Origin of the sequence: Hoylesella oralis ATCC 33269 (genome assembly GCF_000185145.2) — a bacterium.
GTDB classification, from domain to species: domain Bacteria; phylum Bacteroidota; class Bacteroidia; order Bacteroidales; family Bacteroidaceae; genus Prevotella; species Prevotella phocaeensis.
Window position 1 is genome coordinate 1,841,820 of sequence record NZ_GL833119.1, and the last position, 115,343, is coordinate 1,957,162.

The following is a 115,343-nucleotide window of genomic DNA, read 5'->3' on the forward strand; positions in this document are numbered from 1 at the left end:
ATAAGATGATGCAACGATACTTCTTGAAGCTGTGCTCCGTTGAATATACCGATGTGATGCATGATCTGTGCCGTTTTTGGACCGACTCCCCAAAACTTTTCTATGGGAAGTTTTGAGATAAAGTCCAGTGCGCGGTGCGGATGGATAACCATCAAACCGTCGGGCTTTCTATAGTCTGATGCGATTTTTGCCAAGAACTTATTGTACGAAATGCCGGCAGAGGCGGTCAGATTTAGCCGTTTTCTGATTTTGTCTTTTATTTCTTTCGCTATATCTTGGGCGAGCGAAATGTTGAAACTGTTGTGAGTAACATCTAAAAACGCCTCATCGATAGAAAGCGGTTCGACCAAATCGGTGTATTCTTGAAAGATTTCATGCACCTCGTTGGATATTTCCCGATACACATTTCGTCGGTTTGGCACGATTATCAAGTGGGGGCATAGCTGCTTGGCCTTGGCTATCGACATTGCGGAATGCACGCCGAACTTCCGTGCTTCGTAACTTGCCGTGGTTACGACGCCTCGCGGACCGTCGTATCCTACAGCTATAGGTTTACCGCGCAGGTCGGGATTATCTCGTTGCTCCACCGCCGCAAAGAATGCATCCATATCAATATGGATGATTTTCCTTACAGGTTCATTCGATAGAGTGGGAGAGTTGGGCTCTATGGTTTCACGGAAACGCATTTTGCAAAAGTAACAAAAACATCCTGTCAGGCAAAATATATCCGATGATATATTATAAATATGTCATATAAAAAAACTCTGTTTCTTTTACATTTCAGTCAGATGTTTTCTGTAGCTGGTATCGCATAATTGCATGAAACAGCATATCGAGACTTTTGTCTTAATGAGTTTTTTGATTGTCTAATATCAAAAAAAACGAAATAAATTTCCTTATCAGCCAAAAAACTCGTATATTTGCACACCGAGAACGAAGGATAGTAATTTATTATAACAAAAAATATTTAGCGATGACTAAAGCTGATATCATTAACGAGATTGCCAATTCTACAGGAATGCAGAAAAAGGAAGTGGCCGTTGTTATCGAAAGTTTCATGAGTACAGTTAAAGAGAGTTTGCTTAAGCGTAAGGAGAACGTTTATTTGCGTGGCTTCGGAAGTTTTATCATTAAGCATAGAGCTGCCAAAACCGCACGCAACATTCTCAAAAATACGACCATGACAATCGAAGCACACGACTTGCCGAGTTTCAAACCCGCAAAGAGTTTTATCGATGAAATGAAAGCCTAAGTTACCGACATTCGTTTCTTGTTTCGGTTGAGTAGAAAATAAGGTAAACATACAAATAACATTTAAATTATTAGGCTATGCCAAACGGTAAGAAAAAGAAAGGCCACAAGATGGCAACGCATAAGCGTAAAAAGAGATTAAGAAAGAATAGACATAAGAGCAAATAATTGTTAGTATAATAGTTCTATTCAGAATAGAGGCGTGTCAATGTATCTGCCATAAGAGCTATGACATGCCTTTTTTAATATGAGTAATCCGAGACCGTTTGTGCCGAAGATTACAGAAAAACAAATGAAGTAATATGACCAGCGAAGTTGTAATCGACGTCCAAGAGAAAGAAATTTCGACCGCTCTGCTGGAGGATAAACGCCTTGTAGAGTATCAGAACGAGCCGAAGTCGGCCTCTTTTTCTGTTGGAAACATTTACATTGCAAAAATTAAGAAACTCATGCCGGGACTTAATGCCTGCTTTGTGGATGTAGGTTATGAGCGCGACGCCTTTCTTCATTATCTTGACTTGGGAAGTCAGTTTAACTCTTATGCAAAGTATCTGAAACAGGTACAAAGCGATAGGAAAAGACTTTATCCGTTTGCCAAGGCATCACATCTGCCCGATTTAGACAAAAGCGGAAGCGTTCAGCAAACGCTCACCGTCGGACAGGAAGTTTTGGTGCAGATTGTAAAGGAACCGATATCCACAAAAGGGCCCCGACTGACAGGGGAACTGTCTTTTGCAGGACGTTTTTTGGTTCTTATACCTTTCGGTGATAAGGTCTCCGTATCTTCTAAAATCAAAAGCGGCGAGGAGCGTGCGCGTCTGAAACAACTCATTCATAGTGTAAGACCGAAGAACTGTGGCGTCATTGTTCGTACGGTTGCAGAAGGGAAACGAGTTGCAGAGTTGGATGCAGAACTTAAAGTGTTGGCAAAGCGTTGGGAGGATGCTTTGGTGAAAGTTCAGAAAACACAAAAAAGACCACAGCTTGTATTCGAGGAAAAGGGCAGAGCCATTGCGTTGATACGCGATATTTTCAATCCAAATTTCGAGAACATCTACGTAAACGACAAAGACGCGTTCAACGAGATAAAAGACTATGTAACATTGATTGCCCCTGCCAAAGCGGGCATCGTCAAGATGTACACAGGTAAGGTGCCTATCTTCGATAACTTCAACGTAACGAAGCAGATAAAAGCGAGCTTCGGCAAAACCGTAAACTACAAGCACGGTTCTTATCTGATTATCGAGCATACCGAAGCTCTGCATGTGGTAGACGTAAATAGCGGAAATCGTGCGCGAAACGAAAAAGGTCAGGAAGCCAATGCACTCGAAGTGAACTTAGGTGCTGCCGATGAGTTGGCAAGGCAACTGAGATTACGCGATATGGGAGGTATCATCGTTGTAGATTTCATCGACATGAATTTGGCCGAAGACCGGCAAATGCTTTACGAGCGAATGTGCAAAAACATGCAGCAGGATAGAGCAAGGCATAACATCTTACCGTTGAGCAAATTCGGTTTGATGCAGATCACGCGTCAGCGTGTGCGTCCGGCTATGGACGTCAATGTAGAAGAGAACTGTCCTACATGTTTCGGCAGCGGGAAGATAAGATCGAGCATACTGTTTACAGAGCGGCTCGAAAGCAAAATTGACCAACTGGTTAACAAGATCGGCGTCAAGAAGTTCTATCTGCACGTGCATCCGTACGTGGCAGCTTACATCAATCAGGGAGTATTCTCTCTCAAGCGTAAATGGCAGCTGAAGTACGGATGGGGCGTGCACATTATTTCTTCACAGAAGCTCGCATTCTTGCAATATGAGTTCTATGATGCACAAAATCAGTTCATAGACATGAAAGAAGAAATAGAAACCAAATAAAGCCTGCCGCAAGTTTGCGGCAGGCTTTTTAGTTTATATCACGGGGTTGGATAGCAACCGGCCCGCGCTCTTGTTTTTTGCTTTCCACACTTCTGTACTTGCATAATACAGAAATAAATACTATCTTTGCACCGAAACTCTAAAGAAGACTATGACTAATTTTAAATGCCCTTTTTACTTAGCACTCTGGGCGTGTGCTGTTTTGTGCTTTGCATCCTGCAATAATGATAAAAAGTTGATGCTGAAGATCGAAGATTATGCCAATCACATGGTGCATCCCGACTCGGCCATCATCCTTGTCGACAGCATCTTCGCCAACGACCACCCTTCAGAGAAGACGGTTGGATTGTTGCAACTGTTCAAGGCCAAGGCCATGTTCCGTAAGTATTATTATACCATAGACTTCCCCACGGGAGTCGACTCTATCATCGCCAGTTCCGTGGCGATACTTGAAAAGCATGGCGACAAGATGCGTATCGCCGAGGCTTATGCTTATCAAGGATTTATTCTGGGTACTTACTATGATAGGCCGGCAGAAGCGTTGTTCAGTTTAGAGAGAGCCAGAAATGTGGTGGCAGATGTTGAGCAACCGTGGACCAATAATATAGTTTATGATGAGTTGGCTACCATCTATGAGTCGCTCGATAATCTCGATATGTCCATCGAGTGCGTCAAGAAAGGCCTGCAACTACAGAAGAAATACAAGGTAACTTCGGCCATTATTATGGGAAACCACAATCTGAACGTTCTTTACGACGAGAAAAATCAGCAAGACAGTGCAGAATATTATTTCCATAAAGTGATGCGCGATTCCGCTAACTTCGATTCAACCGAAGTTCCGCAGTTCTACGAAACGTTCGGGCAATATTATTTCAGGCACAACCAATTGCAACGCGCAAAATACTATTTCGAGCAAGTTCCTTTATCGAGAAATCTGGCTTTGGTTCAGCTTTATCTGGCTCGTATCGCACGGCGTGAACATCGGCCGAAAGATGAGCAGTTCCACATGGCTAAAAGCATCCACATAGCCGACTCGCTGGAAAAGACCAGCGACTGGAACCGGTTTGCTTTGCGGCGTTATTTCAGAAAACTGGCATATTATTATAAAGAAACGGGCAACTATCGGCAGGAAAGCAAGACGCTGGAAAAGCTCGACTCGCTCAACGAGGCTGCTAAAGTCTATAGCATCACTGTGGGCAACAAAGCAAACCAAATGGAAAGAGATTACGAGAGCAACCTCTTGAAGGCGCAGCATCGCAAGCAGGTAAAAACCATGCTCGCCCTCATCGTCGTGGTGGCCCTTGTGTTGGACTTCCTTATCTACGTCGGTGTAAGAAAAAGCCTCAAAGCGGTGAGAGAAAGATTAAACAGGGCCAAGCAAAAGAGTTATCAGCAAGCCTACCAAATCGGCAAGCTGAAAGTACAGATGGAGGAAATGCCGGCAACGCTTACCGGTAAAATAGCAGAAGGCAAGCTGCTGTTCGAAAATATCGCCACGGGTAAAACAACGATGAAAGACTGGAATCGCGCAGACTTCGATAGCTATATCAGCTACGCCCGATTTGTCGACAGAGATATTTTTAGCGAACTGGATAAAACCCACCAAAAGCTATCCACAAAACCTTTAATCTTCTTTTATCTTTGGAAAAAAGGCATGACAGACAGCGAGATTGCCCGTGCTATGGAGGTAACCAACGGAAGCATCCGCACGATGCGTTACAATATCCGGAAACTCCACAAGTAGGAAAAAGGCAATAAAAAATAAATATCCGAAGAGTGGGGGGATTATACCATTATGCAGCAGATGGATAATCCCCCCTTTTTTAACCATTCTCCTCTGCCTAATCATTATCGTTAGCACCTTTTTCTTTGTTTTTCAGTTATAATACCCGCCCTAAATGTCAAAATTTGCATTTGTGGCGTAAGTAACTGTGTGCCAGTACTTTTTCAGCCTCGTAGAATGTAATAATTTTAAATGTTTTTTTGACAAATCTTTCTCTTGGCATGACACTTTTGATAAATTTACCGTGCAAAAACGATTTAATTGGAATATCTTTGTGCCGTTTCTGCGTGAGTAGTCGCGAGAGCAAATAAAAGTCGGCGCCCATCCTATGGGCTGCAATTTCAAATAAAAAATGAAAAATAATAACTTAAAAGAGTGATGTGCTCAACCTCCGTGGTTCATCGTGTCAACCTCCGTGCTTCACAGTGTCAACCTCCGTGGTTCATCGTGTCAACCTCCGTGGTTCATCGTGTCAACCTCCGTGGTTCATCGTGTCAACCTCCGTGGTTCATCGTGTCAACCTCCGTGGTTCACAGCCTCAACCTCCGTGGTTCACAGCAGGCGGCACAACGGAATATCCTCGAAAGGGCCATGAAACAACAGGCAGGGGGAATAACAGCATTCCTCGCACGGCGAACTTCCGAACAATCATCTGCATAAGCGCTGCATGGAGAGAATAATCATTCCCTTATTTTACGAGAACGACATTAACTAAATATGAAAAATTAATTTAAAAAAGAAGACTATGGCTTTTTACAAGAGTAAAGAAAAAAATCAACGGAAAATGGTATCCGCAGGCCGTGCTTGTGGGTAGGCAAATTTCCACAGAGCAGATTTCAAAGCGGCTGGCCGCCGAGTCTACGGTGAGCCCCGCCGATGTGATTGCCGTACTCACGGCATTAGGTAGCGTAATGGCCGACTATATGTCGCAGGGCCATTCGGTAAAACTCGACGGCGTAGGTACGTTCTACCTTACTGCCACTGCTGCCAAAAACGGCGTGAGCAATGCCAAAGACGTAAATGCAGATCAAATTGTGGGCGTGCGTGTGCGCTTCCTGCCCGAAACCCATTACGAGGGCGGCAGGGCAAAGGGCAAGCGTGTAATGTCGCGTACGCTTACCAGTATGCCTATCCATTGGGAAGAGTGGAAAGCTGCCGAGGAAGAAAACAAACCGAAAGAAAACGAAACGCCTCCAAAGCCATAAAGCAGTAAGAAAACTATCAAACCTACTCGCGGTACAAATGTGTACGGCGAAAGGTTTTTCTTTATACAAACAGATTATAATTAACGAATACAATTATGATGAATTTTTTTACTTGTGTCGGGCATCATGCCCGATCTGAGAATGCGGCATTGCATTCCATACACCCATGCAGAGTTATAATGCTGCTCTTTGTTTTACTTTTAACAAATATCGGAGCCAAGGCCTATGTCGTAGGCGAATACTTCGTTAAAGACCACATCACCTATCGTGTAATCGATGCCAGCACGTCCAGTCCGAAGCTGGCAGTATATAATGTAAAAGGAGTATCGGGTACGGTAACTATCCCCGCAACGGTGTTCGACGGCATCGACACCCACTTCAAGGTAACGCAGATTGGAGGAGGGCACGATTCAGATAATTATGAATGGTCGTCGACTGTGACGGGAGTGACATTGCCCAATACCATAACAACGATTGATTCGAGAGCTTTCGCAGGTTCCGGTATTACTTCACTCACTTTGCCGGCTTCTGTGACCGCGGTCAAGGGAACGAAAAGCATGTTCTGGAACACTTTGATAAGTCAGTTAAAAGAGATACGAGTTGCAGCCGGAAACACCAGTTTCATTTCGGACAATGGAGTCTTGTACACAACAGGGCATAAGGCTTTGATAGCAATTCCTAATAAATATGACTTGTCTTCCACTACCTATATTTATTCCATCAATCCGAATTGTGTTAAGGTTTATCCTGATGCGATACCCTCTTATCTGAATATAAAGAAGCTAAATATCCCTGCGGCAACGACCGATTTATCTTTTGGCACGTGGCCTCAGTTTTCATATTCTACTTTCACTCTGGAAGAGTTTGATGTAGATACAGACAACAGTGCTTTCTGTAGTATAGATGGGGTTATTTATGATAAAGAGAAAGCACAGGTACTTCTGTATCCGCCGGGTAAACAAGATACACATTTTACGATACCAGATAATGTCACTACGGTTGCAAAATATGTATTCTATAATAATTCCTATTTGACTTCTATAAATTTTAATAATGTTCAGACTGTAGATGCGTGCGCTGTGTTTTCATGTTCGCTTTTGCAGACCATAACAATTCCATCCTCGTTAACGTCAATTTCTACTGGGGCATTTCAAACTTGCCCGAAAATGTCTAAATATATTGTTGAGGCGGGTAATCCCAATTATTCTACAGATGATAATGGCGTGTTGTTTGACAAAGATAAAAAGATACTGATTGCTTATCCGCTTGGTAGAGAAGGAAACTATGCTATTCCTAATACGGTTACGACCATCGGTTACGCAGCTTTCTATCGCTCTCTTAATATATCTTCTGTAACCATTCCTTCATCTGTCGTGAACTTGGAACAGTATGCGTTCCGACTTATGCCCAATTTGACCTCTGTAACTTTTGAAGAAGAATCACAGGTTAAGGTTTTCGGTTATCTTGCGTTTTATGAAAATCCAAAGCTCACTGTGGTTACTTTGCCGAAATCCTTGGCTACTTTGGGTAATAGTTTTTCAAAATGTTTAGCATTAGAGACCATCAATGTTCCTGATGGCTCACAATTGGAAACGATAGCGGCAAACGCTTTTTCAAGTAGTGACAACTTGACCAACTTCAACTTTTTAGGTAGCTGTAAATTAAAAAATATAGGAGTAAATGCCTTTGCCGATAAAACAAAACTCAAGGCTTTTCATTTTCCTGCCTCGGTAACTTCTATCGGTACCAACGCCTTCGGCAACACGCCTGCGATGGAGACGGTTACTTTCGCCGACAACAGTACAATTATCGCCTTTGGCGAAGGAGCATTTGCCAACAGTGGCATTAAGAGCATCAAGATACCTGCCGGCGTAAAATCTATTGCCAAAGAAGCTTTCAAGAATTGTAATGTACTTGAAAAGGTAACGGTGCCGGCCGGCTGTACCAATATCGATCCGCAGGCTTTCAAGTTCGACTCTAAACTGGCCGATATAGAGGTAGATGCCAATAACACGGTCTACTCCAGTGTGCAAGGTATATTGTTGAGCAAGGATAAATCGAAGCTTATCCTCTTCCCGCCGGGCAAAGCACGTACAGACTTCACGCTTCTGCCACCGTCCATCACCAAGATAGGCGACTACGCTTTCTACGAGAGCGGTACCAACTTCACTAACCTTGTAATACCGGCAAAGGTGAACACCATCGGTCAGCGCGCCTTCGGCCTATGCCGCAGTCTGAAAACACTTACGCTGCTGTGCGACCAAGTTATACCGAGCACCAAGATAGACCAAGGTACTAACACCATGGCTTTCGACGACGGTACTGTGGCTTCCGACAAGGCCACCGATCACGTAACGGTGTACGTACGCAAGAACCTGTTCGATGCCTATAAGGCAGATGCCTTCTGGAGCAAATTCAACCTGAAGCCATCCTTCACCGTCAAAGCGGAAGGCACGACAACCACCGACGCAACAGACGAATACATACCGACCTCAGCCAACACAGCCGACCTACTTTCTACTACAGCCAATGTAAAGACGTTCATCGTGCCCAAACAAATTAGTTATAGAGAAACGGGCGCTGCAGCTGCCACAACTTACAAGGTGGGCCTGATAGGCGACTACGCTTTCGAGAACGCCAACAGCAATATGAAAGAGGTTGTGGTAAAGGCCGATATAGACTATATCGGTGCTATGGCATTCGTTACCAAAACACAGCGTAATGCCGCCACGAATACCATCAGCCCTGTAAGCACCACTATCAGCCAAGTAGTGTTCACGGGTAACGCTCCCGCCACACAGCTGTCGCGTAACTATTTCGGTTTGGGTGCGCAGTTCAGCGAGTTCTTCAAGGGCGCTGCGGGCACGGGCGCCTGCACACAGAAGATATACGTCAAGAAGTCGAAGCTGGCGGCTTATAAAACAGCATGGCCCGCCTATACCGATGCCCTCGACTACAAAATAAAGGGCGACGGCGCCGCTGACTTCCAGATTGCCACCAAGTACGCCTCCTTTGCACGCGAGTTCGATACCGACTTTGCCGACTATCTGGCTGCCAAGGGCAATACGAAGATTGCCGCTTTCGTGGCGGGTTCGCAGCTCATTCAGGGGCCGGGCGACTATGGCACGAGTGCCTATCATGTGCGCATGACGAGTATCGACGAACACGGAGGCAACGCTTCGTATGCTTATATACCCGCTGCCACGGGCGTACTACTGAAAGTGCTCGACCGTGAGAAGACCGATGCGGATTTCTACTACACCATCGGCGAAGAAGACGATCGCACCTATAACATAACCGATAATGTTATGACGGGTATTACCGTAACCGACGCCCGTGTAGAGGCATCGTCTACGAGTCCCGTATATGTGATGCGCGATGGACTCTTCCGTAAGGTTGATACACCCATCGCAAGTTTCCCTGTGCACGGGGCATACATGAAGATTAAAGAGTTGCAGGGCGGTGCCAAAGTGATATTCGACTTCAAAGATCCCACGACGACGGAAATTGAGAGCATTTCGGCCGACGGCACGGCTGTTAACAGCGATGATGCCTACTATAACCTGAACGGACAGCGTTTCGTGGGTAAGCCCCAACAGGCAGGTATCTACATACATCAAGGAAAGAAAATTGTAATTAAGTAAATATTTTAAACAATGAAAAAGAATGTATATGTAAAGCCCAAGGCCGTTAAAGTTACCTTGGATGTGGATGAACTGATGATCCCCGCCAGTCCGGGGGTAGGTCCTGCTAAACCCTCTGGCGATCCGGACTTCCTTGACGAAGAGTGGGAAGAAGAAGATACTGATAACGAGGAACAGTTACTTTTATGAAGATAGAATTTGATTTCTTTTATAACTCTCTATTATAAATACGTGTGGAACTGGTAGGTGATCTATAGGTTCCACTTTTTTATTTTATATCGAAACTTTCTGCATAGTAGATACCCAATCTGGCTGCAATAGAAAAAAGGTATCGCTGTTTCTTGAATTAGAGGATAACACATACGGAAAAAGATTTCTTGTTACCTCTTCGGAATAATTCTCACCATGATAACTATTCTTAGAACTTCAGTATTAAAAAAGCCGCTTAGCATTGGGCTAAGCGGCTTATATAGTATCGAATGACTAAATGGGATTAGCCGTTATGCTTCTTCATGATTTTGATCAAATCGACAACTTTGTGAGAGTAACCGATCTCATTATCGTACCAAGAAACAACCTTGACGAACTTGTCTGTCAGATAAACACCTGCATCTGCATCGAAGATAGAAGTTAACGGACAGCCAAGGAAGTCGGAAGAAACAACTTTGTCTTCTGTGTATCCGAGAATTCCTTTCAACTCGTTCTCAGAAGCTTTCTTCATTGCGTTGCAGATATCTTCCTTAGAAGCGCCTTTCTTAAGGTTTACAGTTAAATCTACAACAGAAACATCCAAAGTCGGAACACGCATGGAGATACCTGTGAGCTTACCGTTCAGTTCGGGAATAACCTTACCTACAGCCTTAGCAGCACCGGTAGAAGACGGAATGATGTTACCGGAAGCAGCACGACCACCGCGCCAATCTTTCAATGAAGGGCCGTCGACAGTACGCTGGGTAGCAGTTGTAGAGTGAACGGTTGTCATCAAACCTGTCTCGATACCGAAGTTATCGTTCAGCACCTTGGCAATAGGAGCCAAGCAGTTTGTTGTACAAGAAGCGTTGGAGACGATTTGCTGGCCTGCATATTTATCTGTATTTACACCGCAAACGAACATATCAGCCTGACGACCATCATCGCCTTTTTTGGAAGGAGCGGAAAGAACAACGTACTTAGCACCGGCTTGGATGTGCTTTTCTGCGCGATCCATCGTGAGGTAGAAACCGGTCGATTCTACAACATATTCAGCTCCGATCTCGTTCCACTTCAAGTCTGCAGCATCTTTCTCTGCAGTAACACGAATATGGTTGCCGTTAACGATCAGCTCATTCTTTTCAACATCAGCTTCGATAGTTCCGTTGAACTGTCCGTGCATTGTATCGTATTTCAGCATGTAAGCCATGTAATCTACAGGCAGAAGGTCATTGATACCTACAACAACAACATCGTTCTTGTTTGCTTCTTCAAGCGTTGAACGGAAAACGAAACGACCGATACGACCGAAACCGTTAATACCAATTTTAATCATTTTACTTTTACTTTATTAAAGGGTTAAAAATATGTTATACCTATTAAATATTTTTACTGCCGCATTAGCCGAAAGTCTTTCCAAGAAATCGATTGTTGAAAATATGGGGTATGTACGGCACATTTCTTTTCTATCGTGCGCAAAGTTACGATTTTTTTTCTATATTTGCACAGTATTTCAGTTTAAATAATATAAAATATTTCTTTTATGAATAAGTTTTTAAGTGAGTTTAAGGCGTTTGCCATGCGTGGCAATGTGATTGATATGGCCGTAGGTGTAATCATCGGTGGTGCCTTTGGGAAAATCGTTTCGTCGCTTGTCGATGATGTATTGATGCCATTAATTGGTACAATTGTCGGTGGAATAGACTTTACATCGCTTGCCCTAACCATCGGAGAGGCTAAGATTACTTACGGAAATTTCCTTCAGAATATTCTCGATTTTATCATCGTAGCATTCTCTATATTCTTGTTTATTAAAGGTATCAGTTCACTATCGAAGAAGAAAGAGGAAGAGCCGGCTCCGGCACCGGAACCAAGCAACGAGGAAAAATTGCTTGCCGAAATCAGAGATTTGTTGAAGAACAAATAACCGAATGTTATGGATGGCTACGGTTATTTGTTACTATGATTTAGGTATCTGGAAATTCGATATACGATAAAAATACAGAGTGTGGAAAATCCTAATTGCCGGAATATGAATGGTAGTTAGGATTTTTTGGAGATAACTTTCGATGATGTCATACTGGCGTGTCTTCCGTGTTTTCTGTAAAAATATCGTCGGCCCGTCCGACTTCGTCTTCATCGAACCAAGTTTTAAGTTTGTTTTTAGCTTTATCTTTTACTTCTTCGGAAACTTCATTCCACACTTTGTGCAGTACGAATATGAGTACAGTGAGATCATCTCCTAAGCCTGCTATCGGTATAGCGTCGGGTACAATGTCCAAAGGACTGATCAGATATCCCAAAGCTCCTATGATTATTGCTTTATCTTTCATGGATATCTTGTCGCTTTCTAATATATAATAAAGTATAAGCGCGGCATAAACCAGTTTTACACCGGCTCTTTTGGCAATCCTTGAAATCTTTTCGACAAATCCCGTTTGCGAGAACCTGTCTTTATATTGCATAAAATCAGGTAAGTTCATATTTTATAATAGCTTTTGTGGTTATCGGCGATAATTCAGTATGGCTTCGATATAGGCTTCTACGTTGTCATTATGTAGTTTCTTCAATTTGTATTTGATAAAAAGCTTCAACAACACTTTATAAACTGCAAATAGCAGCAGACCTATTAGTACCGCAATGATAACAGACCATTCGCCCCAAGGAAGTTGCTTTTCGGAAAATACGGACATGACAAGAACCGGTAACACAATAAGTATGCCGGCTATGGTATATTGTGTTCTTGAGCTGCCTGCCGAGTCGAGTATGGCCTGCTTGTCGAAGAGATAGTCTTTCAGCATAGTCTGCGTAATGTGGTATCGTTCCATTGCGGGGAAATCGGTATTGTCCTGATGTTGTTTGATTGTGTTTTCTACCAAGTGTTGATAATCATTCAATATCTCGCTCATGTCAACTATTTATTAAAACCGTTTGATAGAATAACGTAATATCGGCAAAATTATTGTTATAAATCTACGATAGCGATATTGCGCATAGATGCAAGGTAGTTCTTACGGATGTTCAATACTTTTTGCCATGTTGTCTCGTTCTCGAACTTATTATGTAATTCCATTCGAAGGTTCCATACACCTTTCGATTCCAATCGGTCGATCATGCTACCCACTGTAATATTGATCAATGCTTCAGCCGGCTGATATACGGTATCATTGCTGCTGTCAAGTCCGGAATTGGCTACTACTAAATTTACTTCAGACAATGTATAGAGAAGATCGTGGATAATATGAGTGGGAATACCCGTTTCGAGTTTCAATTCTACTGCTGTGTAAGGATGTTTCCCTTCTTTGAAACGCTTGCAAATACGACTAAGCAGCAACGCACTCAACAGTATTTTATAACGATGACTGATATCGCTGGTCTTTGCAAGAAATGAAAATTCTTCAAGATTTTGGCTTGCATAGCTCATTTCCGCGCCGAACAGACAGATAGACCATGATATCTGTACCCATAACATAAAAAGCGGTAATGCTGCAAACGAACCGTATATGGCGTTGTAGCTCGATAGAAATATCTGAGAATGGATGTAAACATACTGTACCAGCTGCATTGCTACGCCGGAGATAATTCCGGGAATAATTACGTACTTCAGCTTCACATGAGTATTCGGCATGAATAAATAAAGCGAAGTAAACACACACACTGTCAGCAGGTAAGGCATGATATTGATCCCGAAGCGCACCACGGGACCGACGAGAAGTATGGAGTCTGTTTTTACAGCAACCATTGCCATGAACAAAGATATGCCCGAAGTAAGAACGATAAATACGGGTATCAAGAACAACATAGCAAGATAATCTGTAATCGTGCGCATGATGCTCCGCTTCTTTTTCACCTGCCAAATATCGTTAAAAGTCTGCTCTATGTTACGTATAAGCATTAAAACAGTCCAAAGCATGAATATCAAGCCAATTCCGAGTATAACTCCGCTCTTAGCGTGAACAAGATACGAGTTTACAAAACCGATAATAGCTTCGGCTGCTTGAGGTTGACTACTGAGCGCATCTCTAAACCACACTTCGATATGAGAGGAAAAGCCGAACCCCCGTGCGATGGCAAAAACAACGGCACATATCGGTACAATAGCAAGTAGGGTGCTATAAGTGAGTGCCGAAGCCATATCCACAGTGCGCTTGGTCGTAAAAAATTGAATTGTTAGATATAGCCTCTTTATGACAGAATACAGCAGTCTACGAAAGGGAGATAGATTTTCGGGCGAAGTCTTCCAGATGTCTATTGTAAGAAAGTCTATAAAATGTCGAAGTTTTCCGGGCATTGCACAGATTTTTATAATGAAACATATTTTTGCCATATAGACTGCAGAAACTGCGTAGATATTTCAAGAAAAGAAACAGCGCTCCTATAAGCCGGGTTCTGTATCTTTCCTCATATTGCTATAAAGAAAGAGCCTGCCATTTATCTACCCTGTAAGTCGCCCTACAGTTGAAGCATTCTACCCTCCGTCGTACTTGTGTTCGAACGGGCTATTCTCAAACGACGGTTTACATGAACTTGCAGCCTCCAGCAGACACGGCACGGCGATCGCCCGTCGTCCGGTGGTCTCTTACACCACCTTCTCACCCTTACCCAAGCCGCATAGCGACAAAATATCGTTAATATAGCCTTGGCGGTTATTTTCTTCTGTCTACACCTATTGTTGCCAATAGCTTCTATTTTCGGAAGTGGAGCGCCCTTTGCTGCCCGGACTTTCCTCTCGTTCCATCGGAACCAGCGGCAGAGCCAGAACACTGTTTCGTTTGCAAAGATACGTTTATTTATGAAAAATGCAAAGCAAATGCAGCTTTATTTCAGAATAGAGAGAGTGTTTATCGGCGCTATATGTATGGTTTAAGCGTGATAGATGTACAACTTTGTATCATATTAAATGAATGTAAAATTCGAATAAATTCCGCTTAACAGCCGTTAATGTGTTAAATCGAATTGTTAAATTGGAATAAAGGACAGCGACAATTTGACAGTTTGTCACTTTTTGCGTCTATATTTGCAAACGTATTTCAAACGGTCTATCAAAATCGTTGCTTCAAATTATATAAAATTAAGAACAGAAACATATAAAGAATAAAGACATGAAAAAGTTTTCTAAATTTTTGCTTCCGTCGCTGTGTGTGGTGGCGATAGCATTCTCAACAGGTGCTTTTATCAAAGTAAACGCTGCAGATGCACCGGTTGCAGCAGCCGGTCAGCCGGTCGACCTTACCTATGCTGCGGAGAAGTCTCTGCCCGCTGTTGTACATATTAAATATGTGCAGAACTCTAAAGTGCAGACTGTAGATGTGCAAAGAAGTGATCCTTTCAGTGATTTCTTCTCCGATCCATTCGGCTTTTTCGGTAATCCCGGACAAGGAGAATCGCAAAAGAGACAGTACAAGACTCCTAAACGCGAAGCTACCGGATCGGGTGTAATTATTTCGCCAGACGGCTATATCGTAACCAATAACCACGTTGTGGAGGGAGCCGATGAGCTTACAGTTACATTGAACGACAACCGTGAGTTTTCTGCACGTATTATCGGCACAGATAAAACAACCGATCTTGCGTTGATAAAGGTCGATGCAAAAGGGCTGCCGACGTTGCCTATCGGCGATTCTGATAAGTTGAAAGTGGGCGAGTGGGTAATCGCAGTGGGTAATCCGTTCAATCTGAATTCAACGGTTACCGCAGGTATCATCAGTGCCAAGGCGCGTTCGCTCTATGCTAACGATATTGAATCGTTCATACAGACCGATGCGGCTATTAATGCGGGCAACTCTGGCGGTGCTCTTGTCAATGTTCAAGGCGAACTCGTGGGTATTAATGCCATGCTATATTCGCAAACCGGCTCTTATTCGGGATATGGTTTCGCTATTCCGACATCTATTATGAATAAAGTAGTTGCCGATCTTAAGCAATACGGAACTGTGCAACGTGCACTTCTCGGTATCGAGGGAGGCGATGTACACAACTATATAGACGCGCAGAAAGAAGAGGGCAAGGAGGTTGACTTCGGCACGAATGACGGTATTTATGTAAATAAAGTTGTAGAAGACGGTGCAGCAGAAGCTGCCGGATTGAAGAAAGGCGATGTTATTGTGGCTGTTGATGGAAAGAATATAAGTAAAATGGCCGAAATGCAAGAGATTATAACAAAGAAACGCCCGGGGGATAAGATCACTATTACTTATTTACGTAATAAGGAGAAGATAACCAAAACGGTGACGTTGAAAAATGCTCAGGGCAATACAAAGGTTGTAAAGAAGGTAGAAGACCTTGATGTGCTGGGAGCAAGTTTCCGCCCTGTAACGGCAAAACAAAAAGAAGCATTTGATATCAAATACGGATTGGAAGTAACTAATGTAGGCAAAGGTGCCATTAAGAATGCCGGAATAAATAAAGGATTTATCATGATTTCTGCAAACGACGCGCCTTTAAAGAGTATCGGCGATTTGCAGGAAGTGGTAAGACAAGCCTCTACAAGCAAAGATCCCATATTTGTTGTGAAGGGTATTTGGCCTACAGGCAAACGAGATTATGTTGTAATTAAATTGTCAGAGTAAAGTTTATTTACAGGATAAAGCTAAGGGGAACGCATGGAAAAGTGCGTTTCCCTTAATTTTTTAAGATGTCCTGCAAATAGAAAAGTGGTAAAATATTTGCACAATCCGTTCAAAACGTTTAAATTTGCATGCATGCATTAAAAAGAAACCGGCTAATGAGACAACTGAAAATCACAAAATCTATTACCAATCGAGAAAGTGCATCGCTCGATAAATACTTGCAAGAGATAGGGCACGAAGAACTTATATCTGTTGAAGAAGAGGTGGAGTTGGCGCAACGGATAAGGAAAGGAGACAGGAAAGCCCTTGAAAAACTTACTAAAGCTAACCTAAGATTTGTGGTTTCAGTAGCCAAGCAATATCAAAATCAGGGACTGAGTTTACCTGATCTTATTAATGAAGGAAATGTCGGTTTGATAAAAGCTGCAGAGAAATTCGATGAGACAAGAGGATTTAAGTTTATTTCTTATGCCGTATGGTGGATCAGGCAAAGTATTTTGCAGGCTATCGCCGAACAAAGCAGAATAGTGAGATTGCCATTAAACCAAGTAGGTTCTGTGAATAAAATCAATAGAGCCCTCAATAAATTCGAGCAGGAAAATGAGCGTCATCCGAGCATTGAAGAAATTGCAGATCGTATCGATCTTCCTGAAGAAAAGATCATCGATGCAATGAAAATCAATGGTAAACATATTTCGGTAGATGCACCTTTTGCAGAAGGAGAGGACAATAGTCTGTTGGATATCATGCCTAATACGGAAAGTCCTACGGCAGACGAAAGACTTGTGTCGGAGTCTCTTCGTGATGAGATATCAAGAGTACTTTTGCTTCTTAATGAGAGAGAACGCATGATTATAGAAGCTTTCTTTGGCATAAATCAGCAAGATATGACGCTTGAAGAGATCGGAGATAAATTCGGTTTGACACGTGAACGGGTAAGACAAATTAAAGAAAAAGCAATAAGACGCCTCCGAAATAATACGAAGAGTAGCTTGCTCAAATCGTTTTTAGGATGATTGAATTAGTAATTTAAAGGTATGAGATTGAAAAAAATATTATTGATAGTATTCGCGTTGGTTGCGATAACTTCAACTGTTCAGGCAAAAAACCGTAATAAGCAGGTGTATGTATATGGTTTTGCTGCTTCGTTTAATGATTCTACAGTATATTTTACCGACATTCAGTTGTTGGATTCGGCCTATATTTCCAGAAATGGATTTTTGTATGGTAGGGATAGTTATTCTTATCAGTTGAAGCAATATATGGAGTCGAAAGGTGTTTTTCAGCCCACTTGTGTTACCTTTTTTGCAACGTCTCGTAAAATGATAGAAAAGAAATTCGTGTCGTTGAAGAAAAGATATGTCAAAGGCAGAAATTATAATATCAAGTATATCACAACTGCAGATTTCTCATATACTCCCGTTGTACCGGACCCATCCGAATTGAATAAGATTTCAGCAAAGAAAGAAAAGAAGGAAAAAACAAAGACTGCAATATCCACTTCTAAAAACTAAAGGAAAAGTGAAAGTCTTTTTTATAAAGTATTTTTCAATCTTTTCTTAAATCCCGATTGTCGATAATGGAGAATGTCAGTATAAACGACTTTATCGTTGCAGAACATCATATAAGAATTAATTTTAAAGGGCAGCAACCGAACGATATGCGTTTGCTACCATCTTTCGAACCCTTTAAAACAGAAAATAAATCGGAAGAGATATTTTTTGAATTGACAGTCGATGATAATTTGAAAGTTATTCCCAAAGAACATCGAGAAAGAATAAGAACGTTTGATACAGGGAATGGGGACATCATTGTGGATTTATTGGATAATAGAGGATACCAATACATTATAAAAGACATCGACGGGACTGGGTGTTGTCTGTTGCAGACAAATAAGAATTTCTCTAAATGTGTCTGTGCGCTCAATGGAAATTACAATATGAGATGCTTCGGACTGAATAATGCACTTATGCTGATTTTTGCATTTGCCGGAAGTCTTCATGATACGCTCCTCATCCATGCTTCGCTTGTAAGGAATAATGGGTATGGATATGCATTCATTGCAAAGAGTGGTACGGGGAAAAGTACGCAGGTAAGTATGTGGCTGAGATATATAAAAGGGTGCGATCTTATGAATGATGATAATCCGATTATTCGTATGATAAATGGAATATCTTATATTTACGGGAGTCCATGGAGTGGCAAAACGCCTTGTTATCGTAATGTGAAGGCTCGCCTTGGAGCTATAACACGTATAGACAGGGCTACGGAAAACAGTATAGATAAGTTATCTCCAACGGAATCATTCGCATCAATTCTTCCCTCATGCTCTTCGATGATGTGGGATGAAGATATCTATAGTCGTATCTGTGATACCATCACAAAGATTATCGAGACCACGGATATCTATACATTGCATTGTCTTCCCAATGAGGATGCGGCTGTATTATGTCATAAAACCATAGCAAAAGCATAATCGATAGTTTTATTTCATGAAAGAGCATACATCACCACAGACAGAGTTGGGAGTAAAGGAAATACAGTTCGCAAATGCAGAGTTTTTACCGGAAATAGTAAGGTTTTTGGAAGAAGGGCATACTGTTACGTTACGCCTTCGAGGATTTTCTATGCGACCTTTTTTAGAAGATAACCGCGATAAAGCATTGATAACTAAAGTGCAAGACATTCATATCGGAGATGCGGTTTTGGCAGAAATTGCTCCGAAACATTTTGTTTTGCATCGTATTATAGCTTTCGATGGTGACAATATCGTATTAAGGGGGGACGGTAATCTATCTGAAGAGTATTGTAAAAGAGTAGATGTAAAAGGCTCTGTTGTCGGATTTTATCGTAAAGGACGAATACGGTTAGACCGCACGGATGGGAGGAAATGGATGTTATATTCTGTAATTTGGATGAAACTATATCCCATACGTCGCTACCTTTTAGCCGCTTATCGTAGAATTTGGCTCAAATTATTTAAACCCATTTAAAGTAAAGATTAGAGATGAAAACGAAAAAAGGATTTAATCTTCGTACGGTATGCGGAGAACATATTATTGTAGCAGAAGGAAAGGAAAACATAGATTTCAGCAATATTATTAGCATGAATGAAAGTTCTGCATACCTTTGGAAAAATATTCATGATAAAGAATTTACGGTAGAAGACCTTGCAAACCTACTCATACGAGAATATGACGTAGAGAAAGAGACCGCGCTGAATGATGCACGCACTCTTTCTCAACAATGGGCTGTTGCTGGTATTATAACTGAATAGTGGCTTCTTAGTAGAAGCGTTCCTTTCCCGTTTAGACGTTTAGAGAAATAAACATTTCTTGTTATTTACATATAGTTGTACTGCTTAGGCTGCTATGCATGTTCAAAGCAGCACGGCGACCATCGCCCATGGCAAGGATCACAGTAGCTCCACCTCTTACGATGTCTCCTCCGGCATAAATATTCTTGATGGAAGATTGCATTTGCTCATTAACGACAATCGTATTTCTTCTACCAAGCTCAAGTCCTTTTATGCTCTTTGGTACAAGCGGATTTGGAGATACGCCGACGGCAATAATCACTTGATCGAAGTCAATAGTCTTTGTTGAACCCAATATGGGTTCTGGACTGCGCCTACCGCTTGCATCTGGTTCACCTAAACGCATCTCTTGGAGTACCGCAGCTTTCACGGCTCCGTCTTCATCCGCTAAGTATTCTATCGGATTGTGTAAGGTAAGGAACTTGATACCTTCTTCCTTAGCGTGCTTCACCTCTTCAATACGTGCTGGCATCTCAACCTCGGATCGGCGATACACCAATGTGACATCAGCACCGAGGCGTTTGGCTGTACGACACGAGTCCATTGCCGTGTTTCCACCGCCTACTACGAGAACTTTCTTGCCAATATTGATGGGGGTATCTGTGGAAGGATTGGCGGCGTCCATTAGATTAACGCGAGTAAGATATTCATTGCTCGACAGAATGTTGATGCTATTTTCTCCCGGTATTCCCATGAAGTTCGGAAGACCGGCACCCGAGCCGACAAATACTCCCTTGAACTCTTTTTCTTTTAGTTCTTCTACGGAAATAGTCTTACCTATGATGCAGTCGGTCTGGAAATGTACGCCCATCTTCTGCAAATTCTCTATCTCGACATCCACAATCCGATTAGGCAATCGAAATTCGGGAATACCATACTTCAATACGCCTCCGATTTCGTGTAACGCTTCGAATACATAAACGTCATATCCTCTTTTGGCCATATCACCAGCAAAGCTCAATCCTGATGGCCCAGAACCAATAACTGCAATCTTAATACCATTCGCAGGAGCGATTTCTGGTAATGATATGTTACCACTCTCTCGTTCATAATCGGCGGCAAAGCGTTCCAAATAGCCAATGGCAACAGCCGGATCGTTCATTTTCAGATGAATGCATCTGCTCTCGCATTGTTTCTCTTGCGGACATACACGTCCACAAACAGCGGGCAGTGCCGATGTATCTTTCAGCACTTTGGCGGCTGCAAGGAATTGTCCACGTTCGATGTTCTTGATAAACGACGGAATGTTAATATTAACCGGGCAGCCTTCCACACAAGTCGGCTTGGCGCAATCAAGACATCGTTTGGCCTCCATTAATGCCATCTCCTTGGTTAATCCCTTGTTTACTTCTTCCAATCGTGTCGTGGCACGGTAAGTAGGTTCCAATTCTGGCATGATAACTCGTTTAATTATCACTCTTTCCTTGGGTTTCATGGAAGAGCGCAGGTCCTTACGCCATTGCGAGTTTCGATCGGTAAGCATCTCTATCGTATCATCGACAGGCTTTTCATCCATGCTGATTTGATATTCCTCTATGCCGGAAGCAATGCTACTCGTGATATTGAGATGTTCTTCATACCGTTCTAACTCTTCTCGTTCTACCTTCTTGAATGTACCCATTCGTTTGAACATCTCGTCCCAATCAACAAGCGTACCATCAAATTCGGGGCCATCGATACAAACGAATTTCGTCTTTCCTCCGATTGTCAGACGACAGGCTCCACACATTCCTGTACCATCTACCATAATAGTGTTAAGCGAAACATCGGTAGGAATGTTGTATTTCTGTGTCAATAGACAACAGAATTTCATCATGACCGGAGGCCCAATTGCAAAAACCTTGTCAATATGTTCTTGATTGATAAGTTTTTCTATGCCGATGGTTACGACGCCCTTCTCTCCATAGGAACCATCATCGGTCATAATGATAGTTTCATCAGAATTATTTCGCACTTCGTCTTCGAGGATAATTAAATCCTTTGAACGTCCCGCAAGTACGGAGAGCACTCTGTTACCGGCAGCTTTCAACGCTTTGATAATCGGCAACATAGGTGCAACTCCCACGCCACCTCCGGCACAAACCACAGTACCGAAGTCCTCGATGTGGGTTGGATTGCCCAAAGGACCTACTACATCTGTAACGTAATCTCCTTTGTTTAAATTACAAAGCTTGATAGAAGATAATCCAACTTTTTGTACAACAAGGGTTATTGTGCCTTTTTCAATATTGGCATTGGCAATGGTGAGAGGTATGCGTTCACCTTTCTCACCGACTCTTACGATGACAAAATTTCCGGCTTTACGACTCTTGGCAATCGGTGGAGCTTCAATCTCGAAGAGGAATACTTTTTCAGAGAATTGTTCCTTGCGTGCGATTTTATTCATAAATGTCTTTGTATCAGGAGAATAGTTGTAAGTATCTAACCTAAACCTCTATTACCCGAAGTTTTTATCATCTATCAAGTCGAAACCACAATAGGGGATGAGTACTTTGGGGACACGGATACCTTCCGGTGTTTGGTTATTTTCAAGAATTGTAGCAACGATACGTGGCAAGGCCAATGCTGAACCGTTTAAGGTATGGCATAATTCGATCTTTTTATTATCGAAACGACGATAGCGGCAATGCAGACGATTGGCCTGATAGCTTTCGAAATTCGATACAGAACTTACTTCCAGCCAGCGTTTTTGTGCTGCGCTCCACACCTCGAAGTCGTAACAGATGGAAGAGGTGAAACTCTGATCGCCGCCACATAGTAGGAGAATATGGTAAGGAAGTTCTAATTTTTTGCATAAACCTTCTACATGATCAAGCATTTCTTGTAACGATTGGTAAGAATGTTCAGGGGTATCGATACGCACCAATTCTACTTTATCAAATTGATGTAGGCGATTCAATCCACGTACATCTTTGCCATAACTTCCTGCTTCACGACGAAAACATGCTGAATAGGCACAACGTTTAATAGGAAGTTCTTTTTCCTCAAGAATGGTATCACGGAAAATATTTGTTACAGGAACCTCTGCTGTAGGTATCAGATAGAGATTATCTAAATTAGCATGATACATCTGTCCCTCTTTATCAGGCAACTGACCGGTACCATAGCCACTGACCTCGTTTACTACGAAAGGAGGCTGCACTTCGAGATATCCGCTTTTACGAGCTTCGTCAAGAAAAAAGGCTTCGAGTGCACGTTGCAGACGTGCCATTTTGCCGATATATATGGGAAAGCCTGCTCCGGTAATCTTCACGCCAAGGTCGAAGTCCACAAGATTATATTTTTTACATAAATCCCAATGACATAATGCATTTTCCGGTAAAACCGGTTTCTCTCCGCCTTCTTTTACAACAACGTTATCGTTGGCGTCTTTACCCTCAGGAACTTTATCATTGGGAATGTTCGGAATAGTTAGCAGGATATCGGTCATCTTTTTTTGAGCATTATCCATCTCTTCTTGCAGTTTCTTATCAAATGTCTTTAATTCTGCAACTTGAGCCTTTACCACTTCGGCCTGTTCTTTCCGTCCTGTCTTCATCAGCATGCCTATATCTTTTGCCAAAAGATTAGCCTGTTGTTTATTCTTATCAAGTTTTTGTTGAGCATCACGACGGTGCCTATCTATGATAAGAACATTTTCAATTGTTTTGCGTGCATCTTCGAAATGTTTTTTCTCTAAACCTTTTATCACCCGTTCAGTTTCTTCACTGATAAGTTTAAGTGTGAGCATGTACTATTTCTTTTTATATGTTGTAATTATTTAAACGCAAAAATACAAAAAAAATATATTAAATCGTAATATTTCGTGTCAAAATCCTTTTTGCAAAATATTTTGTCTGTTTATATGCAATATGCATAATGTCTATAACGCATAAATGCCAATCTTTCATAAGAAAGACTGGCATTCTGTTGTTTGTTCGGAATAAGTTATTGTTTTATATACTATGCTTCAGCTTTTTGAGTTTTAGCACGATACGCCTCTTCAGACAGTACGGAAACCGTACTCTTGTCTCTACGACCTTTATGGAAATATACAATTCCGTCTGTTAGAGCATACAATGTGTCATCTTTGCCGATAGCAACGTTTTCTCCGGGATTGTGCTTTGTGCCCCGCTGACGAACGATAATGTTGCCTGCGATAATCTTCTGACCGCCCCAAATCTTTACGCCTAATCTTTGTGAAGCTGATTCACGACCGTTCTTGGAACTACCTACACCTTTTTTATGTGCCATTTCTGAATTCCTCCCTTTACTTTAAGCGATTACTTGTTTAACTTCTACTTCGGTGAACTGTGCACGATGACCATTCTTTTTACGATAGTCTTTTCTGCGCTTCATCTTGAAAACGATGACTTTGTCACCTTTTACAAGTGGGTTCACAACTTCTACTACTACCTTTGCACCCTCTACTGTCGGTGCACCGACTGTTACTGTTCCTTCTTTGTCTACGAGCAGTACTTTGTCGAACTCAACAGTTTTGCCGGTTTCAACATCTTTGATGTGATGAACAAAGAGCTTTTTACCTTGTTCAACCTTGAACTGTTGACCGTTAATTTCTACAATTGCGTACATTTATTTTTCGTAAAAACGGTTTTTCCGCAAGGCGCCTGACATTTATCAAGACTTATTCAAGCCTCCACGGACTAAATCGGATGCAAAATTAATAAGAAAAGTTGATAGATGCAGTATCTATCTCTGCGCCTTTCATTTATTTTATGAGATATTAACAAATCGGGGCGTCATTTCTTAAAGAAGAAGATAATAATTAAATAGGTCGAATTGTTTAAATGGCAAATTCGACCTATTTCTCTTACGCGTGGCAGCAGAATAATACGATGAGCTGAGCTATAAATATTCTTAGGAACATACTCAATGGATAAACAGTAGAATATCCTACAGCAGGAGCCTCTTTGGAACATATCTGACTTGCATAGGCTAATGCCGGTGGATCGGTACATGTTCCGGCGATCATACCCATTATGGTATAATAATTGAGTTTATACGTTAGGCGGGCAATGGTTCCTACGATGAGAATCGGGATTATAGTAATGAGAAAACCGGTATATACATATTTCAGTCCGTCACCTTGTACTACGGTCTCCCAGAAGCCGGCACCAGCTTTTATGCCTACACTGGCTAAAAATAGCACGAGTCCTATCTCACGGAGCATCATATTGGCTGAAGTTGTAGTGTAAGTAACCAATCGAAGTCTGTCACCGTATCTTCCAATGAGGATTGCTATGATCAGAGGGCCGCCGGCAATACCGAGTTTCAACGGTACAGGCATGCCCGGAATAGCCAAAGGAATACTCCCGAAAATGATACCTACAATAATTCCGATGAAAATGGTTGCGATATTCGGAGTGTTAAGATGTTTATTAGAATTGCCCATCAGTTCGGCAACACGATTTACATTATCTTCCGGTCCGACTACCATCAGACGGTCGCCGACGTGGAAATGATGGTCTCGGCTTGCAAACAAGTCTATACCCTGACGGGTTATTCTCGTTACATTCACGCCATAGACACTAGAAAAATGCATCTTTCCGAGTACTTTACCACTCATAGACGATCGTGTAACAATAATACGCTTGGATACCAACGGCTGTGTCTTGTCTTCATAGTCCCAAGAATTGCTTATCAAGGGGCCGATGAATGCTTGTATGGCATCAGCATCAGCTTCTGCACAAACGATAAGAACCTCATCTTCAAGATTAAAAACCGTATCTCTCTTGGGGATTGTCACTTTGCCATCGTGTAGGATACGGGTGCATACAATGTCGCGATTGAGGAACTCCGAAATCTGCGCCAATGTACGTCCGGCAATGAATGAGTTCTGTACTTTAAGATGAATTTGGTGGGGTTTGGCGTGCGGATTATCATCTTCAGCCACATTTAAATCTTCTTCTTCTTTTTCCAGACTGATGTGACAGATGTATCTAATTGCTATTGTGGCGCCGATGATACCCAGAACTCCGAGAGGATAAGCGCAGGCATATCCGCTGGCGATCTGTGGAATGGAGCCTTTCTGAAATACGGAAGTCAACGCCTCATTGGCAGCACCGAGTCCCGGTGTATTGGTTACGGCACCGTAAAGCGTACCAACCATCATCGGGAGATTATTTACATCTGTTGTGTCGAAAAAGATAAAATAGCAGGCAAACATTACTCCGACATTGAGAATAATCAGTACCGTGGAAAGCAAATTCAGCGTGATACCCCCTTTGCGGAAGCTCTCGAAAAAGCCCGGACCAACCTGCAGACCAATGCAGAAAACAAAAAGAATCAAACCGAAATCTTGTATAAAAGTGAGAATATTAGTCGGTGCGGTAAAACCGATATGCCCTGCAAGAATACCGGTAAACAGCACAAACGTGACTCCTAACGAGATACCTCCGACTTTTATCTTGCCCAATAATACACCGACAGAGATAACTACGGCATACAGCAATGCGATATGTGCAACTGAATCTGTCGATGTAAAAAGATTTATTAACCAATTCATATTTCAAAAACGTTTAATAGCTGCGTGCAATAATAACTCTGTGTTTCGACGGTTTACCCGAAACCATGTCTATGCCTTCGGTCTGTTCATAGGCAAAAGGCACGCAGCGAATGGTTGCCTGCGTATCTTCTTTTATCTTAGCCTCCGTCTCTTCCGTTCCATCCCAGTGGCACAAGAAGAAGCCTCCATTCTTTATTCTTTCTTTGAAATCATCGTAATCATGGCATTCGTAAACCCTTTCATCGCGATATTTACGCGCTTTGTCGAAAATATTCTTTTGCATATCGTCGAGCAGGTGTTTTACATAGTCTACGATACCATCCAAGGAAACAGTTTCTTTTTCTAAAGTATCACGACGCATTACTTCAATCGTATTGTCTTCAAGATCACGTCCACCCATTACAAGACGTACGGGGACTCCCTTTAGCTCGTAATCTGCAAACTTAAATCCGGGGCGTTTGTTATCGGTATCGTCGTATTTAACATTGATACCCAGCTCTCGAAGAGAGGCTATAATGGGGGAAAGCTTGGCAGAAATAGCCTGTAATTGCTCTATACCTTTCGTGATCGGAATGATTACGACCTGAATAGGAGCGAGCCGTGGAGGCAGTACAAGGCCATTGTCATCGCTGTGAGTCATAATTAGAGCACCGATCAAACGGGTTGAAACTCCCCATGATGTAGCCCATACATATTCCGGTTTGTTCTCTTTATTTAAATAGGTAACATCGAAACTCTTAGCAAAATTTTGTCCTAAGAAGTGGCTGGTACCGCTTTGCAAGGCCTTACCGTCTTGCATCATCGCCTCTATTGTATATGTATCGAGTGCTCCTGCAAAGCGTTCCGTTTCGCTCTTCACGCCTTGCAATACGGGAACAGCCATCCATTGTTCTGCAAATTCCGCATATACACGAAGCATTTGTTGAGCTTCTTCTTCGGCTTCTTCACGGGTAGCATGTGCAGTATGTCCCTCTTGCCACAGAAATTCTGACGTACGGAGAAATGGACGAGTACGCATTTCCCATCTCATAACGTTGCACCATTGGTTACACATCAACGGCAAATCGCGCCAAGAATGTATCCAGTTTTTATAAGTATTCCATATAATTGTTTCAGAAGTCGGACGAATGATCAACTCTTCATCGAGTCGTGCCGATGGATCTACTTCGACAGAACGCCCATCTTCCGACGATTTAAGTCTATAATGCGTAACGACTGCACATTCTTTGGCAAATCCTTTTACATGTTCAGCCTCTCTGCTCAAGAACGATTTCGGAATAAGCAGTGGAAAATACGCATTCTGTGCACCCGTTTCTTTGAACATTTTATCCAGTTGTTGTTGCATTTTTTCCCAAATCGCATATCCGTAGGGCTTAATGACCATACAGCCACGTACGGCTGATTGCTCTGCCAAATCGGCTTTTACCACCAAATCATTGTACCACTGACTGTAATTGTCGGCCCGCTTGGTTAATTCTTTTAATTCTTTTGCCATGTATATAAATGCTTACGTTTTTAAATTTGTCCGCAAAATTACAAAAAAATGTTGTAATGATGACATTATCATGAAAAAACAATTACCTTTGCAAGCAGTTTATTTAAACAATAAAGATTAGAGATTATGAAGAAAATGAAGATTACAACACTTTTCATGTGTTTTGTGTTGATGTTTGATAGCTGTGCTACCAAGCAAGGTTCCGGCGCTCTTCTGGGTGCAGGAGGTGGTGCCGTTATCGGCGGTATCATCGGTGCGATAGCCGGTCATGGCAAGGGTGCAGCTGTAGGTGCAGCAATAGGTGGTGCTGTTGGAGCCGGTGCAGGTGCTATTATTGGAAAGCATATGGATAAAGTTGCTGCCGAGACCGCTGCACAAGTAAAGAATGCCAAAGTAGAACAGGTGACCGATGCAAACGGTTTAAAAGCTGTAAAGGTTACTTTCGATAGCGGTATCTTGTTCGCTACGAATAAGGCGGAACTGAATCAGTCTTCCAAGAATGAGTTGGCAAAATTTTCCACTGTCTTAAAAAAGAATGCCGACTGCTATGTTGACATTTACGGACATACCGACTCTACTGGTAACGATGGTATCAACATACCTTTGAGCAATCAGCGTGCACAGAGCGTTGTGGCATATTTAGAAAACTGCGGAGTGAGTGCATCCCAATTCAAGAATGTTGTTGGAAAGGGAAGTTCTGATCCGGTGGCGAGCAATGATACCAAGAGCGGACGTCAGCTAAATCGTCGTGTAGAAGTATATATGTATGCTTCTCAAGCAATGGTCGATGCTGCAAATGCTGGAACTCTTAAATAATTCGTATCTATCATTCGATGGGCGCATGGTATACATGCGCCCATTTTTATTCATATGCAGTTAGTAAGAAAGATATTTCGATGGGCACTGGCTTTTTTCTTTAGTACTACTGTTTTGGCGGTAGTCGTTTATCGATTTGTACCCGTATATTTCACACCTTTGATGTTTATTCGTACTTTTGAGCAACTTGCTGATGGTAGAAGCGTGGAGTGGCATCACCATTGGGTGTCGTTGAGCCACATATCTCCCCATATGCCTGTTGCTGTAATGGCGAGTGAAGATCAGCGTTTTTTACTTCATCATGGTTTCGACTATGCTGCGATAGAGAAAGCTGCCAAGCGTAATATGACTGGAAATAAGCGCAAATTGGGTGCAAGCACCATTTCACAGCAGACGGCAAAGAATGTATTTCTATGGCCCGGCCGCTCTTGGATCAGAAAAGGATTGGAAGTGTACTTTACTACGCTCATAGAACTGATGTGGAGTAAACAACGTATCATGGAAGTATATCTGAACTCTATAGAAATGGGCGACGGTATATATGGCGTAGATGCCGTTGCTAAGTATAATTTTGCTAAAGATGCCGAGAGTCTCAGTCGTTCAGATTGTGCACTAATAGCGGCAACACTGCCCAATCCACGTAAGTTTAGCAGTAAAACTCCAAGCGGTTATATACGTTTACGTCAAATAAAGATAGGAAGAGAAATGAGATTTATCCCCACCTTTCCTAAAGAGGGAGAGGATATTAACCCTAATACAACTTCGGGAGGAATATATCATCGTAAAAGAAAATGAACAGCATATTAGATCAATTGAACGATAGTCAACGCAAAGCTGTGGAATATACCGATGGTCCACAACTCGTTATTGCCGGTGCCGGATCGGGTAAAACGAGGGTGTTGACTTATAAGATTGCTTATTTGCTACACAGTGGAATGAAGCCTTGGAATATTTTGGCACTGACATTTACTAATAAGGCTGCAAACGAAATGAAGAGCCGAATAGGCAATCTGATAGGGCATGATGCAGTACATCTGTTGCAGATAGGTACTTTCCATTCCGTTTTTTCGCGCATCTTACGCGTAGAAGCAGAATTACTTGGTTATAATTCTAATTTCACCATTTACGATGAAGCCGATTCCCGTTCCCTAATAAAGAGTATTATTAAAGAAATGGGCTTGGACGATAAACTGTATAAGCCTGCCGGTGTGCACAACAAAATAAGTATGGCTAAGAATCGGTTGATAACAGATGTACTGTATAACTCCGATAAAGAGGCTATCCGCCGCGATCAGGAAGCACATGTACCGATGGTAGGTGCCATATATGCTGCTTATGCTCGGCAATGTAAGCAATCTAACGCTATGGACTTCGATGATTTGCTATTGCTTACATATAGACTGTTCAATGAGCACGACGACATTAGAACAAAATATGCCGACCGTTTTCGGTATGTACTCGTGGACGAGTATCAAGATACAAATTACGCACAGCAGTGTGTCGTCTTGCAATTAACCAAGGAACACCGGCAGATTTGTGTAGTCGGAGACGATGCACAAAGTATTTACGGTTTTCGTGGAGCCAATATCGATAACATGTTGGGATTTCGACAAATATATAAGGAAGTCCGTTTGTTTAAATTAGAACAGAATTATCGTTCAACTCAACGTATCGTTCAGGCGGCCAACAGCTTGATCAAGCACAACGAAAGGCAGATACCAAAGGAAATTTTCAGTAAGAATGATGAGGGTGAGAAGATAGTCTATAAACCTGCCTATTCGGATAAAGAGGAAGCAATAATCGTTTGTAAAGATATCAAGCGCATCAAACGACAAGACGATTGTGAATACAATGATTTCGCAATATTATATCGTACCAATTCTCAAAGCCGCAGTTTTGAGGAAGAAATGCGCCGGCAACACATCCCATATCGCATTTATGGCGGATTGAGTTTTTATCAGCGCAAGGAAATCAAGGATATTATTGCATATTTTCGTATGGCAGTAAATCCATTCGATAGCGAGGCTTTGAAAAGGATTATCAACTATCCGACACGCGGAATCGGCAATACAACGATGTCGAAGATTACCTCTACGGCAAATAAACATAGCGTGAGTCTTTGGAATGTAATTTTAGATCCGCAGCAATACGGTTTGGATATTAATAATACTACGTTGCAGAAACTGCACGGTTTTAAAACTTTGATTACGGAATTTGTCGAACGGGTGGCCACAGCCGATGCATACACGTTAGGAAAAGAGATGATTAAAGCAAGTGGCATTTCAGCCGAAATATACTCAGGAACCGATCCTGATGATCTTTCACGACAGGAAAATCTCGACGAATTCCTTGCAGGAATGCAAGATTTTGTGGAAGGCAGGAAGGAGGAAGGGCTGGAGAATGAAGTCTACTTAACCGATTTCTTACAAGAGGTGTCGTTGTTAACGGACATAGATAGTGAGGATGATTCTGATAGCAAGGTTTCACTTATGACTATTCATGCCGCCAAAGGCCTTGAGTTTTCCACGGTATTTGTCGTAGGTCTTGAGGAGAACATCTTTCCCAGTCCACTTTCGTGCAATTCTATGCGAGAACTTGAGGAAGAACGCCGTCTGTTGTATGTTGCCATTACGCGAGCCAAGAAGCATTGTATATTGACGAATGCCAAAAATCGTTACCGTTTTGGGAGGATGGAATTCGATACTCCGAGTCGTTTCTTGCGGGATTTAGATGCTAAATATTTAAAGATTGAGAGCGAAACAGAAGAAGAAGATGCGACAACATCCTATTTTGCAAGAAGCCGTAACCAATGGAGTGAAAGAAGAGAACAGAAATATCCTGCCAATCGATCGTATATGGAAAGGCACTCATGGGGTGATGCCAATTATGGATATAACGACCATATACAGAATAATCGTCCTGTAGCCAGTCAGTTTAGAGCCGATATAAAACCGAAGATAACGGGTAGGCATCCATCCGATATATCCACTGCAAATTCTGTATTGTTGAGTGAGGGGGATATTATAGAGCATCAAAGATTTGGTGTTGGCACTGTGATCAAGGTTGAAGGAACTGGCGAGAATACTAAGGCTACCGTTGAATTTAAGAATGCCGGAACCAAGCAATTGCTTCTTAAATTTGCCAAATATAAGGTGCTTAAATAGTTGTTTGTTACAGTTTCATACAAGAAAAAAAACAGGCATTGAAATCTTGTGCTAACGACGGAGCGGGATCATTTTGGAAAATGCCATAGATGGCGCTTCCACTTCCTGACATAGATGCATACACAGCTCCGTTATGATATAATTCTTCTTTAATATCTTTAAGAACGGGATATCGGGCAAATACGGGGAGTTCAAAATCATTTTTTAGTTCGTTTTTCCATGTTTCGATTGGCTGTTTTACTATATCTCGACAGCATTTTTCTGCTTTGTGTGGAACGATATCAGCGTAAGCATCTTTAGTCGAAACGGCAACATCGGGCTTTACGATGCAAAGATAGTAACCTTTAAGATTACCTTTGGGAGTATCGACGGGCGATAGACAGTCGCCAATACCGGTGGCAAAAGAAGGTTCGGATGTGATGAAAAATGCACAATCCGCACCTAATTTGGCCGCATATCTTTCCATTTCTGCATTTCCGAGGTTGAGTCTGAAGCGTTCGTCAAGCAATCTAATCATATAGGCTGCATCACTTGAGCCGCCTCCCAGCCCTGCCTGTGGTGGAATTTGCTTATATAGATGAGCATGCACACGTGGGATTTTGAAATCTTTAGATAATAACTGATAAGCTTTGATTACAAGGTTATCGCTCTCGTTGCAATCGATAACGTTCCCTGTTGTCTTTAAATCACACGGTTGTTCCGATGGAAAATGCTCATCCATAGACTTTATTTCGAGAACGTCATATAGTGGAATAGGGTAGAAAACCGTTTCTAAATTATGGTAACCATCGGTTCTTTTCTCAATAATATTAAGACCTAAATTGATTTTTGCACAAGGAAATGTAATCATGTTGCGGGGTATTATAATAATAGGGATGTTACCTACGCGAGATAGCATCCCCATTGTATCTTTATAAATTATTTCTTTTCTTTTATTTTCTCTACATAAGCATCGATTACGGCGACAGCTGTAATGTTGACGATATCACGAACTGAACATTCGAAGTCTGTAAAGTGTATCGGCTTATTGAGTCCCATTTGTATCGGGCCAATGATTTCTGCCTCTGGTGCCAAGGCCTGCAAAAGTTTATAGCAGCCGTTTGCACTGCTCATATTCGGAAATACGAGTGTATTAACATCCTTGCCTTTCAGCCTTGTAAACGGATATTTGTCATCACGGAGCTCCTTATCTAAAGCGAAGTTTACTTGCATTTCTCCGTCAACAGCTAAGTCCGGATATTCTTGTTGCAGTCTTTCTACAGCAGCATGTACTTTCATTGGGCTTCCAACTTCATCCGTACCGAAGTTAGAGTAACTGATCATGGCCATGACAGGTTCATCATTGAAAAACTTTACAGAATGCTTGCACAGTTTTGCAACATCGTATAGTACGTTCTCATCCGGATGCCGGTTAATCAATGTGTCTGCAATATAGTATGTTCCTTTCTTAGTGTTAAGAATGTGCATAGTAGCAAACGTCTTATATTCTGGTCTTATACCGACAACCTCTTTAGCCACCTTGATCGTATTAGAATATTTTGTGTACAGGCCTGTTATGAAGGCATCGGCATCTCCGTGGTCTACCATAGACATGCCGAAATAGTTACGTTCGTACATTTTATCGTATGCCTCTTCGAAAGTGTAGCCTTTTCTTGCGAGTTTCTCCGCCAAGTGTTTTGCAAATGTAGCACGCCGTCCTTGTTCTTGATCTGCACGCATATCGATGAGTTCTATACCGGTAAGATCGAGTTTCAAGCGCTGTGCCAGCCGTTTCAGCCTGTCTACATTGCCAAGAAGGATAGGGTTGCAGATGCCTTCGAGTTTGGCCTGAACAGCAGCTTTCATCATTGTAGGATGTCCGCCTTCGGCAAATACAACACGTTGCGGATGAAGGCGTGCCGTATCATGAAGCTTACGAGTGAGCTTGGTTTCTTGCCCTAATAGTTGCATCAAGCCTTTTTTATAAGCATCCCAATCCGTTATGGTCTTACGGGCTACACCGCTTTCTATTGCAGCCTTGGCAACTGCAGCACTTACTTCGGTAATCAATCTCGGGTCTACGGGCTTTGGAATGAAATATTTTGGTCCAAAAGTTAAATCGTTTACTCGATACACATCATTTACTACATCGGGGACCGGTTGCTTGGCAAGATCGGCAATGGCTATAACTGCGGCCAATTTCATTTCTTCATTGATGGCCTTTGCATGTACATCGAGGGCTCCACGGAAGATATATGGAAATCCTATGACATTATTGATTTGATTGGGATAGTCTGACCGCCCTGTAGACATCAATACATCGGGGCGACTTGCCATAGCATCTTCATACGAAATCTCGGGAACAGGATTTGCCAAGGCGAACACGATAGGACTGTCGGCCATCGAACGAATCATGTCTTGGGTAAGAATATTGCCTTTTGATAAGCCTACAAATACGTCGGCACCTTTGATTGCTTCTTCCAATGTGTGTACATCTTTGCGTTTCGTAGCAAATTGTTTTTTCTGAGAAGTCAGGTCTTTCCTATCTATAGTGATTACACCCTTGGAATCGAGCATAACAATATTTTCTACTTTCGCTCCAAGAGCCACATATAATTTGGTGCAACTAATGGCAGCTGCGCCCGCTCCATTGATAACCAATTTTACTTTGGAGATATCTTTACCTGCAACCTCCAGTGCATTTTTCAGTCCTGCAGCAGAAATAATCGCCGTACCGTGTTGGTCGTCATGCATAACAGGAATATCTAGTGTCTTCTTCAGACGTTCTTCTATGTAGAAACATTCGGGTGCTTTAATGTCTTCTAAATTTATTCCTCCGAAAGTAGGGGCTATTTTTTCTACGACTTCGCAGAACTTTTCAGGATCTTTCTCGTCTATTTCGATATCGAAAACATCAATACCTCCATAAATTTTAAATAGCAATCCTTTGCCTTCCATCACCGGTTTACCGCTCGTGGCACCTATATCGCCGAGCCCTAACACGGCAGTACCGTTCGAAATTACGGCAACAAGATTACCTTTATCCGTATATTTGTAAGCGTCGTCTATATTCTTTTGAATTTCGAGGCATGGATATGCCACACCGGGAGAATAGGCTAAACTAAGGTCGGTTTGTGTTCTGTAAGGCTTGGTAGGCTTTACTTCTATCTTGCCCGGCCGCCCGTTATGATGATAAGCTAGGGCATCTTCTTTTGTAATCTTTACCATGATAATAATGTTTATTTCGTTTCTGAAATAATGCAAAGTTAGTAAAAAACCATTAAAACTAAGTGAGTTTTTTGTTTTTTTGTACCTTTGTAATGTTATTATATACATTATGAAGAAAACTTGCACTCAAACGCTTTACCGCCAAGAATTAAAAGGTAAAATATTACAGACGGCAATGGAGGAGTTTACGCAGAAAGGTGTTCGTGCCGTAAAGATGGATGATATAGCTACAAGATTGTCTATATCTAAGCGCACTTTATACGAAATATATTCGAATAAAGAGGATTTACTATTGGAAGGTGTGCGCCTTTACCATAATGAGAGTGCTGCCTATATGAAATTTTTTAGTATTCAACCCGAACACAATGTAATGGATATCATCATAGAATTCTATCAGAAGAAGATGGGAGACCTTGCTAGGACCAATCCGGTGTTCTATTCCGATATTCATAAGTACGAAACAGTTACTGCGTTTTTAGAAGAAGAGCATGAAAGGAATGAGGAAGAGGCGTGCCGTTTCTTCGAACGAGGGATACATGAGGGCTTCTTTCGTCCTGATTTCGATTATGGTATCATATCCAGAATAGGCAATGTCGCCATGAAGTATGTAATGGAAACAAAGATGTATCAGGAATATGACATGCAATATATATTCCGAAATATCGTATTTACGTTAATTAGAGGCTTCTGCACCCAAAAGGGAATCGAGATTATCGATAAGAGGTTGAGTGCATAAGGAGTACAGGCACATGTCTTTTATTGTATTCGGGTATAACATAAATGCCGGAAATATTCCATATAGCATATATTTTTTTCTATTATCGATTTACCGGTTTGATTTATTCTACTTTGTATAAAAAATGCAATGCAACTTATTTTTATTTCTGATAAATGCTATGTTTGGTGCTAATATAAAGTGAATATATCGGAAGTAGAGATTGTGTTTATCGGAAACAAAATACATGCCTCGCCGTAGAATGTTCTTAATTTGGTTCTACGGCGAGGTGTTGTTGTTATTGTATCTTTTAATGAAAATACAATAAGGGTTATAAGAATATAGCCGATTACAGTTTATGGATCACCTTTTCAATCTGCTCTCCCAATCCGATAGTGTAACCTTGCGAGGAGAATACAACACGGTTAAATGTGTCTGCAATGATAAAGATAGGTAACAGATTTTCATTCTGAAGTTTCATTTGAGCCACAATCTGCTTTTTGATCCGTCCGTCTTTATCGATACCGAGAATTGTTTTTTGAGGTAGTATGCCGTAATTCTCCGACTTGAATTTATTCAGTTCTTTTTCATTTTCGAATAATAAAACGAATGGTCGTTGCCATTTATCCAATTCTATTTTTGCTCTTGAAATGTCTCGTAACGCGTGGTTAGTAGGTTCTTGTCCTACATCTAAGATGCCTATAACGAAATATCCTCGGCCTGTTTGTGATAAGATGCTCGTATCTTTGCCGTTTTGCAGGAACTTGGCTTCGCTGTCGAAGTTGCCGATAACGCTGACTTCTGTTGTTGATGTGCGAAGATAAAGATTGAGTTTAGTCTCTTGATTCTTATAAATGCTGAATATTCGACAGGTAGAAAGCACACTTCCGTTGGCAAGCCGCGTACCCGTAACAAGCAGATAGGTGCCCACATCGAGCTTGATTCCATTTTTAAAGGTATTATCCCAACTGGTTCCGCCCCCCATGTCAACTTGTCCTTCGTCGAAGTTGAGCAATGTGGCGTGTCCATTCTCAATTTTACTGATCGTGAAATGACTGTAATATTTCGGATTATCAAGATATTTTGTTGGTGAATACTGCAAAATCAGTGTTCCCGTATCGGCAATTTTCTGCTCATCCTGTTCGAAATTGACGTCTATCCACTGTCTGTCTTTCTGGTATTGAACCTTTGATGTTATTACATCTTTGCGTGCAGGAATGTTCAGACTTCGTGCCATATCCACGAAAAAGATATCTCGTGATCGGACATCAGTAAGTCTTGACCGCCAAACACCGAGCGGTGTTTGTGCAATATTCAGTGCTTTCTTATCCGGATTTATCTTGATGTTTTGTTTAATCCACTTTACCAAAAGGGCAGGATCATTGCGGAATGCAATGGCTGTTTGGGGCGGAAAAGCATCAGTAAATATATGTTTGAAGGGCGAAATAATCATTTCGTTCTCGACACGTGGGCAAAGCTGATTGCTCGGAGCACTGTAATTATCTTCAAGAATTTCCATGGTAATATCACAGAAATCCTTATCGCTTAATGTATTCAACAGTTCCGATACCCGTTCAATATTATCTTTATGATGATCGAGGAATTGACTGATAGTATGCCAATTACCACGCGCTTTTTTCAGATACGCGTTATTCCCTTGGTAAAAGGAGCCCTCGTATGCCTTTCTGATAGAATCTTCTATTGCGAGTCTCTGTTTGTTACGGTCGTTTTGTTCTGCGGTAATCTTCGGAAGAATGGTGTGCTCGACTGGCGGGACAATATCCATTGAGTCGAGTGGTAATATCATATGGGCTGCGTCTGTAGCCGGTGTGTGTGTTAGAGTGATAGTTACTATCTTATCTTTGCCGAAAGAGGCTTTGGCAAATCCATACTTACCGTTTTTCGAAGCCCATACTATCATGTCGCCTTTTCCTGCTGTAAGGAATGTTTTTCCTTGTGCATCGGTGTATTTGTTTACGGCTGTATAGAACTCAGCATAGTTGTATATCTTGAATTCTACACGGGCCTGTTCCACAGGCAGTCCTTTTTCATCAATAACACGGAAATCGATTTTTGCTGACGAACCATAATTATCGATGAGATTAATCTCAGTGTAGTTGCTGGTTCGCAGCATCACTTCTTCTTGTCCTCGGTAATCTCCGAATGCTCGGGTATGCATCAACAGTGCACGGGAGGCCGGTGCATTGAACCAGCCCATGTTCAATACCGCTTCCGGTTCGCATGCTCCAATAAAATACCATTTGCCATCAGCCCAAGCTTCTACCCATGCATGGTTATCGTCAGTATGCGCCCAGCGCGGAGTATATACCTGTCGGGCGGGAATGCCGATAGATCGTAATGCCGCCACAGTAAACGTGCTCTCCTCACCGCATCGACCAATAGCTGTTTTCATGCAGGCTAAAGGGGAAAGTGTACGGGCATCCGACGGGTGGTAGGTTACATGCTCATGGCACCAATGATTTACTTCTAATATAGCTTCTTGCATCGACATACCTTTAACACGCCCTGAAAGTTCTTTATACATAACAATGCGTGAACTGTCTAAATTTTCGTTATTAACACGTATCGGCAATACGAAATGTCGGAAAAGAAGTTCGGGAATTTTCTTTCCCCAAGCCATTGTTTGCTTTGTTTGAAAGCTTGATTTTATATTTTCAAGATAGAACGAAGTCGGATAATCTGTGACATCGGCAATGGGCATATAGGCATAAAGAAATTCGAGAGCTTCCTGTTCTGGAGTGGTAAGATGAACATCTTTGAAATTTAAAAACTTGTTTCCAAAAAACTTCATCTTATTGTTATATGCCTCTCTGACTATCATTCGATAGGAGATATCTGTGATGAAATGTGCATTGTCTGTGGCAAAGGCTGCAATTCCAACAAAGCACATGACGACCGGAATGAGTAGTTTCTTCATTATTCTATTAAGATTATAGATTATCTATTAATGCAGAAATTGTTTTCTTAACTCTTTCTGTAGTTGTTAGTTCGTAACTGTTTTCATCAATTCTCTGTGCTCCCATGTAAACGGAACTGTTCATGTATGTAGCGGAGGAGAGGAATTTTTCACGAGCAGAAAAATGATATTCGCGTACACCGGTTTCCGTATATATTTTGAAAATGTTGTTTTCATTAACACCGCACCCGGCAATGATATGAATACGGTGGTCTGCTTGTGTTTGTAATTGATGGAGTAGGGGGGTACCTAATTCCACGGTAGGTTGTTGTCCGGATGTCAGTATTCTGTTGAAACCGAGTATGGCCAACTGGTCTAAGGCTTTAAAGGGATTTCTGCAACGATCGAAAGCACGATGGAATGTAACGGAGAGTCCTTGACAATGCTTCAGTAACATGGCGTTGAGTTCCATATCTATATTTCCATCATTAGTAAGACAGCCGAACACAACACCGTCTACATTCAGCTGTTTACATACTTTTATGTCGATAATCATTCTTTGAATTTCAGAAAACGTATAAGTGAAATCACCCCCGCGGGGGCGTATGATAATATGCAACTTCGTCTTATCCAGAACTTTTCGAGCCATAACAATCTCTCCATATGAAGGTGTGGTCCCGCCTTCGGGAATGCCTGCACACAGTTCTACACGATGGGCTCCGCCGGCTTGAGCTGCCAAACAACTTTCTACATTGTTGGCACAAATTTCGAATTGAAAGTTTTTGGTGTCCATAAAGAGATTAGTGGTTTATAATAAGAAAAATAAAAAGAGTTCCACGAGGGAACTCTTTGATTATTGTAATGGTATTTTATTGATTCGCCTCACATGCCGACCTCCTTCAAAATCTGTATTGAAGAATTCATCCATAATCAGTCGTGCAGTTTCTTGATTAATAAATCTTCCTGGCATTACCAATACATTGGCATCATTATGTAGTCTTATCAGATGAGCGATTTCTGGCATCCATGCAAGACCAGCTCTTATCTTCGAATGCTTATTAAGTGTCATGCTGATACCCTCGCCGCTTCCGCAAATTCCTATTCCGGGATATACTTCTCCGTTTTCTATGCCTTTTGCAAGAGCGTGCCCATAGTCTGGATAATCACATGAATCCTTACTGAAGGTGCCATAGTCTTTGTACCGATAGCCCTTTTCTTTCAGATACTGTATGACGAATTGTTTTAATTCATATCCGGCATGGTCGCTGGCCAATCCTATTATTTTGATATCCATATAAACGTGAAGATTAAGATAAAAAATCCTTTACTTGCCGATATACATTTTCAGCGGTAAATCCTAATTTTTCATTCAATACCTTATAAGGTGCAGAATAACCAAAACTACATAATCCAAATACTTTTCCGTTTTTTCCCACAAGGCCTTCCAAAGTTACAGGAAGGCCTGCTGTTAGGCCGAATATCTTTGCGTTATGAGGTAATATTTTTTCTTGATATTCCATACTTTGTCGACGGAAAAGTCCCTCTGACGGCACGCTCACGATCCTCACCTTTATATTATCTTTTCGTAAGAGATCAGCTCCTGCCACGAGCGTAGACACTTCAGAGCCGGATGCCAGCAATATTACATCAAAGTTCTTGTCAGAATTTGCGATAACGTATGCCCCTTTACGCACCCCATCATAATCGTTTCCTTCGGGAAGGTCGTCTATTGTCTGGCGTGAGAGTACCAGTGCTGTAGGCGTCTCCATGTTTTCCATTGCCATTTGCCAGCAGATCGTCGTCTCATGTACATCTGCAGGACGGAATACACGCATGGAATCTTTTCCATGATGGTTTTGTAGCTTCTCCATCAAGCGTATCTGTGCTTCTTGCTCCACAGGTTCATGCGTTGGGCCATCTTCACCAACGCGGAATGCATCATGACTCCAGATGAATTTAATGGGAACTTCCATAAGAGCAGCCATACGTATCGCAGGTTTCATATAATCAGAGAAAACAAAGAAAGTTCCACATGCAGGAATGACGCCTCCGTGCAGATACATTCCAATGCAGACGCATGTCATAGTTAATTCGCTGACACCTGCTTGGAAAAATGCCCCCGTAAAGTCTCCCCTTTGGATATTGTGGGTTTTCTTAAGGAACCCATCAGTTTTATCAGAATTACACAAATCGGCAGAAGAACAAATCATATTTGGCACCTGCTCTGCCAGTACGCTAAGACAGTTCGCAGAAGCCGTACGAGTGGCTGCATTAGCAGGTTGTACGATACTGCTCCAGTCAACAAATGGAGAGCGGGCTGTAAACCAATCCTTCATCTGCTGCGCTTTTATTGGATTTTTCTTTGTCCAAATCTCCTCCTCTTGATGACGTTTGCCTACGATATACATGAGTTCTTCGTGCCTTCGTGCATAGATATCACGTGTCTCTGGGAAGATAACAAAAGGATTTTCCGTATTGCCTCCAAGGTTTTTCACCGTATTTATATAAGCGTCTCTTCCAAGCGGTGCGCCGTGTGTTTTTACGTTGCCTTCATAGCTTGAGCCATCTGCTTGTAAAGCACCTTTTGCCATGACAGTCTTTCCGATGATAAGAGTAGGGCGTTTTTTCTCAGAAAGAGAAGTGTTGAGTGCTATGCGTATCTGGTCTATGTTGTTACCATCAATAGTAATAACATTCCATCCCCAAGCCTTATATTTCATCTCTGTATCTTCGGCCATTACAACATCACAACCTGTAGATAGCTGTACATCGTTAGCATCGTAGAACATGATGAGATTATTCAGTCCTAAAAGACCGGCAATTCTACCTGCACCTTGCGAAATTTCTTCCTGTATGCCACCATCGGAAATATATGCATATATCTTATGTTGCATTACCTCATGTCCCAAACGTGCTTCAAGAAATTTTTCGGCAATGGCAGCACCTACAGCGTATGTATGTCCTTGACCGAGTGGCCCCGACGTATTTTCAATTCCCCGTTCAATATTACGTTCTGGGTGTCCGGGTGTCGGTGATCCCCATTGCCTGAAATTCTTCAGGTCTTCAATGGTATATTTTCCCTGTAATGTAAGAACAGAATATAACATGGACGACATATGCCCCGGATCCAAATAGAAACGATCACGTCCCTCCCATGTGGGATTTTTAGGATCATAAATCAAATATTCAGAAAAGAGCACATTGATAAAATCGGCACCTCCCATAGCACCACCGGGATGTCCCGACTTTGCATTTTCTACCATAGACACTGCAAGTATGCGAATATTATCCGCTGCTTTTCGCATTAGTTTATTGTCGTTCATCATATTAGTTTTCCCATTTTAATTTTATGCAAATATACCATTTTATATTGAGAAAGACTATATATTTATTTGTTTTTTATATTAACGATCACATTTTTGATCTATATTATTGTTATCAAGTAAATTAATATAAATAAAAAACAGACCAATCAGTAAATCTGATCGGTCTGTATGATTTATTACATATTATTTTACACTGAATTTATAAGCAGCATGGCTGTAATATTTCTCTCCGGGTTTTAGGTAAGGAGAGGGCCAGTTACTTTTATTGGGAGAATCAGGATATTTTTGAGTTTCAAGGCACACGGAGGCTTGGCGTGGATAAGCAATGCCTCTTTTACCCTTAACTCCCGAGCCGAGGAAGTTGCCTGTGTAGACTTGGATGCCCGGTTCATTAGTGAAAACTTCCATGAAAATACCAGATTCAGGGGAGTAAAGGCTTGCTGCAACTTTCGTATCATCTCCTTTACCATTCTTATAGGTGTTCAATACCCAGTTATGATCGTAGCCATTGGCATTCTTTATTTGCTGGAATGAGGTATCGCCAATAGTTTGATAGAGGGCATGACGTTTGGTGAAATCCATTGGGGTGCCATACACCGATTTTATTTCACCGGTAGTCATATATGTGCTGTCTGTTGGCGTGTAATTATCTGCATTGATATACAACACCATATTCGTACCCGGTTTCGATGGATCTCCGGATAGATTGAAATATGAATGATTTGTCATATTGATAACAGTCTCGGCGTCTGTGGTTGCTTCGAATATCATATCTAAAATGCCATCGTTTTTAACAGTATAGGTAACTGTTGCCGTTACATTTCCCGGAAAGTTATTGTCTCCATCGGGAGATTTTATGGTTAATTGAAGAGTTGAATCGTTTAATTGTTTTCCATCATATACCTGATATTGCCATCCTGATGGACCACCATGTAAACAGTGTCCGTAATTATTGGTGGGCAATTGTATCTGTTTACCGGCAACCGTGATCTTCCCTTTATTAATACGGTTAGCATAACGCCCGATTGCAGCGCCGAAATCACTGGGACTGTTCACCGAATCTGCATATTGGGCAATATTATCATAACCTAATACGACATCGGTCGGAGTTCCATTTTTATTTGGAACACAGATAGAAACAATTCTTCCACCGAAATTGGTAACACAAACTTCCATGTTATTTGCATTTTTCAGAACATAGAGCTTCACCGGTTTATTATTGATTGTAGTATCAAATCTTGCCGGATCTAATCCCGATTCTGTAAATTTGCTATTTGAAGAACATGCAGAAAAAACTACGAATAAAATACCTATTCCCCAAATAGATCCTTTTGCCTTTTTCATATCAACAATTGTTTTTAGTGAAAGAGCCTGTACCAAAAATATGATATCAGGCTCCTAATTAAGTCTATTAATATCGTGTTAGCAAATTTTTCGTGAGCCATCGCTGATTACTACATCGTAAACAGCCGGAGCATGACCGAATTTTGCTGCATATTTATTTTTAGCATCTATAATAAATTTATCATAGAGATCATTCTTTACTAAGTTGATAGTACAACCTCCAAAGCCGCCTCCCATGATGCGACTCCCGGTAACACCGCTTTCTTTGGCCAATTCATTCAAGTAATCAAGTTCTGCACAAGACACTTCATATTCCTTACTCAATCCATAATGTGTTTCGTACATCTTTTGGCCCACAGTTTCGTAATCACTAGCATTCAGTGCATCACAAACGGCAAGCACACGATCTTTTTCGCCCAAAACATAATGAGCCCGTTTATAATCTTCTTCAGACACATCGCCCTTAACTGCTTCAAGCATCTCCCAATCTGCATCACGTAAAGTTTCTATCTTTTTGTCTGTAAACTTTCTTTGAAGTGCAGCAACTACGTTTTCACAGCTTTTACGACGATCGTTATAGGCAGAAGATGCCAGCTCATGTTTCACTTTACTATCTAAAAGAACAAGTTTATAACCTTCCGGATTGAATGGGAAATATTCAAACTCACGACTTCTGCAATCAAGACGCATCAGTTTACCAGCCTGTCCGAATACTGAGGCAAACTGATCCATAATGCCACAATTCACACCACAATAATTATGTTCAGTAGCCTGACCAGCCAACACCATATCCCATTTCGATACCTTATTGTCGCCGAACAAATCGTTCAAGGCAAAAGCGAAGCAACTTTCAAGAGCTGCAGAAGAGGACATACCAGCTCCCAATGGAACATCTCCAGAAAAGGCAGTATTAAATCCTTTGACGTCTACTCCTAACTTCTTCATTTCTTGGATGATGCCATAGATATATCGTGCCCAGCTAGCTCTTGGCCCTTTAGGATCATCCACCTTAAATTCAACACGGTCTTTCAAGTCGATAGAGTAGCACATAACTGTATTTGTCCCATTCGGACGAAGTTCTGCCATGATACCTTTATCCACTGCTCCCGGAAATACAAATCCGCCATTATAGTCTGTATGTTCGCCTATAAGATTTATACGTCCGGGAGACGCGTAAATATTACCTGTCTTACCGTCAAAATGCTTGATAAAACGACTCCTTACATGTTCAATGTCCATAATAATCTTATTTAGATAGTTAATATTCAATATATTTGGCGCATTGAGAAATAAAATAATCAATGCGCCAATATCAATTTTATTCTACAGGGATATTTTTATTGACATTCTTACTGCCTGCAATAGCATAGAAGCAGAGATATGCCAATCCGATGAGTGGTACAATGTAGGATATTAAGTAGCCAGCATTATCTGCAATGAAATTTTGTAACAATGGAAGAATACCCCCACCGACAACCATCATCATAAAGATACCCGATGCTGCTGCCGTATATTTTCCCAAACCCTCTGTGGCAAGGTTGAATATACATGGCCACATAACAGAAGTACAGAGACCGCAAAGAACAAAGAGCAAGGCAGCAATAGGAACAGTTACCATTTCAAAAGAGGAACCGGTAAATACCGGCATGGAAACAGTAATGGTCTTTCCGAGCATGATTGCAAAAACGATAAGAGTTATAGCGCAAATTGTTGTAACTGTTACCATCGTTTTGCTTGATATCTTGTTGGCAATAAATCCGGCAGTAAAACGTCCTACCAACATTAAGAACCAATATGTTGCAGCCACGGTGCCGGCAATAGCAACGGCATTTTTAAGAAGTCCCCCACCGGCTGTCGTCGTATCGGAAAGATAGAATATCATTGTTCCGGGGATACCTACTTCTATTCCTACATAAAAGAAAATGCCGATAACTCCCAACACAAAATGGCGAAAGGCCCAAGGGCTGTGTTCGAATACGGTTTCTGCAGTAGTTTTTCCAACTTGTGGATCTTGGATAGGAATAAACATCAGTATAACAAAAACTACTGCAAATACTCCCATTGCAATGTATAGAACAAGGTTTATGTCTACCATGGCAGTATCTTTGGTTACTGTGCCAATCAGTGCGCCGACCAATAGCGGTGTAAGAGTACCTGTCAGAGAGTTCAATGTTCCACCGATGAGGTTCAACTGATTGCCTCTATTTCCACCTCCACCAAGAAGATTAAGCATTGGATTGACAACTGTATTAAGGATACATACACAGAAACCACCGATAAATGCTCCCAAAAGGTAGATAACAAATCCGGTTACTCTGGCGTCTGCTTCAAAAAAGCCAGATAAAAATTGAACGAATACGCCTGCAAAGCCAAGGATGATACCGGCGAGAGCAGTCTTCTTATAGCCTATTTTAGACAGCATCTTACCGGCGGGTATTCCCATAAAAAAGTATGCAAGGAAGTTCATCGCATTACCAAGCATTCCTACTGTATTCGCACTATCACCTTGGAATGCATTTTTCCAAATAACTCCAATAGGTGCTGCCAGATTTGTTACAAATGAAATCATGGCGTAAAGAAACATCATTGTGACAATCGCAATGATGCTACTTTGTTTTTTTGTTGTATTCTCCATTTAATTTAAAATGTTTTTAGTTATATAATTATGTTATTGTTTTTCTACTCCAAACTTATAAATTGTTTTTTGCTTATACATTTGACCTTCTTTCAAAACAACCGATGGGAAGTATGGATGATTGGGGCTATCGGGGAAATGTTGCGCCTCGAAACAGACAGCACTTCGGCGAGGAAATGTAGCTCCATGCTGCCCTTTATATCCGTCTGCCCAATTGTCTGTATATAATTGTACACCGGGCTCAGTTGTATATACTTCCATTGTCCGACCGCTGACGGGCTCTTTTATTCTTGCTGCAAAACTGAGTTCGCCTTCTTCTTTCTTATTCAGCACATAGCAATGATCGTATCCTGCACCGTTTTGTATTTGTTCATCTTTTGCATCAATATCCTGCCCAATGGTTTTAGGGTGTCTGAAATCAAAGGGAGTGCTTTCTACAAAGCGGATTTCTCCTGTTGGGATAGAAGTTTTGTCGATTGGCAAATAGAAATCTGCATTGATCTCACAAATCAAATTTTCAATAGTGGGTGTGGGATTGCCGATACCGGCTAAAGAAAAGAAACCATGACTTGTAAGATTGATGATGGTTTTCTTATTGGTGGTGGCCATATAATCAATGACCAGTTCGTTATTATTGTTAAAGCTATAGACTACAGTAACTTTGACTTCGCCCGAGAAGCCTTCTTCGCCATAAGGACTGACATATTTCAGAACCAGCGTCTGTTCATTCATTTGGAGAGCTTCCCATACCTTGGCATTAAAGCCCTTTTTCCCTCCATGAAGGCAGTTCGGACCGTTATTAATCGGTAGACTGTATTCTTTTCCATGCAGTTGGAATTTGCCTTTTGCTATTCTATTGCCATATCTTCCAATCAATGTGGAAAGGTAAGGCTCCGGAGATTCTATTACATCTTTAATATTATCGTGCCCCTGAATTACATTAGCATGTTTCCCGTTTTTATCGGGTACCATAATTGCAACAATGGCTCCTCCGTAATTTGTGATGGCAACTTCGTTGCCGACTTCATTTCTAAGAATATATAGGTCTACTTTCTTACCGTTGATTGTAGTCTGAAAATCCTCACGTTTCAGTCCACAGAGATTTTCTCTTTCCGTTGTGTTTGTCATAAAAACAAGTTTTTAGTTACTTTATGTTGTTGCAAAGTAACTGAAAAAAAACGAATGTTACAAATTATAATCTGGAAATTACAAATGCTTATGAGTTAAAAACAATTAATTTATACTGCTTTTGCAGGTTCGGTTGTTAGCGATTTAGAAGAAACGTGTGTGGGCGGAGCGAGAGATTAAAAAGAGGTGTAATCCTGTAAAATCTTTTACATTTTTTACAAATTTGTTATAGGTATGCACAATAGATGATATATTTATCACAGATATACATGGCGGATATTTACAATAGGCGGTATTTTTTAACGTGTTAGAGGCGGCATATTGGTTTAATGTAAAATATATGTGGAATTTACTTTGATGTATGATAGCTGTCAAGTAGTTTATATTTTCTTTTCATCATTCGTGTATAGATATTGCGAAGCCATACTTTATGTAATGCGATGAATACCGTTCCTAACACAAGCATCAGTATATATGCCTTCGTATCTCCGATCAACGTTTGCAGAAAAGAAGCCAATGTCATCGGGATGAATAGGCATATCATTTCTACTCCAACTTGGAAATAATTGTTTTCAAATCCTGAACGGCTGATGTATTTTGTATTAAGTGGTATCGTTTGAGTATTATACACAGCCATTTGAAAGAGGATGAAATATTGTACGCCTGCAGTGAATACAGCATATGAAACTAACATGAGTAAAGACCATTTTTCCATAAAAACTGTGGGTAACATCAGCAAGAAAGGGAATATCAAAATGATGGAGTAAAAGAAATATTTTGCTCTCAGCAGCAAAAGAATATTTTCTTTTTTAACCATCAGACAGTCTATGAAATTAGCTTCATAGCACATAATTTTGATGAGTATCATTGAACCGAAGATTACGTAGTTGTAAAGACAAAAGAAGTTGGCATAATACTTGGAATCATATATTCTGCTGAATGAGATAAGAAGGGAAAATATTAATATTATTAAAGACGAGAAGATGAAACTCTTCCTTGGATTTTTATTTCTAAGAGTCATTTTTACCTCTAATTGAAAGTATTTTCCATACTCACCTAATGTGCTGAGAAAAGAGTAATTTCTAATTTTATGATGGATATTCTGGTCTGCATGCGACAGTTCTTTCATGATATGGCTGTATTGTAACTTCCTGTTACAAAATATAACTATGAACAAGAGGATAGCTGCAACGATGTATGGAAAGGGAGAACCGTCGGTGATGGAGGTCCCGATCTTTGCATATGTATCGCAAAGATTATCTATTCCTGATTTTTCACCAATATAGCTTGGACTGTACAAAAAGGCATATATACCCATCGGTAATATCCACCACGCGATGTGATCGTTAATCAGAGTTCTTACGATGGCATACCATTGACTATTTGCGAAAATAATAACGACATAGAAAAGAAGTAGCCCTAATGATAATAGTAGACCATAACTGAAAAAGACGGACATGATAATATAGGGAATAAGTAGGGCAAACCATATGAAGTTTCCTATGGAGAACAAGGAGCTGACGATAAAACTATCAATGCATAAATGTCGAGGTACAGGTAAAAGAACATAAGGCTTAATAAGTTGCGCAGGAGTTTGCTGAACTATAAACCTGAAAAGGAAGTCGAGAGTAAGGATAAAAGGACTGATACCAAGAATAAATTCTATCGGCGTTATCGATTTATCATTGTTTACCGCTAACGACAATGTTACGGCAATAAGCATTAAATATGCAATGATAAAAAGACATATAATACCGAGCATAAACTTGGCAACGCGGTTTTGTTGATAGCTGAAACTGCGTTTTTGAGAAAGCCTCCTATGTCGATAAAGGGTATGAAAGAATTCAATCGTATATTTAACGGAATAAAAGTTCTCCTTGATATTCATTATAGTACAGAATATTGATACCGCCTTTTATCTTAAATCAATGATCTCTGCTGTAGGATAATCTTTAGCTCTAAAGATAAAGGTAGAGTTGGGAATACTCTTTGTTTTAAAATTTGTGATGTTAATAGTCATCCATCCATCTTTCTGATGCATCTTAATTTGAACTGGTTGGTAAGAATTTTTATTAATAAGAATATACATTTCTTTGATGACTTTATGTGTATCTGTCGCCGATAAATATACTTGATAGTTATTGCCGATAGTTTTCATTGTGAGGTTGTATCCTGAACGATACATGTTAATAAAAGTATAGGGATTCATAGAGATTTGCTGTGCTGAGGTAGGAGTTGAAACGTTTATCTCGTTCGTCTTTTTCATATAAGTCCACTGCGTCTTTCCATCATACCAAACGATAGCTTGTGCAGTATGGGCATAAAATTTCTTCCCTTTTATGGCAATAAAACCGCTTGTTGTCGCAATTTTACCGCTTGACATTTGAAAATTGGCAGATGCGCCATCCTTATTACTGATGCAGGCTGCAGTTTTATCTAATACAACTTTTGCCTGTGTGTCATTAACAGCGTTTATTTTACCTAAGAAACTTAAAAGAAATATGATGAATAACAATCTTTTTTTGAAGTCCATATTTTTTTAATAAGTTTTAGAATTATATTTATTATTGGCGGAAAGAATTGATGATTGTAATCAAAGTGTTCTCGTCTTGTACTAATACATCTCTCGGTTTACTGCCTTGTGCAGGACCGACAATTCCAGCAGTTTCTAGCTGATCCATCAATCTTCCGGCACGATTATAGCCAATGGAGAACCGCCGTTGGATCATACTTGTAGAACCTTGTTGTGATGTCACGATAGCGCGTGCAGCCTCTTCGAAATAAGGATCGATCATTTGTATGTCACCTCCTCCTTTGACTTCTCCATTTTTTCCATCCGATATGGGTTCTGGCAGCAATATAGGCTCTACGGGGCCGGGTTGATTTGATATGTATTCATTGATTTTCTCTATTTCCGGAGTATCCACAAATGCACACTGTACGCGTACCGGTTCATTTCCACTAAGAAAGAGCATATCACCTCGACCGATTAATTGATTAGCTCCGGGGCGGTCGAGTATAGTCCTTGAATCAATCATAGCACTGACTTTAAAAGCCATTCTACCGGGGAAGTTGGCTTTAATGCTGCCTGTAATAATATTGGTGGTAGGACGTTGTGTTGCAATGATCATATGAATACCGACGGCACGTGCGAGTTGAGCAATTCTTGTTATTGGCAGCTCAATTTCTTTTCCGGCTGTCATAATAAGGTCTCCATATTCATCGATGATGACAACGATATAAGGCATGTATTCATGTCCTTTTGTCAAATTTAACTGATGATTTATAACTTTTCGGTTGTATTCTTTAATATTCCTTGCCCCTGCCAACTTCAACATATCATACCTATGATCCATTAGCGTGCATAAAGAATTTAGGGTTTTGACAACTTTTGTAACATCTGTGATGATCGGTTCATCCTCATTATCCGGTACTGTTGCCATGAAATGATCGGCAATTGGGCTATATACACTGAACTCAACTTTCTTAGGATCGATCAGAATAATTTTTAATTCATTGGGATGTTTCTTATATAGCAGTGATGTGATAATGGTGTTCAAACCTACAGACTTGCCTTGACCGGTTGCACCTGCAACCAACAAATGAGGAATTTTTGCTAAATCTACCATGAACACATCGTTCGTAATGGTTTTACCAATAGCAAGAGGAAGTTCCATAGTGGTCTCCTGAAATTTTCTGGAATTTAGGATACTCTCCATAGAAACGGTATTAGGTTTCTTATTCGGAACCTCAATACCTATCGTTCCTTTACCGGGTATCGGGGCTATGATTCTGATTCCAAGAGCTGATAAACTAAGAGCTATATCATCTTCGAGATTGCGTATCTTTGAAATCCGCACACCTTCGGCAGGAGTAATTTCATACAGTGTTATGGTTGGGCCTACAGTGGCTTTTATTTCGCGTATCTCAACACCGAAGTTATGCAATACCTCTACGATGCGAGCATTGTTAGCACGTATTTCCTCTTCATCTACCTTGGGTTTATCATCATGACTGTATTTTTTGAGTAAATCCAGCGTGGGAAACTTGTATTTGGTAAATGGTTCACGTGGATTGATTGGGGTGTCGAGCGCTTCCTGAGCTGTTAAAGTTGCTCCAAGTGCTTTTTCATCCGCCTGTGCAACTTCTATTGTGAGCTTCTCTGTTGACTTATCATCAGAGAAATTGCTTTCATTTTTTTGAGCCATCTTGGTCTCCGATGATTTAAAATTTGTCAGATCAATAACCGGAGAATTTTCGTCTTCAGTGGATATACTTACATCTTCTTGACCATATTTTTCTGTATATTCTGAAGCAAGATTATTAATTTCCTCTTTTTCGTTATGATTATTTGTTATGGTAAGTTTTACTTTTGAAGTCAAATATTTTACAGGATTCAGTGCTTTGCGAACAATATTAATCGTCTCAGCACTTAAATAAGTTAGGAATGCTAAAGCAACAAACAGAAGTAAAGCAGTAAGTCCGGGGGGACCTATTAGGTTTTCTATCTTCTGTACACAGAAGAGCCCATGATTACCTCCGGGATTAAAGACCTGATCTCCCATAATCGGTGTTAGGAATTTTGCAAGTGTAATAGAGCTCCAAATCATGATAAGCATTGTACCGAAGAACCACTTCCATAAATTTATATTATATACTTTCATCAGTTTGAGACTGACAATAATGATAAAAATAGGAATGAAAAATGCAGGAAATCCAAAACTTTCTGTAATTAAAATATAAGATATGATGGCACCGAAGCTACCGCAGTAATTAGAAAATTCCTTATTATTATTGAGCCATTCTCCCGGCCTCATATCTTCAAGAATGCTTTGATCTGCCCGCCCAGTGTTGAAATAAGAGATCATAGCTATAATTACAATGACCGATACCAGCATTAAGATAATGCCCAAGAGAAAATCTGTTTTTTCGTTACTTAGTATATTGTTTGAGACACTGAGCGCATTCTTTGTTTTGCGCTCAGATTTTTTTCTACCCATATTCCGCTTTAATAATGAATTTATCTGCAAAAATAGTGAAAAATGTTAGAAACGAGTATATTTTCATAACTTTTTTCTATTTTTGCAAATCGTTAGAATGTAGAAATGAAAAAAAGCATATATAATAAATTTGATAAGAAAATTATATCCACCCTTCCACAGGTTCTTTTCCAAGGAAAGATAGTCGTCATTTTGAATGATACGGACGCAAAGGAAGCCGTAGATTACTTACTGTCAAGTGATATATTGGGAGTAGATACAGAAACACGGCCTACATTTAAAAAAGGACAGATACATAAAGTTTCTTTACTTCAGGTTGCGACAAAAGACATCTGTTTTCTCTTCCGGTTAAATATGATTGGTATTAATGATGATGTGAAGCGACTTTTGGAAAATAAGTCGGTGCCTATGATCGGTTTGTCGTGGCATGACGACATCTTAGCTTTACATAAAAGGAGAGCATTTAATCCCGGGTATTTTATTGATCTCCAAAATATTGTGGGAGAATTAGGCATTAAAGATTTAAGTTTACAAAAGCTATATGCTAACATTTTTCATCAGAAAATTAGTAAACGGCAACAACTTACCAATTGGGATGCAGATGTATTGAACGATAAGCAAAAGGAATATGCTGCTACAGATGCATGGGCTTGCGTCATGCTTTATAACGAAATCATGCATCTTAAACAATCCGGAGACTATGAACTTGTGTCAGGAAATGAAAACGAAAATTGCCATTTCTGAAAATATTCGATAAGTATTAATCTTATGTATAAATCTGTCTACTTAAAAAGGGGGAAAGAAGAATCGATAAGACGTTTTCATCCATGGATATTTTCTGGGGCAATCGATCATGTCGACGACCAAGTCGAAGAAGGAGAAATTGTTCGTGTGTTGACTTTGTACGGAGACTTTCTAGCTGTAGGACACTATCAAATCGGGACGATAACAGTTCGTATATTATCTTTCGAAGATTGTAAAATAGACGATAAATTCTGGAAAACAAGGATACAGACAGCGTTTGAACTTAGATTAGCTATAGGAGTTGTAGGAGAAAGCAATAATGCTTATCGCCTCATTCATGGTGAAGGAGACAATCTCCCCGGTCTGATAATCGACTGTTATGGACATACAGCCGTTATGCAAGCACATAGTGTGGGTATGCATATTTCTCGTCATACCATTTGTAATGCGTTGATGATGGTAATGAAGGATATTATTTTCAATGTATACTACAAGAGCGATACCACTTTACCACATAAGGCTGCTCTTGGACAAGAAAACGTTTTTTTAGTGGGAGGAGATGAAAGGAATACTGCTATTGAGAATGGATTAAATTTTCAAGTAGACTGGTTAAAAGGACAAAAAACTGGGTTCTTTGTAGACCAACGCGATAACCGTTCTTTATTGGAGAAATTTGCTAAAGGGCGATCTGTGCTTAATATGTTTTGTTATACCGGTGGTTTCTCTGTGTATGCTATGCGGGGTGGGGCCAAATTAGTTCACTCTGTTGATAGTAGTGCAAAGGCTATTGAGCTGACCAATAAAAATATAAGTCTGAATTTCCCAAATGATGATCGGCATAAGGCTTTTTGTGAAGATGCATTTAAATATCTTGATCGTAATAATGACAAGTACGATCTCATCATTTTGGATCCTCCTGCATTTGCAAAACATCGTGCAGCATTGCACAATGCCTTAAAAGGATATATTCGGCTAAATGTGAAAGGATTTGAAAAAATTAGGCATGGTGGTATTCTTTTTACTTTCAGTTGTTCTCAGGTTGTTACCAAAGATAACTTCCGCAATGCTGTCTTTACTGCAGCAGCACAAGCCGGTAGGAATGTACGTATTTTATACCAGTTGCATCAACCAGCCGATCATCCGATTAACATTTATCATCCAGAAGGAGAATATTTAAAAGGATTAGTTCTATACGTTGAATAGTTTTACACAGATTGTATCTGCTTATATTACATCAGAATCTCTTCTATCAAAAGATTCCAAGTATGTAGTTGCATTGTCGGGCGGCGCTGACAGTGTAGCCCTGTTGCTCACACTCAAGAGATTGGGATATGTAATCGATGCTGCACATTGTAACTTTCACCTTCGGGGAGAAGAGTCACAACGCGACGAAGAATTTTGCATATCGTTGTGTAAACGTGAAAATATACGATTACATCGCAGCCATTTTGATACGAAGGCCTATGCAGAACTTCACAAAATAAGTATCGAAATGGCTGCACGTGAACTGCGCTATCATTATTTTAACCAATTAATTCACGATATTGGAGCACAAGGTGTATGCGTTGCACATCACCGTGACGATAGTGTGGAAACCGTATTGATCAACCTCATCCGAGGAACCGGTATTCATGGATTGTGTGGTATCGCCGCCCGTAATGGAAATGTTTTGCGACCGCTACTTTGTGTCAGCCGTCTTGATATTTTAGAATATCTTAAGCAGCTACATCAAGAGTTCGTGGTAGATAGCAGTAATTTAATAGACGATGTGCTGCGTAATAAAATTCGTTTGGATATTTTACCGGTCATGCAGAATATCAATCCTTCCGTATACACCAATATTGCAAAGACAGCACAATATGTGAGGGAGGCGGTTAAAATGTTAGATGATTTACTAAAAGATAAAATTGTATGGCAGAATAAGGGTAGCTATAAGTCTTTCGATATTATAAACATCCATACCGAATATGAATTATGGTACCTTTTAAAAGGTTACGGTTTTACATCTACCCAAGTAGAACAGGCCTATCATAGCCTTAAATCAACATCAGGAAAGAGATGGATATCAAAAGAATATCAGCTATTAATAGATCGCGGAAGACTCCTTCTTGACAGAAATATCCCTAATCAAAGATCGTTGCATTCCAAAAAATTAGTTATTCCAGAGTGTGGTACCTATATCTATACGGAGTATCTGAGTTTTAAAATCTCATTGATAACGGTCGATAAAGAGTTTGAATTAAGCAGAAAGCCGGACTGTGTATGCCTTGATGCAGCTATTGTTACTTTTCCTTTAACGATACGAAAGACTGCAACAGGGGACCGTTTCGTCCCATTGGGAATGAATGGATCTAAATTAATCAGCGACTTTATGACGGATAAAAAACGTTCCTTATTTGAAAAGCAAAGGCAGCTTGTTGTAGAAGATGCTTCTGAACGTGTCGTTTGGTTAGTAAACGAACGACCTGATAATCGCTTTCGTGTGACACATTCTACAACATCTGTTTTAAAAATAGAGATGCTCTCTTGAGGTCATCAGGAGTATCTATTCCTACAGTTTCTATATCGGTTATACCCACTTTTATCTTGTATCCGTTTTGCAACCATCTTAATTGTTCTAAACTTTCAGCCTTTTCAAGTGTCGATTGGGGAAGTTTGGTAATCTCGTCAAGTACCTCTTTTTTGTATGCATATATTCCCAAATGTTTGAGAAAGGGGTAGAAAGTTAGCCATTCTCCAGCATCAATTCCTCTGATAAAAGGTATGATAGACCGCGAAAAATACATAGCATAGCCATTATTATCAAGTACGATTTTGGGTGAGTTAATGTTTTCCACTTCTTTCATCGTGCTAAAATATTTGCCAAGTGTGGCTATTTGCGTAGTCGGATCATCAAAGCAATGACACAACACTTCAATCTGCGTCTTTCTGACAAACGGTTCATCACCCTGTATATTCACAACAACATCCCATTTTCCCCCTATTTTTCCTATCGCTTCAGCTATTCTGTCAGTACCGCTTTGGTGATCTTTGCGTGTCATCACAACCTTTCCCCCGAATGATGCTACACAATCGTATATTCGTTCATCATCGGTTGCAACGTAAGCATTTTCAAGTGCTGATACAGCTCTCTCGTATACATGTTGAATTATCGGTTTGTTTCCAAGTAAAGCAAGCGGCTTACCCGGAAAGCGCGTAGAGGAGTATCTCGCAGGAATAATCCCAATAAATTTCATCGTAGTTGTAGTTTCTATTCGTCTATGCCGGAAGTTTTGGCTATCTTGCGTATTTTCTGCAGAGCTTTATCACGTATTTGACGTACTCGTTCTCTCTTCAAGTTCATAAAGTCGCCTATTTCCATGAGCGTGTGTTTCTCGCACCCAATGCCGAAGAAAAGGCTTATCACTTGTTGTTGTCTTTGGTCTAACACTCTCCTCATAAGTCGTTCCAACTCTGCCTTGAACGACTCGTCATTAATATGCTCATCAGCCATCAGCGCATTTGTGTCTTTCAGAACATGCAGCAAATTGAATGAATTACGACTTCCGGCAGGTATAGGTGCTTCTACCGAAACAACCTTTTTACTTTCAGAGGTTAGTGACGCAGAAAGCCGGCTTTGCGAGTCTGCACCTTGACGGAGCAATAACTGTTCTATTTGTTTCCTAATAAAAGGAGCTGCAAACGGAGCAAAGCGCTTCTCTTTGGAAGGCGTATATTTTTTTGCGGCATAAAGCAAACCGATATTACCCTCACTCACGAGGTCTTCCATATCGACACCTTGATGTTGATATTGCTTGGCAATAAAGACAACAAATTTTAGATTTGCTTTGGTCAGTCTTTCCAAAGCGGCCTCGTCGCCATTCTGAATTTTCTCTGCAAGTTTCATTTCTTCCAGACTTGTCAGAAGGCTTTCGCCGCCGATTTCGTCAAGATAAAGTTTCATAGAAGATTTTCCCGTCTGTTTCATATATCCTAACTTTATGCCGTTAAAGTTCTTATCCTAAGTATTTCACCAAGATGCGTGCGTAACCACTTTCGCGTAACTTCTGTATACTCTTTTCCCGAATTTGTCTCACACGTTCACGTGTAAGGCCGAATTCTTCTCCTATCTCCTCGAGCCCTTTCTCGGTACATCCGATGCCGAAGCTCTCTTTTAAGATAGCTACTTCGCGCGGTTTCAGTGCATTGGCCATAGCATCATCAAGATCACTATTCATCGATTCGCGGTCTACGATACGGTCTGCTCTCGAGTCATCTCCAGAAGCTAAAACGTCTGCCATGCTATTTTCGTCATCATCACTGAATGGCGCATCAATGCTCATGTGATGATTATCGGCGCGCATGGTTTGGCTGATTTTATTCTCGTCTATATTCGTAAGGCTTGCAAGTTCTTGGGTTGACGGGCGTCGCTGGTGCTCCTGTTCGAATTTGGCAACTTCGCTATTGATTTTACTTAGTGCTCCAACTTGATTAAGAGGTAGTCTTACAATGCGACTTTGTTCGGCAATGGCCTGTAAAATGGACTGTCTGATCCACCAAACAGCATAAGAAATGAATTTAAAACCTCGTGTCTCGTCGAATTTTTCAGCAGCTTTTACCAAGCCAATATTACCCTCATCGATTAAATCTGTTAAAGAGAGCCCCTGATGTTGATATTGTTTGGCCACAGAGACTACAAATCGAAGATTAGCATTAATAAGCTTTTCTTTAGCACGTTCGCCTTCTTTTCCTCCTTTCCGTATCAATTGCGCCAGTTCAGTCTCCTCGTCAATGCTTACCATTGGTAGACGTCCTATCTCCAATAAATATTTGTCAAGCGACTCACTCGAACGGTTTGTTATGCTTCGCTGGATTTTTAATTGTCTCATTCTTGTTTCCTCTTTTTACTCATACTTGGCAAAGGTAGGTGTACTTTTTATAATATACTTCCCCTTATCTAAAAACATTTAGCAATCTGTTCGCCGAAATACTCTTACTACATAGCTTGCATGTAGTCAGTACTTCGAATTATAGAGCATGTTCATGTTATTGTTAGCCTCACTTTACTAATTGAACTGCAAAATTATTCATTTATTTTCTAATAACCTAATTACTTTCGCACGAATTACATTTTTTTGCATCATATGCTTTGATATTTTCGCTTATTTTTACTATTTCGAGTTACGAAATGAAGTGTCGGCAACAAAAACTTTCTATAGACATTCTATTTAAGTTTGCTAAAAGTTATGTCTATTGCTGATATTTTATACATGTATGACTGATAGATATAAAAAAGACGTTTTAATCCTATTATTTCTTTCCGTTGATGGGCGCTTACTATCTTTATTCGCCTTTTGATATTCTGCTCCTTATTTGCTTAGTTGTCTTGTCGTTTAATTTATTTATAGGCATGAAACCTTCTGTCAATAGTGAGTATTCTTCCGCTATATTCTCTATTCGTGCGGTAAATTCTTTTATGCCAAGTTCTTGTAATACCTCTACCATACGGCTCTCATTATAGGGTAGAGAGGTCATCAAGCCTGCAATTTCGGCAAGTGTTTCTTGTAATATTTCCCCTCTGCGGAATTGATATTCTGCATAGAGCAGCAATGTGCAAATACGGATGATATTCGTTTCTGCTCCGCTTATTTCTTTCATTCTTTGGTCTATTTGTTGGCGAATAAGACGGTCGTGTTCTTGTATAGTATCGGTATACAGATCATATATTTGCTGTGATGCATCGGCGGCACTAATATCATTTGTAATTACAGGGTTCTTAATCAATACGATCTTGCCGTTCCAACCTGTTGCTTTCAATGTTTCGAATTCAATTGCACTGAATGCATGCAAGACAGAAACCCGTTGAAGGGTGCTCTTCTGAAAAGATGATTGCCAGAGTTGATTACTAGCATTCCTCTGACGCAACGTCCAAGGTTGGAAGCTACCTAAAGGAGAATAAACAATCGGTATCTGCAATTTATAGGCTTGCTTGATCAGTTTGGCACAAGTATCACTCCATGTACTGAAAATATGTAGAATGGTTGTGTGCTGTTTCGAAAGGTCTACAGAACGATGATGGATGTCAACTTTCACATTATCGCCCATGCTATGAGTAATTTGGGCGATAAACTGATGAAAATATTCTATAGAGTCGATTTTTTTAGATACATAGAGAATTACATTCATAGCTTGTGCGTTGTAAAATCGTACTTGTCGGCTTTCTTGTATTTTAGCAGGTGGGCGATATTATACACTATAATGCCGAATTCAAAAGGAATAATTTTGAAAGGAGATATCTTTTCGCCGAACTTCGATAAGGCTTTACCGGCTATATGGATACGGAGGATAAAAGTAATAAATAATGATAGTCCGGCTACGCTGCAGATAATCCAATCTTCTTGTATCAGTGAATACACTATTGCAACAACAATAAACATATAATTGACAAGCATGGCCGACATATCAATATTGAATAAGGCCCGAATTCTACGAGAACGCCGAAGGTATTTACGCGAGTTTAAATAAAAAAGATGTTTATTTATCCATGCTTCATGAGTAGGAGAGGTATCTTTTATCCATGATTGCGGTCGTAATTCTATAGCAGTTTGCCTCTTATGTGCAAATTTGTTTACAAGAAAATCGTATTCCCCACGTATTGCATGCAGATTTCCGCGATAACCGCCACCGGATATAAACTCACTCTTTTTGAAGGCAAGATTGGTTCCGTTGGTGCGATAGGCAGTTCCTTTTAACGCCTGCCGCATAAGGTAATACGATGTGTGAAGCCGTTCGAACCGTTGAAAAGCATTGCTATCGGAAGAATAATTGCTATAACCGATCACTAAATTGGTTGAAGACGCGAAGTTCTCAGCCATACTATATAGCCATTTGTCTGACTGTGGAGAGCAGAAAGCATCTGTCAGTATGTTCCATTCATACTTCGATGCTTTAACACCTACGGTAACAGCTAATTTTTTACGACTCATATATCGGGAGCCTGCAGGTATGAAAGTAACATATAAATGAGTATTATCGGCAAACCTTTTTATAACATTTTCTGTTTCTACATCTCCCTTTTCCATGACGATAATGACTTGAAAGTCTGCAGGATAGTCTTGAGATAGGAAAAGCGGTAAGTGTTTTGATAAATCATCAGCATTGCCATGCACGGTTATAATCACCGAAAGAGGAGGAGGTGCCGCTATTGGTTCTTTTTCTTTGGGAGTGGTTTTATTACCAAAATCGATTTTTCTGAAAAAGGGATTTAATAGGGGAGTAAGTCCTGCAAATAAAAAGAGCAAGCCACAGACAACAAGCGTTGTTTCGCTGAAAATCATATTTCTTCTGTTATATATCCTTTAGGTAATTTCCTACAATTATATTGACTTGCCATAATTTCTCCGTAGGCACCTGCAGAACGGATGGCAATTAAATCGCCTCGATGGGTAGTGTTGAGATCGATGGATTTAGCAAAAACATCGCTCGACTCGCAAATGGGGCCGACTACATCGTAGGTTCGCATCTTCTCGTCACTCGATATATTTTCAATTTTATGATACGCTTGATATAATGCCGGTCTTATTAAATCTGTCATACCTGCATCTACAATCACGAATTGTTTGTGAGTTCCTTGCTTTACATATAAAACACGAGTAATTAAACTACCGCATTGGCCAACTACAGACCGTCCTAACTCGAAATGAAGGATTTGACCGTCTCGCAATTTCAAATGGCGATGATATGCATTGAAATATGAATGAAAGTCGGGAATTGGTTCTCTATTGGGATGCTCGTAATTTATTCCTAATCCTCCTCCTACATTAATATGTTTCACAAGAAAACGGTTTCGTTCGAGATGTTCTTGCAAATCATTGATACGATTACATAAAGCTATGAAATCTCCCATGTCGAGTATTTGTGAGCCGATGTGGAAATGTAAACCGATAATCTTTATATTTTTCATTGAAGCGGCTTGGGTTATCACATTTTCCATATCGATTATGGAAATACCGAACTTATTCTCTGCGAGTCCAGTTTTGATATTGACATGAGTATGAGCACCTACATCGGGATTGATTCTAAGGGCAATCTTTGCCGTCTTGTCTTTTTTTTCGGCTAATTCGTTAATAACCTCAAGTTCTTCTAAACTTTCTACATTGAAGCAAAATATGTCTTTATCCAATCCGAGATTTATTTCCCAATCGCTTTTTCCTACCCCTGCATAAACAATCTTCGACGTAGGAAAACCGGTGGATATTGCTGCATTAATCTCACCACCGCTTACACAATCTGCGCCAAAACCAGACTGACAAATAATATTGAGAATTTTCGGATTGGCATTTGCCTTGATAGCATAATGAACTTTATAGTTCTCGTATTTATCGACTTCCTTATGAATTACGTTCAAAGTTTCGCGTAAAATATCTGTATCATAGTAATAAAAAGGCGTTTTAATACTATGAAATTTAGTAAGAGAAAAAACTCCTTTCATGCCTTATTTATTAAATAGAACATTACTAAGATTTTGTAACGCTTGTTTTTTGTCTTCTTCTTTAATCAAGAACGAGATATTATAATTCGAACCTCCATAAGATACCATTCGTACCGGAATATTCTTCATAGCATCTAAGGCAAGCGTTTCAAAACCGACATTACTCCATTCGAGATCTCCAACTACGCACACGATGCACATGTTTTCATCGACAGTAACCGTACCGTATTTCTTCAATTCGTTTACAATATCATTGATGTGAGTAGGATTGTCGATACTCATCGATACGCCGACTTCGCTTGTTGCAATCATATCGATAGGTGTCTGATAGCTTTCGAATATCTCGAAAACTTTACGCAAAAAGCCTGTTGCCAAAAGCATACGTGAAGACTTTATTTTTATAGCTGTAATATTATCTTTAGCTGCAACCGCTTTAATTTTTCCTTTAACTATTTTATTATCGATAATAGTGCCTTCTGCATCAGGTTCCATTGTGTTTTTCAGTCTTACAGGAATGCCCGCATACTTTGCAGGCTGTACGCATGTAGGATGAAGAATTTTTGCACCGAAATAAGCTAACTCTGCAGCTTCTTCGAAATTAAGTTGTTTAACAGCTCCTGTCTTATCTACAATTCGAGGATCATTATTATGCATACCATCAATATCTGTCCATATAACGATCTCTTCTGATGATAGTGCTGCGCCAATCAACGATGCCGTATAATCCGAGCCACCACGTTGAAGATTATCTATTTCACCATATGCATTACGGCAGATAAAACCTTGTGTGATATAGATTTGGTAGCCCTCATTGGCATTCATTAATACCGACAATTTATTTTTGATATAAACGGGATCAGGCTCCGCATTTTTATCTATTCTCATAAAATCTAATGCATTAAGTAACAAAGCCTTAATGCCAATTTCTTGAAGGTAATTAACAAGCAAGTTCGTACTGATAATTTCACCTTGTGCAACAATACTTTTTTCTTCAAAGGAAGTGAATATACCTTTGCCAAATGAGCGGAGATAATTAAACTCATCAACTAAAAAATTATGCATTTTTTCCTTATATTCACTTGTCGAATACAGTTCATTGATATGGTTGAAATATTTATTTTCAAGATGATTGATAATTTCGTTTGCACCATCAGGATTTTTCTTATATAGGTAATCGGAGATTTCAATAAGAGCATTTGTGGTTCCCGACATGGCAGAGAGTACTACAAAAGTTGATTCTTCCGATTTTGTTATCAATGAAGCTATATTTTTTATACGCTGTGGTGTTCCAACGGAAGTACCACCAAATTTCATAACTTTCATAAGTTCGTAATATTTAAAACTTAATTATTGTTCTTTGTTGTATCGTTTTCGCTCTCGATATTTATTTTATTGTATTCTTTTGTAACTTCGATAATATGTTTGTTGACACATTGATAAACTACACCGGGAAACTTATCGAGCATGGGAATATTATGAGTAGACATAATGACAGCAGTTCCTGTTTGGCTGATTTTTTTAAGTAAACCTATAATATTATATGCTGTATCTGGATCTAAATTACCCGTAGGCTCATCGGCAATAATCATTTGAGGATGATTCAATAACGCTCTGGCTATTGCAATACGTTGTTGCTCTCCGCCGGATAATTCGTATGGCATTTTATCTTTTTTATTAGACATCCCGACTTCTTTCAAAACTTCCTCTATTCTATCGTTTATTTTATTCTTGTCTTTCCACTGTGTCGCTCTTAAGACAAATTGCAGATTTTTATACACGGATCGATCGTGAAGGAGCTGAAAATCTTGGAATATAACTCCCATTTCTCTTCTCAATGCAGGTATTTCCTTACGCTTAATTCTTTTCAAATCGTGTCCTAAGACCTCCACGGTGCTGCCTTCTGTGGCGTCAATATCTAACTCACAATATATTGTTTCAAGCAAGGAGCTCTTCCCCGATCCCACTTTTCCGATAATATATACGAATTCACCTTCATCTACATGAAAATTTATATCCTGTAAAATTAGGGACTCTCCTTGATAAACATTTATTTTCCGATAATCGATTAACATGATATTTTAGTGTTTATGCCACGTTTGATTATGACGAGTTTGTAATTCTTTTGCTATGTCTTCAATTCGCAAGCCCTTACTTGTCAGCAACACTATTAAGTGATAAAACATATCCGAAGCCTCGTAAATTAATCGTTCACTAGTTCCATTTGTCGCTTCGATGACAGTTTCCAAAGCCTCTTCTCCAACTTTCTGGGCCATGCGGTTTATTCCTTCTCTAAATAAAGAAGTAGTATAGCTATCTTTTGGCATTTCTTGATAACGCTTCTCTATAAAATCTTGGAGTTCTGTAAGAAAGAGAAGAGGGTTGCATTCATTTACTTCCCCCCAACAGGTGTCTGTTCCCTTGTGACACGTTGGACCTGTAGGATGTACTTTGATAAGCAATGTGTCGTTATCACAATCCACTTGTATACTGACAAGATTTAAATAATTTCCCGATGTCTCCCCCTTTGTCCATAAACAATGACGGCTTCGGCTCCAAAACGTAACTTTTTTTGTTTCGACAGTTATATCGTAAGCGTCTTTGTTCATGTATCCAAGCATCAACACTTTCTTTGATGTGGCATCTTGAATAATTGCCGGCACAAGACCTCCCGATTTCCTAAAATCTATTTTCATATTTCCTTCTATAATCTTACATTAACTCCATTTTCTGAAAGATATTTCTTAAGATTTGGTATTTTAATTTCTCCAAAATGGAATACCCCAGCAGCTAAAACTGCGTCAGCTTTTCCCAATATGAATGCATCTTTAAAATGTTCCAATTTTCCTGCACCGCCGCTTGCAATGATGGGTATTGAGAGCTTATCGGCAAGCATAGCTAGTGCTTGGTTCGCATAGCCTTCCCTTACGCCATCATGACTCATGCTGGTGAATAATATTTCACCGGCACCTCTATCTTCAACTTCCTTTGCCCATTCCGACAATTCACGATTGGTTCGCTCACGTCCTCCTTTTGTGTAACAATACCATTCTTCGTTTTCAAAGCGGGCGTCAATAGCACATACGCAAACTTGCGAGCCGAATTTCCCAGCAATTTCGTTAATTAAATGTGGTGTTCTAATCGCTGCAGAGTTTATACTGACTTTATCTGCTCCGGCATAAAGGAGCTCCTCCACATCTTTAAAGGAGTTGATACCTCCGCCAACAGTAAAAGGAATATTGATTTCTTTTGCAATCTTCGTTACAATTCCTTTAAATGTCTTTCTGTCTTCTATACTTGCTGTAATATCAAGAAATACAAGTTCGTCAGCTCCAGATGCACTGTATGCTTTTCCAAGTTCCACGGGATCACCAGCCTTTCTCAAGTTGATAAAGTTGGTACCCTTCACCGTTTCACCGTCTTTTACATCGAGACAAGGGATAATCCGCTTTGCAATACCTCTACCCATGGGCGGTCTCCTCTATATTGATCTTTCCTTCGTAAAATGCTTTTCCAACTACGACAGCAGGGATACCGATATTGTCCAGTTCATATATATCATCGTTTGAAGAAACGCCTCCACTTGCAATCAGATAAATATGGGGAAATCTTTCAATTACTTCTTTATATAAATCGGTAGATGGTCCTTGCAATGTGCCGTCTTTACTTATATCAGTACATAAAATATTATTTACTCCATGAGAAATATAGTAGTCGAGGAATGACATCAACTCTACACCCGAATTATCTTTCCATCCGTTAATAGAGATATTTCTTCCTCTCACATCGGCACTAAGGATAATACGATCAGCCCCAAATTTCATCAGCCAACTACAGAATTGCTCTTTTTCTGTCACGGCAATGCTGCCTACTGTAGCCATTGCACTTCCATTGGCAAATGCCAATTCTATATCTTCTTCACTTTTGATACCTCCCCCAAAATCAATTGTTAATCCGGTAGAAGAAGTAATATCTTTCAAAACGTTGATATTGACGATATGATCGGACTTGGCGCCATCTAAATCTACGACATGCAAACGTTTAAATCCCATCTTTTCAAAGGCTATGGCAGCCGCCACAGGATCGTCGTTATATACGGTTTTATGGGAGTAGTCTCCTTTTGTAAGACGCACGCATTTTCCACCAATCAAATCTATTGCAGGTATAAGCTCTATCATAACTCCAAAAAATTTTTAAGTATTTTTTCTCCAACATCCCCACTTTTTTCCGGATGAAACTGTGTGGCGTAGAAATTATCTTTATGAAGAGCTGCACTATATGGCTGAATATAATCAGTTGTTGCAATTGTATATTCACAGAGAGGTACATAGTAACTATGTATAAAATACACATATTCTTCCTCCAGAAGTCCATTAAACAAAGACGTACGCATGTCGTAGAGTGCATTCCATCCCATAGCGGGTACTTTTTCTTCATGTTTTTGCGGGCAAAACCTTTTCACATTTACAGGAAAGATACCGATACAATCTGTATTATATTCTTCGGAATACCTGCAAAGAAGCTGCTGTCCAATACATATACCAAGGACAGGTTGTTTCAATTCTCGTATTACATTGTCTAAGCCATGCTCTTTCAAAAACGACATGGTAGAGCGTGCTTCTCCTTGTCCGGGAAACAATATGCGGTCTGCCCCCATAAGTTCTTCAGCCTTATCCGTTATCATCGGTTCTGCTCCCAACCTGTGTAGAGCATTGACCACGGAATATATATTTCCAGCATTATATTTTACGATTGCTATTTTCATCAACTGAAGATAATCGTTTTATTATGATAAGTAAGAATTTTACGTTCTATATGTTTGGTAACAGCCCGTGATAGAACGATCTTTTCAAGATCACGTCCTTTTAATATAAGACTCTCAGGTGTGTCTTTGTGTGATATTCTAACAACATCTTGCTCGATGATTGGACCTGCATCTAATTCCGCTGTTACATAATGACTAGTCGCACCTATGATTTTCACCCCTCGTTCCCATGCCTGATGGTAGGGACGTGAACCAACGAAAGCCGGTAGAAATGAGTGATGTATATTGATAATATGATGAGGATAGACCTTAATCATATCATCAGTAATAATCTGCATATATCGGGCCAAGACCACAAATGTAACCTTTTCTTTTTTTAGAAGTTCCATTTCTGCCTTTTCTACCTCTTCTCTATTGGAGTGATCTTTATTAACAGACCACACATAATATGGAATTCCGAATTGCTCTGCAACCTCTCTCAAATTTTCATGGTTACTGACTATACAAGGAATATCTACATTCCATTCGCCGGCCTTATACCGTGCAAGCAGATCATAAAGGCAATGACTTTTCTTGCTTACGAATATAGCCATACGCGGCCTTTCATCATTGAAATATAAACTAAATGTCATTCGGTAGCGTTGTGCATATAACGTTTCTATATATTCATTGATTTTACCACGTGGAATTTGAAAGTCCGCAAGTTCCCATTCTATACGCATGAAAAATCTTTCGTCTTCATGATCTACGTATTGGTCGAGATAGACGATATTGCCTTTATTATCAGTAATGAATTTTGTAATTTCCGATATAATCCCTGATTCATCTGGACAGTGAAGAAGCAATATGGCCGTTGATTTCATCTTTTTTGTATATATTAATCGTTATTGTTCTGTGCAAAGATAGTAATTTTCTTTCAGATTAAAAGGAAATGAAAGGTAAAATAACATGAACAATAATTTCAGAAAGAGAAATCTTAAAACTATGATAGTCTTTTAGTTAATACTTCCTATTATAACTCATTCTTTCTTTGTATGGAGAATGATACTTGTGGCTCCAATGGTAAAAAGAGCGTTATTTTCTATAACACGTTGTTCACGCTCGTTGAGTATCTCATTGCCAACAAACGTACCTGTATAGCTCGGTCCGTCGCGTAAGATATATTTTAACTTGCCATGTTTGTCTTTACTCACATTAATTATGCAATGTGTCATATCTATACTCGGATCATTTGTTTCTATAGGACAGTTAATTCCACTACCTTTCATGTATCTTCCTATAACATTGTCACCAAATTTTAAAGGAAATATTTGTTTGTAATGGAAAATATTTTCAATAACAACAATTTCTCCGTAATTATTTGAAAGTTGATATTCTTCTGGTTTGTCATTTTTTTGTAGATCTCTCAGTTTGGATATACCAATACGTATTCCAAACTCTTTACCACATTGTGGACACTCGAATATTAAAGACTGTCCGGATTGGTATTTGGTTTCATCAAATGTGATATAATTGTCACATTTAGGACATCTGACTCTTTTCAAAATGGAATTCTCTATTTGACAAACTTGCGAAGAGGGTTAATTTTCTGTAATTGTAGTCAACCAACAATCCGCAAACTCAGAATTATCGTTTAATTTATTTAAAATCGTTCTGGCTTTCATTTCGCTATTATATTTCCCCAAAACAACTTTTGTTCTATGCTTATTCGTATATACCCAAACATCATTAAAACCACGCTTATGCAATCTATCGGCATATTCTCTCGCATTTTTAAGAGTGACGTGGCTTGCCATTACGATCGTATGGTAAGTACTTTTTGTTATTTTCTGCGTGTCTGTGGCAATGGATTTTCTATCTATGGTCTTTCTTTCTACCGTTTTATTACCCAAATTGATTTTAGTTAATGCGGGAACTGTTGTGTAATCTTTAGGTAAAATGCGATAGAGCAGGCCCGTATTAATCTGTGTTCCCGATGTTGTCAATGCAGATTGATTGCCCAAAGGTGAAGAAAATAAAAAAAAGATAATAGTAGCAATAAACACAGCAGCAATATTTCGCAAGATACTTATTTTAACATAGCCGTGATGTGAGGGTTCGTTTTCTTTATTCTGGCAATTATATATTTGCTCTGTTTCAAGAGTTGTTGCTCTTTTCTCTTCAACAGTTTGAACATTTTCGGTATCTATGGCAAGATTATGGAGAGCATCTATTTGTGCCGCCGACTTTATGTGTTCAAGCGGCAAGAACTCAATAGAGCTTAAGCCATAAAGGGCTGGTGTAAGAATACCAGCATTGCATGCTTTGAAATAATACTTTCCATGCTCATTAATTCCAAGTACACCGACGTTGTTCATAATGTATTGTCCATTAATTTCGATACATTGTTTTAATTCTGCAACGTCTTCTTCTATTCTCTTGATGGCATCAGGATAGCTTATGTCGTAAGCCTCAATATATGATTGTACTAATAATGAGTCGTTAATCCTTAATTGGGGATTGAAACCTATTGTACGGATAGGTGGAAAAAACATAGTATCGGATTCGTCATAATATGCCTCGATATGGTGAGTCACGAAACCGCCGAATTCCGGAACAATAACACAGTCGTTACTTAAAAGAAGTATTTCTATATGTCTTTCTAATTCTATCACATGTGCAAAATTATTCTTTTTTCTTGAACTTTGCAACTAAACAAAAGAAAAAGTCTTGGATATTGATTAAAAACAATTATATTTTTTGTCAATTTATGTTTTTATATTATCTTTGTCCGATATAATAACAAGAAAGTTACTGATGAACTATAAAGAGACAGAAATTCAAGGTGTATGGATAATAGAGCCTGAGGTTTTCAACGACACTCGTGGATACTTTTTTGAAGTGTGGAAGCAATCTGATTTCAATAAGCATATCGGAGAAATACATTTCATACAAGATAATGAATCTAAATCAGCCTTTGGCGTCTTACGAGGATTACATTATCAAAGGGGTACATATTCTCAAGCTAAATTAGTAAGAGTTATCAAAGGAAAGGTTCTTGATGTAGCTGTGGATATCCGCCGAAGTTCTCCTACTTTCGGTAAATATATAATGGTAGAGTTAAGCGATGACAACAAAAAGCAATTCTTTATACCACGTGGCTTTGCTCATGGTTTCTTAGTACTGAGCAATGAGGCTATTTTCACCTATAAAGTGGATAACGCTTATGCACCTCAGCATGAAGCCAATATATGTTGGAATGATCCTGAACTGAATATAAAGTGGCCTATTGATCCTGCTAAAATTATAACAAGTCAAAAAGATTTAGCCGCACCGCTTTTGAAAAATGCAGAAGTTTTCGATTAAAAAATAATTCTATGAATATTGCAATTGTGGGCACCGGATATGTTGGGCTGGTTTCTGGCGCATGCTTTGCCGATACGGGAGTTAACGTTACCTGTGTAGACATAGATTCGAACAAGGTCGAGAAATTAAAACGAGGAGAGATTACAATATACGAACCCGGTCTCGATGAGCTCGTTCTAAAGAATATCAAAGCCGGCCGACTGAAATTCACAACATCACTGGAGAAGGTGTTAAATGAGCAGGATATTTTGTTTTCAGCTGTAGGAACCCCACCAGACGAGGATGGTAGTGCAGATCTCAGTTACGTGCTGCAAGTAGCTAAAACCATTGGACAACACTTGAATAAATATCTTGTTGTTGTTACAAAGAGTACAGTGCCGGTAGGAACATCGAATAAAGTCAAGCAAACTATCCAGCATGAACTTGATGTTCGCGGCGTAAAAGTAGAGTTTGACGTGGCAAGTAATCCCGAGTTTTTGAAAGAAGGAAATGCCGTTAAAGATTTTATGAGTCCGGCAAGAGTTGTTGTGGGAACAGAAAGTGAAAATGCTAAAAACCTTTTGTCTCGTTTATACAAACCATTTCTAATCAATAATTTTCGCGTTATATTTATGGATATTCCAAGCGCAGAAATGACAAAATATGCGGCTAACTCCATGCTTGCCACTCGTATATCATTCATGAATGATATAGCTAATTTGTGTGAACTTGTGGGTGCTGATATAAATATGGTACGCGCGGGAATAGGAAGCGATGAACGTATTGGGCGTAAATTTCTCTATGCCGGTTGTGGGTATGGAGGTTCTTGTTTCCCAAAAGATGTAAAAGCCCTGATAAAAACAGCCGATGATCATGGCTATTCTATGAGTGTATTGAAAGCGGTAGAATTGGTAAACCAAAGGCAGAAAGAAGTTGTATTCCATAAACTCAATAAAGCTCTCAATGGAGTATTAAAAGGGAAAACCATTGCTATTTGGGGGCTATCTTTTAAACCTGAAACGGACGATATGCGGGAAGCTACCGCCTTAGTCGTTATCAATATGCTACTTGATGCCGGATGCAGGGTACGTGTATATGATCCAGTTGCTATGGATGAATGCAGAAGAAGGTTCGGAAATGTAGTTACTTATAGCAAAGACATGTACGAAGTCGTACTCAATGCCGATGCACTTTTATTGCTTACAGAGTGGAAAGAATTCAGACTTCCCAATTGGGAGATTATTACCAAGCTTATGAACAATAAGCTTATTATAGACGGTCGCAATATTTTTGATAAAGAAGAATTAGAACATTTCAATTTTGAATATCATTGTATCGGACGTTAATTTTTTCTATAGCTTGTGTTTTTTTTATATGATGGAGAGTTTTAAAAGAGTGTTTATCTGTTGTTTAATGCTGTTTTTGTTACAAAGTTGTAACGATAAAAATGGTAAGAACGCAGATGGAAATGTTCGGGAAGATCATAATGCCAAGCGTATGTTACAGGGCATATGGGGAGATGAGGATGAAAATAATGTGACATTTAGGGCTAAGGGAGATACCATTTTCTACCCGGATACGACAAGTCAGCCGGTGTATTTTCAAATTGTTAGGGATACGCTTGTGCTCCATGGAGCAAATGTGATGAAATATGCCATTGTGAAACAAACGCCTCATCTCTTCGAATTCAAAAATCAGAATGGGGATGTGGTGAAGCTGATTAAAAGTAATGATCCGAACGACATACACCAATTTGAACATCGTAGGCAAATGGCGTTGAATCAAAATCGATTGATTAAACGTGATACTGTGGTGATCCAAGGTGATAAACGTTATCATTGTTATGTTCAGGTAAACCCCACGACCTATAAAGTTCTCAAAACCGTTTATAATGACGACGGGGTAGAAGTGGACAATGTGTATTATGATAACATCGTACATATCAGTATTTTTCAAGGAACATCAAAAGTTTTTTCTAAAGATTTTTATAAGAATGACTTCACGAAATATGTACCTCAACAATTTTTGAGACAAAGTATACTTAGCGATATTCCTTTCAGTAGGGGCGATAAGCGAGGATTGCATTTTATTGCTAACTTATGCATTCCAGATTCATACTTGAGCTATATTGTGGAGATTATCGTTTCATTCGATGGAAAAATGAGAATGCAAATAAATAAAGAATAAAAGTATATGGAGATGAAGCGAGCCGTTCATCTCCATTAAAGTATTTAAACAACTTTCATCTTATAGCCTTCTTTTCCTCTTATCTTCTTTATTTTAGTGCAATATCTATTTTATGCCATTCAAAATCTTCTTTTACTTTTTGTGTAATTTTCGAGATATCAGAAGCATCTAACACTTACTCCAAAGTAGAACGCATAGTTCCGGCATTACGAATAAGGTCTTTTATTACCTCGCCTCCAACGATAATTCCGGCAGCTGCAGGGACGAAAGCATTGCTGGCAGGAATAGTTCTGCGACCTGCAAATTCGTGCATATTCTTATCTGAATAAACATCGTGGAGACGACAATCATTTGGAGTGATGTTTGTTGGAGCAATTGGTTCTTCTGCACTATAAACCACTTTCAAATGGGGTATGTGCAGTTTTCTTAGTTTTTTGCGGATAATCTTTGCCAACGGATCCATCTGAGTTTTATTAATATCAGCTACCCTAAAAGCCGTAGCGTCCATTTTATTAGCTGCTCCCATGCAGGAAATGAGTGGTATCTGCAAAGCATAACACCTTTTAATCAATTCGAGTTTAGCCGAAACCGTATCAACGCAATCTATCACATAATTATAGACAGAAAGGTCGATCTCATCGGCATTTGACGGTAGATAAAACATTTGGAATTTATGTACAACACATTCTGGATTTATATCATGAATACGTTCTTCAGCAATGTCTACTTTCAATCTGCCAACAGTAGACAAAAGTGCATATATCTGTCTGTTTATATTGGTTGTACATACATGGTCGTTATCAAAAATGTCCATTTCACCGATACCACTTCTTGCCAACACCTCAGCGACATATCCGCCTACACCTCCTATACCGAATACGGCAACTCTCGATTCTTTTAAAGTATCTAAAGCTGCCTTGCCTATCAGCAATTGGGTTCTCGAAAATTGATTTTGCATTCTTAATATTCCAGATTTTGGTTACAAAATTACAAAAAGAAATACATTTATTTGGTATCTTTTTAATATATTTTTCATTTGTCTGTTCATATTGCTCTCTTATTGTTTAAACAGAAAAACGTTGTTTTAATTTATTCCATAAATTATTGTTATTCATATAGATAATATATATATATTAATTATATACTATATATAAATATCATATAAGTATTGTTTATATGTGATATATGTTACCCCAGTCTTTCTAATTATATATAAATGTCCATTTCACCGTAAATATATGGTGATACTAAATATATCTGTATATAAAAATAAAAACGTGCGATAAAATGGATGAAAAATGTAGTTTGCTATCCCAAATATGCAGATATTCTTTTGAATATCAAGTAAAATTACAAAATTCTTTGTATTTTTGCAGAAAGAAAATGAAGTATGGGTATTTTCGGTTTATTTAGTAAAAAGGAAAAACAGACACTTGATCAAGGTTTAGAAAAGACCAAACAGAGTGTGTTTTCTAAGTTGGGTAGAGCTATTGCTGGTAAGTCTACCGTTGATGATGATGTGCTTGATAATTTAGAAGAAGTGTTGATTACATCGGATGTCGGTGTAGATACGACATTAAAAATCATTCACCGTATCGAGGAAAGGGTTGCAAAAGATAAATATGTATCCACTTCGGAGTTGAATGGGATATTGAGAGAAGAGATTACTTCGCTGCTTGCAGAAAACCATACTGTAGATAATGATAACTGGGATTTGCCATCTGACCATAAACCTTATGTAATCTTAGTGGTCGGAGTGAATGGAGTTGGAAAAACCACAACCATTGGCAAACTTGCTTGGCAGTTTAAAAATGCAGGGAAGAAGGTATTTCTTGGTGCAGCAGACACTTTTAGAGCTGCTGCAGTAGAGCAAATTCAGATATGGGGAGAGCGTGTTGGAGTACCCGTAATCAGGCAACAGATGGGAAGCGATCCGGCTTCTGTAGCATTTGACACATTACAGTCGGCGAAAGCGAATGGTGCCGATGTAGTGCTGATAGATACTGCAGGGCGTTTACATAACAAGATCGGCTTGATGAATGAGCTAAAGAAGATTAAGGATGTCATGAAGAAAGTGCTTCCTGAAGCGCCCGATGAGGTTATGTTGGTGCTTGATGGTTCCACCGGACAGAATGCCTTTGAACAAGCAAAACAGTTTTCTGCAGTTACACAAATTACTTCTCTTGCGATCACGAAACTCGATGGAACTGCTAAAGGCGGTGTGGTTATCGGTATTAGCGATCAACTAAAAGTTCCCGTAAAATACATTGGACTCGGTGAAGGGGTTGAAGATTTACAACTATTTAATAATCGGCAATTTGTAAATTCTTTATTCAATGAATAGATGAAGCAAAATCAGATCGATATTATCACGATGGGATGTTCGAAAAACCTCGTCGACAGTGAGTTGCTGATGAAGCAATTCGAGGTAAATGGCTACCATTGTGTGCACGATAGTAAAAATCCGCAAGGCGAAATAGCGGTTGTAAACACATGTGGTTTTATAGAGAGTGCCAAGGAAGAAAGTATCAATACGATTTTGGAACTTGTTGCTGCAAAGAGCGAAGGACGTCTTAAGAAACTCTATGTTATGGGATGTTTGTCGCAGAGATATAAAGAAGAACTTGAGAAAGAGATACCGGAAGTCGACAAATTTTACGGCAAATTCAACTATAAACAGTTATTGAGTGATTTGGGAAAGGCGGAAATTATTGCATGTGGAGGTAAACGCCATCTTACTACACCACGCCATTACGCCTATTTGAAAATAGCAGAAGGCTGCGATCGTCATTGCGCCTATTGTGCCATTCCGCTTATCACAGGAAAACATGTCAGTCGACCTAAGGCAGAAATACTGCAAGAAGTGGAGGAGCTGGTAGCTAATGGAGTGAAAGAGTTTCAGATTATAGCGCAGGAACTTACGTATTATGGTGTGGATATCGATGGCAAACGTCACATTGCCGATCTCATTAGTGCTATTGCAGATATAAAGGGAGTGAAATGGATACGCTTGCATTATGCTTATCCTAACCAATTTCCGATGGAGTTACTCGATGTGATGAAAGAAAAATCCAACGTATGCAAGTACTTGGATATTGCTTTGCAACATATCTCAGATCATATACTTACCCGTATGCATAGGCATGTAAGTAAACAGGAAACGATAGACCTAATTAAAGCTATCAGGACAAAAGTGCCTGATATATATATACGTACGACATTATTAGTAGGCTTCCCGGGAGAAACGGAAGAAGACTTCGAAGAATTAAAAGAGTTTGTGAAATGGGCACGCTTTGAACGTATGGGGGCATTTGCCTACTCAGAAGAAGAAGGTACATATAGTGCCTTGAATTATAAGGACGATGTACCCGAAGATGTAAAGCAACAGCGACTTGATGAGCTAATGCAGATACAACAGGATATCAGCACCGAGATTGAAGATGAGAAGATCGGTTGTAAGATGAAAGTAATTATAGACCGCAAGGAAGGCAACTATTATGTTGCACGTACAGAATTCAGTTCTCCGGAAGTTGATCCCGAAGTATTGATACCGGCTAAAGGCAAAATGCTCCATGTTGGTTCATTTTATAATGTACAAATTACAGGAGCAGAGGAATTTGATATGTATGCAGAAGTAATATAATTAACGATTACATTTTGAACAACAAGGAATTTATATCGGAGCTTTCACAACGTAGCGGTTACACGCAAGAGAACACCCAAAATCTTGTACGTGGCATTATTGATGCGTTTGGAATAAGTTTTGATGATGGAGAAGATGTACATATTGGTGGTTTCGGTACGTTCGAACTGAAAAAACGTACCGAGCGCGTTGTTGTTAATCCTTCAACGGGGCAACGGATGATGGTGCCTCCGAAGCTGGTCTTAACCTTTAGACCAGTAGCTTCTATTAAAGAGAAATTAAAGAATGGAGGGCATGATGATGAATAAAATTTCGTATCTATCGACTTTTATCCAAAAGAAATACAGTCTTTCACAAAAGGAAGCAGATAATTTCGTATCTCAAATGTTCGAAGTGATCAGCGAAGCTCTTCATACCGAAAAGCAGGTCAAGATTAAAGGTTTGGGCACATTTAAGGTTATGAGTGTGAGTCCTCGTGAAAGTGTGAACGTAAACACCGGTGAACGTTTTGTAATAGAAGGGCGCGATAAAATATCTTTTACTCCAGAAACATCTATGCGCGATCGGGTGAACACACCATTTTCCCAATTTGAAACGGTTGTACTGAATGATAATGTAGACTTTTCAGAAATCGATGAAAAGTACAATATGCTCCATGTAGATGATATGGAAGAGAGCAATGCGGATGTTGTGCTTTCTGACGTTACGGAACTCTCTCAAGAGGAAAAAGATAGTCATATTGATGATGGTACGTTCAATCATCAAGAAAATGTGGAAGATGTTCAAAAAGAAGTGATTGCTCCTCTTGATACTATCCAACTGAACATGTTGAATGAAAATGTCGAAACAGAAGATAAAGGTTTACAGCCATCTGATTTCGTAGACAAAGAAGAGGAGAGGACCGAGACGGAAAATGCTTTGTCAGAAGCAAATATTTCTATTGGTAATGCGCAGACAAATGTTGAGAACAATTCAGATGATACGACTACGGAAATATCTTCCACTGATGGCAATGACAACTTGTTTATTCGACTGCAACGGAGTAATAGACTCGTAAAAATCTTAGGGACGGTTATTATAGTATTACTTCTTTTGGGTTGTATAGGTACTTACTATGTAGGACGTATGTTGTCTTTAAGAGACAATCGGATTGAACATTTAGAAGCAACAATCGCCCAACGGCCTCTTATCGGACATAGGAAAGCAGCTATTATACCATTAAAGAAAACTGTGGTAGAAGCTAAGCTAATGAAAGACAGTGTTATCCAAAAGGATAAACAGACAAAGCCTTTACAACATACAAAAACTGCAAGTCAACAGAATAGTCAAGCTAATCAAAATAATGCTGATAGGGCAGACAGGCAAATGCAAATTCAAAAAGCGGTAAATACGCTCCCCGATTATGATAAAGATCCACGTGTAAAGACCGGTGCATACCGTATAATCGGCATTGAAAGAGAGATAAAAGTGAGAAAAGGGCAGACTTTATATTCTATCAGTAATGCAAATTTAGGCCCGGGCATGGAATGTTATGTGGAAGCCGTTAATGGAAAAAAAGAGTTTAAAGAGGGAGAAACTTTAAAAATTCCTGCACTGAAACTTAAGAAGAAAAAGAAATAAGGAAAGTATCATATTCAAATACTTCTTTTTATATACAGATTTTCACCTTTCGTATATTACTTTCAAGATCATCTTTTATGCTGTTCAGAATACTCCTTTCGGCACTATTGACTTGTGTATATGTGCAATTTTCCTATGCAGACCATCGTGAAATCAATTTAAAAACATGGGAATTTTCGCGCGATAACGTACATTGGTATACGGTGAAGATACCTCATGATTGGGCCATCAGAGGCCCTTTTGACAAGAAATGGGATTTACAAAATGTAGCAATAACGCAAAATGGAGAGACGGAAAAGACAGAAAAGTCAGGACGTTCCGGTGCCTTACCATGGATAGGCGAGGGAATATATCGTTATCACCTTCGGCAGACAGATTTAAAATCCAGACATGCTACATTATGTTTTGATGGTGCAATGAGTGAGCCTACCGTTTATGTAAATGGGCAAAAAGCAGGCTATTGGGCGTATGGATATAATGCTTTCCGGCTCAACATTACGCTTTTTTTACATGAAGGAGATAATTTAATTGAGGTACATCTGAAAAACATGGAGGAAAGCAGCAGATGGTATCCGGGAGGCGGATTATATAGGCCGGTGACATTGGTAATTACCGATAAGGCACGGATAGACACTTGGGGAACATATATCAGAACTGTTTCTGCCGATTCTCTGAAAGCTGTAGTTTCCATAGATATGAAAACCTTGGAATTTCTCCAAGGTTCCCGTTTTGTAGTAGATATAACTAATAAATACGGATATCATGTGCAAAAAAGTTGTCCGGTAGACTTAAAAGGCGAAGGACGTATCATATTCCATGTCACCCGCCCCAAGCTGTGGTCTCCAGAAACTCCTTATCTGTATAAAGTCCGTGTAAAATTGATTGCTGATAAAGAGGGGAAGCCTAATGTTGTATATGACGAGCAGCTTTTAAATTACGGAGTACGAATCATAGATATTACAAAAGAACATGGTTTCCGGCTAAATGGAGTATCAAGAAAAATCAAGGGAGTATGCTTACATCATGATCTTGGGCCGCTTGGAGCCGCTGTTAACAAGGCCGCTCTTATTCGTCAGATACGAATTCTTAAAGATATGGGATGCGATGCTATTAGAACAGCTCACAACATGCCGTCTTCATTGCAGATGGAAATATGCGACTCAATGGGAATGATGGTAATGGCAGAAAGTTTCGACATGTGGGTATATCCTAAATGTAAAAATGGTTATGCACGTTTCTTCAAAGAATGGAGTGATAGAGATATTATGAACTTAATATTAAATCACCGTAACCATCCTTGCATCATCATGTGGAGTATTGGCAATGAAATTCCGGAGCAATGGAGCAAGGAAGGGGTTGATATTTCTAAACATCTACAAGATTTATGCCACAGCCTCGATCCTTCACGAATGGTAACCCAAGGTATGGATCGACCAGATGAGGCGCTTGCTTCCGGATTTGCACAGATAATGGACGTACCGGGCTTTAATTATCGCGTGCACAAGTATGATGATAATATACGAAAGTTACCGCAGGGCTTCCTTTTGGGAACAGAAACAGCATCGACAGTTAGCTCGCGAAATGTTTATAAATTTCCGGTTAAGGTAACGGATAATGCAGTATATTCCGATGGACAATGTTCAAGTTACGATACCGAGTATTGCAGTTGGAGTAATTTGCCTGATGATGATTTTTCAATGCAAGACCATCCGTGGATTATCGGACAGTTCGTGTGGACTGGCTTCGATTATTTGGGAGAACCGACACCCTATGATGAGTATTGGCCTTCTAGAAGCAGTTACTTCGGTATATGCGATCTGGCAGGTATCCCAAAAGATCGTTACTATCTTTACAGGTCTGTTTGGAATACGAACTCACATACAATTCATTTATTACCACATTGGACTTGGACGGATCGTATAGGCAAGATAACACCCGTATTCTGCTATACGGATTATCCTACGGCAGAGCTTTTTGTAAACGGTAAAAGTCAAGGACGAATCAGCAAGAGTCGAGATGGCAGACTTACAAAATACCGCTTATGTTGGAATAATGTTGTTTATGAACCCGGAGAGTTGAAAGTTGTTGTGTACGATATTCATAATAATAAGGCAGGGGAGAAGCGTATCTATACCGCAGGAATTCCCCATGCTCTAAAAATTGATGTAGACCGCGATGTCATTCAGGCTGATGGAAATGATCTTGCATTTATCACAGTTTCGATGATAGACAAAAGCGGAAATGAAGTTCCTACTTCACAAGATGAATTAAATGTAAAAGTGTCAGGACAAGGTTCTTTCAAATGTATTTGCAATGGAGATGCTACAAATTTGCAATCATTTGTAGAACCAAAGATGAAACTCTTTAATGGTAAATTGGTTATTGCTGTACAATCTTCCATGAAGAAAGGAAAAATAAAGGTGAATATTACAGATGCAGCCAACAAAAAGATTACTAAATCAGTGAGCATAAAGACCGAATGAGATGTAAGCCTTTTATTAGCTAATTTCATAATTAGCAATATTTAGCATGATGGAATGGCAGCAACAGAATAAAAAGTTAATGTATCGAAATATCCCGAACAAGAAATTCGTCTTTTATGCCGTAATAGAACACTCCACATACCAATATGTTATATCGTTAGTACAAGATAGACATAAAAGGGTTATGTAGTAGATGTAAAATAGAGAGAACTCATGTCCATACGAAATCATACCGTCATGTCATCAGCCTTAATGCTATTACAATCCTTTTGTTGCCAATGATATTCTTCTTTCATGATAGTATGACAACAAAATAACAAAAATATAAAAATACCTGTACACAGGTAACGTTTTACATCAAATATTGCTATCTACCATTGGCATATTATATCATAAGAATGCTTCTAATGTGTAAAACTTACGATGAACTTAGATGAAAATAAAAAAATCCTTAAATAGAAATATTCTTTAATGATTATTTTTGTATATTTCGGAAATATTCGTAATTTTGCACCCTGTTTGGAATAAGTATCAAAAAGAAAACAAAAAGTTAAGATAGAAATGTCTAAGATTTGTCAGATTACAGGAAAAAAAGCACAGATAGGTTGCAATGTATCTCACTCAAAGCACCGTACAAAGCGCAGTTTTGATGTGAATCTATTCAACAAAAAATTCTACTATGTGGAAGAAGGGTGCTGGATTAGCCTTAAGATCAGTGCCGCTGGTCTTCGTCTTATTAATAAGGTAGGTCTTGATGCCGCTTTGAAGCAGGCCGTTTCTAAGGGGTATTGCGACTGGAAAGACATTAAAGTTATAGGAGAATAAGCATTATGGCAAAGAAAGCTAAAGGAAATAGAGTACAGGTAATCTTGGAATGTACCGAGATGAAGAATAGCGGTCTGCCCGGAACGAGCCGTTATGTAACAACGAAAAATCGCAAGAATACTCCTGAACGTCTCGAATTAAAAAAGTATAATCCCATCCTCAAGAAGATGACACTTCATAAGGAAATCAAGTAATAAAAGGAGATTTAGATTATGGCAAAGAAAGCAGTCGCTACCCTCCATGAAGGTTCTACGGATGGTCGTGCATACTCGAAAGTAATAAAAATGGTAAAAAGTCCTAAGACCGGTGCTTATGTTTTTGATGAGCAGATGGTTCCAAATGAGGCGGTAAAGGATTTCTTTAAGAACTAATAGTCTTAATAAGACGAAATATATCTTCTTTTTCTTTTGAGGAAAGCTTGTTCTTTAAAAGAAAGATATGATACTTACAACAGGAAGTAAAATATAAATATATGATAAATATATTATCTACAACATGGTGGTGTGAATTCTCAAGATTGAATAAGTCGTGAATTGCGAAGCTATGTAGATAATGTGAAGATATCGAAAGGTCTGTCGTTCTTGCGGCAGACCTTTTTATGTCTAAAGAAAATCAATATAGTACAATAGAACGAAGTCATGGCAATGAAATATGTTTTAAAGCGGGCGCTAAATCATGAGGGATTTATCCGTGAGGATACTAAACGGGCACTTGCCAACATCACCAAGAAAGAGTATTCAGAAAAGTTGGTTGCCAATAACCTCAGAATGGCAAGTATGCTCCAACAAGAGCTCATTTTATGAAAACAGATAATCTTAATAAAAAATTGAAGAAATCTATAGAAACGATATGAAAATAAAGGTATGTGGCATGCGAGATGCCGATAATATTCGCGCCGTATCCGATTTGGGAGCAGATATGATAGGTTTTATCTTTTGGAAAGGGAGTCCGCGTTATGTACAGATGATATCATCGAGTGCCGGTACTATTCCCGATTACAGTGAAGAACGATTGGCAAAAAGGCAGAATAAAAGTGTGCCCCCTGAGCGTCCTGAACGTGTAGGAGTTTTTGTTGATGATATGCCACAGAACATTGTAACACGTGTATATAATTATGATTTAGATTATATCCAACTGCACGGTTCTGAAAGCAGAATTATGATGGAAAACCTGCGCAGTACGCTTGTTCCCGATATAAAAAACAATATAAAGATAATAAAAACTTTATCGATAAGGTCGAAAGATGATATTGAGGGGTATAAAGAGTATGAAGGAATAGTAGATATGTTTCTATTTGAAACCAAAATGTCATTGACTGGCGGTAGTGATGAACAATTCAATTTGGCCTTGCTCGATGAATATAAAGGCAAGATACCGTTCTTATTAGGTGGAGGTATCAGTCTTAGAGATACGGAACGTCTTAGACGTATTAGCCATCCATTATTTGCAGGTGTTAATTTAAATAGCAAATTCGAGACCGAACCCGGAATGAAAGATATAGATAAACTACGGACATTTATTGAGGAAATACGTAGATGAACAGGATAAACGGTCTTTTCGGTGATAAATAAGACAGCAGGTTGCTATTTGCTTATTTCTGAGCAGGAATATCCTATAAGTCGTGTTAGGGTGGGCTCAATAGGAGAGCGATGTTGGAACCAAGAGCGAAGAACGACAAAACTTAAGGAGTCTAATATAGAATTGGGTGTTTTAATGAAAGTAATTAAAATGACAGGAAAGATATGAAAATAGCTATCATCGATAATTATGATTCATTTACATACAATCTTTCACATCTTGTAAAAGAACTTAGAGCGGACGTAACTGTCTTCCGTAATGATAAACTTACGCTTAACCAGTTGGATTGCTTTGATAAAATTATTCTTAGTCCCGGACCGGGTATCCCTTCGGAAGTGAGACTGTTATTTGATATTATTAAAACTTATGCCGGGCAAAAGCCTATTTTTGGCGTATGTCTTGGGCACCAAGCTATTGGTGAGGCATTTGGGGCAAGACTCATAAATCTCAACCATGTATATCATGGAGTGGTTACCAAAGGAATACAATTTGGTAACGATCCTATCTTCCGCGGCTTGCCAAAGCATATAGAAATGGGGCGTTATCATAGCTGGGTGGTTGAACGTTCCGGTTTTCCCGAATGTCTTGAGGTAACGGCTATTGATGATAACGGTCAAATTATGGGACTCCGCCACCGACATTATAATATTCATGGCATACAATTCCATCCGGAAAGTGTTCTTACTCCTAATGGACGCATAATTATGCAAAATTGGTTATCCTTGTAATAGATATTACTCATTTTGTAAAGATGCAGGAGATGACTGTGATAACTGATTATTCCTATTCATATAAGTATTTGGGAGAAAATGCATTTTGATGAGACAAAAGAGCCATCTCGATTTGGAAAATTATTACAGAATTAGTATTTTTGTAGCTTAAGATAAATAAAAATCGCTTAATGAATATCGATAATGCACATGATTTAAATATATCGTTGCAGCATAAAGTTTACAAAACGGACTGCGAAGATGAATGTCCTTGGTATGCTATTCGATTGTTTAATTCTTGTCAGAAGGGTGTGAGCGAAGCTCTTAAAGCACTTCAGTTGGAATGTTTTATTCCGATGGAATATGTGGATATAAATACTGAAGGACAAATACTCCAATTTAAGTTGCGCCCTGTAATACATAATTTGCTGTTTCTAAAAAAAACGAAAACGGAACAAGAGATTAGGAATATCCTTACCGACATGCCATATCGTCTTTCCGTTATCCGAAAAGATGATGTGCATACCGATTATTATGAAATACCTGCCCGACAGATGTTCGAGTTTCAAACCATGTGCAATCCGGATATCCTGATGCGAAAGTATCTTTCTGAAGATGAGGCCAAGCTTAAGGCAGGTACGCCTGTTACTGTGCAGCATGGGCCTTTAAAAGGAATGACAGGCAGGTTAGTACGTAGTAACAAAAAGTATTTTCTTTTAAAAGAAGTTCCCGGAATGGGAGTCATGTTGAAAGTCTCGCGTTGGTGCTGTAAACCGTTGAATGAATTTTAATGAAAAGATTTCAACCTTTTATCATTCGTTTAATTATGGAAAAAATAAAAGGTTGAAATTATATTAGAATTCTGAAGTGAAGTGAAATTTGATATGTTTAAAGTCTTGTTGCGCCATTTGCAGTACGTAGCTCGAATCGGCAAGAAATACATCTCGGCCATCACGGTCTTTTGCCATATATTGATACTTACGCTTCTTGAAATTGTCGAGCTCTGCAGGTTCATCGGCTTCTATCCAACATGCTTTGTACAAATGCACTGGCTCCCAACGGCACTTAGCATTATATTCGTTTTTGAGCCGGTATTGTATTACTTCGAACTGCAACTGTCCCACAGTACCAATGATCTTTCGGTTGTTGAATTGGTTTACAAATAATTGTGCCACTCCCTCATCCATGAGTTGTTCGATACCTTTGTTCAACTGTTTCGCTTTCATCGGATCATCATTCTCTATATATTTAAACATTTCCGGAGAAAACGAAGGTAGCCCACGGAAATGTATCTTTTCGCCTTCGGTCAATGTGTCGCCAATCTTGAAAATACCATTATCAGGTAGTCCAACGATATCTCCCGGGTATGCCTCCTCGATCGTGCTTTTGCGTTGAGCCATGAACTGGGTGGGGGATGAGAAGCGTACGGTTTTATCCATCCGTACATGTAGATAGGGTTGATTACGAACAAATTTTCCACTACATACCTTACAGAAAGCAATACAGGAGCGATGATTGGGATCGATGTTTGCCGTAATTTTGAAAATAAACCCCGAGAATTTATGCTCTGTAGGGAGCACTTCACGTTCTTCTGCCTGCGTTGGTTGGGGCGATGGAGCTATTTTAACAAAACAGTCAAGTAATTCCTGTACGCCGAAATTATTAAGTGCACTGCCGAAAAATACTGGCGCCACTTCGGCAGAACGATAACCATCTGCCTCGAATTCGGAATACACACCGTCTATAAGTTCAAGGTCGTTGCGTAGTTGTTCGGCCTCACGTTCCCCTACGTGCTCATCAAGTTGTGTACTATTTATATTTACAGAAACCTTCTCTGTTACACGTTGTTTATTAGGTGTGAACAAATTCAATTGCTTTTCATAAATATTATACACCCCCTTAAATCGCATTCCTTGTCCGATTGGCCACGACAGCGGACGCACTTTAATTTGCAATTCTTGTTCCAATTCGTCGAGCAAATCGAATGGATCACGCCCTTCGCGATCCATTTTATTTATGAAAATAATAACCGGCGTGTTGCGCATGCGACAAACCTCCATCAATTTGCGTGTCTGTGTTTCCACTCCTTTTGCCGAGTCTACCACGATAATAGCCGAGTCTACGGCTGTTAGTGTGCGGTAAGTGTCTTCGGCAAAGTCTTGGTGACCGGGTGTATCGAGTATATTTACTTTATATCCTTCGTAATCGAACTCCATGACAGACGTAGACACAGAGATACCACGCTGCTTTTCTATATCCATCCAATCGCTCGTTGCAGTCTTACGTATTTTGTTGCTTTTTACCGCACCGGCAACTTGTATTTGCCCCCCGAAGAGTAAAAACTTCTCTGTAAGGGTAGTTTTACCCGCATCAGGGTGTGAGATAATTGCAAAAGTGCGACGTCTTTGTATTTCGTTCATTTATCTTTTATTATTACTATCGGTCGAATATCTTAAAGCTCCATCTTTGCGATGCAACGCGCAAGAGATTCTTCCCAATATGGAATTTCTATACCATATGTTTGTTTTAACTTTGTTTTGTCCAATACGCTATAGTGTGGTCGCTTGGCAGGAGTGGGATATTCTGCTGTGTGCAGAGGTTTTACATGACAAGTAGTGATGCCTTTGATGCGATGAACAGCTTTAGCAAAGTCATACCAACTGATAGCTCCTTCATTAGAAAAGTGATAAGTTCCCGGTACAATGCCTTGGTTGATAGCTGTCATAATAACTTTGGCAAGGTCGGCAGCATAAGTCGGTGTACCAATCTGATCGAAAATAACGCCCATTTCTGTTTTCTCTTTTCCAAGTTTGATCATGGTTTTTACAAAGTTATTACCAAATGTGGAGTAGAGCCATGCCGTACGTATAATCATGGTTTTCTTGCAAATTTTACGGATAGCTGTCTCGCCTACAAGCTTTGTTTTGCCGTACACGCTATTTGGGCATGGTGTATCGGTCTCTACATAAGGCGTATGTTGGGTGCCATCGAACACATAATCCGTACTTATTTGTATTAACCAACCGCCCCGCTTTTCTATTGCTGCTGCCAAATATGCTGGAGCTTCAGCATTCAGAGCTCTGCATAGCTGATAATTACTTTCTGCTCTGTCTACTGCTGTATAAGCAGCACAGTTCACAATACCATTAATTCGGTGTTGCTGAATGTAATGTTCTATATCTTCAGCATTCGTAATATCAAGTTCAGAAACATCTGTATTGAACCACTGGCATTGAATATTTCCTTTTTCGAGTAGTTGTATCTCATTACCTAACTGGCCGTTACAACCTGTAATTAATATGTTCATATAATCAACTTTCCTTTACCTCTTTCCAAAAAAGAGTAGCTTTTAAAAGCTCTATATTATTAATACATTTATATTACGTTTTTGTGAAAAGAATTTTCTACCCCTTTTTTATAATATACAATTCTCCGGTTGAAAAGCCAGAAGTGGACCTTTATTCGTCCTCAAACTCCAATCCTTCTGTCTTATCTTTGATATAATAGTCGGAGAGCATGCCTATAAAAGTGGTAATCTCCTGTACAGCATGTGTTGTTTCTGGAGTAATTTCTTTCTTTTTGAGTCGAAGTATCATTATACCATACAAAGCATCAAGGCAAGTTTCTATTTCATTATTTTTCTTATCTCCTTTATTACGGAGTTCAACAATGAAAGGCAAAACCTTGAAATATTCTGCATTATAGAATGGAAATTTAGAACTTTGGAGCAGATGGGCATGTAAATCCATCATGTCTTGGACGATGATTTCGTTGATCTGAAGATGCCCATTTTCACGCTTACCTTCTTGATTCATCATGCGTACAAGATTTCCATACCAGTCAGCAAGTTCCTCTTTTTGCTCTTTGGTATAGTCGAACTTATTGATATATTCGTGACGAATGCGTGATAAAGAGCATCCATATGCTCTGATCAAGTCTTCGGTCTGCCACATATAAAGCAGATATTCTGCAATACTTTTCTTTCTTAATTCCTGTGCTATAAACATATTATTAATTTAATACAATAGGGAATATGTAAATATGGTATATAATGTTGACGAGATTTACAAAAGCGTTCAATACTTTTGTCAGTAGTGTATAGAGTAGAGATTGAATACAGTTCCTATAAGAATAACCAATGAAAATAGTATGACTAAGCTACCAATAACCTTGTTGATTAATAGAATACCATTCTCATCAAATTTGCCTTTAATCTTATTGATAAACCATGTAAGCCCGAACCACCACAATAATGCTCCAATAATAATGCTCAGATACCCTATCGACATCTCGAGCGGATGATTCGGAATGACAAAAGTAAGTTGAGCGAAGAGTGCCATGAATAAGAAGATAATAAGTGGATTGAGAAACGTTACCCAAAAGGCAGTGAGCCCATTATAAAAATACGAACCTTTTTTTGTACCGCTAATGTGCATATTCTTTGTAGGATTGCTTCTGAAACAGTGTATTCCAAAAAACAGCAGAATGATACTTCCAGATATATTTAAGATAAACTGAGTTTGAGGATCGTTTACAAGATTCATCACGAAGCTCATACCGAGCCCTGTAATAAGTGCGTAAATAATATCACTGATCGAAGCACCTATCCCTGTAACAAAACCGTACCATCTGCCTTTGTTCAGCGTGCGTTGTACACAAAGAATACCAACAGGCCCCATCGGTGCCGAAGCTAAGATACCGATAAGCAAACCCTTTAGCACCAAATCTATTATGTCAATATGAAATTCAAACGGCATATCGGGTGCAAAATTGCAAAAATTATGCGATATAGGCAAATTTTCTTTTTAAAAGTTTGCTCTATAGGAGTTTTTTAATACCTTTGTTCCGATAAATACATGTTTTAAATTTATCTGAATAATATATTATTAACTTAAAAATAAAAAGAAAAACATGGATGTTCAAGAAACATTGAAACCGTATGTTATAGGTTTGGATTTAGGTGGCACGAACTCAGTTTTTGGCATTGTTGATAGCCGAGGAGAGATTAAGGCCACTACAGCAATCAAAACGCAAGGGTACGAGAATGTAAACGAATATGTAGATGCATCTGTAGACGCTTTGCATATTATTATTGATCAAGTAGGGGGTATCCAAAATATTAAAGCTATGGGTATCGGCGCTCCTAATGGCAATTACTACACTGGAACTATCGAGTTTGCTCCAAATCTTAGTTGGGGACATAGCGGTATTGTACCGTTAGCTGATCTTTTTTCTAAGAAACTGAATATTCCGGTTGCTCTTACCAACGATGCAAATGCAGCCGCTATCGGCGAAATGACTTATGGAGTAGCTCGAGGAATGAAGAATTTTATCATGATAACTCTTGGTACTGGGGTAGGTTCTGGAATCGTTGTCAACGGACAACTGGTATATGGAAGTGATGGATTTGCGGGGGAACTCGGGCATACTATCATCCGCCGTGAGAACGGTCGTTCATGTGGATGTGGAAGAGATGGATGCCTTGAAGCATATTGCTCAGCAACAGGAGTAGCACGTACGGCACGTGAATTCCTCCAGACAACGGAAGAACCTTCTATACTTCGCGAAATAAATCCCGAGGAAATCACATCTCTAGATGTATCGATTGCCGCTGGTAAAGGCGACAAATTGGCACAACGTGTTTATGAATTTACTGGTGAACTTCTTGGAGAAGCGTGTGCAGATTTCGCAGCCTTTTCATCCCCTGAGGCTTTTATCTTCTTTGGAGGATTGACAAAAGCTGGTGATTTATTAATGAACCCTTTGAAAGAAAGTTACGACAAACATGTTCTTAATATCTTCAGAGGTAAGGCAAAGTTCCTTGTCAGTGGCCTTGATGGCTCCTCTGCAGCAGTTTTGGGAGCTTCTGCTGTGGGTTGGGAACTTTAAAAAAGAAAAATACTATTTCTAAAAATATAAAAGGTGTAATGAGCGGATACTCGTTACATCTTTTATATTATGTTATTTTTCATATCCTATATATTTCTTGAATCAAAAATCAATTTTACATGCATGAAAGTGCCTTTCTATGTAAAAATTGATAAATAAAATCGCCCGGTTATATTAGAATTTATATCAGAAAAAAGACAAGAGACTCATATACATGTCAAAAAAGCATATCAAAAAAAATAACAGAATAACATATCTCTGTGTGGTGATAAAAGTACTATTGAATGTTAATTTCTTATGAATCTTTGCATTTAAGCATATTTTCGCAAGATGTTACTCCATCAATTTTACAGCCGCTTTCCGACAGAGGATGTCTGTATCGAATATTTCAAGTCGATTCGCATGCACCAAGATATCCTACGCCCAGAGTATGGTACGGCTTATCTATAATGGTTAAGTGGGCGTAAGGTCTTCCAATGCCCCAAATGTGGCAGTCCAAATTCCCTTGACCAAGGGAATGGTCTGGAACACAGCAAGCTGTCACTCAGTTCGTAGTTTTATACTATGGCAAACGGGAGACTATCTATCAGTTGTTCGAAGAGGTTGAGTTTGACGAAGCGTTCTTTTCTATACATATTCCTGAGGATTCCAAAGGAGAGCCGATAGGAGGTGCCGGTAGCCAGAATATTCTATTCACTATCCCAAAGACAGACGTCTTGCCACAAGAGATGTTATGCTACAGCTACGGTATTCGTTCAACCCGCAACACAGCAAATACAAAGGTTCGGTAGCCAATAATGAAGTCATAAAATTAAAATGATTACATACTATTTCCCGATGCAAAAGTGTGAAAAGATATTTTCTAAAACTTCGTTGGTTGTGATTTGACCTCCAGTGATTTCTGCTAAGTGATCGATGCAGATACGAAGATCTTCGCTCAACAGGTCGCCACTTAGATTTTTTTGTAGCCCTTCGATTACTCTGGATATGCTTTCATGAGCATGCGTGAGAGCTTCATAGTGACGTGCACTCGTTATTATGATATCATTTTCTTTAATTTCAGGAATATCTGCAGCTTGGAATAAGGCATCTTCCAATTGAGGAATGTTGGTTCCTTGTTTTGCAGAAATGTATATAATCGGTGATTGGAGAGATGTTGGAATAGGCGGGGGGTTCTCTAAATCAATTTTATTCCATACGGTAATGAGTTTTTTACCACGTATGTTCTTTTTGATTTCGGAAATTTCTTCATTGGTCGGTTGTTTGTCTATAAGCCATAAAATAATAGTTGCCTCATTTATTTTTTGATAGGTACGTTCGATTCCTAACAGCTCGATTTTATCGTCGGTATGACGGATACCGGCGGTATCAATGAAACGGAAAGTTATATCATGGATTTCAGTTGTATCTTCAATAACGTCGCGCGTAGTACCATGGATATCGCTTACGATAGCCTTATCTTCGTGTAGCAGACGATTGAGCAGAGTGCTCTTTCCGACATTCGTTTTGCCCACAATAGCAACAGGCACCCCCTTTTTCAAGGCATTATCGGTTTCAAAAGAGGTTGCGAGGGTACCAATGCGTTGTTCGGCTTTTTGTACTAACTCCAACAGTTCTTGTCTGTCTGCAAAATTCACATCTTGGTCGCTAAAATCCAATTCCAGTTCTATGAGTGAAGTTATCTTTAGCAATTGATCGCGTAGGATAGACAACTCGTTACTGAAATTACCTTTTAATTGACTTAGGGCTATTCTATGAGTAGCACGGTTGGTAGTTGCAATAAGGTCTGCCACAGCTTCTGCCTGACTTAAATCCATTTTTCCATTCAAGTACGCACGTTGAGTATATTCGCCTGCCTTGGCCTGTCGACAACCAGCATCTATTAAGGTATGGAGTATCTCATTTATAATATAGTGACTTCCGTGGCATGATATTTCCGTACTGTCTTCACCTGTATAGCTGTGGGGTGCACGGAAAATGGATACTAACACATCGTCAATAACGTCTCCTTTGCGGTTGATAATCTCTCCATAATGTATGGTATTAGGATTAGCTTCAGTAAGAGACCTGCCGTTTGCCGAATGAAAGGTATTGGCTGTAATGGATATAGCTTGTGGCCCCGATATTCTTATTACCCCTATGGCACCTCCTGATGGTGTTGCCAATGCACAGATAGTTTCTGTTATCATCCTGTTAAAAATGTTTGGGTAGCAAGCTCATAGATACTTGCTACCCATTACTAATGAAAAATTAGATACGGTCGAGTACTTCAAGGATAAGTCCGTCAATAGAATTCTTATAATTTGAGTTTGCCTGCTTGGCAACTCTGTTAGCAATTACCATACAGCATGTAAGTGCCTGATGTCCCATCAATTTGGCTAAACCCGCCAAAGCTGAACTCTCCATCTCGAAGTTTGTTATCTTGAGTCCTTTATATTCAAAACTCTCCACTTTCTCATTTTGTTGCGGATCAGCAAGAGGTATCCTAAGTTCCCTACCCTGTGGACCGAAGAAACCTCCGCATGCAATAGTTACACCACGTACCATATCGTCTTTGGCGATACGGTCGATCAGTTCTTTATCATTGTCAATTACATATGGTGCACAGAGTAAAGGATTCCACTTCATGTGCTGTTTAAAGTTCTCTTCAAAATCTAAATCGCATACTTTGTTGCGTCCTGCATAGAAGTTCAGCAAACCATCGAAACCGATACTCTTCTCACTGGCAATGTATGTTCCTGTCGGTGTGAAAGGTTGCAAGCCTCCGCAAGTACCTATTCTTACAAGAGTGAGTTTCCGTTTTTGTTCTTTCTCGGTACGAGTATCGAAGTCTATATTAGCAAGAGCATCAAGTTCATTCACTACAATGTCAATATTATCGCAACCGATGCCTGTACTTTGCACGGTGATACGCTTTCCTTTATATGTACCTGTTATTGTATTAAATTCTCGATTACTAACTTCGCATTCCTTTGTTTCGAAGTGGGATGCTACCAAAGCCACACGTCCGGGATCGCCTACAAGAATTACTTTGTCAGCAAGTTGTTCCGGCCTTAGGTGTAGATGGAATATACTTCCATCTTGGTTGATGATTAGTTCTGATTCCGCAAAATATTTTGCCATGATCCGATAATTTAATTTGTTATTGATAAATTATTTTCATAATTGCGAATTCTCTTTTCCAATTCGCTTAATTCTATTCTTTGCTTTAGTATTGTTTGTTCTTCTTCGATGATTATTTGTTGTAGTTTCTGCTTTTCTTGTTTGAAAGATGTTGCATAACGCTCTCTCAAAGATTGCAGAGCATTCTCCTTTTCCTGCAACTGATTTCTTTCTTGCATAAGACTTTCGAATGCTTGCCGGCCTTTAATTGTCTTAAAGTCGCTTAGACGATGGTATATCAATTTATCGTTGATAGCAAAGTTGATTGTACTTTCCGATCTTTGTGTATTACCTTTCAAAAGGGCCAAACGTTTAAGTATTTTTTGTCTGTTTCCGAATGCCCATGTATCTCGGATACTGTTTAGATCGGCATACTTTTTTAATTGAGCATGAGTGAGGCCATCGTTATCATAATTCTGTCTTGAAGCCGTTGTCGCAAAAGTGTATATACAGACTTTCCCTTCCGGTTGGTAGCGGTCTGAAACAAGCCATCCTACAGAGTCTATATCATCGAATGCAATGAAATAGTCATTAGCTTTGGAATTGAATGGCAAGCCATAATTCTCTGGTTTGTAGAATTTCCCGCTTCGTGAATCGAAGCGAGTTACGAATATATCAAGCCCCCCCAGACTCTTTTCTCCCTTTGCCGAGAAATATAGTGTAACACCATCAGGCATTAGGAATGGGTAATTAAAGTCTGTAAGTCCGTCTGCTAATTCATTTATTAATTTGGGAGCGCTCCATGTATCAACCAGTCGATCGGTTATATAAAGATATCGTTGTACCGAGTCGCCTTGCGAATATATTTTATGGTTATTAAATTCATTTGTGTATACGATACGTTCTCCATCGTTCTCAGAAGTAATCATTCCACACTCTTTAGTAAGCGGAATAGAATTGATAAATAGTACTTTATCAACGACGATACTATCTACAAACATTACTTTTGCTGTTGCGGCAAGCATGCTTTCGTAGAGTTTTTCGGAAGGTGATAACTCTATTCTTATCTCCTTCCGGTTGCTTTTATTCTTTGTTCCTTTTTTCTTCGTTTGTGCAAACGAGGGTATTGCCAATATTAGTAAACAAATTATCGGCAGTATTAGTTTTGCCAAATTCTTCATGTCGCAAAAATAAGAAAAATATCTAAGTATGCCAAATATTATCATCATTTTGGATTGTGCTTATGCTTTTAGGTTCGGAACAATGATATCAATGTTAAATGCTTTTCTATACATCTGTACTATTACTTTTTCATTATTATGCTGTCATACTGTCATAATAAATGTACACCTTTCTTATACCGACAATACTGCTTATTTGTAAGATGCATATACCAATATAATATGAAGAGTAAATATTATTTTTAAGATGCTTGATATATGGACTTTTCGCTGTATTGACGTCATGCCATCATACAGAGAACAATTGTATTTCAAAGATAAATAATGAATTATATAGATACTGATTGATGATAAGGAAAAAATATATATTTGTTTTCTTTCTTTTTTATTATCCGAGCCAGTGTTATAATCTATATCTTTACATAATTAATATAGAAATGGCAAAAGGATATGGGAGAGTTGAAATATTACTCGTCTGCTAAATGTTTTTATTTAATTTTACAGAACATTTTGCTCAAATTGCGTTAAATTCTGGTTACTTGTTTTACGCCTTTTACCGTTCTGATTTTCTTGATAAGGGTATCGAGGTGAGAAGTGTCGTTCAATTGAACGATAAGATTGCCACTGAAAAGGCCGTCGTGGCTGTCGATATTGATGCTTCTCATCACGATTTTTTCTTCTTTTGAGATAATACTTGTGATGTTGTTCACGATGCCGATATCGTCGTTACCGACAATGTGTAGTGTGATACTATACAGATTATTGCCTTTTCCGCTCCAACGGGCTTTCACAATTCTGTAGCCGAAACGCTTTCTTAGTTCAGGAGCGTTAGGGCAGTCGGTACGATGGATTTTTATGCCTCCGTTGACAGTGACGAAACCGAAGATCGGATCGCCATAGATGGGGTGGCAGCATTTGGCCAGAGAATAATCTATACCTTTCAGGTTACGGTCGATTACCAGCACATCTTCGTTCTGTTTTACGATCTCTTCGTCGGGGTTTTCATAGCTGTATTGATCTGCCGACTGTGTCGTCTTGTTGGAATTGATATTGAAATCGTGATCTCTTATTTCTACGTAGCGTTCTATGATTTCGTTGGGATCAAGTTTCTCATCGGCTATCTGCTTGTAAAAATCTGAGACCTCTTTGAAGCCCATCTTCTTTATGAGATGCGACATGACAGCCTCTTCTACTTCGATTTTCTTGTTTTTAAATCTTCTTTCGAGCAGTTCCTTAGCGTATAAAGCATCCTTGGCTTGTGTCTCTTTCAGGGCGAGGCGTATTTTCGATTTAGCACGTGAAGTCTTGACGATATTTACCCAGTCCCGTTTTGGTTTCTGGTTGTTTTGGGTGATAATCTCTACTTGATCGCCCGAATGCAGCATTTCTCGCATGGGAACAACTTTACCGTTGATGCGTCCGCCCACGCATGTGTTGCCCACACCCGAATGAATGTGGTAGGCAAAATCGAGCACTGTTGCACCCTTGGGGAATTTGTATAGGTCGCCTTTCGGAGTAAAGGCGTACACCTCATCTTCGTACAAATCGAGCTTGAATTGATCCATCACCTGCATGTTATCGCCGGCCTCTAAAGCTGTTCGGATACTTGTGAGCCATTCGTCCAGCGCCCCTTCACTCTTAATTCCCTTATAGCGCCAATGGGCAGCCAGTCCCCTTTCTGCTATATCATCCATACGTTCAGTGCGTATTTGTACTTCCACCCATTTGTTTTCGGGGCCTAAGACAGTGATATGGAGACTTTCGTAGCCATTCGATTTAGGTACCGAGAGCCAGTCGCGCAGTCGTTTGGGATTGGGCTGATACATGTCCGTGATGATCGAATAGGCCTGCCAGCATTGCATTTTTTCTTTTTCGATCGGAGAATTCAGTATGATACGAATGGCAAAGAGGTCGTAGATACCTTCGAAACCACACCGCTGTTTCTTCATTTTCTGCCAAATGGAGTGGATACTCTTCGTGCGTCCTTTCATGTGATACCGCAGCCCTGCAGCATCTAACTTTTCTTCTATCGGTTTGATGAAACGTTCGATATAAGCATCTCTTGACTTCTTCGTGGTGTTCAGCTTATCCTTAATCATGTAATAGGCATCATGTTCAAGGTATTTCAGGCTTAGGTCTTCAAGTTCGCTTTTCAGTTTATAAAGCCCGAGTTTGTGCGCCAAAGGAGCGTATAGATAGCTTGCTTCTTCCGACACCTCTCGTTGAGCCTGCATGTTAGAAGTATCGCGTATCTGCCTCATCAAGTTTACTCGGTCCGCAATCATGATGAGTATCACTCGCATATCTTCTGCAAACGATAATAACAGATTGCGGAAATTTTCGCTTTCTATCACCGGATTTTTACTGTACAAATCATGGATGCGTACCAATCCGTGAATAATATGAGCCGTACTTTCACCAAAAGTATTACGAATAGTATCAAGGTCTGTATTCTCATCGAGCACACTGGTGTAAAGCAATATCGCAATTACGCTGTCGCGTTTCAGCCCGATTTCGTTAACAGCAATTTCTGCTGTCTGCAATGCGTTCAGTATAGGGTTTAGTCCGAATACATCTCTATGAATGTGATTATTGCCGATAGCCGCTTCCAAATATTCATGAATGTTTTCAAAGTCGTTATCTTTTAACGAGTCGCCTATGGCATTACGCAGGCTGGCAATAATCTTTTTCGAAGATTCGTGTTCCTGTTCTGTAAATACAAATTTTGCTTCCATGCATTGTTTCCTATTGAGTGATGGATGCAGACGATGCTGCATATACCTGAAGGGTATTCTATTTATCGCAATTGCAAAGGTAACATTTTCCATGTAAACATTTCCTGTTTTCAGAAAAAGTAACTATATTTGTGTCGAAATATATTATGCTAAGGTTAAAAAGTACATGTGCTTTCGCTATTTTTTAATATGGCTATTCTCAAATATAACTATATAATTATGACTCAACAAGACATTGATCAAATTTCAGCCAGAGGCATCTCAGTAGATCAGGTAAACCGCCAGTTGGAAGAAATAAGAACAGGCTTTCCATTCTTGCATATTGATTCGGCCGCTTCCGTGGGTAATGGAATAACTGCTCCTACAGTGGATGAACGGGATAAATATATCGGCTTATGGAACGAATATAAGCGAGAAGGACATAAAATTGTGAAGTTTGTACCGGCAAGCGGTGCTGCAAGTCGCATGTTTAAAGATTTATTTGCTTTCTTGAATGCCGATTATGATATTCCTACGACCGATTTCGAGAAGATGTTTTTCGACCATATCAGAGAGTTCGCCTTTAGAGAAGAGCTTTGTGATCAGTGCAAGAAAAACGAAGGCAAGAATGTTTGTACACTCTTATCTGATGGAAATTATAAGGCTATTGTGGCTAATTTATTGGAGTCGAAAGGCTTGAATTACGGTCAATTACCTAAGGGATTGCTCCTATTCCATAAATATGATGACGGTGCACGTACACCAATGGAGGAGCATCTTGTAGAAGCAGCGCTGTATGCCGGCTCAAATGGAGAAGCTAATGTGCATTTTACAGTTTCTCATGACCATCTTGAATTGTTCAAGAAAAAAGTTGAAGAGAAAGTAGACTATTATTCCAAGAAGTTTGATGTGCATTACAACGTGTCGTTCTCAGAACAGAAACCGAGCACGGATACCATTGCAGCGAATACGGACAATACACCTTTCCGTAATGAAGATGGCACATTGCTCTTCCGCCCGGGCGGACACGGAGCATTGATAGAAAACCTAAACGAGATAGATGCAGAAGTTGTATTCATAAAGAATATAGATAATGTGGTGCCTGACAGGCTGAAAGGTGATACCGTTACTTATAAACAACTGATAGCAGGAGTGCTTGTAGCGGTCCAAAAGCAGGTTTTCGAATATTTGAAACTGCTTGAAGCGGGCTGCTATACGCATGGGAAGTTGGAAGAAATTATACGTTTCGTGAAACGAAATTTATGCTGTAGAAAGGCAGACATAAAGGAACTCGAAGATGCGGAGTTGGTGAACTATTTACGGAAGAAGCTTAATAGACCGATAAGAGTTTGCGGTGTAGTAAGGAATGAGGGGGAACCGGGGGGCGGTCCATTCCTTGCATATAACCAAGACGGTACGGTTAGTCCTCAAATACTTGAGTCGAACCAGATCGATAAGGCAAATCCAGCCTATGTAAAGATGTTTACAGAGGGTACACACTTTAATCCTGTCGATTTGGTTTGCGCTATCAAGAACTATAAAGGAGAGTGTTTCCATCTGCCGGACTTTGTAGATAAGAACACTGGTTTCATTAGTTTGAAGAGCAAAGATGGTAAAGAATTGAAAGCACTGGAGCTTCCCGGACTGTGGAATGGTGCTATGAGTGATTGGAATACAGTGTTCGTAGAAGTTCCGTTGACGACGTTCAATCCGGTAAAGACTGTGAACGATTTGCTAAGAGAACAACATCAGTAATATTCAGACGAGGCCTCTAATAGAGATAAACTTTGCACTTAACGATGACATGAGTATGGTTTATCTCTATTAGAGGCTATATTTATTATTGCCGTTTTATATTATTACACAAACAACATTCCTACTTGATATACGGCGGCAGACACGCACCATGCCAATAGAGTGGTATAGCATGCGGTAAAGAGAGCCCATTTCCAAGAACCGGTTTCTCCCTTTATTGCAGCAATAGTTGCAATACAAGGAAAGTAAAGCAATACGAAAAGTAAAAAACAGTAAGCCGTCAGCGGAGTAATGCCGTTTGCACTCATCTCTTTGTTGAGTATTTGGTATTTTCGATTATTCGTATTATCTCCATTATCTTCGGCAAGTGTCTCGTCATTACTATATAGTACGCCCATTGTAGAGGCCACAATTTCTTTAGCGCCCACACCGGCCACAAGCCCTACATCTAATTTCCAATCAAAACCCTGTGCACGAAATATAGGTTCGATGGCTCTACCTATGTGTCCAATGTAACTTTGTTTCTGTTGTTCTTGGCGATCCAAACTGTCGTTGTGTGGGAAATATCCTAAAGCCCACACAATGATACTTGCCACGAGGATGATGCCTCCCATCTTCTTCAAGTATTGTTTTCCTTTTTCCCAAGTGTGCCTGCCTATGGCTTTCCATGTAGGGAAACGGTAAGGAGGCAGTTCCATTACGAATGGAGTATCCTCTCCCTTAACAACCGTTTTGGTGAACAGACGGCTCATAAGTATGGCCATGAGTACGCCGATAAGATACAGCGACATCATAATCAGTGAACGATATTTCATGGTAAAGAATGTGCCTGTTATCATAATATAAATTGGTAAGCGTGCGGAACAGCTCATCAAAGGCAATATCAGCATGGTAACAAGACGTGAACGACGGCTCTCTATAGTGCGAGTGGCCATAACAGCAGGCACATTACAACCAAAGCCCATAATGAGCGGAATGAACGATTTGCCGTGTAATCCCATTTTATGCATGAGTTTATCCATGATGAAAGCAGCGCGTGCCATATAGCCTGAATCTTCCATATAGGATATAAAGAAATAAAGTATAAGTATCTGTGGTAAGAATACGATGACGGCTCCGACACCACCGATAACACCATCTACGAGCATGTCTTTTACGGGCCCAGCAGGCATATTTGTACTGATAAAGTTGCCTAACCATACTACACCGGCATCAATCCAGTCCATAGGAAACTGTCCGACAACAAAAGTCGTTGTAAACATGATAAACAAGAAAATGAGGAAAATAGGAAATCCGAGATATTTATTTGTGATGATCCCGTCGATCAGATGGGTTATTTTGTAAGTATCTTTTTTATTGCCGGTGTGGTAGTGTGCCTCTTGCAAGGCACCGTGAATGAAACCGTACTTGGCATCCATAATGGCTGTCTCCAAATCGTCTCCGGTTTCTTCTCTTACTCTTTCGGCAGTTTGATTGCGTACGTTGACAATATTGTTTTTATAAGGCAGAGTATTTAAAAGAATTTCTGTATCTTTATCCCTTTCGAGAATCTTGATGGCAAGGTAACGGGTAGAATAGTGTAGGCGTATATTTTCATCAGTCTTTAGATATTTTTGTATATCGGCAATACCTTGTTCTATTTCATGTCCATGATTAATATGGATATGACGGAACACTTCATTTTGTGGTTGTTTGCCATTTGTATTATCTTCTGAACGTGTGATTTTATCACTATTCCTTTTATTTTCCTTATGTAACTGTCGATTTTTTTCAACCTCTTTTGGATTTAATTGTTCGTTATCATTCACATAGTCTTCGTTTTCGTATACGCTGATGATGGTGTGGAAAAGCGTTTTTACACCTTTGCCCGATGTAAAAACGGTAGGTATCATCGGTACGCCGAAAAGCTGTCCCAATTTGACATAGTCTACATTATCACCCCTTTTTTCCGTTTCATCGAACATATTCAGCGCACATACCATGCGCTGATGCATGTCGATGAGCTGTGTCGTAAGGTATAGATTACGCTCAAGGTTCGATGTATCTATTACATTAATGATAACATCGGGCGTATTTTCTATAATCTGTTTCCTTACATAAAGTTCTTCAGGTGAATAGGCCGATAAAGAATAGGTGCCGGGGAGGTCGATAAGATTAAATTTATAGCCTTCGTATTCTGTGAATCCTTCTTTTGCATCAACCGTTACACCGGAATAATTTCCCACTCTTTCGTGAGCTCCGGAAGCGAAGTTGAATAATGAAGTCTTGCCACAGTTAGGATTACCCACAAGAGCAACATTGATAGTGCGCCGCTTTTTCATGGCTGCATCATGTAATTGCTTATCGGTTAAAATGATGGTATCATCATTCTCTTGTACGGGAAAAGTCGATGAAGTTTCGGTATGTATGTATCCTTTTTTGAGTTGCTCGGCCTCTTGCGTTGATATAATCTCGATTTGCTCGGCTTCGCTATGGCGGAGCGAGACCTCGTATCCCATGATTTTGTATTTTACTGGATCGTGTAATGGAGCATTGAGAAGCACTTCTACCACTTTTCCCCTGATGAAGCCCATCTCTATAATTCGCTTTCTAAAACCGCCATGTCCATATACTTTTACGATAACCCCATTCTCTCCTGTCTTAAGTTCGCTTAGTCTCATAAATGTACCTCTTAAAATATTTGCAAAGTTACGTATTTTACTTTGCAACGGTGTTGCAAATGTATGGCTGATATCTAAAATACCTAAAAATGATGATGAATGATACCGTTAAATGTTATTAAGAGAAATATTGATTATTATGAATTGTATTATTTTTGCAAACATGAATAGATTTTGTTTAGTGTTACTTTCTCTTTTCTCCTTTTGGGGAATGAAAGGAGAAAATGGAGTGCAGGTGGTAAAGATACACAAGCAGCATACATTTCCGAAGACCGTACCTGCAGGCAATTATAGCGGACTCTGTCATATCGACGGTAATCGGTATGCTGTGGTCAGTGACAAGGCTCCTGAAGATGGTTTCTTCATATTTGAGATCGACATAGATTCTGTAACGGGAGATATCAAACAAGTGGTAAATTTAGGTTATCGATCATCAGGTAAGCCAAACAGAGATATGGAAGGTGTGGCATATTTTCCCATGGCAAATACTATCTTTATATCGGGGGAGGCTGATAATCAGATTATAGAATATGATATGAATGGTAAATATACAGGGCGTAGATTGCAGGTTCCCGACTGTTTTTTACGAGCAAGTAAGAACTATGGTCTTGAGTCTTTGACTTATTCTGCTGCATCCCATTTGTTTTGGACTTGTAGTGAAAGCACATTGAAAGGTGACGGTATGCAGACAAATGCAACCAATGGTGTAAGAAATAGAATACGTATACAATCGTTCACTGAAGACTTATTGCCTGCTAAGCAATATGCTTATCTCATGGATAAGCCTAAATCTGCAAAAGGAGCATATCTGTATGGGATGGGGATTAGTGAGATGACAGCTTTAGACAACGGTGATCTGTTGGTTTTGGAGCGTGAGTTTTATACTCCTCCTTCTAAAATAGGTGCCTTCGTTATTAATAAGATTTACCAAGTTAGTGCGGTCAGAATTTCTATAGAAGGTGTTGATACTCTTCAAGATGATACGAAGTACTTGGATAAACACTTTGTTTGTGAATGGAAAACTCAGTTGAATCTTACAAAAAGAGACATTGCCAATTATGAAGGAATGTGCCTTGGACCTAAATTGGACGATGGTTCCCAAGTGCTGTTATTGCTTTCGGATTCACAAAATCAGTATGGTGGAATTCTAAAAGATTGGTTTAAATCAATCGTTATTAAATATTAATATAAATAACTTTCCATACGTTTAGGAGGGCTTGTTTATAGGACAATTGTTCTAAAACTGATATAAGCGCGGTCGTCAAAAGATACATTTCCGCTCATTAATCCCTTGGTTGCCTTAAATGAGTCGATATTCATGGGATCGTGTTCGAGTTGTTTACGGAGAGCGTTTTCACTATCTGCAAGTGTTTGTTTTAAAAATGGATACCCGTCTGTAGCAAGAATTACATGCGATATTACCGGTATAATTTTTATTCCGTTTTGGTAAATAGGAAAGCCATCGATAACAGCATATTTAAGATTTTGGGCCTGTATGCTATCTAACAGGTCGGGAAAAATGTGATTGCGCCCATCAATCATCAGAGATTCTGGAGACTGTTGGGGATTGATAGTAAGCTGTTTGGCTATGTATATGGCTCTTTTTTCTGCAATCAGACCTTCGGTTGGTTTAGGGTTTCCATAAAATTTTCCGTCTACAATACATTGGCAGTCTCCTATCATCCAGACCTGATTATGAAATTTACTGAATATAGCTAAACTCGCTGTGAGCCGTTCTTCTGGATGCTCCGAGAGCATATGTAAATCCATGTTGTGGCAGATATATACCTGATGGATATAGGATGTTACATAGTCACAAAAGGATTTAATTCCGATAGTTGGCTCTAAATTTTTGATACACGCCGAAAGGAGTTGCATGCAATAGCGCCCATTTGTCGTATTATCATTAATGCAATTGGACGTCTTGCTGGTACTTCCATCTATAACGGCAATAAAATTATCGGTCTCTACTATTCCGTCTTCGCACGTTTCTTGGTTGTGCTTTCCTATAAGTTGTCGTTCTATAATCTTCATTTCTGAAGTTGGAATTGTTAGTTTTTCTTCCATGGACGCGAGATGGAGTATTCAAGTAAAGTTTACCGATCAGATCGGCACGTCCTATTTTTCTTAGCTCTTGTTCTATTTTTTGCCTCTCCTCGGGCTTATACCAAAAGAAAAATTGCCGTTGTGAGAGTTTCTCACGCTGCGTCTTAGCACTGAATATCGGTTCGAGAGTGTACGGATTGTAGCCGGTGTACCACGCTTCTGTACTTACTGTCATGGGTGTTGGAGTAAAATCCTGCACCTGCTCAAGGTGAAAATCTAAATTCTTGGTAATTACTGCAAGTTCAGCCATATCTTCTTCTCTACATCCGGGATGACTGCTGATAAAATAGGGGATGAGCTGTTCGTGCATATTTTCTTCACGATTGATTCGGTCAAAAACTTTCTTAAATTCTTCGAACTGCCGAAACGAAGGTTTGCGCATTAGTTTCAATACGGCATCTGAAGTATGTTCAGGGGCTACTTTTAATCGGCCGCTTACATGCTTACATATCAGTTCGCGGGTATATTCTTCGGCGGCGATATTACTTTTTTCATCTTTGCTTTTATGTAGAAGCAGGTCGTAGCGTACACCACTACCTATGAAACTCTTTTTGATACCGGGCAATGCATCCACGGCTCGGTATATTTCAAGCAGTTGTGTGTGGTCGGTATTCAGATTAGGACATATCTGTGGATTGATACACGACGGCCGTTTACAATGTTCACATAATTTATGATTCTTACCTGCCATTGCATACATATTGGCCGACGGACCGCCGAGGTCAGAAAGGTAGCCTTTGAAATCCGGCATGTGTGTAACCTGCTTTACTTCGTTGAGAATGCTTTGCTTAGAGCGACATGTTACGAACTTTCCCTGATGTGCAGAGATCGTACAGAACGCACAGCCGCCGAAGCACCCTTGATGAATGTTGACTGAGAACTTGATCATCTCGTAAGCCGGTATGCGTTTGTCCTTATATTTGGGATGGGGTAGGCGTGTGTAAGGCAGATCGAAATAGGCATCTAGCTCTGCCATCGTAAGTGTGGGATAGGGTGGATTGACAACAGCGTAAACATCATCTACGGCTTGCAGGAGCCGTTGGGCATGGATTTTATTCGATTCTTCTTCGATATGTCTAAAGTTTTCCGCCTCTGCTTTCTTATCGGTAAGACATTTTTCATGACTGTTCAATACGATGTCATCATTGGTAATTCCTCCCGGAATGTTCTCTTTACGCGCAAGATATACTGTTTGCGGGATGCTATGAATATGTTTGATGTCTTGGCCATCGGATAGTTTTTCGCAAAGTTGTAGTAACGCTTTTGCCCCCATACCGTATAAAATCATGTCGGCACCCGAGTCGCATAAGATACATTTTCTCACCTTGTTCTGCCAATAATCGTAATGAGTGAGTCGCCGCATTGATGCCTCTATGCCACCAAGTATGACCGGAACATCTGGAAAAAGCTGCTTCAATATTCGTGTATATACGATAGTGGGATATTCCGGACGGCAGTCGTGGCGCCCGTCGGGACTATATGCATCTTCAGAGCGTAGCCTTCTATTGGCTGTATACTTGTTTACCATAGAATCCATGCATCCCGGCGAAATGCCGAAAAATAGCCTTGGACGCCCCAACTTTTTAAAGTCTCGAAAATCTCCGTGCCAATCGGGTTGCGGAACAATTGCCACTCTATAACCGGCAGCCTCCAACGAACGACCAATAACAGCAGCACCAAATGAAGGATGATCGACGTAAGCATCACCCGAGAAAAGGATTACATCAAGTTCGTTCCAACCTCTAAGTTCGCATTCCTTTTTAGTGGTGGGAAGGAAGTCTGTAAGCTGATATCGTTTCAAATTGGAGGAAGATTTTTGTTATAATATAAGGATGTCATTTAGTCTGTTATATTATTCTCATCATCAGTACTGTTAATTTCTCTCTTCTGTTTCCATTCAATATATAACAGTACGAGTTGATGTAATCCAAATGCCTTCATATTATTATTGTATATCACATCAAGGCATAGGTCTAATAATGCCTTATCACCTGCTTCTGTTTCGAGTAGTGAGCGAATGTTGAATTTAAGTTTGTCGAGTACATTTTCGTCTATAATGCCATTACTGTCGACAAGATTGCGAAACAACGCATATTTCTCTATCGTAATAAGATGTTCGTCGCTTACTTCTATACTACGAGTTCCTGATTGGTTTGCTTGAATTTTGTACATGATAATTTTATTTTTTATGAATTGTTTTTTATTGTTGTCAAGTGCAATTCTCATTTCAATAAAAAGTCTAAGATGCCCTGCATTATCTTATTTTGCATATCTTTCGAAGAAATACATTCGAAAGGTATTCCCATCGTAAAACTCCTGTATGTATCACCTTTATAGGCTACGGCAGCCGATGGGCCACTACCGTATTGCATTGCACAGAAAGCCCCGTCGCCTGCGGGCCGAAGTATTTCCGGAATATTCACGGCATAATGATCAGAATTCGGGGTGTTGTAATAATCGAAAGAAAGTCCTAATCCATCGATATACCCGTCTGTTATTAGCGAATCTGATGGTGTGTAGGCAACCTTTAATATGTTTTTAAGGAACAAATTTTCGGTTTCTTGTACCATGTCCGAACCGATGTAAGCACCGCTTACGAGCAACGAACCTCCGTGGGTAGTGTATTCTTGTAACAGTTGTTGCATGCGTGGTGTGAAGGTTTTGTAATAAGCGAGAGCGTTACGATTATATTTCTCACCTCCTAATATTAAGTCTACACAATGATAATCTGGCATCTTTACTTCTCCCGATATTACAGACATGCTCGAACAACTTGCTACATTATATTTTTGTGTATGGGCAATAGCTCCTACGTGTGTTACGGTATAGTTAAAATCATTACCTGCAATGAAGTGCCCTGCAAGTTCGTCACCGCTATCCCCTAAGCCTCCTTCACCTTCTATTCCTAATCGGCTCTTATCGAAATATAACTGTCTACCGTTCCATCCTGCTGTTAATCCATAGGTAAGTCCGATATCTTTATTTAAATCGAAACCTTGTGTAGAGTCGGTTTCTACGATAGCTGGGGCAGATAATCGGTAAAAACCGTTGACGACAAGTATCGTCTTCGTTGCATTGGGATTATAATATGCAGAGAGTGTTTCTGTAGGAAAACTTTCTCCACCTTTGTTACATGCTGTGATTTTAAAATTGTATTGTATGCCCGGTTCCAATTTCATGATAAAAGAGTTATTACCGGTATTCACCCCGTTATCGAACGAACTATTGCCGATAGAGGTATATATATTGAATGTTTCAGGAACAGCTGATGGCTCTTGACTGTCGTTTTGAGCTTTCCATGAGAGTCTGATCTTGTTCTTGGTAAGAAATTCTATACTAAAATTCGTAGGAGTCAAAGGTGTTACAGTGTATGACTTGTTGTGCTGTTTAGCTATATATTTCAGTATTGTCTTATAGATAGAACGGGCAAGAGTAAATTTGAAGTTGGGATCTTGCCCCATAATCATATCGGGAAAATTCTGATGTGACATAGTTTCGAGGATAGCAGAAGGCATTGCCGGCAAGCGTGTTTCGGAATAGTTCCTATCCCATAGATATCTTTTCGGCCAATTCTTGTACTTATATAAAAGGTCTTTGACTACATTATTGAGGAGAGTACTGGCGAAGTCTTTCGAAGTCATTCGCGAAATGCCTGCATTCAGTTTCCCGTCGTTGAAATCTGTAGTACAGACAGCAAGAGAACCTACCAACGATTTGAAATCGGTAGAATATCCCGCATCGCTATGTATGGCAAGAGCTAATTCAATCGGTATTTGCAGTCCTTCTATACTTGGTGCATAAACACTGCCACCTGCAAGCCAATTCGACATGAGCGATCTTGCATTGATATCGTCGCCATAATCGTCTTCGCCTCCTTTGCTACTGTAAACACTATATGGTGCTCCTGCCCACTGAGCATAATATCTTGCACCTTCAAGGCTGCGGGGGAGCCCGCTTAAAATGCCGCCACGCTGAATGTTCCCCATTCCTCCGCCAAATCTGACGGCATCGCCTGTAACGACACCTCGCCGGATATGTGAATTGTTAGTTAATATGACACGGTTGTAAGGACTACTTCCTTTGTCAAATTCAAAGGTGCCAAGGTACACCCATGTACCACTTCCCATCTGTTGATTTACGCGATATACAGTTTTCTCCCCTTTGTGGTACACAATATATTCCGCATCATCTACGCTATGTTCTATAGTCTTATAAGAAACGTAAACCGCATATCTACCTGCCTTAGGTATATCGGGTTGATAAGATATTTCACTTGCATTTTTTTTACGGGTAGCTTTAGCCATACGAACGTGCCCTTGTTCGAAAGGATTTTCTCCATCGACGTATATTCCTTGATGCAAAGCAAAACCTTTAACACCGGCATCTTTCCATACTTCTCCTTTATTTGTTTCTGAATAAACATTCTTATGTGTGTTGCCGTCGCAATCAACAATGACTTCATTTGTTTGCCAATCGCGTTCGCGTGGAGTGAACACAATAGCTCCTGCATTCTCGAGCATTGGAATGAGATAGGGAACAACGATGGTTTGCGTAAATAAGTCTTCGGTCGTTCCAAATAAATTCGGACGTTGCCACATCCATTTTCCTTTAGTCTTATCGTAATATTTTCCATGACTTGCCCATAAGGCGATATGTCGATTTTTCAGGCCCGACTTAATGGTGTTGGGCTTTGATATATTCTCAACCCAAGGCTTGCCATTGTAATCGATACTTCCCCATGCATTCGTTATTTCTCTATCGTCTTGTGCAAATACGTGTAATGATGAAAAGAAAGCAAGAGTATAAATGAAAGTCTTTATTCTCATTATTATGAAATTTCCCCAATCGTGAAATTTTCAGGTTTTTTACCTTTGAATTCTTTAAAATACAGCTTTATTTCTTTCATGTCTTTCTCTATATCTCCTGTAGGAATAAGACTTTTGGTGCATTGTATAAGTTTTTTCTGATAATCTACACCGTAAAGTAATATAGGTATTTGTGCCTTTAAGGCAATATAATAGAATCCTTTTCTCCATTCAGGGTTCAATGTTCGAGTACCTTCCGGAGTGATACATAGATGAAATGTTATGGCCTTTTCAGCCTCCGCTGCCAATATATCTGTCATATTTGAATGTTTATCTCGCCATATAGGTATTCCACCGATAGCTTTCAATAACTTTCCCAATGGCCAGAAAAACCATTCTTTTTTCATGAGAAAGTTGCTCGACATGTTTTCGGCACGCATATAAAGTTGTCCGATGGCAAAATCCCAGTTACTGGTATGGGGAGCTAAACAAATAATATATTTTTCGGGATGGTCTACAGTGATATGTTTTTTCCATCCCATTCGCTTATATAAAATCCAAGAACACAATTTCTGTAGCATGACGGTCTTTAATTCATATTCGATATTTGGTCGATGATTTCCGACACCTGTTTATTGAAATCGCCGATCAAACTATGATAATATTTCCGTGCATCAATCCCCGGTTCTTGGTGAGAAATTCTGCGAATGTAGTCGTTATGAATAATAATGATTGATGACAAGATTGCTTCTACATCCTCTTCGTTTGGTTTTCCGCTGTACAATGATGCTGCTACACATTCTGAAAACAAATCGCTGCATACATAATTGATAGTGCGCTTTAAATCTCTTTTATTGCTCATATCATATAGCTTAATATAGATAAAACAGTGAAATTATTTTCTGCCAAAGATAGGAAAAAAAAAGGAAAGGGCAAGCACCATTGCATAAAAACTTTTAAATTAATGTGAAATCAATGAAATTTTAGAATAAAACGGTTTTTACACGTACTGATATCGTATTTTATAGGCAAGTAAGATGGGGAGAAACCGTGTATTTATGCCGAGAGAATGACGAGGAATTCTGTATGGAAGTAATTTATTTTATGTTTTACAACTACCAAATATCGACCATACCTCTACCTTATATTGATGATACATTATTGTGATATCGATGATACAGCATCGTGTTAAATGTAGTGTAGCTTATTGTGTGACGATATATGATAATTATTTGGGGAGATATTAGCGGTGTGGTTTTCTGTTTTGTCCAAAATAGAAAGAAAAGAAGATGTAAGAACAATTCTATGATATTACTGTTATATCTTTATGTGAAAAGTCTTTGCATTTTAATGATATACAATGTTTTAAAAACATATTGGCGAATGACAGGAAAAATAATAATCTTTTTTGGTATTCTTTTATACAAAATCTGTATTTCTTTGTCTCTAAGTCGAGGGTAAGATATTGCCCTTTTATTTGACAGGAGATGAGAGAATTGAAAGGAATCCTTATGATTTTTTCTTTTATTGCTATTTTGGAATGTTGATTTATTGAATTCTCGTTAAATAAATTGTTTTCTTTTATATTTCTTTCTATATCTCATGAAAAAAAAGTATTTTTGCAGGTGTTTTATGCAGAATAATCTTTAAATGTTATATTTATTTTAATTCGAAAATGGGAAAAAGTGCATTGCAGAAAGCAAGAGCAGCCTATCAGCCGAAGCTGCCGGTAGCCCTTCAGGGTGCTGTGAAAATTAAAGAAGGCGAACCTACAAGAAGTGTTGACAATCAAGAAAAAATCAAGAAATTATTCCCCAACACTTATGGTATGCCGTTAGTAGAGTTCGTTCCCGGTACTGAAAAGAATACTACGAGAATGAATGTCGGTGTAATACTGAGCGGTGGGCAGGCTCCCGGTGGGCATAATGTTATTAGTGGATTGTTCGATGGTATTAAGAAACTTAATCCCGAAAATAAGCTCTATGGCTTTCTGATGGGACCTGGAGGATTGGTTGACCATAACTATATTGAAATTACGGCCGATTTTTTGGAGGATTATCGTAACACCGGAGGCTTTGATATGATTGGCTCTGGCAGAACTAAACTCGAAAAAGAAGACCAATTTGAGAAAGGGCTCGAAGTGATCCGCCAACTCGATATTAAGGCTATAGTTATTATCGGTGGCGATGACTCGAATACAAACGCGTGCGTACTCGCCGAGTATTATGCAGCAAAGCAGTACGGTGTACAGGTGATCGGATGCCCGAAGACCATCGATGGCGATTTGAAGAACGAGCAGATAGAAACATCATTCGGTTTCGATACTGCAACTAAAACGTACGCTGAACTTATCGGAAATATTGAACGCGATTGCAATTCGGCACGTAAGTATTGGCATTTCATCAAACTGATGGGGCGTTCTGCCTCTCATATCGCACTCGAATGTGCATTACAGACGCAACCGAACATCTGTTTGATTTCTGAGGAGATTGAAGCTAAAGATCAAACATTGAACGATATTGTTGAAAATATAGCTTCTGTTGTAGCGCATCGTGCGGAGCAAGGCAATAATTTCGGTGTGGTTCTCATCCCAGAAGGACTTATCGAATTTATTCCCGCCATCGGTCGTTTAATTCAAGAATTGAACGATCTTCTTGCGGCTCATGGTAACGATTATAAAGACCTTGACAAAGATGCACAGCGTGAATATATCCTTAATCATTTGTCTGCGGAAAATAAAGCCACTTTCGAAACCCTGCCTGAAGATGTGGCTCGTCAGTTGAGTTTAGACCGCGATCCTCATGGAAATGTACAGGTTTCTTTGATTGAGACTGAAAAACTTTTGTCGGATATGGTCGCTTCGAAATTGGCACAGTGGAAGTCCGAAGGCAAATTTAATGGTGCTTTCGCAGCTCAGCACCACTTTTTTGGTTATGAAGGACGTTGTGCTGCTCCTTCTAATTTCGATGCAGATTATTGCTATGCGCTCGGTACAAGTGCTGCGCAACTCATTGCAAACGGAAAGACCGGTTATATGGCCATCGTAAAGAATACTACGGCAAGTACGAATGAATGGAAAGCAGGCGGCGTACCCATTACTATGATGATGAATATGGAACGTCGTAATGGCGAAATGAAGCCCGTAATTCGTAAAGCGCTCGTTGAACTTAACGGCAAGCCGTTTAAGACTTTTGCCGCTTGTCGCGATGAATGGGCTAAGAATACTTGCTATCTATACCCGGGACCTATCCAATATTGGGGGCCGAGTGAAGTTTGCGATCAGACAACCCGTACACTTGCTTTAGAGCAAGAGTAATAAGAAAATCGGATCAAATAAATGTTGATAAAGTGTTACGCCAATATTCTGTAATCGTTTAGGATTATGGATTTTGGCGTAATTCTTATTTTATATTAGGCAAAAACCATATATGAATAAACAACGAACGAATTCTCGTAGACGAAAGAAGATACATACGTCTTTCTTGGGAAAGTATCCCAAGTGGGCGATATGGGCTGGTGGGATTGGTATTGTTGTGCTTTATGTATGGGTATTTTACTATTTTTTTGTCGGTCCGACAGGTTTCCGGTGGCGTGCATTATATGGAGATGCCGACTATCCCGAAGGGTATGAAATCCATGGTATCGATATATCTCATTATCAAGGAGAAATAGAATGGGACGAACTTCGTAACTCTATGATCGAAGGATGTCCTCTGCGTTTTATAATGATAAAAGCTACCGAGGGCTCAGGCAGTTTGGATGAAAATTTCAACGATAATTTTTATCAAGCTCGTGAGTACGGTTTTATAAGGGGAGCTTATCATTTTTGGAGCAATAAGTCTACAGCTCGTGATCAAGCATATTATTTTTTGAAACAGGTACACCTTGAGGAAGGTGATCTTCCCCCCGTATTAGATGTAGAGCATAAACCTAAAGATGTTTCGGATGAAGATTTCCAACGTGATGTACTGACATGGCTACATATTGTTGAAGATAAATATCATGTGAAGCCTATTATCTATACCTATTATAAATTTAAGGAAAAATATCTCAGTGCTCCCGTATTCGACGACTATCCGTATTGGATAGCTCATTATTATGTAGACAAGGTGGAATACAAGGGAGCATGGAAGTTTTGGCAGCATACGGATGCTGGGAAACTGCCCGGTATCAAGGGTTATGTAGATTTTAACATATACAACGGTTCGTATTACGACCTTAAGAAACTTACTATTGGTAGCAAGAGGAGAGAATGGTAAAAGTTCTCATGTGTATGTTATTTAGTAGTTAAAACAATGCACGCCCAATTGTTATTGGTCATTTCTTTTACCTTTGATAATCCCAATTCTTCTGCTTTTGTTGTCAAAACAGGTACGTCTTCCGTATAAAATCCGCTCAAAATAATTGTGCCTTGCTTGGATAATACTTCTTTAAAAGCCGGCAAATCGGCAAGAAGTATGTTGCGATTGATGTTTGCCAATACGATATCGAAAATGCCGTTAACATGTGTCAACACATGCACATTCCCATGTAATACCTGCATGTTGTCAATCCTATTTATCTGTGCATTGTGTTTACTGTTGTTTACACTCCACTCATCAATATCATATCCCACGGCCTGTGCCGCTCCTAATTTTAGTGCAGCAATGCCCAGTATGCCGGTTCCACAGCCACAATCCAGTATACGTTTCTCTTTAATATCTATTGTTAACAAGGCCGAGATAATCATTCGAGTAGTCTCATGTGTACCGGTTCCGAATGCTTGTTTGGTATCTATACCTATCGTTATCTTATCATCATCAGTTAAACTGTCGTGTTTTGCGTCGTATATAACAATGTCATTACCAATAACAATTGGCTCGAAGCCTTGCTTTTCCCATTCTTCGTTCCAATTCCTGTCTTCCATTGGAGATAGCGTATAGCTGATATTTACATCCGGTAAAATAAAATTTCGAATAAGTTCTCCGAGCATGTTATGGTCTAACATATCGGTTTGTACATATCCTTTTATACCATTTTCGGTATCTTCAAATGACTCAAAGCCGGCTTCACCGGCAGCATCGGCTAAAAGTTCTTTAGCCATATCCTTGATTTCTTCTTTGCAGGAAATTATAAAATCAACAACGTAGTATTTCATTATTTGTGTTAAATAAACATTTGCAAAAGTATAAAAAAATAGGGAAAAACCTATCATCGAATAGGGAATTTCCTTATTTTTGCACTATAAGAAAGTATATTTTTGCATTGTAAGACAGTAAATACATTAAAAGGAGTTAATATGAAAAGGTTTATATTTTTATCGCTATTTATCGGTATGATGCCATCATTGTCTATGTTTGCCCAAGACGATGACCTTTATTTCGTACCGAAAAGTACCAATAAATCTGCCCGCAGTAATGTTCATCAGATAGAAGAAGCTCCGGTTTACTATAGCGGAAGCAATCGTGATATCGATGAATATAATCGTCACGGGAAGTATTGGAGCCATTACCAAGTATTGGGTTCCGATTCATTGGGCAATGATATTATACAGTTTCAGAAAGGGACGGGCGTATATCCTGACTCTACCTATATCGATACGACATTTGTAGGAAAGTATTACGACAGAGTGTACAATGCCGATGACGACTATACCTATACTCGCCGTATGAGCCGTTGGGATAATTTTTATGATCCTTGGTTCTACACTTATCGTTGGGGGTACGGACCTTATTGGAGCACTCGATGGGGATGGTATGATCCATGGTATACATCGTATTACGGATGGTACGATCCTTGGTATTATGGTTATAGAGGATGGTACGGTTCATGGTATTCGCCGTGGTATGGCGGATATTATGGATGGGGATATCCTTATGACTATTATTGGGGATGGGGCGGATACCCCGGATATGCTTGGGGAGGCGTTCACAGAGTCTACAGTGGACATACTGGCACATTGGGATATTACGATCGCTCTAACTATAGGTATAATAATTCTGCTACTTCCGGACAGCCTACAGGCACTACGTTCAGGCGTAGGAGTTATGATACGAACGGGAATGAACAATGGACAACCTACCAACGTAGTAACATAAGAGCCGGCAGAAGACCAGCTTCAACAGAATACAATAACTCCCGCTCCGCTTATCAGAATAACAATTCGTTTGGTAATATTCGTACTACTCCGCCATCTAACTTTGGTGGTTCGCGTGGAGGAGGGTTCTCCGGAGGCAGCGGAGGCGGAGCTCCCAGTGGAGGTATGCGTCCTGTAGGCGGTGGATATGCCGGCGGTAGTCGTAGGTAAAGTGCATACGGCTGACGAGAGTAGTTAGTAAAATAGTTTTCGTACATAAAATGAATAAACAATGAAAATGAAATATCTTTTCTTGATAGGGATTTCTTTGACAGCCCTACCTATGGCAGCACAAGAGACGTATGAGGATACCAAACTCGTAGAAAACGACCTAAATGGAACTGCACGTTATGTAGGTATGGGTGGAGCAATGGATGCCTTGGGAGCAGATTTGTCGACGATTAGTTCGAACCCTGCAGGACTCGGACTCTTCAGACGTTCTATGGCAACCCTCTCTTTTGGCATGGTTTCGCAGCAAGACGGTAAAAACTTCCGCAACGGAAACAAAACTAACGCCAGTTTTGATCAGATCGGTTTTGTTTATACCATGCGCGAAAATCGCAACTCTTTCCTTAATATAGGATTTAACTATCACAAGAGTCGCAACTTCGATTATATTCTTTCTGCGGCAGGCGGTCTGAAAGATGCTTCTCAGAATACGCAGTCGTTCCTTAAGGGTATTGCAGGAGGAGATAAAGACACACAATCTAAGTTCAATATTGCGAATGATCATGGTAATTTGAAGGGCGTAGATCCGCGAACAAGTCAATTGGATAATCTCTATTACAACGCTTTTTTAGCGAACAGTAACGGACAACTTGCACGTAACACTGCCAATGCTTATGTCATGAACCGTGCAAATACCGGTTATATCGGAGAGTATGATTTCAACATAAGCGGTAATATCAACGACCGTATATATCTCGGTGTTACGTTCGGTCTTCATGATGTACACTACAAAGGGGTAAGTGAATATGCAGAAAATCTGCTCAATTATAAAAATGAAAATGTGGGGACAGTTGCCATAAACGACGAACGACGGATTACAGGAACAGGTTTCGACGTAAAAATAGGTGCGATTTTTCGTCCTATAGAATCGTCACCTTTCCGTATAGGTTTGTCTATTGCTACGCCTACATGGTACAGTCTCACTACGCAGAACTATACTTATTTAGTAAATGGCACGCAATATCAGGGTTATAATCCCAACTATACGACGGGTGCCTCTTACGATTTCAAACTGTATACTCCGTGGAAATTCGGCGTAAGTTTAGGGCATACGGTAGGTAAATATCTTGCTTTAGGCGCAAGTTATGAATATGCAGATTATGGAAGTATGGATAATAGGATCAATGATGGTACGCATTATAGCTATTTTTATGATGAATATTATGAGGCGAGCCATAGTGATCGGGCGATGAATGATCATACGAAAGAAACGTTGAAAGGGGTATCTACCTTCAAAATAGGTGCCGAAGTAAAGGCTTCGCCGGAGTTTGCTATCCGCTTGGGTTATAATTATTTATCGCCAATGTTCAATAAAAACGGATTTAAGAACAGTTTGGTAGATAGTTACGGTACAAACTATAGTTCTGCTACAGATTATACTAATTGGAAAGCTACGAACCGTTTAACACTCGGGCTTGGTTATGCTGTGAAGAATTTTTCTGTAGATTTGGCATATCAGTATAGCGTAACAAAGGGCGATTTTTATCCATTCATGGATTCATACGGAGATTTCTGGTCGCTGAATACGAATACCAATAAGATTGAAAAAGAAGCAATCAGCAACAATGCAAATGCGGTGAGTGTGAATAATAAGCGTCATCAATTATTACTTACGCTTGGTTACAGGTTCTAATAATCGATGAGTTAAGTATTTCAGCCTGAAAGTATTATAGGAATGCTTTCAGGCTTTTCTTGTGTTATTACTCATTATTGCGTGAAATAAATAGCCTGCCTATCTTGCATAGAAGCTGATTTTATTGAATTTATATGCTATATTTATTCGCATTAATTGTATAACGTAATTCTTGATAGCAACAGTAAAAGTGAGTCTGTTATATAATTTTTATACTGAACTTTGGCTATAATAAAAAATTTTGTTTATCTTTGCACCGTACTCAAGCGTATCTTTTAGTTCCCACGCTTCTCGGAATAAAATTATTAATCTTGCCTAATTTAAGGGAGCTATAGGCAAATGTATTCTTAATAGACATACAAATGAAACGACTACACTTATTTAGCTTTGCCAGTTTGTTTATGTGCGCGTTTGCACTGTTATCCTGCTCTTCGGATGATGACAAGGTATCTTCCGACACCATCAAGGCCAATATTGTGGGAACGTGGCAAGCAACCCATGTGTCTGGTTATATTTTTGATAAAAATGAGAGAGTTGTTGAAGTTGATAAAGATATTATGGGCGAAGATTCCGAACGCTTTATTTTCAAAGACGACGGGACATGTCAATATTTATCAGCCTATTCGGAAATAACCAAAGACTGGAGTGATAAGGAAACCTACAAGTACGATATTAATGAAAATAAAATTTACTTTCATACGCTTATAGGGGTACTTGAGAGTG

The 115,343-nt window shown here is 39.7% G+C and carries 100 protein-coding genes and 1 other RNA gene (2 of these 101 cut by a window edge); 44 read left to right on the forward strand and 57 right to left on the reverse strand.

Going from position 1 to position 115,343, the window contains the following annotated elements; all coding sequences use genetic code 11:
• On the reverse strand, window positions 1-686 hold the 5' portion of the coding sequence (dinB, locus tag HMPREF0663_RS10095) for a DNA polymerase IV (RefSeq protein WP_004370412.1). The gene continues 460 nt to the left of window position 1, outside the view; the window shows 686 of its 1,146 coding nt (coding positions 1-686); its start codon is at window positions 684-686; its stop codon lies off the left edge, out of view.
• A 287-nt stretch (window positions 687-973) separates the two neighbouring features.
• Here dinB and HMPREF0663_RS10100 point away from each other — a divergent pair, with 287 nt between their 5' ends.
• The 7 genes from HMPREF0663_RS10100 to HMPREF0663_RS12100 all read left to right on the forward strand — a co-directional run bounded on the left by HMPREF0663_RS10100 (window position 974) and on the right by HMPREF0663_RS12100 (window position 9,949).
• Window positions 974-1,252 (forward strand): HU family DNA-binding protein, encoded by a 279-nt coding sequence (locus tag HMPREF0663_RS10100; protein ID WP_016665122.1) that lies wholly within the window; start codon window positions 974-976, stop codon window positions 1,250-1,252.
• A gap of 301 nt (window positions 1,253-1,553) precedes the next feature.
• On the forward strand, window positions 1,554-3,128 hold the full coding sequence (locus HMPREF0663_RS10105; RefSeq protein WP_004370416.1) for an Rne/Rng family ribonuclease: 1,575 nt from the start codon (window positions 1,554-1,556) through the stop codon (window positions 3,126-3,128).
• A 238-nt stretch (window positions 3,129-3,366) separates the two neighbouring features.
• A complete protein-coding gene (locus tag HMPREF0663_RS10110; RefSeq protein ID WP_234955644.1) occupies window positions 3,367-4,872 on the forward strand; it encodes a tetratricopeptide repeat protein in 1,506 nt (501 codons plus the stop codon).
• Between the two features lie 414 nt (window positions 4,873-5,286).
• Entirely contained in the window at window positions 5,287-5,571 is a 285-nt protein-coding gene (locus HMPREF0663_RS12010; protein WP_155811934.1) for a hypothetical protein, read from the forward strand.
• Between the two features lie 146 nt (window positions 5,572-5,717).
• Entirely contained in the window at window positions 5,718-6,116 is a 399-nt protein-coding gene (locus HMPREF0663_RS10120; protein WP_374188398.1) for an HU family DNA-binding protein, read from the forward strand.
• Window positions 6,117-6,211: 95 nt separating this feature from the next.
• Window positions 6,212-9,760, forward strand: a complete 3,549-nt coding sequence (locus tag HMPREF0663_RS10125; protein ID WP_016665118.1) for a leucine-rich repeat domain-containing protein — start codon at window positions 6,212-6,214, stop codon at window positions 9,758-9,760.
• 12 nt (window positions 9,761-9,772) lie between these two features.
• The gene (locus HMPREF0663_RS12100) at window positions 9,773-9,949 is read left to right on the forward strand and encodes a hypothetical protein (RefSeq protein ID WP_004370427.1); all 177 of its coding nucleotides are present in this window, start codon (window positions 9,773-9,775) and stop codon (window positions 9,947-9,949) included.
• A 304-nt stretch (window positions 9,950-10,253) separates the two neighbouring features.
• Here HMPREF0663_RS12100 and gap read toward each other — a convergent pair whose 3' ends face one another.
• Window positions 10,254-11,285 carry a type I glyceraldehyde-3-phosphate dehydrogenase gene (gene gap / locus HMPREF0663_RS10130; RefSeq protein ID WP_004370428.1) on the reverse strand — a complete coding sequence of 344 codons (1,032 nt, stop codon included), beginning with the start codon at window positions 11,283-11,285 and terminating at the stop codon, window positions 10,254-10,256.
• 207 nt (window positions 11,286-11,492) lie between these two features.
• On the opposite strand from gap, the gene mscL reads away from it, so the two are divergent.
• The gene (gene mscL / locus HMPREF0663_RS10135; protein WP_004370430.1) at window positions 11,493-11,876 is read left to right on the forward strand and encodes a large conductance mechanosensitive channel protein MscL; all 384 of its coding nucleotides are present in this window, start codon (window positions 11,493-11,495) and stop codon (window positions 11,874-11,876) included.
• A gap of 148 nt (window positions 11,877-12,024) precedes the next feature.
• On the opposite strand, the gene HMPREF0663_RS10140 is transcribed toward mscL, so the two are convergent.
• From HMPREF0663_RS10140 to rnpB, 4 genes are all read right to left on the reverse strand, one after another.
• Window positions 12,025-12,432 carry a YkvA family protein gene (locus HMPREF0663_RS10140; RefSeq protein WP_004370431.1) on the reverse strand — a complete coding sequence of 136 codons (408 nt, stop codon included), beginning with the start codon at window positions 12,430-12,432 and terminating at the stop codon, window positions 12,025-12,027.
• A 21-nt stretch (window positions 12,433-12,453) separates the two neighbouring features.
• Complete coding sequence (locus tag HMPREF0663_RS10145; protein ID WP_004370432.1) at window positions 12,454-12,858, reverse strand: VIT1/CCC1 transporter family protein; 405 nt, start codon at window positions 12,856-12,858, stop codon at window positions 12,454-12,456.
• Between the two features lie 56 nt (window positions 12,859-12,914).
• The gene (locus HMPREF0663_RS10150; RefSeq protein WP_016665117.1) at window positions 12,915-14,240 is read right to left on the reverse strand and encodes a YihY/virulence factor BrkB family protein; all 1,326 of its coding nucleotides are present in this window, start codon (window positions 14,238-14,240) and stop codon (window positions 12,915-12,917) included.
• A 71-nt stretch (window positions 14,241-14,311) separates the two neighbouring features.
• Window positions 14,312-14,716: RNase P RNA component class A (gene rnpB, locus HMPREF0663_RS11545), an RNA gene on the reverse strand.
• Between the two features lie 335 nt (window positions 14,717-15,051).
• Here rnpB and HMPREF0663_RS10155 point away from each other — a divergent pair.
• The 6 genes from HMPREF0663_RS10155 to HMPREF0663_RS10180 all read left to right on the forward strand — a co-directional run bounded on the left by HMPREF0663_RS10155 (window position 15,052) and on the right by HMPREF0663_RS10180 (window position 19,795).
• Window positions 15,052-16,518, forward strand: coding sequence for a Do family serine endopeptidase (locus HMPREF0663_RS10155; protein ID WP_004370434.1), 1,467 nt, complete (start codon window positions 15,052-15,054; stop codon window positions 16,516-16,518).
• A gap of 155 nt (window positions 16,519-16,673) precedes the next feature.
• Window positions 16,674-17,534, forward strand: coding sequence for a sigma-70 family RNA polymerase sigma factor (locus HMPREF0663_RS10160; RefSeq protein ID WP_016665116.1), 861 nt, complete (start codon window positions 16,674-16,676; stop codon window positions 17,532-17,534).
• 21 nt (window positions 17,535-17,555) lie between these two features.
• Window positions 17,556-18,032 (forward strand): hypothetical protein, encoded by a 477-nt coding sequence (locus tag HMPREF0663_RS10165; RefSeq protein ID WP_004370436.1) that lies wholly within the window; start codon window positions 17,556-17,558, stop codon window positions 18,030-18,032.
• Window positions 18,033-18,097: 65 nt separating this feature from the next.
• Window positions 18,098-18,994 carry a hypothetical protein gene (locus HMPREF0663_RS10170; protein ID WP_004370437.1) on the forward strand — a complete coding sequence of 299 codons (897 nt, stop codon included), beginning with the start codon at window positions 18,098-18,100 and terminating at the stop codon, window positions 18,992-18,994.
• 16 nt (window positions 18,995-19,010) lie between these two features.
• Complete coding sequence (locus HMPREF0663_RS10175) at window positions 19,011-19,511, forward strand: S24/S26 family peptidase (protein WP_004370438.1); 501 nt, start codon at window positions 19,011-19,013, stop codon at window positions 19,509-19,511.
• Between the two features lie 14 nt (window positions 19,512-19,525).
• Window positions 19,526-19,795 carry a PqqD family protein gene (locus HMPREF0663_RS10180; protein WP_004370439.1) on the forward strand — a complete coding sequence of 90 codons (270 nt, stop codon included), beginning with the start codon at window positions 19,526-19,528 and terminating at the stop codon, window positions 19,793-19,795.
• Window positions 19,796-19,856: 61 nt separating this feature from the next.
• Here HMPREF0663_RS10180 and HMPREF0663_RS10185 read toward each other — a convergent pair whose 3' ends face one another.
• The 6 genes from HMPREF0663_RS10185 to proS all read right to left on the reverse strand — a co-directional run bounded on the left by HMPREF0663_RS10185 (window position 19,857) and on the right by proS (window position 27,834).
• A complete protein-coding gene (locus tag HMPREF0663_RS10185) occupies window positions 19,857-22,220 on the reverse strand; it encodes a bifunctional dihydroorotate dehydrogenase B NAD binding subunit/NADPH-dependent glutamate synthase (protein ID WP_004370440.1) in 2,364 nt (787 codons plus the stop codon).
• Between the two features lie 51 nt (window positions 22,221-22,271).
• A complete protein-coding gene (gene serS / locus HMPREF0663_RS10190) occupies window positions 22,272-23,564 on the reverse strand; it encodes a serine--tRNA ligase (protein WP_004370441.1) in 1,293 nt (430 codons plus the stop codon).
• Window positions 23,565-23,776: 212 nt separating this feature from the next.
• Entirely contained in the window at window positions 23,777-24,067 is a 291-nt protein-coding gene (gene rpmA / locus HMPREF0663_RS10195) for a 50S ribosomal protein L27 (protein ID WP_004370442.1), read from the reverse strand.
• Between the two features lie 21 nt (window positions 24,068-24,088).
• Entirely contained in the window at window positions 24,089-24,406 is a 318-nt protein-coding gene (rplU, locus tag HMPREF0663_RS10200) for a 50S ribosomal protein L21 (RefSeq protein ID WP_004370443.1), read from the reverse strand.
• 238 nt (window positions 24,407-24,644) lie between these two features.
• Entirely contained in the window at window positions 24,645-26,339 is a 1,695-nt protein-coding gene (locus tag HMPREF0663_RS10205; protein ID WP_004370444.1) for a putative transporter, read from the reverse strand.
• Between the two features lie 13 nt (window positions 26,340-26,352).
• Window positions 26,353-27,834, reverse strand: coding sequence for a proline--tRNA ligase (proS, locus tag HMPREF0663_RS10210; protein WP_004370445.1), 1,482 nt, complete (start codon window positions 27,832-27,834; stop codon window positions 26,353-26,355).
• Window positions 27,835-27,960: 126 nt separating this feature from the next.
• Between proS and HMPREF0663_RS10215 the strand changes: the two genes are divergently transcribed.
• The 3 genes from HMPREF0663_RS10215 to HMPREF0663_RS10225 are packed head-to-tail and all read left to right on the forward strand — an operon-like array spanning window position 27,961 to window position 31,814.
• Entirely contained in the window at window positions 27,961-28,650 is a 690-nt protein-coding gene (locus HMPREF0663_RS10215) for a YiaD family glycine zipper/OmpA-like lipoprotein (protein WP_004370447.1), read from the forward strand.
• A gap of 54 nt (window positions 28,651-28,704) precedes the next feature.
• The gene (gene mtgA / locus HMPREF0663_RS10220; protein ID WP_004370448.1) at window positions 28,705-29,445 is read left to right on the forward strand and encodes a monofunctional biosynthetic peptidoglycan transglycosylase; all 741 of its coding nucleotides are present in this window, start codon (window positions 28,705-28,707) and stop codon (window positions 29,443-29,445) included.
• Entirely contained in the window at window positions 29,442-31,814 is a 2,373-nt protein-coding gene (locus HMPREF0663_RS10225) for an ATP-dependent helicase (protein WP_004370449.1), read from the forward strand. Before mtgA ends, HMPREF0663_RS10225 begins: the two co-directional genes overlap by 4 nt.
• A 7-nt stretch (window positions 31,815-31,821) precedes the next feature.
• Here HMPREF0663_RS10225 and ispE read toward each other — a convergent pair whose 3' ends face one another.
• Both ispE and HMPREF0663_RS10235 read right to left on the reverse strand, forming a co-directional pair.
• The gene (gene ispE / locus HMPREF0663_RS10230; protein WP_036859106.1) at window positions 31,822-32,664 is read right to left on the reverse strand and encodes a 4-(cytidine 5'-diphospho)-2-C-methyl-D-erythritol kinase; all 843 of its coding nucleotides are present in this window, start codon (window positions 32,662-32,664) and stop codon (window positions 31,822-31,824) included.
• A gap of 68 nt (window positions 32,665-32,732) precedes the next feature.
• Complete coding sequence (locus HMPREF0663_RS10235) at window positions 32,733-35,021, reverse strand: NADP-dependent malic enzyme (RefSeq protein WP_016665114.1); 2,289 nt, start codon at window positions 35,019-35,021, stop codon at window positions 32,733-32,735.
• Window positions 35,022-35,130: 109 nt separating this feature from the next.
• Here HMPREF0663_RS10235 and HMPREF0663_RS10240 point away from each other — a divergent pair, with 109 nt between their 5' ends.
• The gene (locus HMPREF0663_RS10240; RefSeq protein WP_004370452.1) at window positions 35,131-35,757 is read left to right on the forward strand and encodes a TetR/AcrR family transcriptional regulator; all 627 of its coding nucleotides are present in this window, start codon (window positions 35,131-35,133) and stop codon (window positions 35,755-35,757) included.
• Between the two features lie 328 nt (window positions 35,758-36,085).
• Here HMPREF0663_RS10240 and HMPREF0663_RS10245 read toward each other — a convergent pair whose 3' ends face one another.
• From HMPREF0663_RS10245 to HMPREF0663_RS10295, 11 genes are all read right to left on the reverse strand, one after another.
• On the reverse strand, window positions 36,086-38,674 hold the full coding sequence (locus HMPREF0663_RS10245; RefSeq protein ID WP_004370454.1) for a transglutaminase-like domain-containing protein: 2,589 nt from the start codon (window positions 38,672-38,674) through the stop codon (window positions 36,086-36,088).
• A gap of 13 nt (window positions 38,675-38,687) precedes the next feature.
• Window positions 38,688-39,446: a copper homeostasis protein CutC gene (locus HMPREF0663_RS10250; RefSeq protein ID WP_004370455.1), complete on the reverse strand. Its 759-nt coding sequence runs from the start codon at window positions 39,444-39,446 to the stop codon at window positions 38,688-38,690.
• 60 nt (window positions 39,447-39,506) lie between these two features.
• Complete coding sequence (rpiB, locus tag HMPREF0663_RS10255) at window positions 39,507-39,947, reverse strand: ribose 5-phosphate isomerase B (RefSeq protein WP_004370456.1); 441 nt, start codon at window positions 39,945-39,947, stop codon at window positions 39,507-39,509.
• Between the two features lie 13 nt (window positions 39,948-39,960).
• On the reverse strand, window positions 39,961-41,976 hold the full coding sequence (locus HMPREF0663_RS10260; protein ID WP_187115889.1) for a transketolase family protein: 2,016 nt from the start codon (window positions 41,974-41,976) through the stop codon (window positions 39,961-39,963).
• Window positions 41,977-42,162: 186 nt separating this feature from the next.
• On the reverse strand, window positions 42,163-43,323 hold the full coding sequence (locus HMPREF0663_RS10265; protein ID WP_004370458.1) for an aldose epimerase family protein: 1,161 nt from the start codon (window positions 43,321-43,323) through the stop codon (window positions 42,163-42,165).
• A gap of 78 nt (window positions 43,324-43,401) precedes the next feature.
• On the reverse strand, window positions 43,402-44,562 hold the full coding sequence (gene galK / locus HMPREF0663_RS10270; protein ID WP_016665112.1) for a galactokinase: 1,161 nt from the start codon (window positions 44,560-44,562) through the stop codon (window positions 43,402-43,404).
• Window positions 44,563-44,641: 79 nt separating this feature from the next.
• Window positions 44,642-45,958: an MFS transporter gene (locus HMPREF0663_RS10275; RefSeq protein ID WP_004370460.1), complete on the reverse strand. Its 1,317-nt coding sequence runs from the start codon at window positions 45,956-45,958 to the stop codon at window positions 44,642-44,644.
• 33 nt (window positions 45,959-45,991) lie between these two features.
• Entirely contained in the window at window positions 45,992-47,086 is a 1,095-nt protein-coding gene (locus HMPREF0663_RS10280) for an aldose epimerase family protein (protein WP_004370461.1), read from the reverse strand.
• Window positions 47,087-47,435: 349 nt separating this feature from the next.
• A complete protein-coding gene (locus HMPREF0663_RS10285; protein WP_004370462.1) occupies window positions 47,436-48,974 on the reverse strand; it encodes a DUF5687 family protein in 1,539 nt (512 codons plus the stop codon).
• Between the two features lie 27 nt (window positions 48,975-49,001).
• Window positions 49,002-49,619 carry an outer membrane lipoprotein periplasmic chaperone LolA1 gene (lolA1, locus tag HMPREF0663_RS10290; RefSeq protein WP_004370463.1) on the reverse strand — a complete coding sequence of 206 codons (618 nt, stop codon included), beginning with the start codon at window positions 49,617-49,619 and terminating at the stop codon, window positions 49,002-49,004.
• A 31-nt stretch (window positions 49,620-49,650) separates the two neighbouring features.
• Window positions 49,651-52,086: a DNA translocase FtsK gene (locus HMPREF0663_RS10295; protein WP_004370464.1), complete on the reverse strand. Its 2,436-nt coding sequence runs from the start codon at window positions 52,084-52,086 to the stop codon at window positions 49,651-49,653.
• Between the two features lie 105 nt (window positions 52,087-52,191).
• On the opposite strand from HMPREF0663_RS10295, the gene HMPREF0663_RS10300 reads away from it, so the two are divergent.
• Genes HMPREF0663_RS10300 through tilS form a run of 3 tightly spaced genes read left to right on the forward strand, consistent with a single transcriptional unit; the run spans window position 52,192 to window position 55,360 of the window.
• Window positions 52,192-52,830 (forward strand): 3'-5' exonuclease, encoded by a 639-nt coding sequence (locus HMPREF0663_RS10300; protein WP_004370465.1) that lies wholly within the window; start codon window positions 52,192-52,194, stop codon window positions 52,828-52,830.
• A gap of 24 nt (window positions 52,831-52,854) precedes the next feature.
• Entirely contained in the window at window positions 52,855-54,033 is a 1,179-nt protein-coding gene (locus tag HMPREF0663_RS10305) for a class I SAM-dependent rRNA methyltransferase (protein WP_004370466.1), read from the forward strand.
• Window positions 54,026-55,360, forward strand: a complete 1,335-nt coding sequence (gene tilS, locus HMPREF0663_RS10310; protein ID WP_004370467.1) for a tRNA lysidine(34) synthetase TilS — start codon at window positions 54,026-54,028, stop codon at window positions 55,358-55,360. The genes HMPREF0663_RS10305 and tilS overlap by 8 nt, the downstream gene beginning before the upstream one ends.
• Here tilS and kdsB read toward each other — a convergent pair.
• The 15 genes from kdsB to HMPREF0663_RS10385 all read right to left on the reverse strand — a co-directional run bounded on the left by kdsB (window position 55,323) and on the right by HMPREF0663_RS10385 (window position 68,716).
• Entirely contained in the window at window positions 55,323-56,066 is a 744-nt protein-coding gene (gene kdsB, locus HMPREF0663_RS10315) for a 3-deoxy-manno-octulosonate cytidylyltransferase (RefSeq protein ID WP_004370468.1), read from the reverse strand. The genes tilS and kdsB overlap by 38 nt on opposite strands.
• A gap of 14 nt (window positions 56,067-56,080) precedes the next feature.
• The gene (locus tag HMPREF0663_RS10320; protein ID WP_004370469.1) at window positions 56,081-56,797 is read right to left on the reverse strand and encodes a sigma-70 family RNA polymerase sigma factor; all 717 of its coding nucleotides are present in this window, start codon (window positions 56,795-56,797) and stop codon (window positions 56,081-56,083) included.
• 28 nt (window positions 56,798-56,825) lie between these two features.
• A complete protein-coding gene (locus HMPREF0663_RS10325; protein ID WP_004370470.1) occupies window positions 56,826-57,698 on the reverse strand; it encodes a sigma-70 family RNA polymerase sigma factor in 873 nt (290 codons plus the stop codon).
• Between the two features lie 454 nt (window positions 57,699-58,152).
• Window positions 58,153-58,995, reverse strand: a complete 843-nt coding sequence (locus tag HMPREF0663_RS10330; protein ID WP_004370471.1) for a glycosyltransferase family protein — start codon at window positions 58,993-58,995, stop codon at window positions 58,153-58,155.
• Complete coding sequence (locus HMPREF0663_RS10335; protein ID WP_004370472.1) at window positions 58,992-60,146, reverse strand: glycosyltransferase family 2 protein; 1,155 nt, start codon at window positions 60,144-60,146, stop codon at window positions 58,992-58,994. The genes HMPREF0663_RS10330 and HMPREF0663_RS10335 overlap by 4 nt, the downstream gene beginning before the upstream one ends.
• Entirely contained in the window at window positions 60,143-61,300 is a 1,158-nt protein-coding gene (gene lysA, locus HMPREF0663_RS10340; protein WP_004370473.1) for a diaminopimelate decarboxylase, read from the reverse strand. The genes HMPREF0663_RS10335 and lysA overlap by 4 nt, the downstream gene beginning before the upstream one ends.
• A gap of 3 nt (window positions 61,301-61,303) precedes the next feature.
• Window positions 61,304-62,623, reverse strand: coding sequence for an aspartate kinase (locus HMPREF0663_RS10345; protein ID WP_004370474.1), 1,320 nt, complete (start codon window positions 62,621-62,623; stop codon window positions 61,304-61,306).
• Window positions 62,624-62,643: 20 nt separating this feature from the next.
• A complete protein-coding gene (locus tag HMPREF0663_RS10350; protein ID WP_004370475.1) occupies window positions 62,644-63,372 on the reverse strand; it encodes a cell division ATP-binding protein FtsE in 729 nt (242 codons plus the stop codon).
• A gap of 6 nt (window positions 63,373-63,378) precedes the next feature.
• Window positions 63,379-63,993, reverse strand: coding sequence for a bifunctional phosphoribosyl-AMP cyclohydrolase/phosphoribosyl-ATP diphosphatase HisIE (gene hisIE, locus HMPREF0663_RS10355; RefSeq protein ID WP_004370476.1), 615 nt, complete (start codon window positions 63,991-63,993; stop codon window positions 63,379-63,381).
• 8 nt (window positions 63,994-64,001) lie between these two features.
• The gene (gene hisF / locus HMPREF0663_RS10360) at window positions 64,002-64,766 is read right to left on the reverse strand and encodes an imidazole glycerol phosphate synthase subunit HisF (RefSeq protein WP_004370477.1); all 765 of its coding nucleotides are present in this window, start codon (window positions 64,764-64,766) and stop codon (window positions 64,002-64,004) included.
• Window positions 64,759-65,475, reverse strand: coding sequence for a 1-(5-phosphoribosyl)-5-[(5-phosphoribosylamino)methylideneamino]imidazole-4-carboxamide isomerase (gene hisA, locus HMPREF0663_RS10365; protein WP_004370478.1), 717 nt, complete (start codon window positions 65,473-65,475; stop codon window positions 64,759-64,761). The genes hisF and hisA overlap by 8 nt, the downstream gene beginning before the upstream one ends.
• A complete protein-coding gene (gene hisH / locus HMPREF0663_RS10370; RefSeq protein ID WP_016665110.1) occupies window positions 65,472-66,062 on the reverse strand; it encodes an imidazole glycerol phosphate synthase subunit HisH in 591 nt (196 codons plus the stop codon). The genes hisA and hisH overlap by 4 nt, the downstream gene beginning before the upstream one ends.
• A complete protein-coding gene (gene purU / locus HMPREF0663_RS10375; protein WP_004370480.1) occupies window positions 66,062-66,925 on the reverse strand; it encodes a formyltetrahydrofolate deformylase in 864 nt (287 codons plus the stop codon). Before purU ends, hisH begins: the two co-directional genes overlap by 1 nt.
• A gap of 156 nt (window positions 66,926-67,081) precedes the next feature.
• Entirely contained in the window at window positions 67,082-67,606 is a 525-nt protein-coding gene (locus HMPREF0663_RS10380) for an FHA domain-containing protein (protein ID WP_004370481.1), read from the reverse strand.
• 36 nt (window positions 67,607-67,642) lie between these two features.
• A complete protein-coding gene (locus HMPREF0663_RS10385) occupies window positions 67,643-68,716 on the reverse strand; it encodes an HU domain-containing protein (RefSeq protein WP_004370482.1) in 1,074 nt (357 codons plus the stop codon).
• A 142-nt stretch (window positions 68,717-68,858) separates the two neighbouring features.
• On the opposite strand from HMPREF0663_RS10385, the gene rfbC reads away from it, so the two are divergent.
• Genes rfbC through HMPREF0663_RS10400 form a run of 3 tightly spaced genes read left to right on the forward strand, consistent with a single transcriptional unit; the run spans window position 68,859 to window position 71,573 of the window.
• On the forward strand, window positions 68,859-69,407 hold the full coding sequence (gene rfbC, locus HMPREF0663_RS10390; protein WP_004370483.1) for a dTDP-4-dehydrorhamnose 3,5-epimerase: 549 nt from the start codon (window positions 68,859-68,861) through the stop codon (window positions 69,405-69,407).
• Window positions 69,408-69,418: 11 nt separating this feature from the next.
• Window positions 69,419-70,732: a UDP-glucose dehydrogenase family protein gene (locus HMPREF0663_RS10395; RefSeq protein WP_004370484.1), complete on the forward strand. Its 1,314-nt coding sequence runs from the start codon at window positions 69,419-69,421 to the stop codon at window positions 70,730-70,732.
• A gap of 28 nt (window positions 70,733-70,760) precedes the next feature.
• Window positions 70,761-71,573, forward strand: a complete 813-nt coding sequence (locus HMPREF0663_RS10400; RefSeq protein WP_004370485.1) for a DUF4738 domain-containing protein — start codon at window positions 70,761-70,763, stop codon at window positions 71,571-71,573.
• A gap of 175 nt (window positions 71,574-71,748) precedes the next feature.
• Here HMPREF0663_RS10400 and HMPREF0663_RS10405 read toward each other — a convergent pair whose 3' ends face one another.
• A complete protein-coding gene (locus HMPREF0663_RS10405; RefSeq protein WP_004370486.1) occupies window positions 71,749-72,531 on the reverse strand; it encodes a tRNA threonylcarbamoyladenosine dehydratase in 783 nt (260 codons plus the stop codon).
• 432 nt (window positions 72,532-72,963) lie between these two features.
• Between HMPREF0663_RS10405 and ftsY the strand changes: the two genes are divergently transcribed.
• The 12 genes from ftsY to HMPREF0663_RS10455 all read left to right on the forward strand — a co-directional run bounded on the left by ftsY (window position 72,964) and on the right by HMPREF0663_RS10455 (window position 83,223).
• Window positions 72,964-73,917 carry a signal recognition particle-docking protein FtsY gene (gene ftsY / locus HMPREF0663_RS10410; protein WP_004370487.1) on the forward strand — a complete coding sequence of 318 codons (954 nt, stop codon included), beginning with the start codon at window positions 72,964-72,966 and terminating at the stop codon, window positions 73,915-73,917.
• Window positions 73,918-75,216 (forward strand): 30S ribosomal protein S12 methylthiotransferase RimO, encoded by a 1,299-nt coding sequence (gene rimO, locus HMPREF0663_RS10415; RefSeq protein WP_004370488.1) that lies wholly within the window; start codon window positions 73,918-73,920, stop codon window positions 75,214-75,216. It begins immediately after the preceding gene.
• Window positions 75,217-75,230: 14 nt separating this feature from the next.
• Window positions 75,231-75,524, forward strand: coding sequence for an HU family DNA-binding protein (locus tag HMPREF0663_RS10420; RefSeq protein ID WP_004370489.1), 294 nt, complete (start codon window positions 75,231-75,233; stop codon window positions 75,522-75,524).
• Window positions 75,511-76,836: an HU family DNA-binding protein gene (locus HMPREF0663_RS10425; RefSeq protein ID WP_004370490.1), complete on the forward strand. Its 1,326-nt coding sequence runs from the start codon at window positions 75,511-75,513 to the stop codon at window positions 76,834-76,836. The genes HMPREF0663_RS10420 and HMPREF0663_RS10425 overlap by 14 nt, the downstream gene beginning before the upstream one ends.
• A 77-nt stretch (window positions 76,837-76,913) precedes the next feature.
• Window positions 76,914-79,319 (forward strand): glycoside hydrolase family 2 TIM barrel-domain containing protein, encoded by a 2,406-nt coding sequence (locus HMPREF0663_RS10430; protein WP_004370491.1) that lies wholly within the window; start codon window positions 76,914-76,916, stop codon window positions 79,317-79,319.
• A 561-nt stretch (window positions 79,320-79,880) separates the two neighbouring features.
• A complete protein-coding gene (gene rpmB / locus HMPREF0663_RS10435; RefSeq protein WP_004370495.1) occupies window positions 79,881-80,144 on the forward strand; it encodes a 50S ribosomal protein L28 in 264 nt (87 codons plus the stop codon).
• Window positions 80,145-80,149: 5 nt separating this feature from the next.
• Window positions 80,150-80,338, forward strand: coding sequence for a 50S ribosomal protein L33 (gene rpmG, locus HMPREF0663_RS10440; protein ID WP_004370497.1), 189 nt, complete (start codon window positions 80,150-80,152; stop codon window positions 80,336-80,338).
• 18 nt (window positions 80,339-80,356) lie between these two features.
• Window positions 80,357-80,515: a DUF4295 domain-containing protein gene (locus HMPREF0663_RS11840; protein WP_004370499.1), complete on the forward strand. Its 159-nt coding sequence runs from the start codon at window positions 80,357-80,359 to the stop codon at window positions 80,513-80,515.
• Between the two features lie 273 nt (window positions 80,516-80,788).
• Window positions 80,789-80,947, forward strand: a complete 159-nt coding sequence (locus HMPREF0663_RS12015; RefSeq protein ID WP_154665150.1) for a hypothetical protein — start codon at window positions 80,789-80,791, stop codon at window positions 80,945-80,947.
• Between the two features lie 46 nt (window positions 80,948-80,993).
• Window positions 80,994-81,683, forward strand: coding sequence for a phosphoribosylanthranilate isomerase (locus HMPREF0663_RS10445; protein ID WP_004370502.1), 690 nt, complete (start codon window positions 80,994-80,996; stop codon window positions 81,681-81,683).
• A 203-nt stretch (window positions 81,684-81,886) separates the two neighbouring features.
• Window positions 81,887-82,450: an anthranilate synthase component II gene (locus tag HMPREF0663_RS10450; RefSeq protein ID WP_004370506.1), complete on the forward strand. Its 564-nt coding sequence runs from the start codon at window positions 81,887-81,889 to the stop codon at window positions 82,448-82,450.
• A gap of 173 nt (window positions 82,451-82,623) precedes the next feature.
• Window positions 82,624-83,223: a UpxY family transcription antiterminator gene (locus tag HMPREF0663_RS10455; protein WP_004370507.1), complete on the forward strand. Its 600-nt coding sequence runs from the start codon at window positions 82,624-82,626 to the stop codon at window positions 83,221-83,223.
• A gap of 63 nt (window positions 83,224-83,286) precedes the next feature.
• Here the strand turns inward: HMPREF0663_RS10455 and HMPREF0663_RS10460 are convergent, their stop codons facing one another.
• From HMPREF0663_RS10460 to HMPREF0663_RS10475, 4 genes are all read right to left on the reverse strand, one after another.
• On the reverse strand, window positions 83,287-84,852 hold the full coding sequence (locus tag HMPREF0663_RS10460; RefSeq protein ID WP_004370508.1) for a peptide chain release factor 3: 1,566 nt from the start codon (window positions 84,850-84,852) through the stop codon (window positions 83,287-83,289).
• A 32-nt stretch (window positions 84,853-84,884) separates the two neighbouring features.
• The gene (rfbD, locus tag HMPREF0663_RS10465) at window positions 84,885-85,739 is read right to left on the reverse strand and encodes a dTDP-4-dehydrorhamnose reductase (protein ID WP_004370509.1); all 855 of its coding nucleotides are present in this window, start codon (window positions 85,737-85,739) and stop codon (window positions 84,885-84,887) included.
• Window positions 85,740-85,890: 151 nt separating this feature from the next.
• Window positions 85,891-86,439, reverse strand: coding sequence for a DUF4924 family protein (locus HMPREF0663_RS10470; protein ID WP_004370510.1), 549 nt, complete (start codon window positions 86,437-86,439; stop codon window positions 85,891-85,893).
• 81 nt (window positions 86,440-86,520) lie between these two features.
• Complete coding sequence (locus tag HMPREF0663_RS10475; protein ID WP_004370511.1) at window positions 86,521-87,189, reverse strand: LysE family translocator; 669 nt, start codon at window positions 87,187-87,189, stop codon at window positions 86,521-86,523.
• A gap of 154 nt (window positions 87,190-87,343) precedes the next feature.
• On the opposite strand from HMPREF0663_RS10475, the gene HMPREF0663_RS10480 reads away from it, so the two are divergent.
• Window positions 87,344-88,321, forward strand: a complete 978-nt coding sequence (locus HMPREF0663_RS10480; RefSeq protein ID WP_004370512.1) for an ROK family protein — start codon at window positions 87,344-87,346, stop codon at window positions 88,319-88,321.
• Window positions 88,322-89,148: 827 nt separating this feature from the next.
• Here HMPREF0663_RS10480 and mnmE read toward each other — a convergent pair.
• From mnmE to HMPREF0663_RS10500, 4 genes are all read right to left on the reverse strand, one after another.
• Window positions 89,149-90,510, reverse strand: a complete 1,362-nt coding sequence (mnmE, locus tag HMPREF0663_RS10485; RefSeq protein ID WP_004370513.1) for a tRNA uridine-5-carboxymethylaminomethyl(34) synthesis GTPase MnmE — start codon at window positions 90,508-90,510, stop codon at window positions 89,149-89,151.
• Between the two features lie 61 nt (window positions 90,511-90,571).
• The gene (locus HMPREF0663_RS10490; RefSeq protein WP_004370514.1) at window positions 90,572-91,444 is read right to left on the reverse strand and encodes a nucleoside phosphorylase; all 873 of its coding nucleotides are present in this window, start codon (window positions 91,442-91,444) and stop codon (window positions 90,572-90,574) included.
• Window positions 91,445-91,455: 11 nt separating this feature from the next.
• On the reverse strand, window positions 91,456-92,448 hold the full coding sequence (locus HMPREF0663_RS10495) for a hypothetical protein (RefSeq protein ID WP_231375138.1): 993 nt from the start codon (window positions 92,446-92,448) through the stop codon (window positions 91,456-91,458).
• 680 nt (window positions 92,449-93,128) lie between these two features.
• On the reverse strand, window positions 93,129-95,339 hold the full coding sequence (locus tag HMPREF0663_RS10500; protein ID WP_036875491.1) for a RelA/SpoT family protein: 2,211 nt from the start codon (window positions 95,337-95,339) through the stop codon (window positions 93,129-93,131).
• 219 nt (window positions 95,340-95,558) lie between these two features.
• Here HMPREF0663_RS10500 and HMPREF0663_RS10505 point away from each other — a divergent pair, with 219 nt between their 5' ends.
• Complete coding sequence (locus tag HMPREF0663_RS10505) at window positions 95,559-97,073, forward strand: DUF4301 family protein (RefSeq protein WP_016665107.1); 1,515 nt, start codon at window positions 95,559-95,561, stop codon at window positions 97,071-97,073.
• Window positions 97,074-97,177: 104 nt separating this feature from the next.
• On the opposite strand, the gene feoB is transcribed toward HMPREF0663_RS10505, so the two are convergent.
• Window positions 97,178-99,733 (reverse strand): ferrous iron transport protein B, encoded by a 2,556-nt coding sequence (feoB, locus tag HMPREF0663_RS10510; protein WP_016665106.1) that lies wholly within the window; start codon window positions 99,731-99,733, stop codon window positions 97,178-97,180.
• A 139-nt stretch (window positions 99,734-99,872) separates the two neighbouring features.
• Here feoB and HMPREF0663_RS10515 point away from each other — a divergent pair, with 139 nt between their 5' ends.
• The gene (locus HMPREF0663_RS10515; RefSeq protein WP_016665105.1) at window positions 99,873-100,919 is read left to right on the forward strand and encodes an esterase-like activity of phytase family protein; all 1,047 of its coding nucleotides are present in this window, start codon (window positions 99,873-99,875) and stop codon (window positions 100,917-100,919) included.
• Window positions 100,920-100,954: 35 nt separating this feature from the next.
• On the opposite strand, the gene HMPREF0663_RS10520 is transcribed toward HMPREF0663_RS10515, so the two are convergent.
• From HMPREF0663_RS10520 to HMPREF0663_RS10545, 6 genes are read right to left on the reverse strand one after another with little or no spacing between them, the layout of a single operon-like run.
• A complete protein-coding gene (locus HMPREF0663_RS10520) occupies window positions 100,955-101,767 on the reverse strand; it encodes a hypothetical protein (protein WP_004370521.1) in 813 nt (270 codons plus the stop codon).
• Window positions 101,691-103,640 (reverse strand): YgiQ family radical SAM protein, encoded by a 1,950-nt coding sequence (locus HMPREF0663_RS10525; protein ID WP_004370522.1) that lies wholly within the window; start codon window positions 103,638-103,640, stop codon window positions 101,691-101,693. The genes HMPREF0663_RS10520 and HMPREF0663_RS10525 overlap by 77 nt, the downstream gene beginning before the upstream one ends.
• A 38-nt stretch (window positions 103,641-103,678) precedes the next feature.
• A complete protein-coding gene (locus HMPREF0663_RS10530) occupies window positions 103,679-104,011 on the reverse strand; it encodes a DUF8442 family protein (RefSeq protein ID WP_016665103.1) in 333 nt (110 codons plus the stop codon).
• A 50-nt stretch (window positions 104,012-104,061) separates the two neighbouring features.
• Entirely contained in the window at window positions 104,062-106,665 is a 2,604-nt protein-coding gene (locus tag HMPREF0663_RS10535) for a golvesin C-terminal-like domain-containing protein (protein WP_004370524.1), read from the reverse strand.
• A gap of 2 nt (window positions 106,666-106,667) precedes the next feature.
• Window positions 106,668-107,225, reverse strand: coding sequence for a 1-acyl-sn-glycerol-3-phosphate acyltransferase (locus HMPREF0663_RS10540; RefSeq protein ID WP_004370525.1), 558 nt, complete (start codon window positions 107,223-107,225; stop codon window positions 106,668-106,670).
• Window positions 107,226-107,233: 8 nt separating this feature from the next.
• On the reverse strand, window positions 107,234-107,506 hold the full coding sequence (locus HMPREF0663_RS10545; RefSeq protein ID WP_004370526.1) for a hypothetical protein: 273 nt from the start codon (window positions 107,504-107,506) through the stop codon (window positions 107,234-107,236).
• Window positions 107,507-108,319: 813 nt separating this feature from the next.
• Between HMPREF0663_RS10545 and HMPREF0663_RS10550 the strand changes: the two genes are divergently transcribed.
• Together HMPREF0663_RS10550 and HMPREF0663_RS10555 are read left to right on the forward strand one after the other, a co-directional pair.
• Window positions 108,320-109,960, forward strand: coding sequence for a diphosphate--fructose-6-phosphate 1-phosphotransferase (locus tag HMPREF0663_RS10550; protein ID WP_004370527.1), 1,641 nt, complete (start codon window positions 108,320-108,322; stop codon window positions 109,958-109,960).
• 112 nt (window positions 109,961-110,072) lie between these two features.
• Window positions 110,073-110,903 (forward strand): glycoside hydrolase family 25 protein, encoded by an 831-nt coding sequence (locus HMPREF0663_RS10555; RefSeq protein WP_004370528.1) that lies wholly within the window; start codon window positions 110,073-110,075, stop codon window positions 110,901-110,903.
• Window positions 110,904-110,920: 17 nt separating this feature from the next.
• Here the strand turns inward: HMPREF0663_RS10555 and prmA are convergent, their stop codons facing one another.
• Window positions 110,921-111,781, reverse strand: a complete 861-nt coding sequence (prmA, locus tag HMPREF0663_RS10560) for a 50S ribosomal protein L11 methyltransferase (protein ID WP_016665102.1) — start codon at window positions 111,779-111,781, stop codon at window positions 110,921-110,923.
• Window positions 111,782-111,922: 141 nt separating this feature from the next.
• Here prmA and HMPREF0663_RS10565 point away from each other — a divergent pair, with 141 nt between their 5' ends.
• From HMPREF0663_RS10565 to HMPREF0663_RS10575, 3 genes are all read left to right on the forward strand, one after another.
• The gene (locus tag HMPREF0663_RS10565) at window positions 111,923-112,930 is read left to right on the forward strand and encodes a hypothetical protein (RefSeq protein WP_016665101.1); all 1,008 of its coding nucleotides are present in this window, start codon (window positions 111,923-111,925) and stop codon (window positions 112,928-112,930) included.
• A 61-nt stretch (window positions 112,931-112,991) separates the two neighbouring features.
• On the forward strand, window positions 112,992-114,620 hold the full coding sequence (locus HMPREF0663_RS10570; protein WP_004370531.1) for an OmpP1/FadL family transporter: 1,629 nt from the start codon (window positions 112,992-112,994) through the stop codon (window positions 114,618-114,620).
• Between the two features lie 362 nt (window positions 114,621-114,982).
• Window positions 114,983-115,343 carry the 5' portion of a lipocalin-like domain-containing protein gene (locus tag HMPREF0663_RS10575; RefSeq protein ID WP_004370532.1) on the forward strand. It continues 104 nt past the right edge of the window, so the window shows 361 of its 465 coding nt (coding positions 1-361); its start codon is at window positions 114,983-114,985; its stop codon lies off the right edge, out of view.

Excerpts from the sequence above, each read along its gene's own strand:
- HMPREF0663_RS10100 (WP_016665122.1), top strand. The coding sequence starts at position 974 with ATGACTAAAGCTGATATCATTAACGAGATTGCCAATTCTACAGGAATG.
- HMPREF0663_RS10105 (WP_004370416.1), top strand. The coding sequence starts at position 1,554 with ATGACCAGCGAAGTTGTAATCGACGTCCAAGAGAAAGAAATTTCGACC.
- HMPREF0663_RS10110 (WP_234955644.1), top strand. The coding sequence starts at position 3,367 with ATGCTGAAGATCGAAGATTATGCCAATCACATGGTGCATCCCGACTCG.
- HMPREF0663_RS10125 (WP_016665118.1), top strand. The coding sequence starts at position 6,212 with ATGATGAATTTTTTTACTTGTGTCGGGCATCATGCCCGATCTGAGAAT.
- HMPREF0663_RS12100 (WP_004370427.1), top strand. The coding sequence starts at position 9,773 with ATGAAAAAGAATGTATATGTAAAGCCCAAGGCCGTTAAAGTTACCTTG.
- gap (WP_004370428.1), bottom strand. The coding sequence starts at position 11,285 with ATGATTAAAATTGGTATTAACGGTTTCGGTCGTATCGGTCGTTTCGTT.
- mscL (WP_004370430.1), top strand. The coding sequence starts at position 11,493 with ATGAATAAGTTTTTAAGTGAGTTTAAGGCGTTTGCCATGCGTGGCAAT.
- HMPREF0663_RS10140 (WP_004370431.1), bottom strand. The coding sequence starts at position 12,432 with ATGAACTTACCTGATTTTATGCAATATAAAGACAGGTTCTCGCAAACG.
- HMPREF0663_RS10145 (WP_004370432.1), bottom strand. The coding sequence starts at position 12,858 with ATGAGCGAGATATTGAATGATTATCAACACTTGGTAGAAAACACAATC.
- HMPREF0663_RS10150 (WP_016665117.1), bottom strand. The coding sequence starts at position 14,240 with ATGCCCGGAAAACTTCGACATTTTATAGACTTTCTTACAATAGACATC.
- HMPREF0663_RS10155 (WP_004370434.1), top strand. The coding sequence starts at position 15,052 with ATGAAAAAGTTTTCTAAATTTTTGCTTCCGTCGCTGTGTGTGGTGGCG.
- HMPREF0663_RS10160 (WP_016665116.1), top strand. The coding sequence starts at position 16,674 with ATGAGACAACTGAAAATCACAAAATCTATTACCAATCGAGAAAGTGCA.
- HMPREF0663_RS10165 (WP_004370436.1), top strand. The coding sequence starts at position 17,556 with ATGAGATTGAAAAAAATATTATTGATAGTATTCGCGTTGGTTGCGATA.
- HMPREF0663_RS10170 (WP_004370437.1), top strand. The coding sequence starts at position 18,098 with ATGGAGAATGTCAGTATAAACGACTTTATCGTTGCAGAACATCATATA.
- HMPREF0663_RS10175 (WP_004370438.1), top strand. The coding sequence starts at position 19,011 with ATGAAAGAGCATACATCACCACAGACAGAGTTGGGAGTAAAGGAAATA.
- HMPREF0663_RS10180 (WP_004370439.1), top strand. The coding sequence starts at position 19,526 with ATGAAAACGAAAAAAGGATTTAATCTTCGTACGGTATGCGGAGAACAT.
- HMPREF0663_RS10185 (WP_004370440.1), bottom strand. The coding sequence starts at position 22,220 with ATGAATAAAATCGCACGCAAGGAACAATTCTCTGAAAAAGTATTCCTC.
- serS (WP_004370441.1), bottom strand. The coding sequence starts at position 23,564 with ATGCTCACACTTAAACTTATCAGTGAAGAAACTGAACGGGTGATAAAA.
- rpmA (WP_004370442.1), bottom strand. The coding sequence starts at position 24,067 with ATGGCACATAAAAAAGGTGTAGGTAGTTCCAAGAACGGTCGTGAATCA.
- rplU (WP_004370443.1), bottom strand. The coding sequence starts at position 24,406 with ATGTACGCAATTGTAGAAATTAACGGTCAACAGTTCAAGGTTGAACAA.
- HMPREF0663_RS10205 (WP_004370444.1), bottom strand. The coding sequence starts at position 26,339 with ATGAATTGGTTAATAAATCTTTTTACATCGACAGATTCAGTTGCACAT.
- proS (WP_004370445.1), bottom strand. The coding sequence starts at position 27,834 with ATGGCAAAAGAATTAAAAGAATTAACCAAGCGGGCCGACAATTACAGT.
- HMPREF0663_RS10215 (WP_004370447.1), top strand. The coding sequence starts at position 27,961 with ATGAAGAAAATGAAGATTACAACACTTTTCATGTGTTTTGTGTTGATG.
- mtgA (WP_004370448.1), top strand. The coding sequence starts at position 28,705 with ATGCAGTTAGTAAGAAAGATATTTCGATGGGCACTGGCTTTTTTCTTT.
- HMPREF0663_RS10225 (WP_004370449.1), top strand. The coding sequence starts at position 29,442 with ATGAACAGCATATTAGATCAATTGAACGATAGTCAACGCAAAGCTGTG.
- ispE (WP_036859106.1), bottom strand. The coding sequence starts at position 32,664 with ATGATTACATTTCCTTGTGCAAAAATCAATTTAGGTCTTAATATTATT.
- HMPREF0663_RS10235 (WP_016665114.1), bottom strand. The coding sequence starts at position 35,021 with ATGGTAAAGATTACAAAAGAAGATGCCCTAGCTTATCATCATAACGGG.
- HMPREF0663_RS10240 (WP_004370452.1), top strand. The coding sequence starts at position 35,131 with ATGAAGAAAACTTGCACTCAAACGCTTTACCGCCAAGAATTAAAAGGT.
- HMPREF0663_RS10245 (WP_004370454.1), bottom strand. The coding sequence starts at position 38,674 with ATGAAGAAACTACTCATTCCGGTCGTCATGTGCTTTGTTGGAATTGCA.
- HMPREF0663_RS10250 (WP_004370455.1), bottom strand. The coding sequence starts at position 39,446 with ATGGACACCAAAAACTTTCAATTCGAAATTTGTGCCAACAATGTAGAA.
- rpiB (WP_004370456.1), bottom strand. The coding sequence starts at position 39,947 with ATGGATATCAAAATAATAGGATTGGCCAGCGACCATGCCGGATATGAA.
- HMPREF0663_RS10260 (WP_187115889.1), bottom strand. The coding sequence starts at position 41,976 with ATGAACGACAATAAACTAATGCGAAAAGCAGCGGATAATATTCGCATA.
- HMPREF0663_RS10265 (WP_004370458.1), bottom strand. The coding sequence starts at position 43,323 with ATGAAAAAGGCAAAAGGATCTATTTGGGGAATAGGTATTTTATTCGTA.
- galK (WP_016665112.1), bottom strand. The coding sequence starts at position 44,562 with ATGGACATTGAACATGTAAGGAGTCGTTTTATCAAGCATTTTGACGGT.
- HMPREF0663_RS10275 (WP_004370460.1), bottom strand. The coding sequence starts at position 45,958 with ATGGAGAATACAACAAAAAAACAAAGTAGCATCATTGCGATTGTCACA.
- HMPREF0663_RS10280 (WP_004370461.1), bottom strand. The coding sequence starts at position 47,086 with ATGACAAACACAACGGAAAGAGAAAATCTCTGTGGACTGAAACGTGAG.
- HMPREF0663_RS10285 (WP_004370462.1), bottom strand. The coding sequence starts at position 48,974 with ATGAATATCAAGGAGAACTTTTATTCCGTTAAATATACGATTGAATTC.
- lolA1 (WP_004370463.1), bottom strand. The coding sequence starts at position 49,619 with ATGGACTTCAAAAAAAGATTGTTATTCATCATATTTCTTTTAAGTTTC.
- HMPREF0663_RS10295 (WP_004370464.1), bottom strand. The coding sequence starts at position 52,086 with ATGGGTAGAAAAAAATCTGAGCGCAAAACAAAGAATGCGCTCAGTGTC.
- HMPREF0663_RS10300 (WP_004370465.1), top strand. The coding sequence starts at position 52,192 with ATGAAAAAAAGCATATATAATAAATTTGATAAGAAAATTATATCCACC.
- HMPREF0663_RS10305 (WP_004370466.1), top strand. The coding sequence starts at position 52,855 with ATGTATAAATCTGTCTACTTAAAAAGGGGGAAAGAAGAATCGATAAGA.
- kdsB (WP_004370468.1), bottom strand. The coding sequence starts at position 56,066 with ATGAAATTTATTGGGATTATTCCTGCGAGATACTCCTCTACGCGCTTT.
- HMPREF0663_RS10320 (WP_004370469.1), bottom strand. The coding sequence starts at position 56,797 with ATGAAACAGACGGGAAAATCTTCTATGAAACTTTATCTTGACGAAATC.
- HMPREF0663_RS10325 (WP_004370470.1), bottom strand. The coding sequence starts at position 57,698 with ATGAGACAATTAAAAATCCAGCGAAGCATAACAAACCGTTCGAGTGAG.
- HMPREF0663_RS10330 (WP_004370471.1), bottom strand. The coding sequence starts at position 58,995 with ATGAATGTAATTCTCTATGTATCTAAAAAAATCGACTCTATAGAATAT.
- HMPREF0663_RS10335 (WP_004370472.1), bottom strand. The coding sequence starts at position 60,146 with ATGATTTTCAGCGAAACAACGCTTGTTGTCTGTGGCTTGCTCTTTTTA.
- lysA (WP_004370473.1), bottom strand. The coding sequence starts at position 61,300 with ATGAAAGGAGTTTTTTCTCTTACTAAATTTCATAGTATTAAAACGCCT.
- HMPREF0663_RS10345 (WP_004370474.1), bottom strand. The coding sequence starts at position 62,623 with ATGAAAGTTATGAAATTTGGTGGTACTTCCGTTGGAACACCACAGCGT.
- HMPREF0663_RS10350 (WP_004370475.1), bottom strand. The coding sequence starts at position 63,372 with ATGTTAATCGATTATCGGAAAATAAATGTTTATCAAGGAGAGTCCCTA.
- hisIE (WP_004370476.1), bottom strand. The coding sequence starts at position 63,993 with ATGAAAATAGATTTTAGGAAATCGGGAGGTCTTGTGCCGGCAATTATT.
- hisF (WP_004370477.1), bottom strand. The coding sequence starts at position 64,766 with ATGGGTAGAGGTATTGCAAAGCGGATTATCCCTTGTCTCGATGTAAAA.
- hisA (WP_004370478.1), bottom strand. The coding sequence starts at position 65,475 with ATGATAGAGCTTATACCTGCAATAGATTTGATTGGTGGAAAATGCGTG.
- hisH (WP_016665110.1), bottom strand. The coding sequence starts at position 66,062 with ATGAAAATAGCAATCGTAAAATATAATGCTGGAAATATATATTCCGTG.
- purU (WP_004370480.1), bottom strand. The coding sequence starts at position 66,925 with ATGAAATCAACGGCCATATTGCTTCTTCACTGTCCAGATGAATCAGGG.
- rfbC (WP_004370483.1), top strand. The coding sequence starts at position 68,859 with ATGAACTATAAAGAGACAGAAATTCAAGGTGTATGGATAATAGAGCCT.
- HMPREF0663_RS10395 (WP_004370484.1), top strand. The coding sequence starts at position 69,419 with ATGAATATTGCAATTGTGGGCACCGGATATGTTGGGCTGGTTTCTGGC.
- HMPREF0663_RS10400 (WP_004370485.1), top strand. The coding sequence starts at position 70,761 with ATGATGGAGAGTTTTAAAAGAGTGTTTATCTGTTGTTTAATGCTGTTT.
- HMPREF0663_RS10405 (WP_004370486.1), bottom strand. The coding sequence starts at position 72,531 with ATGCAAAATCAATTTTCGAGAACCCAATTGCTGATAGGCAAGGCAGCT.
- ftsY (WP_004370487.1), top strand. The coding sequence starts at position 72,964 with ATGGGTATTTTCGGTTTATTTAGTAAAAAGGAAAAACAGACACTTGAT.
- rimO (WP_004370488.1), top strand. The coding sequence starts at position 73,918 with ATGAAGCAAAATCAGATCGATATTATCACGATGGGATGTTCGAAAAAC.
- HMPREF0663_RS10425 (WP_004370490.1), top strand. The coding sequence starts at position 75,511 with ATGATGATGAATAAAATTTCGTATCTATCGACTTTTATCCAAAAGAAA.
- HMPREF0663_RS10430 (WP_004370491.1), top strand. The coding sequence starts at position 76,914 with ATGCTGTTCAGAATACTCCTTTCGGCACTATTGACTTGTGTATATGTG.
- rpmB (WP_004370495.1), top strand. The coding sequence starts at position 79,881 with ATGTCTAAGATTTGTCAGATTACAGGAAAAAAAGCACAGATAGGTTGC.
- rpmG (WP_004370497.1), top strand. The coding sequence starts at position 80,150 with ATGGCAAAGAAAGCTAAAGGAAATAGAGTACAGGTAATCTTGGAATGT.
- HMPREF0663_RS11840 (WP_004370499.1), top strand. The coding sequence starts at position 80,357 with ATGGCAAAGAAAGCAGTCGCTACCCTCCATGAAGGTTCTACGGATGGT.
- HMPREF0663_RS12015 (WP_154665150.1), top strand. The coding sequence starts at position 80,789 with ATGAAATATGTTTTAAAGCGGGCGCTAAATCATGAGGGATTTATCCGT.
- HMPREF0663_RS10445 (WP_004370502.1), top strand. The coding sequence starts at position 80,994 with ATGAAAATAAAGGTATGTGGCATGCGAGATGCCGATAATATTCGCGCC.
- HMPREF0663_RS10450 (WP_004370506.1), top strand. The coding sequence starts at position 81,887 with ATGAAAATAGCTATCATCGATAATTATGATTCATTTACATACAATCTT.
- HMPREF0663_RS10455 (WP_004370507.1), top strand. The coding sequence starts at position 82,624 with ATGAATATCGATAATGCACATGATTTAAATATATCGTTGCAGCATAAA.
- HMPREF0663_RS10460 (WP_004370508.1), bottom strand. The coding sequence starts at position 84,852 with ATGAACGAAATACAAAGACGTCGCACTTTTGCAATTATCTCACACCCT.
- rfbD (WP_004370509.1), bottom strand. The coding sequence starts at position 85,739 with ATGAACATATTAATTACAGGTTGTAACGGCCAGTTAGGTAATGAGATA.
- HMPREF0663_RS10470 (WP_004370510.1), bottom strand. The coding sequence starts at position 86,439 with ATGTTTATAGCACAGGAATTAAGAAAGAAAAGTATTGCAGAATATCTG.
- HMPREF0663_RS10475 (WP_004370511.1), bottom strand. The coding sequence starts at position 87,189 with ATGCCGTTTGAATTTCATATTGACATAATAGATTTGGTGCTAAAGGGT.
- HMPREF0663_RS10480 (WP_004370512.1), top strand. The coding sequence starts at position 87,344 with ATGGATGTTCAAGAAACATTGAAACCGTATGTTATAGGTTTGGATTTA.
- mnmE (WP_004370513.1), bottom strand. The coding sequence starts at position 90,510 with ATGATAACAGAAACTATCTGTGCATTGGCAACACCATCAGGAGGTGCC.
- HMPREF0663_RS10490 (WP_004370514.1), bottom strand. The coding sequence starts at position 91,444 with ATGGCAAAATATTTTGCGGAATCAGAACTAATCATCAACCAAGATGGA.
- HMPREF0663_RS10495 (WP_231375138.1), bottom strand. The coding sequence starts at position 92,448 with ATGCTTGCCGCAACAGCAAAAGTAATGTTTGTAGATAGTATCGTCGTT.
- HMPREF0663_RS10500 (WP_036875491.1), bottom strand. The coding sequence starts at position 95,339 with ATGGAAGCAAAATTTGTATTTACAGAACAGGAACACGAATCTTCGAAA.
- HMPREF0663_RS10505 (WP_016665107.1), top strand. The coding sequence starts at position 95,559 with ATGACTCAACAAGACATTGATCAAATTTCAGCCAGAGGCATCTCAGTA.
- feoB (WP_016665106.1), bottom strand. The coding sequence starts at position 99,733 with ATGAGACTAAGCGAACTTAAGACAGGAGAGAATGGGGTTATCGTAAAA.
- HMPREF0663_RS10515 (WP_016665105.1), top strand. The coding sequence starts at position 99,873 with ATGAATTGTATTATTTTTGCAAACATGAATAGATTTTGTTTAGTGTTA.
- HMPREF0663_RS10520 (WP_004370521.1), bottom strand. The coding sequence starts at position 101,767 with ATGAAGATTATAGAACGACAACTTATAGGAAAGCACAACCAAGAAACG.
- HMPREF0663_RS10530 (WP_016665103.1), bottom strand. The coding sequence starts at position 104,011 with ATGTACAAAATTCAAGCAAACCAATCAGGAACTCGTAGTATAGAAGTA.
- HMPREF0663_RS10535 (WP_004370524.1), bottom strand. The coding sequence starts at position 106,665 with ATGAGAATAAAGACTTTCATTTATACTCTTGCTTTCTTTTCATCATTA.
- HMPREF0663_RS10540 (WP_004370525.1), bottom strand. The coding sequence starts at position 107,225 with ATGCTACAGAAATTGTGTTCTTGGATTTTATATAAGCGAATGGGATGG.
- HMPREF0663_RS10545 (WP_004370526.1), bottom strand. The coding sequence starts at position 107,506 with ATGAGCAATAAAAGAGATTTAAAGCGCACTATCAATTATGTATGCAGC.
- HMPREF0663_RS10550 (WP_004370527.1), top strand. The coding sequence starts at position 108,320 with ATGGGAAAAAGTGCATTGCAGAAAGCAAGAGCAGCCTATCAGCCGAAG.
- HMPREF0663_RS10555 (WP_004370528.1), top strand. The coding sequence starts at position 110,073 with ATGAATAAACAACGAACGAATTCTCGTAGACGAAAGAAGATACATACG.
- prmA (WP_016665102.1), bottom strand. The coding sequence starts at position 111,781 with ATGAAATACTACGTTGTTGATTTTATAATTTCCTGCAAAGAAGAAATC.
- HMPREF0663_RS10565 (WP_016665101.1), top strand. The coding sequence starts at position 111,923 with ATGAAAAGGTTTATATTTTTATCGCTATTTATCGGTATGATGCCATCA.
- HMPREF0663_RS10570 (WP_004370531.1), top strand. The coding sequence starts at position 112,992 with ATGAAAATGAAATATCTTTTCTTGATAGGGATTTCTTTGACAGCCCTA.